The organism is Vreelandella olivaria, from assembly GCF_023507745.1.
In the GTDB taxonomy this organism is placed as follows: domain Bacteria; phylum Pseudomonadota; class Gammaproteobacteria; order Pseudomonadales; family Halomonadaceae; genus Vreelandella; species Vreelandella olivaria_A.
Genome location: NZ_JALPZO010000039.1, coordinates 1 through 86,702, shown reverse-complemented (window position 1 = coordinate 86,702; position 86,702 = coordinate 1). Strand labels below are relative to the sequence as shown.

The 86,702-nt window shown below is 53.3% G+C and carries 76 protein-coding genes and 1 riboswitch; of the genes, 45 read left to right on the top strand and 31 right to left on the bottom strand.

What is annotated here, in order from left to right:
• Positions 1–186: hypothetical protein (locus HP566_RS03550; protein WP_249975889.1), on the bottom strand; the 186-nt coding region annotated here is incomplete at its 3' end.
• Positions 187–587: 401 nt separating this feature from the next.
• On the opposite strand from HP566_RS03550, the gene HP566_RS03545 reads away from it, so the two are divergent.
• The gene (locus HP566_RS03545) at positions 588–1,301 is read left to right on the top strand and encodes a trimeric intracellular cation channel family protein (protein WP_249975888.1); all 714 of its coding nucleotides are present in this window, start codon (positions 588–590) and stop codon (positions 1,299–1,301) included.
• Positions 1,302–1,330: 29 nt separating this feature from the next.
• Here the strand turns inward: HP566_RS03545 and HP566_RS03540 are convergent, their stop codons facing one another.
• Positions 1,331–4,285 (bottom strand): hypothetical protein, encoded by a 2,955-nt coding sequence (locus HP566_RS03540; protein ID WP_249975887.1) that lies wholly within the window; start codon positions 4,283–4,285, stop codon positions 1,331–1,333.
• Positions 4,286–4,393: 108 nt separating this feature from the next.
• On the opposite strand from HP566_RS03540, the gene HP566_RS03535 reads away from it, so the two are divergent.
• Entirely contained in the window at positions 4,394–5,101 is a 708-nt protein-coding gene (locus HP566_RS03535; protein ID WP_249975886.1) for a DUF3581 family protein, read from the top strand.
• A 59-nt stretch (positions 5,102–5,160) separates the two neighbouring features.
• On the opposite strand, the gene HP566_RS03530 is transcribed toward HP566_RS03535, so the two are convergent.
• From HP566_RS03530 to HP566_RS03510, 5 genes are all read right to left on the bottom strand, one after another.
• On the bottom strand, positions 5,161–6,891 hold the full coding sequence (locus tag HP566_RS03530; RefSeq protein ID WP_249975885.1) for a potassium/proton antiporter: 1,731 nt from the start codon (positions 6,889–6,891) through the stop codon (positions 5,161–5,163).
• 66 nt (positions 6,892–6,957) lie between these two features.
• Complete coding sequence (locus HP566_RS03525) at positions 6,958–7,392, bottom strand: hypothetical protein (protein WP_249975884.1); 435 nt, start codon at positions 7,390–7,392, stop codon at positions 6,958–6,960.
• Positions 7,393–7,488: 96 nt separating this feature from the next.
• Positions 7,489–8,364 (bottom strand): transglutaminase family protein, encoded by an 876-nt coding sequence (locus HP566_RS03520; protein ID WP_249975883.1) that lies wholly within the window; start codon positions 8,362–8,364, stop codon positions 7,489–7,491.
• Positions 8,361–10,769 carry a circularly permuted type 2 ATP-grasp protein gene (locus HP566_RS03515; protein ID WP_249975882.1) on the bottom strand — a complete coding sequence of 803 codons (2,409 nt, stop codon included), beginning with the start codon at positions 10,767–10,769 and terminating at the stop codon, positions 8,361–8,363. The genes HP566_RS03520 and HP566_RS03515 overlap by 4 nt, the downstream gene beginning before the upstream one ends.
• Before the next feature lie 64 nt (positions 10,770–10,833).
• On the bottom strand, positions 10,834–14,184 hold the full coding sequence (locus HP566_RS03510) for a DUF2126 domain-containing protein (protein ID WP_249975881.1): 3,351 nt from the start codon (positions 14,182–14,184) through the stop codon (positions 10,834–10,836).
• A gap of 408 nt (positions 14,185–14,592) precedes the next feature.
• Here HP566_RS03510 and HP566_RS03505 point away from each other — a divergent pair, with 408 nt between their 5' ends.
• Complete coding sequence (locus HP566_RS03505; protein ID WP_249975880.1) at positions 14,593–16,077, top strand: circularly permuted type 2 ATP-grasp protein; 1,485 nt, start codon at positions 14,593–14,595, stop codon at positions 16,075–16,077.
• Positions 16,078–16,081: 4 nt separating this feature from the next.
• Complete coding sequence (locus tag HP566_RS03500; RefSeq protein WP_249975879.1) at positions 16,082–17,080, top strand: alpha-E domain-containing protein; 999 nt, start codon at positions 16,082–16,084, stop codon at positions 17,078–17,080.
• A 6-nt stretch (positions 17,081–17,086) separates the two neighbouring features.
• Here the strand turns inward: HP566_RS03500 and HP566_RS03495 are convergent, their stop codons facing one another.
• Entirely contained in the window at positions 17,087–18,145 is a 1,059-nt protein-coding gene (locus HP566_RS03495; protein WP_249975878.1) for a zinc-binding metallopeptidase family protein, read from the bottom strand.
• Positions 18,146–18,397: 252 nt separating this feature from the next.
• Here HP566_RS03495 and HP566_RS03490 point away from each other — a divergent pair, with 252 nt between their 5' ends.
• Entirely contained in the window at positions 18,398–19,897 is a 1,500-nt protein-coding gene (locus tag HP566_RS03490) for a CoA-acylating methylmalonate-semialdehyde dehydrogenase (RefSeq protein WP_249975877.1), read from the top strand.
• Between the two features lie 265 nt (positions 19,898–20,162).
• Here HP566_RS03490 and HP566_RS03485 read toward each other — a convergent pair whose 3' ends face one another.
• A complete protein-coding gene (locus HP566_RS03485) occupies positions 20,163–20,855 on the bottom strand; it encodes a hypothetical protein (RefSeq protein ID WP_249975876.1) in 693 nt (230 codons plus the stop codon).
• Between the two features lie 176 nt (positions 20,856–21,031).
• On the opposite strand from HP566_RS03485, the gene HP566_RS03480 reads away from it, so the two are divergent.
• From HP566_RS03480 to HP566_RS03460, 5 genes are all read left to right on the top strand, one after another.
• Positions 21,032–21,634 carry a peroxidase-related enzyme gene (locus tag HP566_RS03480; RefSeq protein WP_249975875.1) on the top strand — a complete coding sequence of 201 codons (603 nt, stop codon included), beginning with the start codon at positions 21,032–21,034 and terminating at the stop codon, positions 21,632–21,634.
• Between the two features lie 44 nt (positions 21,635–21,678).
• A riboswitch (TPP riboswitch) is annotated at positions 21,679–21,784 on the top strand.
• Positions 21,774–23,159: a sodium:solute symporter gene (locus HP566_RS03475; protein WP_249975874.1), complete on the top strand. Its 1,386-nt coding sequence runs from the start codon at positions 21,774–21,776 to the stop codon at positions 23,157–23,159. Its footprint overlaps the riboswitch before it by 11 nt.
• Before the next feature lie 102 nt (positions 23,160–23,261).
• Entirely contained in the window at positions 23,262–23,840 is a 579-nt protein-coding gene (locus tag HP566_RS03470) for an NnrU family protein (protein WP_249975873.1), read from the top strand.
• Between the two features lie 135 nt (positions 23,841–23,975).
• On the top strand, positions 23,976–25,139 hold the full coding sequence (locus HP566_RS03465) for an alcohol dehydrogenase catalytic domain-containing protein (protein WP_249975872.1): 1,164 nt from the start codon (positions 23,976–23,978) through the stop codon (positions 25,137–25,139).
• A gap of 11 nt (positions 25,140–25,150) precedes the next feature.
• On the top strand, positions 25,151–26,200 hold the full coding sequence (locus tag HP566_RS03460) for a proline racemase family protein (protein ID WP_249975871.1): 1,050 nt from the start codon (positions 25,151–25,153) through the stop codon (positions 26,198–26,200).
• Between the two features lie 6 nt (positions 26,201–26,206).
• Here HP566_RS03460 and HP566_RS03455 read toward each other — a convergent pair whose 3' ends face one another.
• The 6 genes from HP566_RS03455 to HP566_RS03430 form a co-directional block, all read right to left on the bottom strand.
• A complete protein-coding gene (locus HP566_RS03455) occupies positions 26,207–26,395 on the bottom strand; it encodes a DUF1289 domain-containing protein (protein ID WP_249975870.1) in 189 nt (62 codons plus the stop codon).
• A 51-nt stretch (positions 26,396–26,446) separates the two neighbouring features.
• Positions 26,447–26,860 (bottom strand): alternative ribosome rescue aminoacyl-tRNA hydrolase ArfB, encoded by a 414-nt coding sequence (gene arfB / locus HP566_RS03450; protein ID WP_249975869.1) that lies wholly within the window; start codon positions 26,858–26,860, stop codon positions 26,447–26,449.
• A 72-nt stretch (positions 26,861–26,932) separates the two neighbouring features.
• Positions 26,933–27,880 carry a D-2-hydroxyacid dehydrogenase family protein gene (locus HP566_RS03445; RefSeq protein WP_249975868.1) on the bottom strand — a complete coding sequence of 316 codons (948 nt, stop codon included), beginning with the start codon at positions 27,878–27,880 and terminating at the stop codon, positions 26,933–26,935.
• A complete protein-coding gene (locus HP566_RS03440) occupies positions 27,877–29,829 on the bottom strand; it encodes a TRAP transporter permease (protein ID WP_249975867.1) in 1,953 nt (650 codons plus the stop codon). The genes HP566_RS03445 and HP566_RS03440 overlap by 4 nt, the downstream gene beginning before the upstream one ends.
• 110 nt (positions 29,830–29,939) lie before the next feature.
• Entirely contained in the window at positions 29,940–30,923 is a 984-nt protein-coding gene (locus HP566_RS03435; RefSeq protein ID WP_249975866.1) for a TAXI family TRAP transporter solute-binding subunit, read from the bottom strand.
• A gap of 221 nt (positions 30,924–31,144) precedes the next feature.
• A complete protein-coding gene (locus tag HP566_RS03430; protein ID WP_249975865.1) occupies positions 31,145–32,095 on the bottom strand; it encodes a LysR family transcriptional regulator in 951 nt (316 codons plus the stop codon).
• Positions 32,096–32,285: 190 nt separating this feature from the next.
• On the opposite strand from HP566_RS03430, the gene HP566_RS03425 reads away from it, so the two are divergent.
• The 8 genes from HP566_RS03425 to HP566_RS03390 all read left to right on the top strand — a co-directional run bounded on the left by HP566_RS03425 (position 32,286) and on the right by HP566_RS03390 (position 39,996).
• Positions 32,286–32,963, top strand: coding sequence for a GntR family transcriptional regulator (locus HP566_RS03425; RefSeq protein ID WP_249975864.1), 678 nt, complete (start codon positions 32,286–32,288; stop codon positions 32,961–32,963).
• A gap of 59 nt (positions 32,964–33,022) precedes the next feature.
• Positions 33,023–34,993: an aconitate hydratase gene (locus tag HP566_RS03420; RefSeq protein WP_249975863.1), complete on the top strand. Its 1,971-nt coding sequence runs from the start codon at positions 33,023–33,025 to the stop codon at positions 34,991–34,993.
• A gap of 67 nt (positions 34,994–35,060) precedes the next feature.
• Entirely contained in the window at positions 35,061–35,675 is a 615-nt protein-coding gene (locus HP566_RS03415; protein WP_249975862.1) for a flavin reductase family protein, read from the top strand.
• 205 nt (positions 35,676–35,880) lie between these two features.
• Complete coding sequence (locus HP566_RS03410; protein WP_249975861.1) at positions 35,881–37,983, top strand: methyl-accepting chemotaxis protein; 2,103 nt, start codon at positions 35,881–35,883, stop codon at positions 37,981–37,983.
• 169 nt (positions 37,984–38,152) lie between these two features.
• Positions 38,153–38,722: a DJ-1/PfpI family protein gene (locus HP566_RS03405; protein WP_249975860.1), complete on the top strand. Its 570-nt coding sequence runs from the start codon at positions 38,153–38,155 to the stop codon at positions 38,720–38,722.
• A 102-nt stretch (positions 38,723–38,824) separates the two neighbouring features.
• Positions 38,825–39,187, top strand: a complete 363-nt coding sequence (locus HP566_RS03400; protein WP_249975859.1) for a ribbon-helix-helix domain-containing protein — start codon at positions 38,825–38,827, stop codon at positions 39,185–39,187.
• A gap of 57 nt (positions 39,188–39,244) precedes the next feature.
• Positions 39,245–39,646: a GFA family protein gene (locus HP566_RS03395; RefSeq protein ID WP_249975858.1), complete on the top strand. Its 402-nt coding sequence runs from the start codon at positions 39,245–39,247 to the stop codon at positions 39,644–39,646.
• Complete coding sequence (locus tag HP566_RS03390) at positions 39,643–39,996, top strand: hypothetical protein (protein WP_249975857.1); 354 nt, start codon at positions 39,643–39,645, stop codon at positions 39,994–39,996. The genes HP566_RS03395 and HP566_RS03390 overlap by 4 nt, the downstream gene beginning before the upstream one ends.
• 9 nt (positions 39,997–40,005) lie before the next feature.
• Here HP566_RS03390 and HP566_RS03385 read toward each other — a convergent pair whose 3' ends face one another.
• A complete protein-coding gene (locus HP566_RS03385) occupies positions 40,006–40,218 on the bottom strand; it encodes a DUF3820 family protein (protein ID WP_249975856.1) in 213 nt (70 codons plus the stop codon).
• Positions 40,219–40,367: 149 nt separating this feature from the next.
• Between HP566_RS03385 and mqo the strand changes: the two genes are divergently transcribed.
• Positions 40,368–42,077 carry a malate dehydrogenase (quinone) gene (mqo, locus tag HP566_RS03380; protein WP_249975855.1) on the top strand — a complete coding sequence of 570 codons (1,710 nt, stop codon included), beginning with the start codon at positions 40,368–40,370 and terminating at the stop codon, positions 42,075–42,077.
• Between the two features lie 58 nt (positions 42,078–42,135).
• On the opposite strand, the gene HP566_RS03375 is transcribed toward mqo, so the two are convergent.
• Entirely contained in the window at positions 42,136–43,017 is an 882-nt protein-coding gene (locus HP566_RS03375; RefSeq protein WP_249975854.1) for a LysR substrate-binding domain-containing protein, read from the bottom strand.
• Positions 43,018–43,165: 148 nt separating this feature from the next.
• Between HP566_RS03375 and HP566_RS03370 the strand changes: the two genes are divergently transcribed.
• The 3 genes from HP566_RS03370 (at position 43,166) to HP566_RS03360 (ending at position 46,841) form a co-directional block, all read left to right on the top strand.
• Entirely contained in the window at positions 43,166–43,591 is a 426-nt protein-coding gene (locus HP566_RS03370) for a VOC family protein (protein ID WP_249975853.1), read from the top strand.
• 357 nt (positions 43,592–43,948) lie between these two features.
• Positions 43,949–45,010 (top strand): NAD(P)-dependent alcohol dehydrogenase, encoded by a 1,062-nt coding sequence (locus HP566_RS03365; protein ID WP_249975852.1) that lies wholly within the window; start codon positions 43,949–43,951, stop codon positions 45,008–45,010.
• Positions 45,011–45,182: 172 nt separating this feature from the next.
• The gene (locus HP566_RS03360) at positions 45,183–46,841 is read left to right on the top strand and encodes a methyl-accepting chemotaxis protein (RefSeq protein ID WP_249975851.1); all 1,659 of its coding nucleotides are present in this window, start codon (positions 45,183–45,185) and stop codon (positions 46,839–46,841) included.
• Positions 46,842–46,911: 70 nt separating this feature from the next.
• On the opposite strand, the gene HP566_RS03355 is transcribed toward HP566_RS03360, so the two are convergent.
• The 3 genes from HP566_RS03355 to HP566_RS03345 all read right to left on the bottom strand — a co-directional run bounded on the left by HP566_RS03355 (position 46,912) and on the right by HP566_RS03345 (position 50,013).
• Complete coding sequence (locus HP566_RS03355) at positions 46,912–47,679, bottom strand: class I SAM-dependent methyltransferase (RefSeq protein ID WP_249975850.1); 768 nt, start codon at positions 47,677–47,679, stop codon at positions 46,912–46,914.
• A gap of 142 nt (positions 47,680–47,821) precedes the next feature.
• Positions 47,822–48,877 carry an alanine/ornithine racemase family PLP-dependent enzyme gene (locus HP566_RS03350; protein ID WP_249975849.1) on the bottom strand — a complete coding sequence of 352 codons (1,056 nt, stop codon included), beginning with the start codon at positions 48,875–48,877 and terminating at the stop codon, positions 47,822–47,824.
• Positions 48,874–50,013: a DUF1611 domain-containing protein gene (locus tag HP566_RS03345; protein ID WP_249975848.1), complete on the bottom strand. Its 1,140-nt coding sequence runs from the start codon at positions 50,011–50,013 to the stop codon at positions 48,874–48,876. The genes HP566_RS03350 and HP566_RS03345 overlap by 4 nt, the downstream gene beginning before the upstream one ends.
• Before the next feature lie 254 nt (positions 50,014–50,267).
• Here HP566_RS03345 and HP566_RS03340 point away from each other — a divergent pair, with 254 nt between their 5' ends.
• Complete coding sequence (locus HP566_RS03340; protein WP_249975847.1) at positions 50,268–50,762, top strand: metallophosphoesterase family protein; 495 nt, start codon at positions 50,268–50,270, stop codon at positions 50,760–50,762.
• On the opposite strand, the gene HP566_RS03335 is transcribed toward HP566_RS03340, so the two are convergent.
• A complete protein-coding gene (locus HP566_RS03335) occupies positions 50,757–52,181 on the bottom strand; it encodes an FAD-dependent oxidoreductase (RefSeq protein ID WP_249975846.1) in 1,425 nt (474 codons plus the stop codon). The genes HP566_RS03340 and HP566_RS03335 overlap by 6 nt on opposite strands.
• A gap of 9 nt (positions 52,182–52,190) precedes the next feature.
• Positions 52,191–53,363, bottom strand: a complete 1,173-nt coding sequence (locus HP566_RS03330; protein WP_249975845.1) for an acyl-CoA dehydrogenase family protein — start codon at positions 53,361–53,363, stop codon at positions 52,191–52,193.
• Positions 53,364–53,729: 366 nt separating this feature from the next.
• Here HP566_RS03330 and HP566_RS03325 point away from each other — a divergent pair, with 366 nt between their 5' ends.
• Genes HP566_RS03325 through HP566_RS03310 form a run of 4 tightly spaced genes read left to right on the top strand, consistent with a single transcriptional unit; the run spans position 53,730 to position 58,390 of the window.
• Positions 53,730–54,608 (top strand): ABC transporter ATP-binding protein, encoded by an 879-nt coding sequence (locus HP566_RS03325; RefSeq protein WP_249975844.1) that lies wholly within the window; start codon positions 53,730–53,732, stop codon positions 54,606–54,608.
• An 18-nt stretch (positions 54,609–54,626) separates the two neighbouring features.
• Positions 54,627–55,862: an ABC transporter substrate-binding protein gene (locus HP566_RS03320; RefSeq protein ID WP_249975843.1), complete on the top strand. Its 1,236-nt coding sequence runs from the start codon at positions 54,627–54,629 to the stop codon at positions 55,860–55,862.
• On the top strand, positions 55,859–56,695 hold the full coding sequence (locus HP566_RS03315) for an ABC transporter permease (protein WP_249975842.1): 837 nt from the start codon (positions 55,859–55,861) through the stop codon (positions 56,693–56,695). Before HP566_RS03320 ends, HP566_RS03315 begins: the two co-directional genes overlap by 4 nt.
• A 24-nt stretch (positions 56,696–56,719) precedes the next feature.
• Positions 56,720–58,390, top strand: a complete 1,671-nt coding sequence (locus HP566_RS03310) for a sigma-54-dependent Fis family transcriptional regulator (protein ID WP_249975890.1) — start codon at positions 56,720–56,722, stop codon at positions 58,388–58,390.
• Positions 58,391–58,461: 71 nt separating this feature from the next.
• Here the strand turns inward: HP566_RS03310 and HP566_RS03305 are convergent, their stop codons facing one another.
• Positions 58,462–59,022, bottom strand: a complete 561-nt coding sequence (locus tag HP566_RS03305; protein ID WP_249975841.1) for an OsmC family protein — start codon at positions 59,020–59,022, stop codon at positions 58,462–58,464.
• Between the two features lie 281 nt (positions 59,023–59,303).
• On the opposite strand from HP566_RS03305, the gene nfsA reads away from it, so the two are divergent.
• Together nfsA and HP566_RS03295 are read left to right on the top strand one after the other, a co-directional pair.
• Entirely contained in the window at positions 59,304–60,035 is a 732-nt protein-coding gene (nfsA, locus tag HP566_RS03300; RefSeq protein WP_249975840.1) for an oxygen-insensitive NADPH nitroreductase, read from the top strand.
• Positions 60,036–60,144: 109 nt separating this feature from the next.
• Positions 60,145–60,774 carry a hypothetical protein gene (locus tag HP566_RS03295; protein WP_249975839.1) on the top strand — a complete coding sequence of 210 codons (630 nt, stop codon included), beginning with the start codon at positions 60,145–60,147 and terminating at the stop codon, positions 60,772–60,774.
• 100 nt (positions 60,775–60,874) lie between these two features.
• On the opposite strand, the gene HP566_RS03290 is transcribed toward HP566_RS03295, so the two are convergent.
• From HP566_RS03290 to HP566_RS03275, 4 genes are all read right to left on the bottom strand, one after another.
• Positions 60,875–63,748 (bottom strand): bifunctional diguanylate cyclase/phosphodiesterase, encoded by a 2,874-nt coding sequence (locus tag HP566_RS03290; RefSeq protein WP_249975838.1) that lies wholly within the window; start codon positions 63,746–63,748, stop codon positions 60,875–60,877.
• A 702-nt stretch (positions 63,749–64,450) separates the two neighbouring features.
• Positions 64,451–65,713, bottom strand: coding sequence for an amidohydrolase family protein (locus tag HP566_RS03285; RefSeq protein ID WP_249975837.1), 1,263 nt, complete (start codon positions 65,711–65,713; stop codon positions 64,451–64,453).
• 101 nt (positions 65,714–65,814) lie between these two features.
• The gene (locus tag HP566_RS03280) at positions 65,815–66,486 is read right to left on the bottom strand and encodes a flavin reductase family protein (protein ID WP_249975836.1); all 672 of its coding nucleotides are present in this window, start codon (positions 66,484–66,486) and stop codon (positions 65,815–65,817) included.
• A gap of 9 nt (positions 66,487–66,495) precedes the next feature.
• Positions 66,496–67,185, bottom strand: a complete 690-nt coding sequence (locus HP566_RS03275; RefSeq protein WP_249975835.1) for a GntR family transcriptional regulator — start codon at positions 67,183–67,185, stop codon at positions 66,496–66,498.
• Positions 67,186–67,543: 358 nt separating this feature from the next.
• Between HP566_RS03275 and HP566_RS03270 the strand changes: the two genes are divergently transcribed.
• The 4 genes from HP566_RS03270 (at position 67,544) to HP566_RS03255 (ending at position 71,351) form a co-directional block, all read left to right on the top strand.
• Complete coding sequence (locus tag HP566_RS03270) at positions 67,544–68,413, top strand: ABC transporter ATP-binding protein (RefSeq protein ID WP_249975834.1); 870 nt, start codon at positions 67,544–67,546, stop codon at positions 68,411–68,413.
• Positions 68,410–69,186 (top strand): ABC transporter permease, encoded by a 777-nt coding sequence (locus HP566_RS03265; RefSeq protein ID WP_249975833.1) that lies wholly within the window; start codon positions 68,410–68,412, stop codon positions 69,184–69,186. Before HP566_RS03270 ends, HP566_RS03265 begins: the two co-directional genes overlap by 4 nt.
• 69 nt (positions 69,187–69,255) lie before the next feature.
• Entirely contained in the window at positions 69,256–70,278 is a 1,023-nt protein-coding gene (locus tag HP566_RS03260) for an ABC transporter substrate-binding protein (protein ID WP_249975832.1), read from the top strand.
• A 179-nt stretch (positions 70,279–70,457) separates the two neighbouring features.
• Positions 70,458–71,351: a dihydrodipicolinate synthase family protein gene (locus tag HP566_RS03255; RefSeq protein ID WP_249975831.1), complete on the top strand. Its 894-nt coding sequence runs from the start codon at positions 70,458–70,460 to the stop codon at positions 71,349–71,351.
• Positions 71,352–71,541: 190 nt separating this feature from the next.
• Here the strand turns inward: HP566_RS03255 and HP566_RS03250 are convergent, their stop codons facing one another.
• A complete protein-coding gene (locus tag HP566_RS03250) occupies positions 71,542–72,477 on the bottom strand; it encodes a glycerophosphodiester phosphodiesterase (RefSeq protein ID WP_249975830.1) in 936 nt (311 codons plus the stop codon).
• 228 nt (positions 72,478–72,705) lie between these two features.
• Here HP566_RS03250 and HP566_RS03245 point away from each other — a divergent pair, with 228 nt between their 5' ends.
• The 3 genes from HP566_RS03245 (at position 72,706) to HP566_RS03235 (ending at position 75,677) form a co-directional block, all read left to right on the top strand.
• Positions 72,706–74,304: a PQQ-dependent sugar dehydrogenase gene (locus tag HP566_RS03245; RefSeq protein ID WP_249975829.1), complete on the top strand. Its 1,599-nt coding sequence runs from the start codon at positions 72,706–72,708 to the stop codon at positions 74,302–74,304.
• 135 nt (positions 74,305–74,439) lie between these two features.
• Positions 74,440–75,081 (top strand): SDR family oxidoreductase, encoded by a 642-nt coding sequence (locus tag HP566_RS03240; RefSeq protein WP_249975828.1) that lies wholly within the window; start codon positions 74,440–74,442, stop codon positions 75,079–75,081.
• The gene (locus HP566_RS03235) at positions 75,078–75,677 is read left to right on the top strand and encodes a class I SAM-dependent methyltransferase (RefSeq protein WP_249975827.1); all 600 of its coding nucleotides are present in this window, start codon (positions 75,078–75,080) and stop codon (positions 75,675–75,677) included. Before HP566_RS03240 ends, HP566_RS03235 begins: the two co-directional genes overlap by 4 nt.
• A gap of 13 nt (positions 75,678–75,690) precedes the next feature.
• On the opposite strand, the gene HP566_RS03230 is transcribed toward HP566_RS03235, so the two are convergent.
• A complete protein-coding gene (locus HP566_RS03230; RefSeq protein ID WP_249975826.1) occupies positions 75,691–76,590 on the bottom strand; it encodes a LysR family transcriptional regulator in 900 nt (299 codons plus the stop codon).
• A gap of 137 nt (positions 76,591–76,727) precedes the next feature.
• Between HP566_RS03230 and trpB the strand changes: the two genes are divergently transcribed.
• The 6 genes from trpB to HP566_RS03200 all read left to right on the top strand — a co-directional run bounded on the left by trpB (position 76,728) and on the right by HP566_RS03200 (position 82,108).
• Entirely contained in the window at positions 76,728–77,927 is a 1,200-nt protein-coding gene (gene trpB / locus HP566_RS03225) for a tryptophan synthase subunit beta (RefSeq protein WP_249975825.1), read from the top strand.
• Between the two features lie 20 nt (positions 77,928–77,947).
• Positions 77,948–78,772 carry a tryptophan synthase subunit alpha gene (trpA, locus tag HP566_RS03220; RefSeq protein ID WP_249975824.1) on the top strand — a complete coding sequence of 275 codons (825 nt, stop codon included), beginning with the start codon at positions 77,948–77,950 and terminating at the stop codon, positions 78,770–78,772.
• 229 nt (positions 78,773–79,001) lie between these two features.
• Complete coding sequence (locus tag HP566_RS03215; RefSeq protein WP_249975823.1) at positions 79,002–79,487, top strand: hypothetical protein; 486 nt, start codon at positions 79,002–79,004, stop codon at positions 79,485–79,487.
• Positions 79,471–80,487, top strand: coding sequence for a Fic family protein (locus HP566_RS03210; RefSeq protein WP_249975822.1), 1,017 nt, complete (start codon positions 79,471–79,473; stop codon positions 80,485–80,487). The genes HP566_RS03215 and HP566_RS03210 overlap by 17 nt, the downstream gene beginning before the upstream one ends.
• Before the next feature lie 224 nt (positions 80,488–80,711).
• Positions 80,712–81,485 carry a carbon-nitrogen hydrolase family protein gene (locus HP566_RS03205; protein ID WP_249975821.1) on the top strand — a complete coding sequence of 258 codons (774 nt, stop codon included), beginning with the start codon at positions 80,712–80,714 and terminating at the stop codon, positions 81,483–81,485.
• A gap of 302 nt (positions 81,486–81,787) precedes the next feature.
• Positions 81,788–82,108: a hypothetical protein gene (locus HP566_RS03200; protein WP_249975820.1), complete on the top strand. Its 321-nt coding sequence runs from the start codon at positions 81,788–81,790 to the stop codon at positions 82,106–82,108.
• Here the strand turns inward: HP566_RS03200 and HP566_RS03195 are convergent.
• Together HP566_RS03195 and HP566_RS03190 are read right to left on the bottom strand one after the other, a co-directional pair.
• Complete coding sequence (locus HP566_RS03195) at positions 82,092–82,703, bottom strand: LysE family translocator (protein WP_249975819.1); 612 nt, start codon at positions 82,701–82,703, stop codon at positions 82,092–82,094. The two genes, HP566_RS03200 and HP566_RS03195, sit on opposite strands and share 17 nt — an antisense overlap.
• Before the next feature lie 30 nt (positions 82,704–82,733).
• Positions 82,734–83,564, bottom strand: coding sequence for a helix-turn-helix transcriptional regulator (locus tag HP566_RS03190; RefSeq protein ID WP_249975818.1), 831 nt, complete (start codon positions 83,562–83,564; stop codon positions 82,734–82,736).
• A 133-nt stretch (positions 83,565–83,697) separates the two neighbouring features.
• Between HP566_RS03190 and HP566_RS03185 the strand changes: the two genes are divergently transcribed.
• From HP566_RS03185 to HP566_RS21810, 3 genes are all read left to right on the top strand, one after another.
• Positions 83,698–84,042 (top strand): VOC family protein, encoded by a 345-nt coding sequence (locus HP566_RS03185; protein WP_249975817.1) that lies wholly within the window; start codon positions 83,698–83,700, stop codon positions 84,040–84,042.
• A 212-nt stretch (positions 84,043–84,254) separates the two neighbouring features.
• Positions 84,255–85,868 carry an ABC-F family ATP-binding cassette domain-containing protein gene (locus tag HP566_RS03180; protein ID WP_249975816.1) on the top strand — a complete coding sequence of 538 codons (1,614 nt, stop codon included), beginning with the start codon at positions 84,255–84,257 and terminating at the stop codon, positions 85,866–85,868.
• 201 nt (positions 85,869–86,069) lie between these two features.
• Positions 86,070–86,342 (top strand): DUF427 domain-containing protein, encoded by a 273-nt coding sequence (locus HP566_RS21810; RefSeq protein ID WP_425348167.1) that lies wholly within the window; start codon positions 86,070–86,072, stop codon positions 86,340–86,342.
• Positions 86,343–86,702: the final 360 nt, after the last annotated feature.

The following is an 86,702-nucleotide window of genomic DNA, read 5'->3' as shown; positions in this document are numbered from 1 at the left end:
GTCGATGGTTAAGCAGGCCTCACGGTCCAGCAGTTCGGCGGCATCCAGGTTGCTGTCCCGGCTTGCCAGATTAACGGTGAGTTCAAAGGGCTGGGAGAGGGCTTCCCGGTGGGTAAAGTCGATCACCGCGATCTCATCCACGCCGGGCAGTGTGATGGTGAAGTGCAGTCCCGTGCTGAGTGCCATGCTCCCTCCTGGAATCATCAACTGTTAATGAGAAACAGTGATAATAACGAGCCAGGAGCCCAGCACAACCCCTTAAGGGCAGGTGTCAGCGATGTCTTACAAAGCTTGTCGGCAATGTCTTACAAAAATGGTGTTTGGTGATTAAAAATTGAACAATTTAAGCGCGGCAGTGGGGGATGATAGTGGTACTCTGCCATTTTTGGGATCGCCGTTTAGGCTAGGCTCTGTCTGAAAACTGGCTGTGCTCGACCATACGGCGTTAAAAATCGGCTCGTGCGCGAGTCCGATCAAAGTACTCATTTACAGTATGTAAACTCCGTCTTTTCGCCGATTTTTGCCTTGTCTGGCCTTCGCTCGCCGACTTTTCAGACAAAGCCTAGATAATATTGAAGGAGAACCGTGTGTCGGGTGTGATTTATTGGCTGGATATGGCGGGGGTTATTGTGTTTGCCCTATCGGGCGTGATTCTGGCATGCCGCTCGCGGATGGACCCCTTTGGCATGCTGGTGCTGGCTGCAGTGACAGGCATCGGCGGGGGTACCCTGCGGGATCTGGTGTTAGGTGTGCGTCCGGTATTCTGGGTGGCCGATTCCACCTATTTATGGGTCATCCTGATCACGGTGGGCGTGTCGTTAGTGGGGTTTCATTATATCCACCGTCTGTCGAGGGGATTTTTGCCGGTCGCGGATGCGTTTGGGCTGGCACTATTTACCGTTATTGGCACCCACAAAGCGCTGTTGCTGGGTACGTCGGGGTTGGTGGCCGTCCTCATGGGCATGATGACGGGAGTGGCGGGAGGGATGATTCGGGATGTCCTGGCTCAGCGGGTGCCGATGGTGCTGCGTGAGGAGGTATACGCCACTGCTGCCATAGCGGGTGGCATTGTATATGTTGCATTAGATGGGCTGGGAGCGCCGCTTACCATGACCATCGCCGCCGCTCTTATGGTCACCTTGGGGCTGCGGCTGGCGGCGATTCATTGGCACCTTGCGCTGCCGGTATTTGCCTGGGTAACGTTACCCCCAAAAACCACCGATGAGGGGGCACCGCTCTCTACGCACGAAAAAGCGAAGGAGCGGGTAAGGATGATTCGACGGGAAAGAAAGCGGCGTTAAGTGCCAGCCGGGCTTCACCCTTATGAGGCCTAAGGTCTGGGAAAGCGATTCGCTTCTCGCCAGCGATCAAACCAACGCCGTGGCTGTAACACCCGTAAGGCTGGTTCGCTATCGACCAGTTCCACACCTATTCCCAATGCGCCAAGGCGGGCATAAAGGGCGCCATTGGCGCTCTTTTCGGCCAGTGTGACGTCGGAAAGCATCAGCAGTGGGCCCCCGGTCAAGGCGAGGTTATGCAGCCGGATACGCTCGCCATTAATCTGCAGTTCAGCGCTTCCGTTAATGTTATGCACGTTTAACAGCCTGCCTAACCAGTCGTTTTCGCGGGCACGGGCCAAAAAGAGCCGGGCAAGCAGGCCAGTATCCCGCATGGCCAGGCGTAGCTGGCTGTTTAGCCGAACAGGATCTCCCCACTCCAGTTGCGCCTCATCCATGGTGAGCTGAACCCACCAGCCCGCATCCTGAGTGCCTTCTGCGCTCATGCGTAATACATTTTCCAGGCGTAGAAACGAATCGTTGGCTGTAAAATGGCGTGCCTCCACATCGCCGTCGGTGAGCTGTAAATGCAGCTCAACATCGCCCCGTAACTGCTGGTCAAGCAGTGCCATATCCGCGCCAAAGGCGCGCAGGGTGATTTCCCCCTGGGCATTTAATCCCTCTAACAGCCATTCGCTGGTAAGGCTGGCCTGGCCACCGAGTAGGCTAATCCCGGCATTCTCCGGCAGGTAGCGGTTATAGCGAGTAAAGTCGGGCACTTCGGTGATCGGTAGTGCGATGCGGGTAGTGAAGTAGGCGGGCTCGGGGGATTCGAGCACATCACTAAAACGGTCGGTTTGCGTGGTTAAGGCAAAGTGACGGCCTTCCAGGTGGGGGCGGTCATCGTCTTGACGCATAAGAGAAAAGTGGGGAATGCCAAGCGAAAGCTGGGCCTGTTCGGCACTATCGAGCTGGGCGGTGAGTTCGCCCCGGCCAGTGGCAAGGTAGTCTAAAAAGGCGACTTCCAGTTGGTTGGCATTCACCCGCAGGCGGGTAGGCGCCAGAAGGCGGTCATCACGAAAGGCGCCTTCGGCGAACAGTTGCCCATTACCTGAAAGGGCAAGGCCATGGGCATCAGGCAGGAAGGTATTGAGGAACCCCAGCTGTTGAACACTCCCTTCGAGGATAAAGCGACCGCTAGGGATGTTATTGTGGCGTTGGAAATGCCCTTCTCTTAGCATGAGGGTGCTTTCCAGGCGTTCAGCGAGTGACTGGGTATCCGCTACCTGCCAGCGCAGGCGTGTCCCACTGATGTCCAGGGCTGTGCCATCCAGTGCTGCCTGATGAATGGCTAATGTCAGTTGGGCATTGCTTTCCAGTGTGCCGCTTTGCTCGCTGTGTTGCCAGCGAGTGGTTAGCTGTTCCCCCGCAAGGGAGATCTCACCGCTAAGCTGCCCGGTGGTGAAGGTAAGTTGCCCGTGGCTGGCTGCCAGGCCGCCAAGCAGCTCTACGGGTGTCGAATCAGGCAATAGTGCTGCCAGGTACGTTTGCAGCACGCTGATGTCCGGTAGCCTGGCATCCTGCCAGTACAGTGTTGCTGTCGCATGCTCCCGTGCCTGCTCCGGGTCGATTGAGCTAAAGGCATTCAGGGTGATATCAGCATCAGCCAGCAGCGTTTGCTGGTGATGGTTAAGCGTGGCATCGGTAAATACCAGACTGGCATCGACCATCTCTTCCGGCGATAGCTGGGCAGTCAGGGTGCCACTGCCACGTGCTGCAAAATCAAGCAGCTCAGCGGCAAGTTCTGGAGCCTGAATAGCCAGTATTGCTTGATAAGGGCGGGCATCGCGAAGGGTGAAGCTGGCTTCGATATGTCCATGCCCGGAAAGCTGAATGCCCTGGTCGTCAAAGGTATGGGCCAGATAACGGTCAAGCATATCCAGACGGCTAATATCTCCCTTGACCTCAAGGGTGGCGCCAGTGGGAAGTTCCAATCGGTCGAGACGTCGGTTGGGAATGCTGGTAGCGAGATTGAGTTGGGTATTGGTGGCATAAGGGTGAGTGTCTGCGAGTACCACATTAGCCAGATCGGTAGCGAACTGCAGTTGGCCGTTTTCTACTGCCAGACGCACCTGGCCTTCACCTGTGGCGGTATGGCGCGGTGGTGGCATGTCGGCAATCAGCCAGCGTGGTGCTTCTTCTTCATGGGCGCGCAGGCGCTGTTCATCAATGGATAAACGCAGCGCCGGTGCATCCAGAGTAAGCTCACTTCCGGCCTGGAACTCTCCTCCCTCAAGGGTCAACTCGCCTGTCAGGGCACCGCGACCATCCAGGGTTAACCAGGGGAGTGCTTCCAGGTAGGGCATAAAAACGTCCCAGGCATCTGCTTGAGCATCTATAGTAAGTTGTGTCGATAGAGCGCTAAGCAGTTCTGCGGTGAGCTGCTCGCTGGGAACGTGCGTTGGTGCAATCGCTGTAAGGGAGGCGGTGGTGCGGAGGTTAATATCGCGTACTAGTGTGGTCTGGTCAGTCAGGCGTATTAGTCGGCCCTGAGTAATATCCAGTGATACATAGGGGACTGCCAGCGTTTCGCGACTGAACTGCGTATCTGTTACCTGCAACTGGCCTTCGGCTTCCAGGGCTATATCGCCGACGGTCAGGCGGCGAATGCCGTTGGCATCCAGCGTCTGGATATGCAGTTCGCCGCGTAACAGCGACAGTAAGGACAACGAGAGTGTTGCCTGCTGGGCTTCCACGGTGATCGGCAATGCATCGTCGTCCCTGGCAAGGTAGAGGTTTTCCACCTCCCAACGGCCAGGGTGCAGGCTTGTCGCATTTGACCAGCGTACTTCTACATCTTCAATATGTGAAATACGTTGTGGCAGCCATTGGCTGTTTAACAACCAGTGGCTGCCAACCAGCCATATGAGCGCGAGCATCAAGGTCATTATCAGCGCAATGAGCAGAGCACGTGGCAGGCGTTTTCGCGTGGGTTTCTCGTTTGTCATACCGGTTTCCAGGCAGGTGCCTCCTGTTGGCGCGTGTTTTATGGCATTATGCGTGACGTGGAGCAATTATGGGTTTTCGATTTCAACGCTAGGCAGGCAGCAAACGCCATGTTTAAGGATTATTACGCGCAGCGCGGAGAGTATGTGGTGATCTCCGCAGAGCAGGCCAGCCGTTTCGCCAAAGGTGTGGCCGGCGATTACAATCCAATTCATAACCCGGGCGCGCGCCGTTTTTGCGTACCTGGTGACCTGCTATTTACGCTGGTGCTTGTGAAGTTTGGGTTGTCGCGACAAATGGAATTTCGCTTCACCAATATGGTAGGTGCTGACACACCTCTCAAGTTTAGTGAAGCAGAAAATGGCGATCTTCACGTGTGTGATGAGAGCGATAAATGTTATCTACAGGTGGTTCGCAGTGGTGAAATAACCCGAGATGAAGTCGCTGTTGAAGCGTTTGCCCGCTGCTATGTGGCGTTTTCAGGTAAAAACTTTCCACATTATCTTAAGCCATTAATGGAGCAGCATGGGGTGATGTTCAACCCCAAACGCCCATTGGTTATCTACGATAGCATGGGCTTTTCCCTTGAGCGGTTAGATGGCTTTTCACCTGACCTGGCCCTTAACCAATCTTCTCTGGAGGTGCAGGGTAAACGGGCGGAGGCTCTCTTGGAGTTCTCTATTGAGTCGGGGGGGCAGGCGGTGGGTGTTGGCTCTAAAAAACTGGTGGTTAGTGGGCTGTGTGACTATGATGCCATGGAAATGGCGGCCATCGTGGATGAGTTTTATCGCTTAAAAGCGGCTTACGAAGCCGCCTAGCAAGCTAACGCAATTTAATGCATAGCCTCTACTTACTTGAGGCTATGCATCGTGTGGTATCAGTTATTTTCACCTTCTGACGCGACGGTCAAGCCTACCGTGGTCACTCTTTCTCCCAGAATGCCTTCCACTACAAGGTCAATCCCATCATCCAGCTTGAGCGTGTCACCTGCGCTTAACGGCGTGGGCAGTTTGGAGTGTAATAGGGCATCCAATGTTGTACTACTCTCACTCTCATTAATGGCAAAGCCATAAGAATGGCGTAAATCGCCAAGAGTAGTGCTTCCTTTTAACCTTAACGGTTGGTCGGGAAAGTCATTACTGACAGTGTCGGGGGCGTCAGAGAATACACAATCGACAAAGGGGCGTGTTTCTGGGCGCAGTACCACAAACAGGTGATCTCCCGCCTGTAACTCGGTGGAACCGCGTGGTGGAATAACCTCTTGACCTCGCGTGATCATCGCCACCACCGTGGTATCAGGTAGCGCCATTTGTGAAAGGCGACGACCGGCTGCACGTGGCTGTTCGCTTAGTGTGTACTCCACAATATCGGCATCCACTTCATCCAGTGCGGTAATCTCAAGGCTGGCGGCGGGAAGCGCAGGCGGCTTCTCGGTCAGCTTCAGCTTGCGAGCCACAATAGGCAGCGTTGTACCCTGGATAGAGGCTGAGATCAGCACTACGAAAAACACCACGTTGAAGATCAGTTCAGCTCCTTCAAGACCAAACATAAGCGGGAAAATAGCCAGGATAATAGGAACCGAACCACGCAGCCCTACCCAGGAAACCAGGCTGGTTTCGCGGGCATTAAAGCCGAATAGCTTCATGATGGGGACTACGGCAATCGGGCGGGCTATTAAAATGAGCACCGCTGCAATGGCAAGCCCTTCAAACCAGACATCCAGCAGCGAAAGAGGATCGATCAGCAGGCCCAGCATTACGAACATGATGATCTGGCTTAACCAGGCAAGCCCGTCATGGAATAAAAAGGTGCTGCGCTGGAAGGCGATACGGCGGTTGCCGATAACCACTCCTGTTAAGAAGATCGCCAGGAAGCCGCTACCGCCCAGGTTGGCAGAAATACCGAAAGAGAGGAAACCACACGCAGCTACCATCACGGGATAGAGGCCAGAAGCTACCAGGTGGATACGGTTGATAAGTTTGACCGATGCCCAGCCAACCCCAATGCCGACCAAAGCGCCTACCCCCATCTGAACAACAAAGAGTTGTAATAACCCTGCGCCCGGCTCCATACCGTTAACGAGGACTTCCAACAGGCCAACGGTTAAGAAAATAGCCATCGGGTCGTTTGAAGCGCTCTCGATTTCTAATGTTGATTTCAGGCGTTTGTTGATGTGAATGCCCGCGTTACGCAGCAAGGAAAATACAGCAGCAGCATCAGTGGAGCCGACAATTGCGCCAAGCAGCAGACCTTCAAGAAGGGATAAACCCAGGATATAAGCGGCAGCAACGCCGGTAATAAGTGCTGTTACCAGAACGCCTAACGTGGCTAGTAGCGAGGCTGGTTTCCACACTGCCTTGATGGAGGAGGTAGGTGTTTGTAGTCCGCCATCAAACAGGATCATGGCCAATGCCATGGTACCCAGCGCGTGGGCCCAGGCAGGATCGTCAAACGCAATTCCGCCAATACCACTTTCGCCAGCCAGCATACCAATGACTAAGAATAAAACCAGCACCGGAAGGCCGATTCGCGCGGATAGTTTGCTCGATAAAATGCCCACCAAGAGCAGTACTGCGGCAAGTAAAATAAGCTTGTCGACTAGAAACATAAAGTGTCCTTAATGGCTACGACTTAAATGCCGATAGACAGCTATCCTGCTGTCATCGTTGGTGAATCAGTCAATACTGTTGATATGGGTGTCGCGGGCAGGAGGAGCGCGAGGGGGAGGGCGGCGGTTATCCCCTGTTCGGTAGAGGAATACTATCCAGGACAAGCTGACAATCAGCGCGATGCTCAGCGATTGGAGGGAGAAATACGTGCTTAAAAAGGCATCGTCGACGGGCGAATCAAAAATAAAGGGAGCAGGATCGCCGGACAATTTTTTTTGCGCTTCATGACGAATGCGGGGCAGTTCTGGCAGATATGCAAAACTACGTTGATCAGTATGATTACTGAAGGACTGGCTGGTTTGCTTAACGTCTTTAAAATGAGGCGCGTGCAGGTGGCTCGATGAGCCAAACATTAGCACTAAAAAGCAGCATAGGCCCAGTGTCCGAGTAATTCGGCGCGATGTACTCTCGCTGTGACTGGGTGTTCCGCTAGGCTGCATGGTTTCTTCCTTTTAGACCTATATATCATCCTGTCTTTATAGGAAGGTCGTCAAGTTGCCCGCCGGGTAAACGGGGGCGATTAACACGGTAGGGGGTTATGTCGCATTGGATGTCAACGGCATGACATCCACTTCTACCTCAAGCTGGTGATCACCACCGCCATTCATCACACCCTTGAGTGGCGCAACGTCTGCATAATCGCGCCCCCAGGCCAGAACCGGGTGCTGCTCGCCAGCGATGGTGCCATTGGTGGGGTCCAAAGAGAGCCAGCCCCAATCGGGAATCCAGGTGGCCAGCCAGGCATGGGATGCATCTGCCCCGATCAGCCTTGGCTGGCCGGGAGGCGGCTGAGTTTCCAGATAGCCGCTAACGTAACGTGCTGCCAGGCCCACCGAACGCAGTGCGCCAATGGCTAGGTGAGCAAAGTCCTGGCACACTCCCCGGCGATTAGCCAATACGTCACTCAGCGGGGTGGCCAGTGTGGTGAAGCTGGGGTCGTACTCAAAGGTGTCGTAAATGTGTTGGTTCAGCGCCAGTGCTGCTTCGACCAGGGGGCGACCTGGGGTAAAGCAACTGTATGCAAAGGCCGCCAACTCTTCACTACGGCGGATAAACGGCGAGTCCAGGCGGTAGAGCTGCATATCAAAATGGCTGTCCGCGCTGAGTTGTTCAGCAACGTGTTCCCATGCGGGCGAAGAGGCTGGCAATGGCCCAATCGGCTGGGTGTTGAGGGGGGTGACCACTGTAACGTCCAGGGTTTGGTGGACGTTTTCCATGGCAAAGTAGAGTACACGATTGCCAAATACATCGCGCCTTTCAGCCTGCACCTGGGGCATGGGGCTAATGGTTAACTCTGAAGCTCCGCACTGCTGATGCTGGGTTTTTCGCGGCAGCACTCGCGCCTCACTATGGCACAGGGTGACCGGTGCGCTGTAGTGGTAGCGCGTGGTGTGCCGCAAGGTGTAATTCATTCGTCGGGCTCCATGCTGACTAATTGGCGCGGCCGCTCTACATGGCTGAAATGGCTGTGGCTGATGGCGTCAGAAAGCGCATTCAGGGGCTTAATCAAGTCATCCAGCAGCTGCTCCAGCGCATCTTGCGCTTCGGGTGTATCGGCAAGATGGCTCAAGCGGTCAATATCGGCCAGATGCAGTGTCGCGTTTGCCTGGATCAACAGCCGTCGTTCGGCGTTGCGGTAGGGCGATGAGCTTCCGGGCAGTCTATCCATCTGGCGTTCAAGCCGCTTAAGCATGTAACCCACTGAACGCGGGTTGGTCTCATCAAATAGCAGCAGGTCCAGAATCGCTTCTGGATGCAGTTCGCTACGGTAACGTCTGCGGTAAGCGGTAAAGTTATCGGTGGTGGCGAGTACCACTTCCCACAGCGCCAGCCCAGGAGAGTGAGGAGCATTCAGGGTGAGTTTCAGCAGTGAGAGCAGCCCTAAAACACGGTCTAAAAAGCGTCCGATATCCATAAAGCGCCAACCGTAGTGGTGGGGCATGGTTTCGTTGCACAACCCAAAGAAAGCGGCTATTTGCGCTGAGAGACCCTCGCAGGCGCGGCGGGCGGCACTGGCGCCAAGGCTTGGGTTAAAGGTGCTGACCCGCTGCCGTAACTGGTGGAGTACCCGCCAGGAGTCGTCGCCCAGGTGGTCGCGTACGCTGCGGGCATTGCGTAGTAGCTGGGCAAACAGCGGCTGTAATGCCTGGGGGTCGCTATCATCAAACTGGGCTAACAGCGCCGTGCGTTTTTGCGCAAAGCCTACCAGGGGAGACTTAACCTCCTTGTTATCACTGCTTAGTGTGGTGATTTCCAATGCCAGCAGCAACTCATTGAGTAGCTGATCGGCAATTTCGTCCTGGTCGTACTCCATTAGCCGCATAAGTGCTTCACGTAGCAGTCGGGCACGTGAGTCCAGGCGTTCACCGTAGCGCCCCAGCCAAAACAGGCTTTCGGCGACACGGCTGGGCAGGTCGGTTCCGTCTCGGGTGGCCACCACCGGGCCGCGTGCCTGGCGTAGCTGGCTGACATGAGGCTGTGGCGTATTGGCTGTCACCCATACATCTTTCACGACCGGACTGCTTAATGACGGTGAGCCGGGTTCCCCCACCCAGGCCAGCCCTCCTGGCATTACATGGTAATCGCCACGTTGCTGTCCAGCGGTGGCGACACTGCCCGGCGTACGTGAAACAAAGCAGCGCAGGTTGAGCGTGGTGGGTCTTAAACGCTGCATCTGGTGATCAAACACCGGAGCGGTGGCGGCCTGTGTGCTGGCATTAGCATTGGGTAACAGCAGGGGTTCGCCAAGCAGATGCTCGCACAGGGCGGGTAAATAATCGGCGAGTTCTGGCGATTCAAGAATGCCCACCCCAAGTGCATTGGACATTGCCACGCCGTTGGCTCGGGAGGCCTGTAGTAATCCTGGCACACCCAACTGTGAATCACCCCTGAGCTCCAGTGGATCACAGTAGGCGTCATCACAGTGGCGCAATACCACGTCCACTGCCTGTAAACCACCTAATGTACGCAGCCATAGTTTGCTATCTCGCACGACCATATCCTGGCCTTCTGCCAGATCGATATTGAGGTAGTTGGCGAGGTAGGCGTGCTCAAAGTAGCGTGGGCTACCTGGCCCAGGGGTAAGTAATACGACACTGGGGTTATCTTTGTGCTGGTAGGTCAGTGCGGTTAGCGTGCGGTGATACTTATCCAAAAAGCCCGCTAGGCGCTTTAAGGGTGCATTGCGATACATTTCCGGTAGGGCGCGGGCCATCAAAATGCGGTTTTCCAGCGCAAAACCAGTGCCGGAAGGGGCCTGTAGGCGGTCGCCAAATACGCGCCATTGACCCTCGGCATCCTGTATCACGTCAACGCCATGGAAGCTGATGGCAGGTCTGTCGTTGGGCTGGGAGCCATGGCAGGGAAGCAGATAGTGGGGGGATGCTAATAGTGCCTGGGTTGGTAGCAAGCCAGCATCAAAGAGCGTTCGGGCACCGTAAATGTCATTATATAGCGCGTTAAACAAGCGGCTTCGCTGGGTCAGGCCAACCTCCAGCGCCTGCCACTGGGCCTGACTGATGACCCAGGGGAGAGGATCAAGTCGCCATGAGCGTCCCTGGGTGTCATCGTGCATATTAAAGATGACACCGTTTTCCGCCAGTAGCCGCTGGATTTCTTCATGCTGCTGGTATCGGCCATCCGCTCCTAACGCTTCAAGGGCGCCGAGCAGGCTTTGCCAGCCAGGGCGCAGTTGGCCCTGGCGATCGAGCAGCGCGTCGAAAGTGCCGGGCTGTCCCTTGCCTAGCTGATTCAAGTAATCCTCAACGAGCCCGGCGGCGCCGAGTTCAAGCAGTGAGGGAGAGACAGGGGCCGTCATGATCCTTGTTGTCCTTAGCCGGTAAGGGGCGGATTATCCTGCAGCTGGCGTTAATATGAAAGCATTAGCTTGGGCGCCAGCGCAGGTCCAGTGTATACGGCAGCTCCTGGCTGAGCATTTCAGCCGCAGGTGCCTGAAAACCATGGCCATGACCGTTATCGCTGAATCTCCCCAAGCGCCGGGCCTCGGCTTCAAAGGCGTTAACGGGGAAGGTTTCAAAACTACGCCCCGTTGGGTGTACCACGTAATAGGTGCAGCCTGCCACTGAGCGCTGGTTCCAGGTATCCACCACGTCAAATACCAGTGGTGCGTGTATGGGAATTTGGGGATGAAGTGCAGAGGGTGGCTGCCAGGCACGATAGCGAACGCCTGCGACGGCTTCGCCGTTACGCCCGGTGGCGTTAAGCGGTACCCGTCGACCGTTACACGTCACTATATAGCGGTCTCCGCTCATACCGTTCACCTTTACTTCTAGGCGTTCGACGGAGGAGTCAACATAGCGTGCCGTACCGCCTGCGGTCGCTTCTTCGCCGAGCACATGCCATGGCTCGATAGCCTGGCGTAGCTCAATATTCAGCATGGGGGTGTGCAGGCGGCCATGCACTGGGAAGCGGAACTCAAGGAATGGTGCGAACCACTCCAGCTCAAAATCAAAGCCGTGATGGCGCAGGTCGCTGAGTACATCGCTTAAGTCCTCCCACAGGTAATGGGGAAGCATCCAGCGATCCTGCAGGGCGCTGCCCCAGCGCACCGGCTTGGCCCGGTAGGGCGTTTTCCAGCAACGGGCCACCAGGGCGCGAATCAGCAGCATTTGCATCAACCCCATTCGGGCATGGGGGGGCATTTCAAAGCCGCGCAGCTCCAGCAGCCCCAGTCGGCCACTGTCACTATCTGGCGAATAAAGTTTGTCAATACAGAACTCGGCGCGGTGAGTGTTGCCAGTCAGGTCAGTCAGCAGGTGGCGCAGCAGACGGTCCACCAGCCACGGCTGTACGACTTCACCTTCGGGCATTTGTTGAAGCGCAATTTCCAACTCGTAAAGCGCTTCGTGCCGTGCCTCATCCACCCGTGGAGCCTGGCTGGTGGGGCCAATAAACAAGCCTGAAAACAGATAGGAAAGCGAGGGGTGGTGCTGCCAGTAGGTGACCAGGCTCGCCAGCAAATCAGGGCGACGCAAAAACGGTGAGTCATCCGGGGTAATACCACCAAGGGTAACGTGGTTACCACCACCAGTGCCCGTATGCCGGCCATCCAGCATAAATTTTTCGGTGCCCAGGCGGGCCTGTCGCGCCTCATCGTAGAGTCGCTCGGTTTGGGCGACCAGGGTTTGCCAACTGGCGGCAGGCATAATATTCACTTCGATGACACCAGGGTCCGGGGTGATCATAAAGCTTTCAAGACGTGGATCGCGTGGTGGGGCATAGCCTTCGATCATTACCGGGCAGGCAAGCTCACGTGCACACTCCTCGATACTGCTGAGCAGATCCAGGTAGTGCTCTAACTGGGTCAGCGGTGGCAGGAAAATGTGTAAACGTCCGTCTCGTGGCTCCACGCACAAGCTGGTGTGAATAACACTATGCTCACGGTCGTTTTCGGCGCTGGGCTGCTGCTGTACTGCCTCACCTTCAGGATGGCTATGGCTTGGATGCAGGCTTTGACCATGGCGCTCAGCGCTGGAGTAACGGTGTTGCTCTGTGTGTCGTCTGGCGACCTCTCCGTGAATATCACCAATCTCAGGGCGTGGTGCAAACAGTGATTGTGGTTGGGGCTGATCTTCCGGGTCTGCCCAGGGCAGCGCGGAAAGAGGTAGGCGTAACCCCATTGGGGAATCACCGGGCACCAGGAACAGGTGGTCACGTTTCAATGGCCAACGCCCGCTTTCCCAGTGATGTGATTGGGCGATTGAGTGGCGAATGGGCAGGGCATAACCCACCACCGTGCCTAAATCCTGTTCCAGCAACCGGGCTAGGCGCCGGCGCTCGGCATCATCTTTTAAATCCGCTTTGCGCGGGTCAACGTTAACCGGCAGCGTTTGCTCTTTCCACAGATAGTAGTAGGCATCTTCAAAGGCGGGGATCCAGTAGCGCTGCGCAATCCCCAGCCGTTTACTGAGTGCGTGGGTAAAGCGCTGGGTCAGGGCATCATCGACCTCAACGTTGGGGGCTCCTTCCATACAGGCCAGCCATTTGGGATCACGCCATAGCGGTACACCGTCTTTGCGCCAGTAGCAGGCCAGTGCCCAGCGGGGGAGTGGCTCGCCGGGATACCACTTGCCCTGCTGCTGTTGAACCACGCTACCAGCCGCATAAGCTGCCTGTAGACGTGTGAGCAGCACCTCGGCGCGTTCACGCTTATGGTCACCCAGTGCGTCAGTGTTCCATTGAGGGCTTTCCATATCGTCAATGGAAACAAAGGTGGGTTCGCCCCCCATGGTCAGGCGCACGTCCTCTTGATTGAGCACGTTATCGACCTGATCCCCCAGGTGTACAATCTGCTGCCACTGTTGGTCACTGTAGGGTTTGGTCACCCGTGGGTCTTCGTGGATGCGCTCAATGTGCATCTCCACGTCAAACTCGACCTCGCACTTGTCGGAAAAGCCGGTGATGGCCGCTGCACTGCCGGTCGTCGGTGTTGCTGCAAGGGGAATATGCCCTTCTCCCGCAAACAGGCCAGAGGTGGGATCAAGCCCCACCCAACCAGCGCCGGGCAGAAATACTTCGGCCCAGGCGTGCAGATCGGTGAAGTCGACCTCGGTTCCACTGGGGCCGTCCAACGCTTTAACATCGGGTGTCAGTTGAATCAGATAGCCTGATACAAAGCGTGCGGCCAGCCCCAAATGGCGCAGAACCTGCACCAGTAGCCACGCGCTGTCGCGGCAGGAGCCGCTCTCCAGGGTCAGCGTTTCCTCACAGCTCTGTACGCCGGGTTCCATACGTACCAGATAGCTGATGTCTTCGTGTAGCCGCTGGTTGAGTGCGACCAGGAAGTCAACACTGGTAGTAGGCTCCCGCGACACCTTTTCAAGCCACTCCATCAAGCGAGGGCCTGCTTCGGTGACTTCCAGATAGGGGCCTAATTCCTTGCGTAGTTCCTCTGAATAGGTAAAAGGGATTTTTTGGGCGATATCATCCAGAAAGAAATCAAATGGATTAATCACCGTCATGGGAGCGATAAGCTCAACGGCAATGGTCAGCTCTTTGCGTGGCTCAGGAAACACGAGGCGGGCATTGAAGTTACCGAACGGATCCTGCTGCCAGTTTAAAAAATGATCATCGCCGGAAATATTAAGTGAATACGCATCAATATGGGTGCGGCAGTGGGGTGCAGGCCGCAGACGCACGACGTGTGGCGACAAACGCACGGGGCGATCAAAGCGGTAGGTGGTACGGTGATGCAAGGCAACGCGAATAGTCATGAGCCAGCCTCTAAAAAGCCATTACCAACCGATTAAACAGGTTCGAGGTATCGGTTAAGAAAGATAAGTATCGGAAGTATCGTTCCACTTGATCTTTTTTGCAGCTGCAATATGCACTAAGCCGTTTAAGAAGTGTGAAAAACACTAAATGCACTATTTTGGTTTGCTTGGCGCACCTTTTTTGTGCCTTTTAAAGGTATCTGTTTGTTTATCTCCCTTTTGAGGGGGGGCTGTAGTGAAAAGGTAAAAAGTTCTTTGAAGTTGAGGTGTCGTAGCGTTGAAAGATCGCAAAAGGTGGTACGTATTTTGCGTGGTTATATGTGCGAAGACTACGTTGATTGCGCGCGGCAGGCCTACACTACTGCTTAAGGAAGTTGCCGCTTCCACCCCAGCGCCAGGAGAGCGCCCATGAGCCAAGTGAATTGGAATAACTATGCGTGCCGTGATTATTACGATGAGCTGTTAGCTGCACCTGGTAAGCCTCGTGCATCGGCAGATGAGCTTTGCAATATGCTGGCCCGGTTTAGCGCCGAAGAACTAGCGGAGCGGAAAACAGCGGCAGAAATTGCTATTCGCACGATGGGAATCACATTTACCGTTTACTCTGAAGGGGCCATGATCGACCGTGCCTGGCCGTTTGATATTGTGCCGCGAATTATTTCTGCCAGTGAGTGGCGGAAAACTGAGGCGGGTCTTAAACAGCGCGTTCAAGCCCTTAATTTATTTATTGATGACCTTTATCACGATCAAAAAGTGGTTAAAGACAATGTATTGCCAGCAGAAGTATTGGCCCAGTCGGCTAACTTTCGTCCTCAGTGTGTGGGTGTGACCCCCCCTCATGGCATATGGGCCCATATTTGTGGCTCCGACCTCGTGCGTGGTGGTGATGGCACGCTGTATGTATTGGAAGACAATCTGCGTATCCCGTCCGGCGTTTCTTATATGCTTGAGAACCGCAACGTGACCAAGCGGGTATTTCCCGAGCTGTTTGCTTCGGGCAAAATCCTGCCGGTGGATGATTATGTTGCCCAGCTTTATGACATGCTGGCGGCTATGTCACCCCGTTCAGGTGATGACCCACAAGTCGTGGTATTGACCCCCGGCATCTACAACTCTGCTTACTTTGAACACGCCTATCTTGCCCAGCAAATGGGGGTGGAGCTGGTGCAGGGCAGTGACCTGCTGGTGGATGACGATGATGTGGTGTATATGCGTACCGTGGAAGGGCTGCGCCGCGTTGATGTTATCTATCGCCGGGTGGACGATGAGTTTCTTGACCCGGAAGCGTTTAATCTGGACTCAATGCTAGGGGTTGCCGGGCTAATGCGTTCCTGGCGGGCGGGTAAAGTGGCATTGGCCAATGCTCCGGGTGCAGGGGTCGCTGACGATAAAGTGGTCTATGCCTTTGTGCCTGAGTTGATTCGCTACTATCTGGATCAGGAACCGCTGTTGCCTAATGTGCCCAGTTACCTGTGCATGTTTGAGGATGACCGTAAATACGTGTTGGAGCATTTGGATGAGCTGGTGGTCAAGCCTGCCAACGAATCGGGTGGTTATGGCATGCTGATCGGCCCACGCTCCACCAAGGAGACCCGCGACGAGTTTGCCCGCTTGATTAAAGCCAATCCGCGTAATTATATGGCCCAGCCGACCCTGGCCCTGTCAACAACGCCTACTCTGGCCAATGGGCTGCCTCAGCCCCGCCACGTGGATCTGCGCCCGTTTATTCTCTCCGGGCCGGAAACCCATGTCACTACCGGGGGATTAACACGTGTTGCCTTGGTGGAAGGGTCGCTGGTGGTGAACTCTTCTCAAGGCGGTGGCAGTAAGGACACCTGGATAGTCGAAACTGATGAGAATGCGGCGCCGACCGCTGAGCAGGAAGGAGTCTAGCGCCATGCTGTCACGTGTAGCTGAAAACCTCTACTGGATGGCGCGTTACATCGAACGGGCCGAAGATACCGCACGCTTATTGAGCGTAAATAGCCACTTGATGCTGGATTTGCCGCGTCATCTACCCTTGGGGTGGGCACCGCTCATTGAGATGACCGGTACGCTGGAGGCGTTTAATGCCAGCCATTCCAGCTTTGATGAACGAAGTGTGGTGCACTTTTTATGTGCTGATGGACAAAACGGCAGTTCCATTCTATCCGCACTGGCGAGCGCCCGGGAAAATCTGCGTACCACGCGGGATGTGGTACCGCGGGAAATTTGGGAGGAAGTGAACCAGCTTTATCTTAGCGTTGCGGACCATGCCGAAAACGGCGTGAGCCTGCGGCGACGGGATGCGTTTTTGAAAAATGTGATTCGCGGCTGTCAGACCTTAACCGGTCTGATTGAGGGCACCTTGAGCCACGGTTCAGCGCGCACCTTTATTGAGCTGGGGCGTCAGCTTGAGCGGGCGGACATGACCACCCGTATCGTGGACGTTCGTTCGGCAAGTCTATTGCCTCAAAATCCAGAAGAGCTATTGCCATTTGAAAACCTGCAGTGGATGAGCGTGCTGAAATCGCTGACTGCCTATCAGATGTATCGCCAGCAGGTGCGCCTGCGGGTGCGTGGACCAGACGTGCTGCGTTTTTTGCTTCAGGACCCTAACCTGCCACGGTCTATTGCCTGTAGTCTGGAAATTCTGAGCCATGAGCTTCAACTGCTACCCAGGCAGGACCGCGTAGCGGCAACGGTATCGTTGGTGCGGGCAGATGTGGTCGATGCGGATATTCAGGCGCTCGCTCACTCGCCCAGTAAGCTACATGCATTTGTGGACGAACTGCAAATTGGTTTTGCTGCCATTCACGATACCCTGAGCACGACCTATTTTGTGAATGCGGATAATGTCCCCCGCGTGGCCCAGCGACAAAGTCAGGGCCACGCGGGCGATCATGACAACGATTAACTGCTGTTAAGCTTGGGGGCTGGCGTTCGCGTTCTGAATCAAGGTATGCAGATACGCCAGCTTATCCCGAACCGCAGGCGCAATTACCCCAGGAGCCAAATCCAGTAACCCCATGTCCCGGTTGAGTTCGTTGACTGCCAGCCCCACCTGATGGAAGGCGAGCAGCATGCCATCCAGGGTGCCATCGTGCTTTGCCCGGGAAAGCCCCATATGTAGCGCAGTATCCAGCACCGCCACCATATCCAGATAAAAGGCAAACGTTTCAGCAAAATCCTCCCAGGGGTGCATCGTGGCGTACGCAGAGATAAAGCGCGTTGGCCAGTCAGCCGGTGCTCCCTGTTGATAATACTGCTCTAATGCCTCGGCATAGGTAGGGTTGTTATGGTCACCAAACACCTGGCAACACTTGCCTTCATCCTGCTCTTTGACCAGTAAATCCCAGTAGTAGTGTCCAACCTCATGGCGGAAGTGGCCGATCAGTGTGCGATGAGACTCATTCATATCGACGCGCAAACGCTCGCGCTCAACATCATCGGTCTCTTTCACATTAATGGTGATATGGCCGTTAGCATGACCGGTATAGACTTTCTCCTGGCTGGCGGTGGAACGCCAGAGGCCCTGGTCGGGTAAGGCGTCCGCCATAAATGAGAAGCTGAGTGGTACACGTATCGCATCCCCTTCCGTGCCATGGGGAAGCTTTAATAAATTCAGGGTATGAAACAGTCGACGTTTAGCCGCCTCAAGGGCTGCCCAGCGCTCACGGTGACCACTGATATCAAGGTCGGGAATCACTTCGTTATAGCGGCAGCAGTCGCACAACGTATCGGCATGGCCCTCATCCATTATGACCATGCGGTTACATACATTCTCAACCGCGTAGTTATGGCACTTCATAAGAGTGGTGCCGCAACTGGTGTGCGTGCAGCGATAGCCGCCGCCCGAAAGAGGCTCCAGTGCGACGATATTGGTGCAGGCAGGGCACCACCCCACTTCGGATTCACAGCTAATGCAGTGAGTATTTTCAAAAAAAAGCGGGTTGCCGCAGCGGCAGCTAAAAGTCTGCATGGTTGCCTCCTTGTGTAATGATCACATTGCGCATCATGGGAACCGCACTCAGCGTTGCTAACACGTTGGCTATTATAGTCAGCATAGCGATGGCTGAGCCGCTATGGAAAGTGTAATCGGTGGCAAGTTGCAGATATTGTCTGTACCAAGTGATAGTTGACGTTAACGTAAACATGCTGATATACCCTGTTAACGTCTTTACTGCCGTTACATCCACGGCCAATAACAAACATAACCATCAGGAGCAGAACCATGCCTGTTCGCGAAATACCCATGTATCTCGATGGTCAGCCCGTCATATCGCAAAGCCAGGAGTGGCGTGATGTGGTGAATCCAGCGACGCAGGAGGTCGTCGCCCGTGTTCCCTTCTGTACAGCAGAAGAGGTAGAGCGTGCCATTGCCAGCGCCAAAACCGCGTTTAAAGAGTGGCGTAAGGTGCCGCTTGGCAAGCGGATGCGCATTATGCTGAAACTGCAGGCTCTGATTCGTGAGCATACCGCTGAACTAGCTGCGTTGATCACTGAAGAGCACGGTAAAACACTGCCCGATGCTGAAGGCGAGGTGGGGCGCGGCCTGGAAGTGGTTGAGCATGCCTGCTCGATTACCTCGTTGCAGCTTGGTGAGCTTGCCGAGAATGCCGCTAACGAAGTCGATGTTTACACCATGCACCAGCCGTTGGGGGTGGGCGCCGGCATTACGGCATTCAACTTCCCGATTATGTTGCCCTGCTTTATGTTCCCACTGGCGATTGCCACCGGTAACACCTTTGTGCTGAAACCTTCTGAACAGGACCCCAGTTCCACCATGCGGTTGGTGGAGCTGGCACATGAGGCGGGCATTCCCGCTGGGGTGTTAAACGTTGTACACGGTGGCCCGGATGTGGCGAATCAGATTGCCGATCACCAGGATATTAAAGCGCTCTCCTTTATTGGCTCGACCCATGTGGGATCGCTGCTATACAACCGTGCTGCCGCCGCTGGCAAACGTATGCAGGCCATGATGGGAGCCAAAAATCATTGTGTCGTGATGCCGGATGCCAATCGCAGCCAGGCAATAGACAGCCTGCTGGGGTCCGCATTTGGCGCCGCAGGCCAGCGTTGTATGGCGAACTCGGTGGTGGTGCTGGTAGGCGGAGCACGTGAGTGGCTGAAAGATATTGAACAGGGTGCCCGTAGCATGAAAGTGGGGCCTGGTTCCCAGCGTGATGCGGACCTGGGGCCACTGGTATCGCCCCAGGCTAAAGAGCGGGTAGAGCGTTTAATTACCACAGGGGAAAAAGAGGGGGCCAAGCTGCTGGTAGATGGTCGTGGCTACACCGTTGAGGGTTACCCAGAGGGTAACTTTGTTGGGCCAACTCTGTTTGCCGATGTAACGGCTGACATGACTGTCTATCGGGAAGAGATTTTCGGCCCGGTGCTTTGCGTGGTGAGTGTGGAAACGCTGGATGAAGCGATAGCTTTTATTAATGCCAACCCGAACGGTAACGGCACTTCGATTTTTACCAATTCCGGCTGGGTGGCGCGGCGTTTTGAAACCGATATTGATGTTGGCCAAATTGGTATCAATGTCCCGATTCCCGTACCGGTCGCGTATTTCAGTTTCACCGGATCACGTGCTTCCAAACTTGGCGACCTTGGTCCTAACGGCAAACAGGCGATTGCCTTCTGGACACAAACCAAAACGGTGACTGCCCGCTGGTTTGAGCCTGAAAACGTCTCAAGTGGTATCAATAGCACTATTTCGTTGAGCTGAAACGATCAAGCCCCGCTTAGCGGGGCCCAGGTTGATGACAAACCCTTTTCCCCGCTTCTTGGCATAGTACCGAGTAACTCGTAGCGGGGGGCTTTCGCCAGGGCCGGAAGATAGTTCCCGACTTTTCCGGCATTTCCGCCATCCATGGCGGTCAGATGGCGAAAGTAGCGCCCACGGATGGGTTAACAGCGCCCCTGCATAGGGTTACTCGAGGCCGCTTATCTACTTTGTCAGCAGTCTCGCTTGAGTATGTCGGTCGGACTGGCTAGAAGTTATCAAAAAGTGGCAGGCTTTGCTCAAATAGCTGTTCAATAGGGCCCAGTTGGCTCTCGTGCAGTACTAAAAGAGAGGGAGTATCTTTCGCATGCTCACGCAACGGAACCAGCAGAGCGAACTCACCCTCTTCCAGGTGGAATTCGTGAATTTCGCGCAGCCCATGAGGGGTCTCACACTGGGAACAGCGGTAGGTATCATCCTCTCCGTAGACCAGGCGATGATACATTTTAAACAGTGTATAGAGTGCCAGGCCGCCTTCAAAGGCGGGCCAACGCGCTGGTGTTTCGCGAATATCGTCCGTTAAAGCTTTACCGTCTGCCTTGGCATCAGCGATGGCATCGGCGAGGGGAGTGGCAAGAATGGCGGAGGCATCGGCAGGCAGTGGCTTGTTCTGACGTGTGGCCTGTTCAAAATCGCTAACGGCAGAACGGAAATCATCCAGGGATTTAAGCGTGTAATCAACGTGCTGTAAGTCTTCTGGCTCACACCCACCGTTTTCCCAGCCATGAATAACGCGCAGTGTGACCTGGTTACGGGCCATGGAGCGTGCCAGAAGCATGTGGAGCATCGTGCGGATGTGCATTTGACGTTCATCTGCATCATTGTCAAAGGCATGGTACGGGTCAGCAAAAAGTTCGTGTAGTCGACCCCGTGTGTGCTCTCTGGCTTCGGCATATTGCATAGCAGTTTTCCTTTGGGCGAGCCGTTTTAAATAATCAGTGCTCGATTTTTACGCTTTATTAATTAAGAGTATGGCGAGCGTTGACCGTTAATGAAAGTCACTTTGCTGAGTATTTTGTGACTGGTCAATTAAACCGCGTAGTGTGTTTCTGAAAACATAACAAGAATGGTGTGAATATGTCTTCTTTAATAAGCCGTTTTAGTGTTCCCAATTCGCTGAATGAACTACCTGATGATATTCGCAACTCAATATTGAAAGTCCAGGAAAAAGCGGGCTTTGTGCCTAATGTGTTCTTGGTGCTGGCTCATCGTCCTGATGAGTTTCGTGCTTTTTTTGCCTATCACGATGCATTGATGGAGCGGGAGTCCGATACGCTCACCAAAGCAGAAAAAGAGATGATCGTTGTGGCTACAAGTGCGCGCAACCACTGCCTATATTGTGTGGTTGCCCACGGGGCGCTGGTGCGGATCTATAGCAAAGACCCGCTATTGGCAGATAATGTCGCCATTAATCACCGCGTTGCGGATCTTAGTGAACGTCATCGGCTGATGCTTGATTTTGCTTTACATTGTGCCATTGATATTGGGGAATTCTGTTTAGCCTGGCAGGAGCGCATGGAGAGCGCTGGTTTTACGCTGGAGGATTGTTGGGATATAGGTGCCATTGCTGCATTTTTTGGTATGTCTAACCGCTTGGTCACCATGGCGGGGACACTACCCAACCCGGAGTTTTATTTGATGGGACGGCAGCCCCGCGCGGATATGTCAGGTGCTTCTTAATCTTTACTAAGGCGCTGTTTTCAAGGAGGATAGCGCCTTCATTCACTTGTCGCCAGGGGAGCCCTCACAAAGGGCTGAGAATGCAGTCTTTGCAGACCCTGGAACCTGATCCGGTTCATACCGGCGGAGGAAGTGCGACATGCCGTACCTAACGTCAGCTGTGCTTGGCGCAGCGCTCTGCTGTTTTGCATTTTTAGGCCTGCGAGCCCGTTTCGTGAATGGGTCGCTGGATGATTATGTCACCGCGCGTAACTCCCAAACGGCTTCTACCCTGGGGCTTTCGTTTCTGGCATCGGGCATGGGGGCGTGGATTCTGTTTGCACCGCCGGAAATAGGTGCTTTTGCCGGCCCTATAGCGCTATTGGGATACGCATTGGGGTCTGCACTGCCATTTATTGTGTTGGGCTTGTATGGGCCGAAAATTCGTCGCGCTCTACCTGAAGGCCGTAGCATCGCTGAGTTTGCCCAGGCGTGTTATGGCACCGGGGTGCGCCGCTGGGTCTCATGGGTATCGGTGGCCTATATGGCTTGCTTTCTGGCTGCGGAACTGACAGCCATTGGCGCGATTACCGCACTATTGTCTGAAGTGCCCCCCGCACTGGTCATTATAGGTGTCGCACTCACGACCCTGGTTTACACCGCGATAGGTGGATTACGCGCAAGCCTTGCCACTGACCGCTGGCAGGCATGGCTGTTATTGGCGCTTCTGTTAGCTGTGGCAACCGCCACTGTCTGGCGTCTACCGACGTTTCCCAGTGATGCAGTGATGCCCTCTTTGCCGGTAGCAGGCTCATTGAGTGTCGCGTTAACCCTGGTGATTGCTGTCACGGCAGCCAATTTGTTTCATCAAGGGTACTGGCAACGTGTGTGGGCTGCCCAGGATAACCAGAGCCTGGGCCGGGGGGCATGGCTTGGTGGTGGTATGACCATGCTGGTCGTCATGGTGATTGGTGGTGTAGGGATAATGGCGGCGATGAGTGGTGTTGCATTGGGAGAGCCGCCAATGCCCTTTTTTGCGCTACTTGGTAATGCGCCGGTATGGGTCACTTTGCCCGCGCTAGTTCTCGCGGTGACATTAGTGACCTCCAGCGTGGATACGCTGCAAAACGGCATTGCATCGCTATGGGTGGGGCGTGGCGAGCATCAGCATGAATCGCTAACGAAAGCCCGCTGGTTGACGGTGGCCTTAATGGTGCCGGTAATATTGGTTGCGTTACAGGGATTATCTGTCCTGCGCTTGTTTTTAATTGCAGATTTGCTGTGTGCGGCAATCGTCGTGCCCATACTGCTGGGGCTTTGGCAGCGCATGACGCCGATGGCGGCGGTGGGTGGTGGCGTGGCAGGGCTTGTGGGAGCGGTGCTACCTGGCTGGTTGAGTCAGGGAGATATAGTGGCGGGTGTGGTCGCCGCCAGCTTTCCAGGCGGTATTCCCACGCTGGGGCCTTTCCTTGGGGCGCTGGTAGCCTCTACCCTGGTGAGTATCACGTTGGCCTATCTAACAACAACTCAGGCTGGTAAGCGTTAGGTAATCACTCACATCATATGAGAGATGCATATTAATGTTAGGCGTGTCTGTGGCATTCTCTGTGTCGACCAACGACTTGCAATAAAACCTGGGAGCTACACCATGGCCGTTATGATATTGGGTCTGCTGATATTTCTTGGCAGTCACTCTGTACGTATTTTTGCTGAAAACTGGCGTCAACAACAGATCGCCAAACTGGGTCAAAATACCTGGAAGCTGGCGTTTTCTGTCGTATCAGTGATTGGTTTGGCAATCGCTATTTATGGTTTCGGACAAATGCGTTTAAACCCTGTTTACGTCTGGTTTCCGCCCATAGGGTTGCGCCACGCGGTGGCGTTGCTGATGTTGCCCGCCTTCATCATGCTGGTGGCGGCCTACGTGCCGGGTAATGCTATCAAGGCGAAGCTTGGTCACCCGATGATGCTGGCCGTCAAAGTCTGGGCGCTTGCTCACCTACTGGTGAATGGGCGGCTTGGGGATATCATCTTTTTTGCAGCCTTTTTGGTATGGGCCATCCTGGCGTTTAAAACTGCCAAAAAACGTGACCGGCTTAATCCCCCGATTGTTGTGGCTACCTCAATACCGGCAACGGTTACTACCGTGGTCATCGGCCTTGGCGCTTATGTCCTGTTTGCTTTCTATCTGCACACGCTGATCATCGGCGTACCGGTATTTGGCTAATAGCAGTCAAAAAGCACCCCTGAACGGCGGTAACGTGTCATGCGTTGCCGCCGTTACTGTTATATGGCTTGAGGCTCGCCAAAAGTTTGCTAATGTCGGGCAAGTTCATCATGTATCGGAATAAGGAGCCAGGCCATGGCCGAAACCGCCTCCAGGATACCCTCTACGATGTCTGCCATGTTATTAACCGGGCACGGCGATATCGAGAAGCTGCAGTATCGTCAGGATGTGCCAACTCCTCAGCCAGGGGCAGGGCAGGTGCTGGTTCAGGTAACCGCAACGGCGAAAAACAACACGGATCGCAAGGCCCGTGAGGGGCTGTATCCCACAAAAGGCAAGGATGAAGTGACCTCCTTTGCCATGGGGGGAGCGCCCACGCTCACGTTCCCACGTATTCAGGGGGCTGATGTGGCCGGGCGGGTGGTGGAGGTAGGAGAGGGTGTGGACAGTGCCCGTATTGGCGAGCGTGGCCTGCTGGATTTCAATATTTATGCTGATCAGCGCCGGGATATCAACCTGACCCCAGACTATTACGGCCACGGGGCCGATGGCGGTTATGCTGAGTATATTGTTGTGCCATCGGACCAGTTCCACCACGTCCCTAACCCTGAACTGCAGGATGCTGAACTTGCTGCGCTGGGCATGTGCTCATATCAAACGGCCTACCATATGATGACATCGGCCAGTATCGGTGCCGGTGAGCGGGTATTGGTTAGTGGTGCCAGTGGTGGTGTGGGGACGGCATTAATTCAGCTATGCCGAATTATCGGTGCTATTCCCTATGCGGTTAGCCAGCCCGATAAAGCCGATGCCCTATTGGCATTGGGTGCCGAAGCCGTGATTGACCGGGGTGATCTACCCACTTTTGTTGACCGTGTATTAGCCACAACCGGTGGGCAGCCAATGGATGCGGTGATGGACTTGGTTGGGGGGGAAATGACAGACCTGTTTATCGACACCATGATTGTTGATATGCAACACCGTAAGACCTATCCCCGGCTCTCCATTGCAGGTGCCAGTGGCGGTAATATCAGTGAAATCATGTGGACCAGGATCTACCTCTATCAGGTGCAGATCTTTGGTGTTTCCCACGGTACCCGTGAAGAGGCCGAACAACTCATCGCCTGGATCCGCAGTGGTGAATTAAAGCCAGTGCTACATGCCGCTTTCAAGCTTTCTGAATTGCACACTGCTGAGCGCTACTTCGTTAATCGAGATAGCAACTACCTTGGTAAAATCGTGATTGTTCCTGATGCGCAGTGGGCATCCCACGGTGCTCCTTTGGCCCTGACGACTTAGGATCAGCGCTTGTGAAAAACATCCATACGATTCAACTGCTGGATACCCATGCGGGTGGCGATGTCAGCCGTATCGTCACCGGTGGTATTGATATACTGCCTGGGGCCACTGTGCGGGAGCAAATGGAGTACCTGCGCGATGATGCCGATGGGTTACGCCGGTTACTGCTGGAAGAGCCCTATGGTATTCCTGAAATGTCGGTAGACCTTCTGGTGCCCGCGACCCATCCTGATGCGGTGGCGGGGTATATCATCATGGAAGTCATGGGATACCCGATCTATTCGGGGTCCAACACACTGTGTACCGCTACCGCTGTATTGGAAACAGGCATTGTTCCCAAACAAGAGGGTATTCAGCGCTTTACGCTGGAAGCCCCGGCGGGGTTAGTGCGAATCGAGGCGAGAGTGCGCGATGGTGTTGTGGAGTCGGTGACCTGTGAAGGCCTGCCCTCTTACATCGACACTTATCGAGATACTATTCAAGTACCTGGCATTGGTACGGTTACTTACTCCGTTGCCTATAGCGGTGGCTTTTATGCGCTGGTAGAGGCGGAGGAACTGGGGTTTAAACTGGTACGGAATGAAGAGCAGGCCCTGGCCGCCTGTGCTCATAAAATTGTTGAGGCAATTCAGGCCCAGCGGGGCTTTTCCCACTACACCCTTGGGGATGTGGGGCCACTGCCCTTCCTGCACTTTATGGGGCCGGAAGAGCGGGTTGCCGAAGGCTATATACGCTCACGTTCAACCACCTATGTGCATCCAGGAGTCATTTGCCGCAGTACCACCGGCACCGGTACCTCGGCGCGGCTGGCGCTAATGAAGTACGAAGGCCGACTTGATATAGGCGATAAGCTGGAAACAGTATCGCTACGTGAGACGGGCTTTATCGGTACCTTTACCGGTACCCATCAGGAGGGGGCCTATCAGGTGGTCGATAACACCATTACGGGGAGAAGCTATGTGCTGGCGGAATCAAGCATTGTGATTAACTGCGACGACCCGATGGTTGCTTGCGGAGAGCTGCACCATATTTTGAGTGATCGGCATGGAAAACAGCCGTAAGTCCTATCAGTTGGGCACTTTAACGTAACCTTCGCGCTCAAGCCTTTTCCATACCGGGGCCTTCTCAGCCTCGGTCAGGCGGCCCCAGCAGGCAATTTCTTCCAGGGTGCGGCCACAGCCATGGCAAAGCGATGAATCTGGTTCAATCCGGCATACCTGAACACAGGGGGATATAGGGCGGGGGGTACTCGACATTGTCACCTGTTTTATGCAACTGGCCGGAAAAAAGGCAGATTCATGTGTTTGCTAAAGGGATACCTTGCCACGCAGCGACTTGATTTTGCCTTTACGGGTTTTATGGTCAACCCGGCGGCGCTGGGAGCCTTTGGTTGGCTTGGTGGGGCGGCGCGCTTTGGGCTGAACGGCTGCACGTTGGATAAGTGCTTTTAACCGTGCCAGCGCATCCTCTTTATTAAGTTCCAGTGTACGATAGCTCTGGGCTTTGATGATCACCACACCCTCTTTGCTGATGCGCTGGTCAGAGAGAGCCATTAAACGTGCTTTATATACCGGCGGCAGGGTAGAGCTTTGAATATCGAAGCGTAAATGAACCGCAGAGGCGACTTTATTTACGTTCTGGCCGCCTGCACCTTGGGCGCGAATCTGGCTGATATCAATTTCCCAATCCGCCAGCGTAACGCTGTTTGAGATAGTGAGCATTCAGTTCCTCTGTGTCACAGGTAGGTGATAAGGCTAGCACAGATGACACAGAGGCGGGGCTGTCGACGATGTTTAGCTGGCCAGGTTTGCTACCGGCTGCCCCTCTGCAAACGCCAGCAGATTACGGAAGGCATCACCAAAGTAGAGTTCGTAACTATCTTTTTCCACATAGCCCAAATGGGGGGTGGCGGTAAGGTTGGGGAGTGCCAGTAGTGCATGTGAGGTGACCGGCTCTTCATCGAAAACATCCACCGCTGCCTGCCCCGGCCGGCCTGCTTTCAGCGCTGCCTCTAACGCGCCGGGCGCCAACAGTTGTGAGCGGCTGGTGTTGACCAGCAGCGCAGAGGGTTTCATCAGGCCCAGTAGCGATGCACCGACAAGACCACGGGTATCGTCATTCAGGCGCACATGCAGGCTGAGTACATCAGCTTGTTCGAAGAGCGCTTCCGCGCTTTGCGCCACCGTTAGCCCAGCCTCCGCTGCGCGCTGGCGGGTACCTTCACGCCCCCACACCAGCACCTTCATTTCAAACGCCTGACCATAGCGCGCCACCAGGCTACCAATCTTGCCGTAGCCAAAAATACCCAGTGTGCGGCCTTTTAGCCCGGTGCCCAGCGTGCACTGCCAGCGGCCCGCTTTCAGGTTGTTTACCTCTTCGGGTATATGGCGCATGGCGGCCAATATCAGACCCCAGGTCAACTCTGCCGCCGCATAGGGCGAGCCCTTGCCAGCCATTACCGTTACACCATGCTGTTGGCAGGCCGCGATATCCACATGGGCAGCACCGCCGCCAGTCTGGCTAATCACTTTCAGTTTTGGCAAACGTTTTAGCAGCGAGTCGGTAATCGGCGTTCGTTCGCGAATCAGCACCAGTGCTTCCGCATCTTTAAAGCGTTCGGCCAGCTCATCCAGGTCGGTGACGGTATCGTTATAAACCGTTACATCATGGCCCTCTAACTGGCTGAAGGCGTCTAAATGGCGTACACAGTCCTGGTAGTCATCGGGAATCACAATCTTCATTGGGCGGTTTCCTTGCTGGGCAATACAGCCTCTGCGGTGTGAGTGCGTTGGGAATAATACTGCCATGCAAACAGCCCCGCGATAAGCGCAATCCCGCCAATGTCGGTAATCCATTGCCCGTTAATCAGCATTAAGGCTGCGCACAGCAGTAGTGCCCGCTCTAGCCAGTTACATGGCCGCACCAGGAAGCCGATGGTGGAAGCCGCCAGCGCAATAATACCCAGTATCCCTGAGCCAACCGCCAGAGCAATTTCCAGCGCGGTTCCATTGCCCAGCAGTGGCGGATGATAGATGAACATAAAAGGAATCAAGAAGCCGCCAAGAGATATCTTGGTCGCTGTCAGTGCGGTTTTAAACCAGTGTGATCCCGCGATGGCCCCTCCGATATAAGCCGCTAGCGCAACAGGTGGCGTGACACCGGAAAGAATGGCGAAGTAAAGAATAAACAAGTGGGCAGACAGGCTAGGCAGGCCTGCTTCTATAAAAGCAGCAGCAACGACCGATGCAGCCAGCATATAGGCAGCAACGGTGGGTAAGCCCATGCCCAGAATAATGGCGACCACCATGGCCAGCAGCAAGGTAATTAATACATCGCCACCACTGACAATTAAAATAACCGACGAGACTTTAAGGCCTAAGCCGGTAAGGCTAATCACCGAGGCAATAATCGCCACACTACCAATGATCACGGCAATCATGGCAGCTGTCATTGCACCAGCCTCAAGGGCGGCAGGAATGGATTTTAAGCGATCCATAAAGGTGCCAGGGCTGCGCCATGAAAAGAGGTAGATCAGCAGGGCGGTAAAATAGGCTGCAACGGCTGCGGTGGTCGGGGTGTAGCGGAGTACCAGCATCGTTACCAGTACAATAATGGGTAACAGCAGCGTCTCAATATTGAATAAACCTTCACGCAGGCTCGGGCGCTGATTTTTAGGAAGCGGATTAAGCCCTAAGCGTTTTGCCTCAAAATGAACGCTCATCCATATGGCGAGATAGAACAGCAGGGCGGGGATTAACGCAGCAGCAATAATGTCCAGATAACTGACGGATATTACATCTGCCATAACGAATGCAGCAGCTCCCATGATGGGCGGTAAAATCTGGCCTCCCGTAGAGGCGGATGCCTCGGTAGCAGCGGCAAAGCGTGGGCTGTAACCACTCTTTTTCATGAGCGGAATCGTAAACACACCTGTCGTGGCAACGTTGGCAGCGGTACTACCGCTGATGCTGCCAAACAGAGCGCTACAAAGCGTTGCTGCTTTTGCAGGGCCGCCGGCCATACGACCGGTCAATGCGTTCGACAGGCGCATGAAGGTATCACCGCCGCCGGTAGTGACCAGCAAGGCGCCGAACATAATAAACACTACAATCACCGTTGATGAGGTGCGCATCAAGCTGCCATAAATACCCGTGGGGCTCATATAAAAGGTGGCAACCAGGTCTGCCCACCCGAAACCGCCATGCCCCCACACGCCGGGTAATGCATCCCCGAAATAGGCATAGGCAAGTGCGATCAGTACTAAAATAGGAAAGGCAAGGCCAATGGCACGGCGGCAGGCCTCCAGCAATAGCACTATGGCCAGAAAACCAAACACCAGATCATAGGTGGTGGGCATCAAATAGCCGAGCTGATAAATAATGCGATCAAACTGCATGATGTAGTAGGCACTGACGGCCACTGCCAATACGACCGGCAGTACGTCGTACCATGGCAGGCGCTGGTTATCTTTACTCCGGCATGCATAGGCAAGAAAGATCAGTGGTAGGGCAAACAGCAGGTGAATGGCATTCTGGGTATTCACCGCACCGGTAATGGCCGCGTAGAGATGGAAGACCGCCATGGCCACGGCGATTGACCGCATTACAATAAACCAGAAGCCTGTCAACTGGCGCTTACCTGAGTCTTCTGAATATTTTTCAACTACTTTGTTGCTTTCAGGAGTGTCCATCGGATGGCTCCCACGCCGCATCATTACGAACCGTTATGAACAGCGTGTCGTCATTGGCTAATAATATCGTTCCTTCCCGCAGGGCTTGCGGGAAGGAACCGTTTTTATAATTAACGTGCTTCGGGAGGAATGATGTCGTCAGGGATCTCAAGACCAACTTCTTGATAGTAACGCAGCGCCCCTGTATGCAGCGGGAAGGTGGCGTTATCAATGACATCCTGAGGTGTCATGCCCTGTGCGGGAGCGAAAGATGATTCCACCTGATCATGGTTCTCCCAGTAGGCTTTTGTGATGTTGTAGACGATATCGTCATCCAGCGTACTGTTGGCTGATACTCCCATGTAGATACCCAGAGAGATTGCCTCATCCATACCGCGGTAGGTGTTCGTAGGGATCACCGAGGGGGCCAGAAAGGGCAGCTCCTGAGTCACGGTTTCAAGCTGCTCTTCGGAGAGCGAGAGCAACTGCAACGGGCGTGAAGAGTGCACTTCAGTAAAGGCCGGAATAGGGGGTATGCCGTTGTAGCTAAAGCCAACTAAACGGCCATCAATAACACCTTCGGCTGCATCGTCGATGCGCATACGCTGAAAATCGGGTTCAACTCCCAAAATATCGAAGACCAACTCCGTGATGTACTCACCACCACCGCCAATGCTGCTGGGGTTAAAGCGTTTGCCCGCGAGGTCTTCAAAGCTATTAATGTCAGAGTCCTGGCGCACCGCCCAGTGCATGGTAGAGGGCGCTATCCAGTAAATCAGGCGCACATTTTCGTTGGGTGTTGCTTCAAAACGACCGGTACCGTTGTACTGCTCATAGCCAACCAGGGCTTCGGTGAACGCCAGGTCTAGTTCGTTGCGCCCCAGACGAATCGCGTTTTCACGGGTGCCGCCGGTTTCCCGTACGGTGATTTCATAAGGTGTATTGGCGCTGATCACGCGCGCGCCCTCTGAAATTCCAAAAAACCAACCGGTACCTGTTGGAACCGCACCGATATTAAGGGCCTGCTGGGCATGGGCACCCGTACTGGCTAATGCCCCAATAGCGAGCAGAGAGGCCGGAATGAGGAGACGTGTTTTTTGAGCGAAGGAAATCATTGTTGTTACCTCAAGCATTGGAATGCTTTTATTGTCATGGAATATACGATGTTGCTTATGTGCTGGAGGCTAGCGCCACCTTGTTATTGTGCTGATATGGCTTAGGCAATTGTGTCACATAGCCCTCTCCACTCTATTGATACCCGTTGTCAGCGCATTTGGGTATTAGTGATTGATGAGCCTGCTTTCGCCAAATGAGAAGGCAGGGGTGGTATGTTCCGCTAAATCGGTGTTGCCCTGATATGAACAGAAGGCTCTGGTAGCGCTGTTTCGCTATTTGTTTTTCCTGATGATTCAAGTAGATGATCAATAAATAGCCGAGCGGCCATAGGCATGCGGTCAATGCTGTTAACGTAAATGCAGAGTGGGCGCCTAGCCCAGGTATCGCGTATTGGCAGTACTCGTACCTGCAGGCCACCAACATACTGTCGAATGGCTCCGCGGGGCACAACGCCAATTCCCAGCCCTGCTTGCACCATCAGGCACAGGGCGTCATAGCTGGTCACCTGTATACGCAGCCGTAACGGCCGGTTGGCCAAACTGGCAGCTTTAAGCAGTTGTAAGTTAATCGCGCTGGAGGAGTGCAGGCCTACGTAGGCATGTTCAAGGCTCTGCCGAAAATCGATTGCCTCCAGGTGAGCCAAAGGGTGGTTCAGCGGTGTAACCAGCACCAGTTCATCGGTGTGGTAGGGCAGTTCTGCCAAATCGTAACCGTGGGGAAGTTTGGCGCAGATCCCAATATCGGCGCCATTGGCGATAATTTCACGGGTAATCACCGGGCTGACCTTTTCTTCAAGCTGTACACCTATATCCGGGTGTTTCTCAAAAAATGATTGGGTTTCTCCCGGCAAGTACTGCGTAATGGCCGACATGTTGGCAAAAATACGCACAATGCCCCGCTCACCACTGGTGTAGTCGCGCATTTGAAGATCCAGGTCTTCCAGGTTGTGCAGTACACCTCGCGATAAATGCAGCAGAGCATTACCGGCAGGGGTGAGTTCAACTCCACGATTGTTGCGCCGCAGTAGCGGTGTACTGAAGTGTGCTTCCAACTCGCTCAAGCGCTTGCTTACTGCCGAGGTGGCAATAAATTCCGCATCAGCTGCGCCGGTAATGGTGCCTAGCTCGGCCACCCGGACGAAAAGCCGCAATGAGGTAGGGTCTAGCTTCATATTGGCCTCCTGGATCAAGCAAGCCTGGCGGTTTTTAAAAAGTTGTATGCAACTAGGCTCGATTTTTGACAAATGTAGGCCTATATTGGCCGTAAAAGCAATAAATCGTACACAATAAGGCTTTCAACCTTAGTCGGAGTTAACCACCCAAATGCCTCGTTGAGGGGGCTTGGGTTGCTGGAGTATGGCCATGACGGCAGCCGATCGCGTTTATCAAATCATTAAGCAGCGCATCTTGAATGGCTGGTATACCGCAGGTAGTTATGTGCGTGAGGCCGCGATTGGGGAGGAGCTGGATTACAGCCGTACCCCTATCCGGGAAGCGCTACGACGACTTGTTTCTGATGGGTGGGTAGAGGCGATACCGCACCATGGCGCCAGAGTGGTTGGGTGGACACAGCAAGACGTTGAAGAGGTATTTGAGCTTCGTGTGCTGCTTGAACCCCAGGTGGTTCGGCGGGCAGCAAAGCGCATTCATGAGTCGCAACTGGGGCGATTAAATGACCTGGCGAATCAGATGGAGGCACTGTGTCAACGAAGTGACGAAGAGGCTGTTGACCAGATAGCGTTGCTAAATAACCAGTTTCATGCTGAGTTAGTGGCTGCTGCTGAAAGCCCTCGATTACAGCGTTTGCTGGAAACCATCGTACAGGTGCCGGTTTCGCGCCGCAGTTTTCATCATTACACCCGTGAAGAGCTGCTCTCAAGTATGCAGCACCATCGGGAAATTATCCGCGCACTTATCCTCCAGGAAGGTGAATGGGCCGCTGCCATTATGCGTGCCCACATACTGGCGGCAAGAACTGCCCAGATGCGCCAAAACAAACATGGCAATTGCTCCAATGCCGCGCGTTCTGCTGTTCGTTAGCGATTAATGGCGTAGAAGCAAGGCTCTTCCAACGATAATAACAAGCTCAGGATCTACCAATGACTGTTTCTTCCTCTTCCCCTTCACTCAACCTGTCACAAAAACTGCTTCAGGCTCATCTCGTTCAGGGCGATATGACCCCCGGCAATGAAATCGCGCTGCGTATGGATCAAGCGTTGCTTCAGGATGTATTAGGCACGCTCGTTATGCTCGAACTGGAAGCTATGGGGCTTGAACGGGTGCATACCCAACCGAGCGTTCAATACATTGATCATGGCCTGGTGCAGGCAGATAACCTTAATGCGGATACTTACCTGTTCCTCAAAAGTGCCTGCGAACGCTTTGGCGTGTGGTACTCGGGGCCAGGCAACGGTATCAGCCACCCGGTCCATATGGAACGCTTTGGCGTGCCTGGGCAGTCAATTGTCGGTTGCGATAGCCACACAACAGCAGCGGGCGCGTTGGGGATGCTGGCAATAGGAGCCGGTGGTATTGAAGTTGCCATGGCGATGGCAGGTGAGCCACTCTATATCACCATGCCGCGTGTGTGGGGGGTACGGTTGGAAGGCGAGTTGCCAGACTGGGTCTCGGCAAAAGATGTAGTGCTTGAATTGTTGCGCCGCCATGGTGTGTCGGGAGGTAAAAACTGCATTCTTGAATACTATGGACCAGGGTTGGCAGGGCTATCAGCGATGGATCGCCACGTTATTGCCAATATGGGCACTGAAATGGGAGCCACGGCCAGTATTTTTCCCAGTGATGAGACAACGCGAACGTTTCTGGCGGCCAGAGGGCGTGAGGCAGACTGGCAACCTTTGGCAGCCGATGTCGGATGTACCTATGACGTAGAGGAAGTGATTGATTTATCGACGCTTGTACCATTGATCGCGTTGCCATCCAGCCCGGATAAGGTCGTGCCGGTAAGCGACGTGGCTGGCCAGCCATTGCATCAGGCTTATATCGGTTCATCAGGCAATCCCGGTTACCGGGACTTTGCTGTGGTTTCCAGCATGGTTAAGGGGCGTACGGTGGCAGAGGGAGTATCACTGGATATTAATCCCTCCACCAGACAGGTGCTTTCTACTCTGATCCGGGATGGGTATCTGGGGGAGTTAGTTGCCAGCGGCGCGCGCTTGCATCAGGCAGGCTGCAATGGCTGTATTGGCATGGGGCAGGCCCCCGCTGTTGGCCGTAACAGTCTGCGTACGGTGCCGCGTAACTTTCCTGGCCGCTCGGGCACCAGAGAGGACAGTGTCTTTCTGTGCAGCCCGGAAACCGCAGCAGCGTCCGCACTAAACGGTGTCATCACAGACCCACGCAGTATGCCGATGGCTTACCCCCGCATCAGCGAGCCCGATACCATGGTGATGAACCGTGATGTTTTCACAGCTCCGTTGCCTATTGAGCAGGCGCGCTTAACACCTTTGCAGAAAACCGATAATACCCCAGCGTTGCCTACGATGGCGCCACTGCCGGACTGTCTCGAAATTCCGGTATTGCTGGTGACCGGGGATAATATTTCCACTGATGACATTATGCCCGCAGGTCAGCGGGTCATGCCGTATTGGAGCAGCATTTACGCCTCCGCACCTTTCACTTTTGAGTCGGTTGATTCGACCTATGCTCAGCGCTCGGAAGAGACACGTCTGCTAGGTGGGCACGCCATTGTAGGGGGCTACAATTATGGTCAGGGGTCAAGTCGTGAAAATGCCGCCTTAGTGCCGCGTTACCTGGGACTACAAGCCGTAGTAGCGAAAAGCTTTGCACGTATTCACTGGCAAAATCTCGTCTGCTTTGGTGCGCTGCCTTTAACGTTTATTGATGAGAGGGATGCTGAGCGGTTAACCCTAGGGGACTGTTTGATGATTAACCATCTTCACGATCAACTTGCCAAAGGGCAGACCCTGCAAGCCGAGATTGTTGGCAAGGGCATGCTGGAGTTGCATCATGGGCTAACCGAACGGCAGCGGGAGTTGCTGCGTGTGGGTGGTGTTATCAACCATCTGAAAGCGCGGCAAATATCCGCATAAACACACAGTTGCTAATAACTGTCGGACACCCAGGCAGTTATTGACGCCAAAAAGGAGAGTAATTCCCATGAGCGACTACATACTTGATAACGAGCCACTAAGCCCTGGGGTTATTTATCGCTTGCTATCAGGCAGCGTATGCCCAAGGCCCATTGCATGGGTGGCGACACAGGATCAGCAGGGTAATACGAATCTGGCGCCGTTCTCCTTTTTTAATGTAGCCAGTGTCAATCCACCTATTCTGGCGTTTTCTCCGCTTCTGGATGGAAGTGCAGAACCTAAAGATACCCTGCGTAATCTACGGGAAGTGGCAGAGTGCGTGATTCATATTGGCAGCGAGTCACTTATTGAAGAGCTCAATACCACCAGCGCCAGCCTCCCACGAGGGGAGGATGAGTTTCTGTTGGCCGGCCTGAAGAAAGCGGAAATGCCGGGTGTCAGTGTACCGCGCATTGCCAATGCTCCCGTTGCGTTTGGTTGTACGCTGCGTGACTTGATCAGTTTTGGTGACCAGCCCCTGGCCGGCACATTAGTGCTCGCTGAGGTGATCGCCATCCATATGGATGATGCAATATGGGATGGTCGTCATGTGGATATGGATGCACTCAAACCTGTTGGGCGTTTAGCGGGCAGTGATTACATTCGAATTAGCGACCGTTTTGTGTTGGAGCGACCTGCCTAACCTAAAAAATGTTGCGTTATCCAGCATTTGAGCTGTGTTTGCCTTAAGTCGTATAGTCTTCCGCCGATATTAGTCATGTTGTGAATCGATGACAGGCCTGTGGGCGGTTACTCACCGTCAACTCGCCGCTTTGTCTAAGCGATATATGCATTACCTCTGACACAAGCGAACACGCATAATGAAAAAGACGTTAAGTATCCGAGCTATGTTAATTAGCCTTTTCGTTGCGGCGGTATTGGGGGCAGTGGTATTGGCTGCTACCGGCTGGGCAACCAACCAGCGGCTTATTAATGCTCAACATTACATCACGGGCGATGTGCTGCCACTACAGGATGCCAGTCGTAGCCTGGTACTGGCCACGGGGGCCTTTGGTCAGCGCCATGCTGATTTGCTTGCTGCTGAAAGTGAAGATGAACTGGCAAGTGTGACCCCGCGTAGCACGCTTAATGAGAGGTTTATTCAAGCGCGGGAGGGTTTGAACAGTATTGAGCAAAGGGGGCAGGCGGACCAACTGGCTGCCCTGGATCACCACTACCAAACACTGGTAGAGGGGGATGAAGCGCTGGAGGCTGTTCGCAGAGAAGCATTGGGTTTGCAGGTGCAAATGGCCGCCAGAATTAGTCAGATGGAGGCCGCTATCCCCAATGTGGTGTTGAGTGCTGAGGAAATTGCGAGCCACACGGCGCTTGCGCAAACCCGCCGCGAGCTAAGCCAGCGGGACTTGATGGAAGCCTGGAGAGATGAGGGCACCACCACGCTACCCACACAACTACTGGATGATATGTTTGCTCCGCGGGTGGATATTGGGCGTTTAAGCGGTCACGTGCGTATGGCTCTGGCCACGCTGTCTGACCTTAGCCACCGGATGATGCAGATCAATAATATTGATGCACTGGCGGATTTACGTAATAACGCCATTCCTCAGCAAGTCTCGCTAGCCAGGGAGTCATTGGTTGCTATTGCACAAGCGCCCAGCACTGAAGTTGAGCAGCGTGAGATGATCAACAATTTGGATAGTGTGCTCCTTGAGCTGAATGGACTAATGGTGGAGGACGCGGATTCAGTCTTCGCGCTACGCCAACAGCAACTGGCGCTAGGCGCACAGGTACAGGAGGCACTGACAAGCGTTGCCCTAGCGACCGAAGAGCTGCGTCGTTCTCTCAATGACATTGGCGATGTCATTTTTGAACAGGCCACCAACGCTAGCAATGAAGCAGAGGTTATGGCCCACGCTGGCCTTACCCTATTAATTATTATTACGCTGGTTGTGATTGTTGTGTTGGCTATTTTTGGCTGGCGCACTCTGGTGCGTGTGCTGGGGCCTCTTGTTGCTATGCGCCAACAAATGGAAAATATAAGCGGTGCAGCCGGTGAAAACGCTGATCTTTCGATGCGCTTGGCATTGGAACGTAATGATGAAGTAGGGCAGACGGCGCAAGCCTTTAACCGCATGATGGATACCTTTGAAGGCATGGTGGCGCAAATTCGCACCAGCGCGGAAGCCATTGCCTCCAGCAGCAGGCAAATTGCTGCGGGTAACGAAAATTTATCTCAGCGTACTGATCAGCAGGCAGCTTCCCTGGCCGAAACCGCCTCCAGCCTTGAGCAAATCACTGCCACAATGAAGCAAACGGCTGATTATGCGGACCAGGCCAAAGGTGCAAGTGGCAATGTGGATCAGCGTGCCCGCTCTGCTGGAGATGTTGCAAAACGCACCACTGAGGCGATGAGTGAGATACGCCAGTCCAGCGCAAAAATCACCTCCATTATCAAAGCTATTGACGATATCGCTTTTCAAACCAATCTATTGGCGCTAAATGCCTCTGTTGAGGCTGCCAGAGCAGGTGAGCAGGGGCGTGGCTTTGCGGTGGTGGCACAAGAGGTGCGTAAGTTGGCTGGTCGTAGTGCGGAAGAGGCTGCCCAAATTCGTCATCTGGTGGACGACAGCGTACAAAAAGTGAGTGAAGGGGAGCATTTGGTCACCGCCTCCAGTACGCATTTGCAGGAAATTATTGATAGCCTGACGGAAGTGACCCGTTACGTGACGGAAATAGCCAGTGCCACCCAAGAGCAATCATCGGGTATTGACCAGATCAATCTGGCGATATCTCAGTTGGATGAGGTGACGCATCAAAATGCGCGGTTAGTCCAGGATGCCTCCAGTGCCAGCCAAACCCTGGATGAGCGTGCGAGCGATATGCATACCTTGGTCAGCCGTTTCCATGTTAACCATAGCGGTGAGAATCATAGTGGTGGGCAGCGTCCTATCTCGTTACCCAAACAGGAATCCGTTGCCCGTTTGAAGTAAACGCCGTCCCCTCTCAGCCCGTCACAGTTACCCGTTGGCGGGCTTTTTATTCCTGGCTGTTCACTGTAGTAACAGCGTACTACCTGCTTCAGAAAGGGAATTGTTAGTCTCATCCTGCACGCCATGGGTGTGCTCTCCACCTCAATTGATAACGACAAGGAGTATTGAGATGAGCAGCAAACGTATTTTAATGATTACTGGTGATTTCACCGAAGATTACGAAACCATGGTGCCCTTTCAGGCGCTGATGGCGGTAGGGCATCGGGTAGACGCGGTATGCCCCCATACAGTATCCGGGGATACGGTGGCGACAGCGATCCACGACTTTGAAGGTGACCAGACCTACACAGAAAAACCAGGGCACCGGTTTGCCCTAAATGCAGACTTTGCATCGATTAATCCAGCTGATTACGATGCGTTAGTTATCCCAGGTGGCCGGGCACCGGAATATCTGCGGCTTAACCAGGATGTACTGGCAATGGTGCGGCATTTCTTTGATACCCAAAAGCCGGTGGCGGCCATTTGTCATGGTGCACAACTGCTGGCTGCGGCGAAAGTACTCGAAGGCAAGCAGTGCTCCGCTTATCCGGCCTGCCAGCCAGAAGTGGAGTTGGCGGGCGGTCGATTTGCCAATCTGGAAGTGACTGATGCCGTCACTGATGGCAATTTGGTAACGGCTCCCGCCTGGCCTGCCCATCCTGCATGGCTTGCCCAGTTTATGGCGCTACTTGATAAGTAGGGTTCAATAAATTGCTTTTGCGCCCAGTACCGCTGGGCGCACTTTCCGGCAGCGCACTATGCTTAACGTGTCCCATATAAAACACCAGAGAGGGGAGTGGTGATGTGCAAACTTTTTATAGAGGCTGACCCTGAACTATGGCGAAGTGCCACTCACTCACTGCGCATTGATGGCATGGTCACCAGTGTGCGGATGGAAAACTACTTCTGGCGGTTGCTGGAAGAGATTGCCCAGCGTGATGGTATGAATACCGCTCAGATGATTACACGGCTTTACCACGAATCCATCGACGCAGGGCATGACCTGGGTAACTTCACCTCCTTTTTGCGCGTTTGCGCACTTCGTTATCAGGCCCTGCAACTAAGCGGAGAGATCCCCAAAAATGTCGAGGTGCCTATTGGCGGGCTGGATGCCAGGCAGATTCTTGCCCGTGAAGAGGTTGTCCGATCCAAGCAGGTACATTAACTGCAAGGCGCGCAGGGCGACTGTCTGGCTTGGCGATCATGAACAAGGAGAACAATAATGCTTAAGGGTAGCTGCTTGTGCGGTCAAATCACTTATCAATACGATGGGGTTATTGACGAGATTTCAATGTGCCACTGTCGCCAGTGCCAAAGAGCCCAGGGCAGTGCGTTTGCAGCAGTCGCACCTATTCGATCAAGTGCCTTTACCATTACCACCGGCCAACAGCAACTTGCTGAATTCAGGGCTAGCGCTAATAAAGCGAGGGTTTTCTGCCGACTGTGTGGCAGCCCGCTCTATAGTGCCCGTGATGACTTACCTGCTATTAAGCGGCTACGCCTGGGGACGTTGGATACGCCGGTAACGGCAAAGACGCAGTACCATGCCTTTGTAAGCAGCAAGGCAAGCTGGTTTAGTATTAGTGACGAATTACCACAGTTTGAGAGATTTAAACCTTCATGACACGGCCTGATTCCGAGACGGCACTTGGGTTACAAGTGCGCAAACTGCTAGGCACCGCGCCGGATGACGCGCTCCCCATGACCTACCAGCAGGTAGCCAATGCACTGGGGCTTATGCCGCCACGGACGATTCAGCGTGTCACCCAAGCGTTGGAGCAGCTTATGAGAGAGGACGCGGTGGCTCAACGTCCTTTTATTTCTTCACTGGTTATTAGCCGTCGGGGAGACGATATGCCTGCGGCAGGATTCTTCGAACTCGCTGTCCAACTGGGCCGATTTAGTGAAGATGCTTCTCGTCATGAAACAGATTACCGGGCTGAGCGTCAGCAAGCACTTGAGTCCCTGCGTTAGCTAATGCTGTTAGGGTTTGCGGAGCGGATCAAGCAGGCTGCTTAAACCATTGTGATCAATTTCATGCATCAAATGCAGAAGCTGGCCAATTTCTCCTGCTGGAAACCCTTCCCGCGCAAACCAGTTTAGGTAGGGGCCTGGTAAATCGGCGATGATCCAGCCTTCATATTTACCAAAAGGCATCGTCCGCGTAACAAGTTTTTCCAGATCTGCTGGCTTCATTGGTTAAATTCCTTTCATTCTCATCTAAGTTGCCTATCATATTCACTAGGACAACTAACTTTGTTAGACTTTCGTAGATAAATATTACCCCCTCGACGCTGGGCACCTACTGCACCGGCACCTTATTTCTGTATCGTCAGGGATATGACATGCAAAAACGTTTTAGCTTTTTATTCTGCTCGCCGCTTCTGGCGCTTACGGCGATGCCCGTTTCAGCAGAAGAGCCGGTTGATGTTGTGCTGATTGGTGGCGGTATTATGAGCGCTACGCTGGGTACCTATCTGCAGGAGTTGGAACCCGACTGGAATGTCCATCTTTATGAGCGCATGGATCAGGTTGCCCAGGAGAGTTCAAATGCCTGGAACAATGCTGGTAGTGGCCACTCTGCGTTTATGGAGATGAACTATACCCCTGATGACAGCGGCCATGTTGAGATTGAGCGTGCCGTTAACGTTACTGAACAGTTCGAAATTTCACGGCAGTTCTGGGCGCATCAGGTCGATAATGGCATTCTCGGTGAGCCGTCATCTTTTATTCGGTCGGTCCCTCATCTGGCACTGGTATGGGGCGAGGCGGATGTTGATTTCTTACGCGAACGTCATGCCACGATGACGCAGAACCCGCTCTATGCAGGCATGGAGTACTCGGAAGATCCAGCAGAGATTGCTGAGTGGATGCCGTTGGTGATGGCGGGCCGCGAAAATGACGACACGCCAGTAGCTGCCACACGCATGCAGATGGGTACCGAGGTCAATTACGGTGCGCAAGCCCGCCAAATGATCGAAGCGTTGGCGCAAAGCGATAACTTTACATTGGGCTTGAACAGTGAAGTGCGCGATTTAGAGCGCAACGATGATGATACATGGCAGGTGACGATTGCCAATCTGGCCAGTGGTGATGAAGCTACCATTGATGCCCGCTATGTGTTTATTGGCGCTGGTGGGGCCGCTTTGCCCCTGCTGCAAGCGTCGGGTATTCCCGAGGCTGATGCCTATGCAGGCTTCCCCGTGGGTGGGCAGTTCCTTTACACCACCAACCCCGAGGTTGTGTCACAGCACAGTGTGAAGGTGTATGGCAAAGCTGGCGAAGGTTCACCCCCCATGTCGGTGCCGCACCTTGACTTGCGTTACCTGGATGGAGAGCCTGCACTGTTCTTCGGGCCCTTTGCGACCTTCTCAAGTAAGTTCTTAAAAGAGGGTTCCTGGACCGACTTGTTTGGCTCAATGACCTTCAGCAATACCTGGCCAATGATGCAAGTCGGTATGGATAACTTTAGCCTGGTGCGTTATTTGGTCGGTCAGGTGCTGATGTCAGATGACGACCGTTTTGAGGCATTGCAAGCATTTTATCCAGAAGCTAACCGTGATGACTGGCAGTTATGGACGGCAGGGCAGCGGGTGCAAATCATTAAAAATGACCCTGAAAAGGGCGGTGTGCTGCAGTTCGGTACCGAAGTGGTAACGTCTGAAGACGGCACCATATCTGCCCTGTTAGGGGCTTCTCCAGGCGCTTCTACCGCACCTCCTATCATGTTGAGCCTCCTTAACCGTGTATTCCCCGACCGGGTTGTCAGTGATGAGTGGCAGGAAACCCTGACCCAGATTGTGCCTTCTTATGGTCAACAGCTTTCTGAAAACCCCGAGTTACTGAGTGAAGTACGCGCTTATACCGCACGGGTATTGCAGTTGGATGAGCCAATGAATCTGGCTGCTGCGGAAGGTACCGGAGAAGCTGTACAAGACGAAGCGACAGAAGAGAGCCAGGAAGGTGCCGAAGTAGACGATGGCGAGGAAGAAAGCACTGAGCAAGAAGCTACTGAAGAAGAAAACACCGAAGAAGAGGTGATAACTGAGGTGTAAGCGACGCAGTTGCTTCAGAGCTAAAGCGCCAGCCAGCAGGCTGGCGTTTTTATGCCACTCAAAAGGGATCAGATGGCGGTGCTGTCGCACAAATTAATTGGGCGAAGGCGCGTGTTGGTTCACTTAAGTGGCTGTTGACACGATGAACAAGGCCGATATCCCGATGAAAGGTGTATTCGCCGAGATCAATGGCTCGAACGCCTTTTGGCCAGCGCTTTAGTGCTTGCGGCTGGGGAACCAGGGCTACGCCCACCCCGTTGGCTACCAATTGAACAATGGCGTCTAGCTCATCAACTTCGCATACTTCCTGCACGTGGCAGTGATTCTCCCTTAAAAACCGATCCACCTGACGACCCCCAAAGGAAGCGCGGTCGTAGCGTACAAAAGGGTGCGTAGCCAGCAGCTCGCGCCACTGCTCGCCTTCAACTTTACGCGATGCAATTAAGCGAAATGGCTCATGGGCAAGGGGTGTCCAGCGTAAATCGCTATGCAGAGAAAAGGGCGGGCGTATGATCACTGCCATATCCAATTTGCCGGCATCCACTTGATTCATTAAGTCCATGGAAAGCCCCGGTATCACCCGTGAACGGCACTCTGGAAACTGGCGATGAAAGCGTGCCAGTATATCTGGAAGCAGCGTGCGCTGAATCGACGCAATCGCACCGATGTTGACCCTGGTACTCAGTCCCTGGCCGCTAGTGGATGCTCCAAGCGTGCTATATAACGCCAAGAGCGTATGCGCCTGCTGAAGGGTTTCCCGGCCCCGTTGAGTAAGTACCGCTGTTCGGCCATGACGCTCAAACAGTGTAACGCCCAAGGACTCTTCAAGACGCTTCATCTGAGCGCTAACGGCTGCCTGCGTCAGGCCAATTGTTTGCCCCGCTGCGGCAAAGGTGCCTTGTTGGGCAACCGCTACCAGCGTTTTAAGTTCTCTAATCATGTAGGCATTAATTTCATCAATAATTTTTGTGAATTAGCCAAAAAACAATTGATTTTATTTTCGTATGGCGCGTTTTAGGATAATGGCACGGTGGTGGTAAAGAGCGCTACCCATTTTAATAACGTACTTTTTCTGACTGGAGACGATAATGAGCCTTTCCCCTTTCCATCTGGCTATTCCTGTTTACGATGTTGCCCTGGCACGTGCTTTCTACAATGATGTGTTCGGTCTTGAAGAGGGCCGTTCCAGTGAGCATTGGGTCGACTTTAACTTCTTCGGCCATCAACTGGTTATTCACGAGCACCCCAAAACCCCAGGGCAAGAGAGCGCGCATACCAATCCAGTGGATGGTCATAATGTGCCGGTACCTCATTTCGGCGTTATCCTTGAGTGGGACGAGTGGGAAACACTGGCGGAGCGCTTGAAAGCGCGAGATACTGATTTTGTGATCGAACCCTACATTCGCTTCAAAGGTGAAGTAGGCGAGCAGGCGACCATGTTCCTACTCGACCCCTGTGGTAACGCGCTGGAGTTTAAAGCGTTTAAAGATAAGAGCCAGATTTTCGCCAAGTAAGGCTGATGGGCAGTTATGCCCGTAGCACGTATAGTCCCGGCTGAATTAGGGAAAATGCTTCGCTGGTCAATCGCGAGCGCTGTCTGGTTTATGCTATGGCTGTCCTACAATAAAAGTGGCTGCGCTTGATTAAAGCGCAGCCACTTTAAGTATTGGGCGGGGCAAGGCCTGTGTTATCTGCTTGTGATACGGTATAGGTAGAAACACCTGATTTTGCCTGCTGGGCTGGTTGTTTAACGGTAACGTCGTTTGGCAAAGTGGGTGGGTACGAAGTTTTGATCATATTGGCACACTGCGCGAAGTTACCGTGAACCTTGCTCTTATCGATAAGCGGGATTATTGCAAAAAGGAGTTTTCATGAGCCAAGCAACATCCTACGCGGCGTTTGCAGCGGATAAGCCACTTGCGCCATTTACGTTTGATCGTCGCGAGCCACGTGCAGACGATGTCGCCATTGAAATCCTTTACTGCGGTGTTTGCCACAGTGATCTGCACTTTGCACGTAACGACTGGGGAATGAGCCAATACCCTGTTGTGCCCGGCCACGAAATTGTTGGCCGTGTCACGGCGGTAGGCAGTGGCGTCACCCGTTTTAAAGCGGGTGACCTGGTGGGTGTGGGCTGCATGGTGGATTCCTGCCGCAGCTGTGCTGCCTGTAAAGATGGCGTAGAGCAGTACTGTCTGGAAGGGTTCACCATGACTTACGGCAGCCCTGATCGCCAGGATGGTACCTTAACGCAAGGTGGTTATTCTGATGCCATCGTGGTTAGCGAACACTTTGTACTGAAAATGCCTGATGGCATTGATCTGGCATCCGCTGCCCCCATTATGTGCGCAGGCATTACCACCTACTCGCCGCTTAAGCATTTTGGGGTTGGTAAAGGCCACAAAATTGGTGTTATCGGCATGGGTGGCTTAGGTCACATGGGCGTAAAGCTGGCGAAAGCATTGGGGGCGGAAGTCACCGTATTTACTCGCTCGGATGCCAAAATAGAAGAGGCCAAGCGCAATGGCGCGGACCATGTCGTGGTCTCCAGCGATCAGACACAGATGGAGGCTGTCGCGGGAACTTTCGATTTTATGCTGGATACCATTCCCGTTCAGCACGATCTGAATCCCTATCTGGCGGCGTTGACATATGACGGCACGCATATTCTGGTGGGGCTGCTAGAGCCTATTGAACCCGCGATTGAAGCGTTTAACCTGGTTTTCAAGCGCCGGGTCATCGCTGGGTCGCTGATTGGTGGCATTGCTGAAACTGAAGAGCTGCTTGCGTTATGTGCCGAGCAGAATATTACCTGCGATATCGAAATGCTGGATATCAATAACATTAACGAAGGCTTTGAGCGCATGGAAAGAGGGGATGTGCGCTATCGTTTTGTGATTGATATGGCAACGATTAAGAGTATGCCTGCTTAATCCATGGAGAGCCCAACGACCCACCGCTTAACGAGCGGTGGGTTTTTATTGGCTGAGGATATACAAAACACCGTTATACAAAGGTCTAGGGGGCGCCGTATTACGATGCATCATGCTTTACTCTGTTTGCTTGGGGGGACAACTATTTATAAAACATAAGGGAACTCGACCCATGAAGCACCTATCCATCAAGTGGAGTGTGACCGTTGCCCTGGCGCTGCTAGTCGTCATGATAGGCATGATCAGTGGGCTGGGGTTTTATGCCAACCATACCAGTCAACTAGCATTGGAAGAGCTGAATGAGACGAATGTTCGCTTAGCCAGTGTCGCCAATCGTACTCAGGTACATGCGTTAAGAGCACAAACATTTCTAGATCGCTACGCGAGTTTAAGCGCGCAGGGGGACCCTGAAAGAGGACAGGAGAGCCTGACGAGGGCCGTCGAAGCGGTTGCTGCATCCCAGGCGCGTTTTGAGTCGTTTCAAGCCGTGCCAGTGACACCGGAAAGTGAATTGGCGGTGCACCATGATGAAATAGTGGATGCCTACCATGCATTCGTCACCGAGGGTCTCGTACCTTTGCTGGAGGCTGCACCGTTTCAGATACAGCGCCGCCAGGAGGAGATTGGTGCCCTGGGAATGAATCTGGATAGGGCAATGAGTGACTTTGTAGCGTATACCGAGGCACATGGCCAACATGTTATACACCAGGTGGATAACCTAACCACCCTTATCGGTTTCATTGCCCAGGGCGTGCTGGTGATTTCTTTACTGGCAGCAATCGTTATCCGTTTTGCCATGATGCGAGGTGTCGTGAACCCGCTACAAGAAGCACTGGGTCATTTCGCCAGAATCGCGGATGGAGATTTAACCCACCGTATCGAAGAACGCGGACGTAATGAAATTGGCCAGCTCTTTATTGGTCTCTCAGCGATGCAGGAAAAACTAAAAGCACTGGTGACCGCGCTACGGGGGAGTAGCGAAATGGTCTTTAATGGAGCCGGTGATATCTCTTCAGGTAGCCAGGACCTGTCTTCCCGTACTGAGCAGCAGGCGTCAGCTCTACAGCAAACGGCGTCCAGTATGGAAGAAATGGCCACAACGGTAAGTAAAAACGCGGAGATAGCCCAGCAAGCCGATCAGCTATCGGTGGCGGCATCCCAGTCTGCGGAAATCAGTGGTGAAGAGGTTGAACGTACCGTGACGCTAATGCGCGAGATATCCACCAGTGCCGACAGGGTAAACGACATTATCGGTGTAATTGATTCGATAGCATTCCAAACCAATATATTAGCGCTGAATGCCTCTGTTGAAGCTGCGCGGGCAGGGGAGCAAGGGCGTGGATTTGCTGTCGTGGCCAGTGAGGTTCGTTTGTTAGCCACTCGCAGTGCGGAGTCAGCACGTGAAATACGCGGTTTAATAGAGCAGACAACGTCTAAAATCAGCAGTGGTGCAGAGCAGGCTGAACGTAGTGGCAGCACTATCACGCAGACGGTGGATGCCATCCGTCAGGTCACTACCTTGATGGGTGAAATATCAACGGCGACCCAAGAGCAAACCAGTGGTATCGATCAAATTAATGCCGCCTTAACCGAGATGGATTCTGTTACACAACAAAATGCAGCGCTGGTTCAACAAACCAGTGCTGCTGCGGGAGCGCTTGAAAGTCAGGCTCGTCAGTTGGCAGATTTGATGGCGACCTTCCGTTTGGATGAAGAGGAAAATCGCATCCTCAGCTCCAGTGGGCAGGCGCCTGCAGTCGTATCGACGGCCGCCGCCACGCCGCAGACCCGCCAGAAAACAACCGTCACTGAAGAGTGGGATGAGTTTTAACATTGAGATGGGACAGGCCACTGCTTCGATTTAGATGCAGCGGCCTGTCAGCAACTGCGTAATGCACCCTTCAGGCGCGGGCTGATACCCGTAGCCGAACATAGTCGGCAGTCCAGTTACCTTGCCCATCGCTTAAGCTATGGGCGAGCAGGCTCATTGTATTATCCACAACGGCAACCTTAAGATCTTCGTCAAGCCCGTGTAAGAAAGGACTGGCAAAGGTTTCAAGCCAGCCAGCCATGCCCGTAGGCAATGGGGTGGGGCGCGGAATAAGCTCAATCGACTCCACTCGGAACCCCACCGTTTGCAGCAGGTGCGAGTACTCCTGGGTTGTTGGAAAGTACCAGGGATGGCGCCCTCGGGAACTGATGCCGCGAAACTGTAACGATGCGATCAGTGCGGTACAGATCGCCGCAACATTGCCGTGCCCGCCAAACTCTGCAACGAACCGGCCGCCAGGCTTCAAGGCTCGCTTAACACCGGCTAACACCGCCTGTGGGTCAAGCATCCAATGCAGCGCGGCATTGCTAAACACAGCATCAAACTCATGATCAAAAGGCAGTTGATGACCATCGACGACTCGTGCGGTCACACCACGCAGCCGCGCCGCATTTACCATGTCTTCTGAAGCGTCTATGCCGAGGACATCGGCTCCTCGTTGTACTAGCTGTGCTGTTAACGTGCCATCGCCACAGCCAAGATCCAAAATGCGTTCGCCGGGTTGGGGCGCTAACTGTTTGAGAACGTCAATGCCCTGCTTTGGAACAAAGTGAGCGTGCTCGGCATAGCCACTGACATCCCAATTTTGCCCAGGTGCGTTTTGAGGAGTGTTGGTCATATTCGGCGTCCTGGCGGTGCGCTGCTATTATTACATCAATGATCAGTCATCAACGTATCGTAATAGCAGTATAGCTTGCTGGTGCCTAACTTATTAGATAGACAGTGAAAAATCTAATGGGCTGATGAGTGAAGCAGGCGCCTCAAGATATGAAGGTGGTGGTGACAAAGGGCGAGGTCATTGCACGCAGTAGTGCTGAATAATTGAGACCGAAGCGAAGCTCCGAGCCGGGTGCCATAAGGGCGTGTGTTTCAAGCACTAAGTGGTCGCTGCTGGCGGCGAGTACACTGACGCCGGTTGGGGCTACCAAGCCGTCAGGGTCGATATCCTGTCGGCCAATGGAGGCGATGGTTTGGATTATTGTGCCACGTTCCCGCATGGCAATAGGTACACCAAAAGCGGCTTCACCAGTGATTCCATGTGGCGTGGTGGGTTTGGCCATTGACTCTATTACTGGCACCACCAGTGAAAATGCATCGGTGTGTAGCCCTTTTAATGGACGTCTGGTGAGTGGATCACAGCCCAGCAGAATCGACTCACCAAGGCGAAGATCATTAATGTGGCCAGCAGGGGATGACATCGCCCAGGAAAGGTTGGCCGAATTGCCCCCGGAAATAATGGATAAATGTACCCCAAGCGTGCTTTCAAGCAGGCTAGCGAGCTGGGATAACTCGTGCATATTATCAGCACTCGGAACCACTCCTGCGCGGCACGCTAAGTTGGTGCCGATACCCACCAGTTCAATGTGGGTGGTGCTTAGCGTATGCTGGGCAAGATCCATCAACTGATGTGGTAGTACGCCCTCGCGTAGATCTCCTAGCTCGACCATTAACACTACGCCATGGATGCTACCCTGTTTAGAGGCCGCCACCGCCAGTGCCTGGATGACCGTTAATTCACTTACCTGGCTAATGCTGGCGCAACTGACCGCGCGTTCGGCCTGCTCGGGGGTAGGGGAGCGCAGTAGTGTAAGGGGGGCCTGGATGCCAGCAGCTGTAAGTATTTCAAGGTTCTCAATACGAGAGTCCCCCAGCCGAACCACGCCACCTGCCATCATGGCTTGCGCGACTTTCGGCAAGCCTAACGTTGCCTTGGTAATACCTGTGACGGCGATTCCCTGGGTGTTCAGCATGGTCACTAACTGACGAGTGTTCTGCTCAATCTTGGTGAGATTTATCTCGACCCGCGGCGAACTCACGCTATTGCCGGTTGCTGGTGTGCCTGTAGAGCTGGGAATGCCTGGGTGACCATGGATACCAGTGTGGAGGGATCGTGCCAGAGTGCATCGGTAGCGGGTATCCCCAGTTCTTGCTTATAACGGAGTACAGTTGCCAACACTTCATCCTGCGTCATATTCTCATGATTAATAGCCAGCCCGATCACTTTAGTATCACCAAACAGCTCTATGAGCTTAATCTCTGAAAGAGGCAAGGGCATGGGCACATCGGGGTAGTCACTAAGCACTATACGGGCAGGGGCATGTTGCATGATAACGGCCTGGGGACGGCTTGCGCGCAGTACGACGGTTGAGCTCAAATAAGCGGGATGGCTAAGCGCGCCCTGACCCTCAATCACAATAACCTCTGGGCGCTCCCCTTCATAGGCGGCGAGCACGGCTCCCTCCAGTTCGCCTACACCGAACTGGGCGGGGATCGCATCCAGCGCAACGCCATAGGCAGCCCCCTGCATAAGGCCGGTCTGTCCGGTGCCCACCATGACAGTACGAATGCCTGCATCGTTGAGTGCCTGGGTTAAAAGGGTTGAGGTGGTACGTTTGCCAATAGCTCCGTCTGTGCCCAGGACGGCAATGCGAATGCAGTCAACCTCGCCAATCGCTCCGTCAAACATGCGCAAATGCTTGGTCGGGCGGGGGCGGCGGATATCGTGAAGCGTTGCGCCATTGGCAAGTGCTGCCGCTGCCATTTCCGGGTCATCGGCTAGAAACTCGTGCAGCCCGGAAACCACGCTAATGCCAGCATCAAGCGCGTCCAGTACCACCGAACGATCCGCTTTGGACATTAAGCCGGATAGCGGGGCGAGTCCGAAAATAAGCACATCAGGGCGTATGTCAGCAGCCAACAGTGCGGCTTGCAGGTCTGATACGATCGGGATACCTGCGGCTTCTGTACCGAGTGCGACGCCCGCATCTTTGCCTGCCATTGTGCTATCGATGACTGCCAGAATGCGATACCGTTCGCTGCTGCGGACTAAGCCGTTAGCGGTTTTGCCGTCAATGCGGGTGAAGTTAGCTTCGCAATAAACGATGGCGGATTGCCGACTATCATCATTGCCACTGTCAGCGTTGAATATAGCTTTAAGAGAACTGGGAAGCATGAGTCGTAAACCTCAGGTCTGGACTCAGAGGAGGCGACAGGAAGGTCCCGGCCCAGTTGGCCGGTGATCAACGAGAGGACTCCACCAAGATCAGTGGATGTACGTCAGCATACACAGATTGGGGAAGCCCGTACGTTTTGTCATTGCAAAGGATATTTTTGAACGGGTGGTGGTGAGCGTTTATCTGTCTGGCCGGGGCTGCAATTGGAAAGACAGATATCATAACGTCAGTTCAACAGTGGTCGAGGGTATCAATGAACTCATCCATAGCGCGCTATAACGTCACTTCTCCTGTGGGGGTCATTGCCGATACCCATGGGTTACTGCGCGACGAAGTGCTAGTGTTGCTGGCAGAGTGCGAGTTAATCCTGCACCTGGGGGATGTAGGCAACAAAGAGGCGGATATAGCGATCCTGGAGAAACTCGCAACGCTGGCGCCAGTTCACTGCGTGCGGGGGAATATCGACACGGCAGTGTGGGCGGAGGCGTTACCATGTCACCAGACGATCATTGTAAATAGGCAGCGCCTTCACCTGGTTCACCGGATTGTGGATTTTGACTCCAACACTGCTTGTGATGCAGTGCTGCACGGCCACTCCCATCAGCCGCGCAATGAGTGGCATGATGGTAAGTTACTTTTCAACCCTGGAGCTGCCGGGAAGCGACGGTTCAAACTTCCTATCACCTTAGGCAAACTCTGGATAGATCCTCTTCAGATACGTGGTGCCATCCTGCATTTACCGTTATAGCCTGAGGGCGGATGCCACCTGGCTGAGTTGGGCTTCAAAGTGGCGCACTTCACGCGTGTACGGCCCTGCTAACGCAAAACCGGTCAAGCGCTGTTGGCCAGCTGAGTCCCGGCTGTAGTGCAAAAACGTAGCTCCCTCCTTATTCGCGACATGCTCAACCCACTCGCCCTGCTCTTGGGGTGGCCATACCGCGATTGGGTAGCAGGGGGTTTTGATAATAATTGTCGATGGGATGCCGGAGTAATGAGTATTCTCACCGCACAGCAGTGCCCCTAAAACAGACGCTTGTGCTTTTAGCGGCTTGATGAAAGGCAGCAGCTGTGCCTGGTGCTCTACACAGTCACCTAAAGCAAAAATATGCCTATCAGAGGTACGCAACTGGGTATCCGCTACCACTCCCTTATTCGCCTTCAGGCCGGCTTGCAGTGCCAGAGCAACGTTAGGGGTCAGCCCCAGTGCACTAATCACGGCATCAGCATAGAGACATTGGCCGTTAGCCAGGGTTACCCGCAGGCTTCCTCCGTCATACTGTTCTACTGTCTCCAGTGTTGTTTCGGTGTAGAGCGTGATGCCTCTATGCTGAAACTGCTCGGCGAGGCGCTGGCTAAGACCCGTAGGTAACAGACGAGCTAAAGGGTGTGCCGCCATATCAATCAAGGAGACCGCATGTCCGGCGCCAGATAAATCGTCAGCAAATTCACAGCCAATTAAACCAGCACCCAAAATAACGACGCGAGCAGAAGGGTGGGCATCCAGTTGCTTACGCAACAGGCGATAATCGGTCAAGTCGTTAACCTGTACAACCTGGTGTGATGCATTGCCAGACAGTATTGGTTTAGGCTGGTGAGCACCCACTGCAAGCACCAGATAGCGGTACGGCAGGCCGCCGCGAGGTGTAATGAGGCGCCGGTTGGCTCGGTCGATCCCCAATACCCGCGTGTGGGCGACCAGCGTAACATTGAGGCGATTGGCCTGGTGTTCACCACTGGCGATAACAAGGTCGTCCGGTGATTGGCCAGTTGCCGCTGCTGCCGATAGCTGAGGTTTGTAATATATCTCGCTGGAACAGCGCGATACGACCACAATCGGCACGCTATTATCACGCTGGCGGATACTCTCAACCAGCGTCCAGGCCGCCATTCCCCCTCCCACAATCACTATTTGCTCTGCCTCGTTTGGGAGGGCGCTGGATGGTGTGGCAGGCTGCATGGTAGCCGCACCGGATGGTGACTCTGTTGTTAGTAATACGAAATCCTGTTTACGAACACCGCAATCGGGGCATTCCCAATCATCGGGGATATCTTCGTAGCGTGTGCCCGGTGGCAGCCCGCCATCTGGATCGCCTTGAGATTCGTCATAGATAAAGCCACAAACAATACATAAATAACGGCGGTAAGGGCGGTCGGCAGAGGTCGTCATGGTGCCTCCTTAAGCCGCTTGTAAACGATAAAGTTCTTTACGGATATGCTTCATGGCCGGTGTCACAATGGCCACAAAATACGCTTCGCGCAGCTTGCGCTGGGCGGGGGCATCGGCAAGATAACCACGTGCGCCGGCATGCAGCATGGCAGCTTGAGAAGCCCGCAGAGCAAGCTCTGAGGCTCCGTAGCGCAGTTGCAAGACATCAGCAAACAGAGCGTTGGAGGCGTCATGCACCGCATCTTTAGCTAATAGGGTGGTGGCTTTACAGGCATCATCCAGAGCCTCTTCCAGCGCTTCAGGCTGTTCGTCGAGAAAGCAGTTAACGTGCTGGTGGGTTTCACGCATCGAACGCATAATATCGATGCAACCCTGGATCACACCCAGTCCCATGCCCATCTGGAGCAGCACAAAGCCCGAACGGATTCGGGGTATAAGCGTCGTAACATCATGGCTGATCACCTGCTGGTCGGGGATAAAGCTATCTTTAAAATGGCACGCATAGGTGCCACTTCCCTCCAGCGCAGTGAATTCGGCGCACTGCTGAAGGCGAAAACCAGGCTGGTCGCAGCGAGTGAGTGCCATAATGTTGTGTGAACTGTCTTCTAACTGAAAAATGGCTGCAAATACATGATGTTTATCAAGATTAGACACCCATGGCAGAGTGCCATTGGCCAGATAACCGCCTTCAACCCGCCTTGCCCGGATTTTTAAAGGCTCAATACTGGCAAAGTGTTTCATTGCGTTGGATAGTCCCGTGCCTCCCAATTGCACTCCGCTACTGATGAGGGGCAGCCAGTTATCGCGTACGCGCTCATCATCCGCGTGCTCTAAATACCACGCCAGTGTGTCTTGGCACCAAACGCAGAACCCCGTTGACATGCACTCCTGGGATACAGAAGCCATGACTGCAATGGCCTGGGTAAGGTCTGTTTGCCTGTCTGGCTGTTGTGATGCCAGGTGATGCCGGTAAGCGCCAAGTTGCCCCAGCCCATGCAGAAAGTCGCTCGGGTAGTACCCTTGCCGATCAATGGCAATAGTGTGGGGGGCCAACTGTTGGTTAACGAGCGCTTTAATTTCGGCTAATACCGGGTGTTCCGTTAACTGGTTGAAGTCAATAATGGCATTCATGATATGGCCTATGGCAAAGATGTGATTCGGTAATAGCACCGGTGAAGGCACATCGAGTCTCTTTGCGATTACCACGGCAGAAATCATGCCAAACTATGTAAAATGATATCTAACTAATTAATTGTTAATTACTTTTTTTCAACGAGAAGAAAAAGCGAGTTATCAAACGTTAAAGAATAAAGCGCTGGATTGGACAATGTTTACAATCACGACAAAAGTGATGACATTGTTAGCCTATCTATATCATTTACTGCTGGCAATCGCTTCTGAATCACCCTCCTGGCTGTTAAATGACGCCCTTGTTGTTTGTTTTTTTGTCGTTAAATCAAAGTGCTATAAAGTATCGGCATTAGTCTTGCTAAGTTTAAACATATCGCTAATTCGCCGCTTAAAACATGCTTGGCTAGAGGTCTCATCATGGGTGCATCGATTCAGATTAATGGCATTACTCACCGTTTTAGTGAAAAAGGGCCAAATGTACTGGAAAACCTGGTGTTTGATATTGCCCCTGGACGTAGTACTGCCTTGATTGGTGAAAGTGGCTGCGGCAAATCCACCTTGTTACACATGCTGGCAGGTCTGATGCTTCCTACAGAAGGGTGTGTGCGCATTAATGGGAGGCAAGTGACCAAGCCACACCCTGAGTGGAACATGATGTTTCAACGTCCTGGCCTTTACCCCTGGCTGAATGTTCGACAGAACGTTGCACTAGGCTTGCAGTTCACTGGTAAAACAGCGGCACTTTCCCACCGGGTAGAGGAGATGCTGGCACTGGTAGGGCTGAGCGATAAAGGATCGTCGCGTCCTCAGGATTTATCGGGTGGCCAGCAGCAGCGTGTTGCATTGGCACGCTCACTGGCCGTCGAGCCGGAAGTGATTCTGTTGGATGAGCCATTTTCAGCATTGGACGCTTTCACCCGGCGCAACTTACAGATTGAGGTTCGCCATATTGCCCGTGAAAAAAATATCACCCTGGTGCTGGTTACCCACGATATTGATGAAGCGCTCACCATGGGGGACAGCGTGGTGGTAATGGGCCGTAATCCAGGCTCCTTCCAAAGCGTAATGGAGATTGAACTGGCCTATCCGCGTAGCCCGATTGACCCTGCTTTTGCGCTATTGCGCGATGAATTAATGACCCGTTTTAAACACTCTGTTGAAGGCTATACACCGGCCAGGCAAGCGTGCTTGGCGAGTGTTTCTGACCCTACTAACAATATAAAAACGCCAGCTCATGAAAGGCTGCAAGAGTGCAAGGAAACGAGACGCTCTGCTCCTCTGCCTATCAACCGCTAAATCGCTGGAGTAATCCCTATGCCCCCCTGCAATTGTCACCACCAGAGTCAGCTTGATTACCAACTAACAAATGCTGGCCGCCGTCGTTTTATGCTTGACAGCCTCGCTGCCGCAGGCGGTTTGGCAGCGGCAATGAGTATGCCAGGTATGATGCGACGAGCCATGGCAGATGACACGATAGTAAGAATTGGTTACCTACCCATTACCGATGCTACCCCGCTACTGGTAGCCCACGCACTGGGCTACTTTGAAGAGGAAGGGCTGAACGTAGCTGACCCGGAGCTTATCCGGGGTTGGTCTCCGCTGGTGGAAGGGTTTACCAGGGGGCGTTTCAACCTGGTGCATCTGCTCAATCCTATCCCAGTGTGGATGCGTTACAACAACAACTTTCCTGTCAAGATTATGGCCTGGGCGCATGTTAATGGTTCAGCAGTGCTAGTGAGTGGGCAGAGCGGGGCGGAGGAGTTCTCTGACCTGGGGGGCAAGCAGATTGCTGTTCCTTACTGGTACTCAATTCACAACACGCTATTACAAATGGCATTGCGTGACGCTGGATTAGAGCCTGTCATTCAGGATCAGGCCGCCCCTCTGGCAGATAATCAGGTCAATCTTATGATCCTACCCCCTGCTGATATGCCACCTGCACTGGCGGCTGGACGAATTGATGGCTTCACCGTTGCAGAGCCATTTAATGCCGCAGGTGAGCTATTAGCTGGGGGCAAGTTGTTGCGCTTTACCGGCGATATCTGGCAGAACCACCCCTGTTGTGTTGTGTGCATGAATGAAAATCAGATAGAAGCCAATCCGGAATGTACACAGAAGACGCTTAACGCGCTGGTCAGAGCCTCCATTTACGCACAGCAAAATAAAATCGAGACGGCTGAAATGCTATCCCGGGATGGGCGCGGTTATTTGCCGATGCCCGCCGAAGTGGTGATTCGTGCGATGAGTCATTATGACGTTGATGATTACGCAAGCCCTAATGCCATTCGCCATAGTGAGTGGGGGAGTGGGCGGATCGATTTTGCACCCTACCCCTATGCATCCGCTACGCGCCAGCTGGTAAGCGCAATGAATGAAACACTCGTTGGTGGTGATACCACGTTTCTGGATGGGCTGGATCCTGACTTTGTAGCGGATGATCTCGTTGACTACCGGTACGTACGCAAGGCAATGGAGCAGTACCCCGAAGCACACTTGCCCGGTACACCGGAAGGGCAACGCTGGGAGCGTGAAGAGAGGATTCAGCTATGAGTAACGGCATAAGCAGTGGTGCCGTCGCTATCCGTATCAGTACCATGCCCTGGTCACCGCTGCGTCAACAGCTATTCGGGAAGGTGGCGTATCCTCTGATGGGGTTGGCGATCCTGTTGGTGTGCTGGTGGTTTGGGGGATATCTGATTGCCAGTAATCCAGCGACACAGTCATTTGCCGGTTTCGCTCCGGCCCAGGCATTGCCGGAGGCCTGGCGGTTAATCGTTTCGGGCACTTTGATGGGGACGGTGTTGCCAAGCCTGTACCGTATTGGCATGGGGCTGCTTTGGGCCTCTCTGGTGGCAGTGCCCATCGGCATTTTAGTGGGGGCCTCTCCTGTATTGCGGCAAATCACCGGCTTCCCCTTTCAGTTGCTGCGTATGGTCAGTCCTCTGGCCTGGATGCCGATAGCCGTGCTGGCATTTGCAACCTGGGATGGTGCCATCATTTTTCTCATCTTTATGGCTGCCCTTTGGCCGATTCTGTTTTCGACGGCGTTTGCCGTACAGCGTATCGACCCAATGTATTTTAAGGTGGCACGCAACTTTGGTGCTTCCCCTCTGGCCTGCTTGCGAAGGCTGGTCCTTCCGGCGGTCGCGCCGGATATCCTGGCAGGCTTTCGTCTAGCACTGGGGATTGCCTGGGTCGTGCTGGTGCCCGCAGAATATTTAGGCGTCACCAGTGGGCTTGGTTATGCCATTAATGATGCCAGGGATATTCTGGCTTACGATCTGTTGGCTGCACTAGTGCTGATTATCGGTATTATTGGTTACTTGCTGGATAGCATTATCGTTGTGCTGATTCGCTACTTGGGATGGCAAAACAGTGCTTAAGCTAAGCTGCCGGGAGAGCCCGTGATGACTACGCCGCTACTGAGGCATAAAAGCCAGGATATTAATCAGGACACTTTGATTCTCTCAGAAGCGGCGCACTTCCTTGGTAGCTCCCTGGAGGCGGATACCACCATTCCGGCAGTATTACGCTCGCTCTCGCAATTGGCAGGCCTGAACCGGGGCCGTGTCGTGCTGCCGGATGCTGATCACCAAACGCTCCGTATCGCGTACTCATATGGTTTGCAGCCGTTTGAAAAAGCACGGGGTGTCTATCAGCGTGGGGAAGGGATTACCGGTAGTGTTATGGAAACCGGGCGGGTCTGTGTGATGCAGAATATAGATGAAGAGGATGGTTTTCTATTCCGCGCTGTAAGCCGTGAGGTACTTCCCGATGATGTGGTGGCCTTTATCGCCGTGCCCATTTTGTTGGATGAAATGCCAGTAGGTGTTTTAGCCTGTCACCGGTTGCGTAATCGACCACGGGGCATTCAAACCGACTTACACTTATTACGCATTATTGCCGCGATGATTGGGCAGATATTGCGCATCAAGGAGCTGATTAAGCAGCGAACCGAGCGGTTGGAACATCAAAACAGTGCCCTGCGATCGGCTTTGGAGCGGCATAAAGTACAGGATCAAATTCTAGGGAATAGTTCCAAACTTAAGCAGGCGTTGGATGAGGCCATCCAGGTGGCCAACAGTGATGCCACTATCATGCTGCAGGGAGAGTCGGGAACAGGTAAAGAGAAGTTTGCACGCTTGATTCATACCCACAGCTCTCGTGCCAACAGACCTTTTATATGTATCAACTGTGCTGCCATACCGGAACATCTACTGGAGGCAGAGCTTTTTGGGCATGAGAAGGGCGCTTTTACCGGCGCTATACGCAGTCGTGCCGGAAAAGTGGAAGCCGCCAATGGGGGAACGCTATTTCTCGATGAAATCGGTGATATGCCCCTGGAGCTACAAACTAAAATGCTCCGTTTACTCCAGGAGCGCAGCTTGCAGCGAGTGGGTGGGGATCAGGAAATCCCCATGGATATCCGAGTGCTTACCGCTACTCATATGGATCTGCAGCAAGCGGTGAATAATGGCGATTTTCGCCTGGATCTGTTTTATCGCCTTAATGTAGTTCCCTTGCGTTTACCGCCGTTACGCGAGCGGGAAGGGGATGTCGCCTTGTTGGCACACTATTTTCTCAATATGTTTAACCTGCGCCATGACCGGCAATTGAGTTTTGATCCAGGGGTTATTAACCGCCTGGATAGTTACCCGTGGCCTGGCAATATCCGGCAACTGGAAAATGTGATTGAGCGTGCGGTGCTGACAGCGAGAGGCGTAAGCATTACGTCTGCGCATGTTGAGCACATTCTGCACGATGAATCGCAAATTGAGCGTTATCCGACATTTACCCGTGAGTCTGTTACGGAAAAGCATGCTCGGGGAGTGCGAACTGAACCGGTGTTCACTGCTCATGTACCGATGGATAGTTATTCCATCGAAAGGGCTACGTTTGGTAATGGCGGAGGGCGGCCATACCAACGCGTGGTTGACTCCGACCCTGAACAGCTGGTCGCTGTATTACGAAGTGCCCGTGGCAATAAAACCGAAGCTGCACGCCAGCTTGGATTAAGCCCTCGCCAGTTGTCCTACCGGCTACAAAAGCTCGGTATTGATAAAACCCGCTATTGCTAAGTGAAAGATTCAGTTTAGTTTCAGTTATAAAAGGATAGCCCCTGACTGGTCAGGGGCATCTCTGAGCAGCACTATTCTTTATCTGCGAGCCTTATATGAAAATTGACAGGATTACGCAGGGTGTTGGCAACAGGGGAGTAGAAATTGGCGTGCTTCACGATCTCATCAAGTGTATCGCGAGAGGCGTCTCCCTCAACCACTACTTTAACGCGTATCTCCTGAAAGCCCATCTCGGAGGGAATCATCTCTGCACCGCCAGCTCCCCAGGCGGCAGGGTTGCCAATATCACCTTCGAGAAGCAGCTCAAGTTTGGACAGTTTAACTTGCTTCCATGTAGCCACGGCAGTGATTCCCACTGCCAGGCAGCCGCCCAAAGCCGAAAGAACAATTTCTCCAGGGGCAGGGGCGGTATCCTGTCCAAACAAATGCGGTGGTTCATCCACCACCACTGGTGAGTGCTCACCCACATAACTTAGCGTGCGGTACTGACCTTCACAAATGGTATGTACTTTGTTGGTACCACGCATTTTAGGATTATTGCGGCCTTTTTCCGCGAAACCCAAAAGCCCCGCACGGTCGATGGGGCGCAGATAGTGGCTAATGGTTTGAGGTGTGTCAGTTGCAGTGGCCATAATTGGGCTCCTAGCTTCGTCAGAGTGGCATGGGTGTTCTATCAACACCGGCCACCTGTAAGAGCACGATACGTACCATACGGGTAATATTTTATAGTTATCATGCCCTTATCTTTTTTTTAAGCTTGATGGGGGTGGCTGTAACAAGGTAGGGGCAACAATGCTGACAATTAAGGGTCATCAATGTCGACATTGTTAAGCTGTCAAGCAGTAGGTTAATGGCACCGTGCTGTGCCATTCTGTTAGCTGAATTTGCGCGTGAATCATATAAGCGAGGCATCATGAACGACACTATTAAATTGCTGCAATCCCACCGTTCAATCCGAAAATTTACTGATCAGGAAATTCCTCATGGAATGCTGTTAGAACTCATCAAAGCGGGTCAGGGCGCTGCCACCTCCAGTCATGTGCAGGCGTACACAGTTATCCATGTGAAAGATGTAGCTAATCGGGAAAAGATTGCGGAACTGGCGGGTGGGCAAGGCTACGTTGCCAATTGTGGCGCTTTTTTGGTTTTTTGTGCTGATATGAAGCGTCCTACAGAGGCTTCTGAGCGCACAGGGGCAAAGGTAGAGCGTGGAATGACAGAGCAACTGCTGGTTGCCACGGTCGATGTGGCCCTAATGGCCCAGAATGTCGTGGTAGCGGCGGAATCAGAAGGGTTGGGGATCTGTTATATCGGTGGTATTCGCAACAATCCACAAGAGGTTAGCGATCTGCTGCGCCTTCCGGATCATGTCTACCCGGTATTTGGCATGTGCCTTGGGTACCCCGCCCATGAGCCGGAGGTGAAGCCGCGCCTACCCGTCGAAGCGATTCTGAAAGAAGACTACTACACTGAAGACAGTGAACTGGTGGAAGCCTTTGATGCCACGATGCAGGCGTACTATCAGGCTCGCAGCAGTGGTAACAAAAATACCGATTGGTCACACAATTTGACGCCGTTATTTGATAACAAACTGCGGCCTCATATGCGTGACTTCCTGGTTAAGCGTGGTTTTGAAATGAAGTAATCCATTCGGTGCCCAACGTCGTTTCTATTGGCGTTTAACCGTACGCCCAGCACTGTGTTGGGTATCATCTATACTCAATGCATGGCAACAATAACAAAAGGAGCCATTGATGACTCTCAAACGTGCTTACTATCTACTGGCGGCATTTTATACGCTCATCCCTGCCATTGGTGTGGTGGCGATATTCTCAGGAGGTGGTTCGCCCCTGGCGCTGGCACACCTCTCATTAGGAGCGCTCGCGGTGCTGGGGTTATGGGGCTATATTTTGCAACGTGGCTTTATGAACCCCCGTATTTGGCGGCCTTTTGCCGCTCTCCTGGCGATTGGCGTCGTTGTTCAGCTACTGGTGGTGATTAGCATGCCGATATCGAACGTGGAACTAACCTGGATGCTTACCAGTAGCATTTTCTCCGTTATGCTGGTGATTCTGCTCTACCATTACGGTAACCGTGACCAGCCGCTATGGGCTACTACAGAAGAGGTGGATGCGGCCCGCCAGTTAACCACTCTATTGCAGGAAGGGGCGCCGATAACCGCTGTACACCGTGACGGTGAGCGCGAAAACAGCGCCAACGTGTGTAAAGTGGGAGATCTATATCAGGCGCGTATTACCCGCCGTACCGGCAGTGGACAGGAGTCCTTTGAACAATGCTTTAGATATCCCGAAACGCTGGTATTTTTTCTGGAGAAATTTGCCAGCATTACCGTGCAGGATTTTAAACAGCGGCCATTGGCGTAATGGTTACGATGTACCCAGCACAGGGTTGAATGTTGGTCATGTTTGGCTTTTTTTATATTTTCAGGGGGCAGTGGAGTGATGGATTCTCTTTATAGTTAACTCAATTCGTTAGTAACTCTTCTAACGTTACAGGTTTGCCCAAGTGAAACCCTTGACCATACGTGATTCCATAATATTTTAAAATAGGTGCCAAAGCCTCCTGGTCAACGTACTCGGCGATGGTTTGCTTACCAAATCCTTTAGCGATATCGGCGACCGCTTTTACGATCGTGTGGCTGTCAGGGTTGATAAGCAAGCTGCGGATAAATGAGCCGTCAATTTTAATATAGTCAACGGGCAGCTGGCCCAAGTAATGAAAGCTGCTAAAGCCGACACCGAAATCATCCAGGGCTGTGCGGCAACCCAGATCACGAACGGCTTGTAGTACATCGCGTGCAGTTGAAAAATCGGTAATGGCAGCGGTTTCGGTCACTTCCAGAATAAGGTGGCGGGGGTCGGCGCCACTGCGATGCAGCTCATCCATTAAGTATTGTCTTAGTCCCATATCGTGGAGCGATTGGCCGGATAAATTGATCGCTAATGAAATACCTCGCTCCCGTAGTTTTTTAAGTGCTTGTAGGCTGTGTTTAATCACCCATCTGTCAACCTGAACCACTAAACCGCTTTGTTCCGCCACAGGAATAAAGTGGATGGGCTCTACTAAGCTGCCATCTGGGTTGCGCATTCTAAGCAACACTTCATAGTGCTTTATATCCCGGTCTGCCAGACGGACGATAGGCTGTACCATCAGTTCAAAGCTGTCTGATTCGAGGGCGCTATGCAGGCGCTCTACCCAGTAAACGCGCTCCTGGATCTCATCTTTTGCGTTTTCAGACTCTGAAAGCAGGTACCAATGCTGGTTACCGCTCTCTTTGGCCTTGTACATTGCCATATCCGCACTGGCCAGTAGTTCGGCAGGGGTTTGACCATGGGTGGGGAAGAGCGCGATACCAATGCTGGCCGATATATGATGTTTTCTGCCGGCGTTTGTAAAGCTGATAGCATCTAATAGCTGGCTAATATACTCCGCGATATTAATCGCTTGCTCACCATTGATATTCTCTAACAGCAATGCAAATTCATCGCCACCCAGGCGTGCAATGGTGCTGCGTTGGCCCAGATTTAAAAACAGTGTTTCTGCGACTTCGCGTAGCAACCGGTCGCCAATGTGGTGGCCGCTAAGCTCATTGATCTCTTTGAACTGGTCCAGATCCATCAGCAGGATAGCGCCTTCACAGCAGCATGAGAGGGTCGTTAGCAGAGCATCCTGGAAATAGCGGCGGTTAAAAAGCTCGGTTAAAGGGTCATGCTCGGCCAGCCAGGTTAAACGCGACTCAGCCTCTTTACGCTCGGTAATATCCAGTCCCACGGAAATACGTGCAGCGCTACCTCCGCTGCTTTCAAGTAGAGGTGAGTGGTACCAGGCAATGGTATAGAAGCGTTTGTCGTAGGTTTGAAGGGTTTTTTCTTCCTGGCTAGGTGTGCTGTTCTCGTCCTCATATATTTGACTGTTTGGGTCAGTCGCTTGGGACTCAATGCCGTTACTATGAGCTGACGAGGCATTTTGGTCAAAAATATCGGCAAAGCGACGGCCCAATAAATCGGCGTCTTCAAGCGCCAGCCTTTCCCGTGTGTAGTCATTCACAAGTTGTATTTGCCCGGCACTATTCTGGACTACGATGAAGACCTGGGTGGTATCCAACAGGTGGTTAACAAAGTCGCGTTCCTTGGCCAACTCATCAATACGTTCAGCTAATTGATCGCTGTGATCCTTAACCGCATTTTCAAGCGTTTCCAACTGGTACGAGAGTTCCCGGGTCGAGTGTTCCAGTACATCAATTTCATTGGAGAGGCGGGCCTGATGGGTAGGTAGCCTGCTCCGCACGCTGAGAAACTTGCCATTTGCCAAGGCGGGAAGCAGTTCGGCAACACGTCTGAGCCGCGCCATAGGCCCCCATAAAATGGATAGCAGGAGTGTCTCAATTGCCAGCCAACCCACCAGACCAACGATGAGTAGGGTGTTGGTAGCAGTTTGAATGGCGGTAACTTGTGGTGTGACATCAGAGATAAGTAAGAAATAGCCGGTGTTGCGCCAATCGCCATTATGCTCCATATGGACGGCGCTAAGTTCCAAATAGCGGTTGGCATATTCAATATTAAAGGGTGTGTCAACCAAGTGATGAATAGGCAGGGCGGTTGAGGCAATTTGTAGTAAAGGAAGTAATTGTTCATGGTTGTTCACGGCAACCAGATGAGCGTTCCAATCCGGTAATTGGCGCTCCTTGCCGATGCTCTGAGCCTCCCGGCGGCTGGTCACCAGAAGGGCGATTTCTCCCCCGGATACCTCCCTGGCCTGCCTGATGACGTCCCCAAGAGAGCGCGACACCACCACTGTTCCGATAGTTGTACCATCCATCAGTATCGGCATGACTGCAAGCTGCTGACAGCTAACCGTGCAGTGCAGTGCGGTAATGGGAGACTCGGTGGTTAAAATATCGTCTATCCCGTCATAAAGGTGGCGTTCAGTGTTTGGTTCACGGCTGCCCAAGTGGCCGGCCAACTCTCCGTGAGCATCAAACACAAAGACGTGATTGACGTTGTCCTCTAATTGTAGGGTAGGCCACAGTGAAGTTAACACTGTCTCGACATTCAGTGTGCTGCTCTGAGTTAGCGCATTGATCAAGCCAGGTGCAGTTGCTATCAAGCCTGCCAGTGGGTGTAAGTTATCGGCCGAGCGCTGTATAGCCAAACGAATTACACGCTGCTGCCGCTCGTGGTGGGCCGCACGGCTGTTCTCCAGTTGTTGGGTTAAATGATGGTGGCCCAGCCAAATGAAGAGAGTTACAAGTACCAGTAACAGCAGGCTGCTAAGTGCTGTTACGCGCCAGATTAAACTTAGTCTTTGGTGCATTTGTAGAGATGAAAGACCTTTCATCAACGCGTGTCCCATTCAGGTTCAGTCGTTGTTAAAAGCGCAGCGCAAGCGGGAACAGCAGCGTGTTCCAATACTGACCGTTGCCGGTTTATTAGCGGAGGCTTGAGCTGACAACCCGCCAGTGCGGTATTACGGTTTAACCTGTGGGTGGTTACATCGGAATGGACGACCAATAAAATAGCCGTTTCATCTGTTACCGACTGGGCATGCGACGGCTCTGCTATTGCGATGAATACGACTCCAGGGAATACCCAGGCTAAATGCCCAGGTTCGGAACGTAACAGGAAGAAGAGCGGCATGGTACGAACGCTACCCAAAGTTCGTAAACGCCGGACTGGTGCACTGTGTAGATTCCGTCCACAGTGTTGATGTGAATGAGCTAATGACGCTTTCTCCCCTGCGCCGTGGTGGAAAGTCCCCGCGTATTAATAGCTTATCGGCCTTTTATTATTAACGGAAACAATGAAACTGTGTCAAAACAGCACGCAGTGGCTACCCTACACCAATTTTGAGGAGTTTACAGAGGGTGATGTCAACGCAACGATTGCAGCGAAGAAAAAGTTTGCGCTGGCTCAATGAATTGCTTGCGGTCGGCCGCCGCCATTCGGTGTGTCAAGGGTGTTGGCCTGCTCTGGATTCAGCGAAATAGAAGAATGGCTAATTGTTTGTGGCGCAACGCCTTAGCCGTCTTTTCCCGATCTCTTAATGCGTTGGCCTACATAAGGTGGGGAGCGTTCTGCGAAACGAGAGGCGACCATTTTTAAATGCAGCGATGACCGGAGAAATCTCAGCAAGTGCGCTGGACGTATCGGTGGCATCAAGAATAATGAGGTCGGCGGGGGCACCGGGGTGGATGCCGTAATCTACTAGCCTCATGATGCGGGAAGGTTGATAAGTCACCAGTTCCAGGCAGAGCCCAAACTCCTCCGGGCCAACATGCATGGCATTGGCATAAAGGTTGGCGATGCGCAGGAGCGAGCAGTCACCGAAAGGCGTGAAAGGGTTAAGGACATTATTCGTGGCTAACGAGGCTTGAGCATTATACTGAGACACCAGCCGGTGAACAGGAGCGATCCCGCGGGGAGTATTAAAGGAGTGATTTCGCCCATTCAGATATAGGTCCGTGGCAGGAAGCGCGGTGACGGCAACGCCGGATGCTGTCAGACAATTAGCGGCTTCCTGAAATGCCTGCTCGTCCATCGCTGATAATTTGGTGACATGACCGATGGTAACTCGGCCCTTCCAGCTATGCGACGTGGTTTGACGGCAAATTTCGAACAGCAGAGCACCCTTGGGATCAATATCGAAATCAAGGTGAAAGTCGATATCAATATTCCTCTCTGTGGCGATATCAAAAATGCGATCAATTTGAGCCTGGGGGTCGCTGTCGGTATAAGGGCAGCCGCCTATCAAGTCAGCGCCATTATCGAGCGCTTCAAGAAGCAGACTCTCCGTACCAGGGTCGTTGGTCAGGCCCTCTTGGGGAAATACGCAAATTGAGAGATCAATCGCATAGGCGTAATCCTGCTTTAACGCTTTGATAGCCTCGAAGGAGCGCAGACCTACGCGGGGGTCGACCTCAACGTGAGTACGCATGTGGGTAGTGCCTTGCAGAATGGCCTTTTCCAGCGTTTTCGCACCACGGCTATATACGTCATCCATGGTAAAAGACCCCTTGGCTCTCGATACCGCTTCAATAGCACCTTTCAGGCCATCCCCTGGGCCTTGGCAGCAGCTCATCAGACAGGATTTATCGAGGTGAACGTGGCTATCGACAAAGCCTGGTAGCACTAATCGACCATTCGCATCTTCTGTCGCGACGCCTGCCGCTACCGCTGGGTCGTTATCCCGCTGTAGGTCAACGGCAATGATGTTGCCTTTCCGCACTGCCACCGAGTAAAGGCCCGGTAAGTCTGGTAGTACAGCGTTTATGATCACAAGCTCTGGTTTAAGAGTGTGCGACATTGAAGGAGACTCCTGTAAACGATATTAGGCTGTATTGAATGCATTTTTGTTTATATATTATGTTCAATTTAATATTGTTTTTGTTGGTGATGACGTTCTGGTCAAATACTCACTCCCCGGTGGTTACCCCACTGTTCAAGTGAAACTCCTTTAAGATCAAATGTCTCGTTGCTACGGCAGTAACCATTGCCTCCCATACGCCCCAGTGCGTCCAGGCCAGCCGGATCGATATGGAGGCGCTCATTGATGATGGATGAACGAACATGCATGGCGACGACGCGGCCCAAAACAATTTCACGTGCAGCGCTGATTTCAAGTGTTACATGCCGCTGGCATTCAAGCGCCACAGGGGCTTCGGCAATATAAGGGCAGGCGACTTTAGTGCCGGGTAGTGCCGTGAGGCCCGCTTCTTTGAGTTCATCCACTTCAGGGGGGAACGAGATGGCCGTGGTGTTCATGGTATGTAGGTTTTCGTGGTCCACAATATTGACCGTGAACTCGCCGGTCATGCGGATATTGTGTCCCGTGTCCTTAAAGCGCCGGTTGGGGTGGTTTTCTACACCAATCGCAAGGATGGCAGGATCAGCGGAAAGCACGTTAAAAAAGCTGAAAGGGGCGGCATTAACGCGTCCTGCTTCATCAATACTGGTTACCCAGGCGATGGGCCGGGGCACAACGGCGCCAATTAACAGTTTATAGCGCTCATGAGGAGTCAACGTGTCGAAGTCAAAGCGGATAAAACCTTCTGAAGATGGCGCGGATTTTTCTGGCATAGGTGTCTCCTAAGGTTGGTCGGAAATTAAGTAGCGGCTAAGAATCGCACTGACATCGGGTTCCTGATCCGGGTCGTTATTTGCGCGGTCTTCCACGGCATGCAGGTGTGAATCCATGATCTCTATCGCCAGGGCCTGATCCTGTTCGCGCAGGGCTTCAACGAGTTGTTGGTGCTCTCGAATACCGCACTCAGCGGAGTGTGGGCGCCCGAAACGCGCCAGTATCAAGGATGAGCGGGAAACTATCCGGGTGACAAAATTGGTCAATTCTTCAGAGCCTGTCAGTTCTGCAAGCAAAATATGAAACTCTCCCGCCAAGCGAATTGAGCGTGGGCTCGATGCTTTCAGCGCACGCTCCTCTTCACGAACATGGCTAAGCATGGCGTCGATTCCATCCTTGGACATCTTGCGGCAAAGTCGCTCAATCACTTCTCTCTCCAGGCAGCGTCGCAGCGAAAAAATATCCTCTGCCTCCGCAAGGCTTGGCATCGCGACAGCTGCGCCTCGGTTTGGGCGTATGTCTACAAGACCATCGGACGCCAGGCGCAGCAGCGCATTGCGGGCTGACGTGCGGCTAACGCTGAAAGAGTCTCCAATCGTATCTTCCGGCAGCTTCACCCCAGGGCGCAGCGCCTGCTCAAGAATGGCACGTCTTAGTGAGGCATAGATGGCATCGCTACGGCTGTTAGAACTCGACATAAATGGTTTCCAGCATGTATTCGCCTTGCGGTGTGCGAAGGCATAGTTTCAGACGAATGCAGGGTAGTCGTCAATAATTGAATGCAATTTTATGTTGATATTGCACTCAATCGTGTGTAAAAGTTGTTTGCGAAGACTGTCAGCATGCATTCCATAAGTGGGTCAGATTATAGCAATCTGTAGGGTGAGTGCTGTACCCCTAAAAGATGACAGTGAAATAAACGGTTGTTTTTAATTGAAAGCGCGGAGCTCACAACGCTCAGCCTTAACAACATAAGAAAGCGTCCAGACGAAAAAGTACCGGGTGAACGCCTTAGATATTGGATTCAATTGTTTCAATGAAATGTACGGGGTTGCCATGATTGATCAACAAGTCCCAATGCCTGCTGAGCCAATCGTCTCAGATAGACACCGGCCTCCTGCCGTGGAGCTTTCACGTGCCAGTGTCACGTTTGGACGGGATGACAAACGCCTATTAGCGCTCAGCTCAACCGATTTACGCATTGAGGAAGGAGAGTTCGTTGCACTGGTCGGCCCTTCCGGGTGTGGGAAATCCACCATTCTTAAATTGACCAGTGGATTGTTAGGCCCTTCCTCTGGTGTGGTGTTGGTGGGAGGGCGGGAAGTCGGTGCCAAAATGATGCGCATTGGCATGGCGTTTCAAAATCCCACGATGCTGCCTTGGCTTACCATTGAGCGCAACGTCATGTTGCCATTGAAAATTGTCGAGCCTTATCGGTCGGCATTCCGTCAGAAGTGTAAAGGGGAGTACCGCGACCGTGTCCACGAACTGCTCGCCGAAGTGGGGTTGTCGCGTTTTGCTGGGCACTACCCTTGGCAGCTTTCAGGCGGCATGTTGCAACGTGCCAACCTGTGTCGTGCGCTGATCCATGAACCGCAGCTACTGCTGCTGGATGAGCCTTTCGGTGCGCTGGATCAATTTACCCGAGAAGAGTTATGGGGCGCCCTGCAGTCCTTATGGATGAAGTTACGTCCAACGGTTTTGCTGGTGACCCATGATTTAAAAGAGGCCGGTTTTTTGGCGTCGCGTATCTGCGTTATGAGTGCCCGCCCAGGACGCATCATCAACGACTCACCTATCGACTTTCCGCGCCCCAGAACTGTGCCGATGACGTTTGAACCCCAGTTTGTGGAGCTCAATCAACGCTTGAGAGCAATGATTGAAGAAGCGCGTACGGATGCAGATAAAGAGGGAGAAGAGCTATGAAGTATGAAGTTCGCCGTCGGCTGTGGGCTGCTCTTCTCATTCTTGGCTTCTTTGTTGTTTGGGAACTGCTATGCATCATGCTCAATGTATCAGATCTCGTTTTACCGCGACCTAGTCAGGCATTAACCACACTGGTTTTACGCTTTGATGTCCTTTGGCCGCATATTCTGCAGACACTGATGACCACCATGGTTGGGTTTGCGCTGGGGGTTGTGGTGGGGGTCGTCATCGGCGCCTCAATCGGTGTGTCAAAAACAGCTTATGACACCGCATACCCGTTGCTTATCGGCTTTTCCTCCATTCCCAAGGTGGCGGTGGTGCCCATCCTGGTGTTGTGGTTTGGCGTCGGCACGGTGCCCGCAATACTGACAGCCCTCGCCATGTGCTTCTTTCCCATTGTGGTCAACATTGCCACCGGGCTGGCAACCACTGAACCCGATCTTGAAGATGTGCTGAAGGTTCTTGGAGCAAACAAGTTCGATATTCTGTGGAATGTTGGTTTACCCCGCACCATGCCCTTCTTTTTTGCCTCTTTGAAAATTGCCGTCACGTTTGCCTTTGTCGGCACGGTATTAGCCGAAACCGTCGCCTCAAACAGGGGGATAGGCAATGTGATGATGAAGGCGTCGTCCAACTTTGACGTGCCTTTGCTGTTCGCGGGTCTTTTCATCCTCTCAGGGCTGGGTGTCGCCCTATACGTCGTCTTTTCGTTGATCGAAAAGCGCGTCGCTGGCTGGGCGACCACCCGCCGCGATGATGCAACCATCATGTGATCGATAAACCTGACCAGTTCAGGAGCGAGCAGCATGAATCACTTATCCCAACGTCAAGGAGCAAATACAATGCGCAAGGCAATTCTTACTCCCCTGGCACTATCGGTTTTTCTGACCAGCACCGCGATGGCGGCAACGGATATTCGATTTACGCTTGGGTGGACGACCCAAGGATCGGATGCCGCGATGCTGCTGGCATTGAAGGAGGGCTACTTTGAAGATGAGGGCTTAAATGTCACGATTGACCAGGGTGAAGGTTCAGGAGCGACCGTTACCCGTATTATGTCCGGCACTTATGATGCAGGGTTTGGGGATATCAACGCGATTATCCAAAATGCCTCCACACGCCCTGACAGTGCGCCGGTCATGGTTTACAACATGTGGAGCAACTCACCCTTTGTGATTGTGTCCAAAAAAGAGACAGGCATCGAAACCCCGGCTGATCTTGAAGGTAAAACACTGGGAGGTTCGCAGGGAACGCCCACCACTCGCCTGCTGCCAGTGTTAACGCGTATCAACGACGTGGATCTGGATGCGATCAACATCGACAATATGGCGCCTAACCTGCAGGAACCCATGTTGATACGTGGTGATGTTGATGGCGTCATGGTGTTTAGTATTACCAGCTACTTTAACCTGCTGCTCAATCGGCAAGACCCAGAGGCGGATTTCAACTGGTTAAACTTCGGTGACTATGGCTTAGAGCTTTACTCGAACGGCGTGATGGTCTCCCAGGAGTTGCTGACCGAGAACCCTGACGCGGTCGCAGGGCTGGTACGCGCGATCAATCGTGCCGCGATTGAAATTGGCGTGGATCACGAAGCGGGGGGCGATGCCATTATGGCCTACGACAACCTTGTTAATCGTGATATCGAAATGCAGCGTATGCAGTTTGCCTATGAAAACCTGATCCTTTCTGATGAGAATGCCCAGCTTGGCATGGGGGATCTTGACGATGAGCGTTTGGCGAGGGCAATAGAACTCATCGTGGAGGGCTATGAGCTGGAGTCTACACCGGATGTTTCCGCGATTTTTACCCGCGAGTTTCTTCCCCCTCGTGAAGAGCGAAAGCTTACCTATGAAGCTCCCTAACTAGCTACTCCTTAAGCATAAATGCGGTGCCTCTTATTCATATAGAGGTGCCGTTTTTTATTGCTTATGCGGTATTGTAAGCCTTTAAGGCCGTGCAAAGGCGGCATTGCCATATGGCCTAACACCCTTTATAGATAATATCTGCCGACCTATCCAACGCCATTAAAGGGTAATACTGCATGTTCACTGGCTTAAGTGCATTTCCATTAACCCCTATGAACGAATCAGGTATCAACGAGAATGAGTTTGCCCGTTTAGTCCAGCACGTCGCTGAGGCGGGTGTGGACTCGATCGGTACGCTGGGCTCTACTGGGAGCTATGTTTACTTAAGTCGTGAGGAGCGTGGACGTATTGCCAAACTTGGCGTAGAAAACGCAGGCAGCGTGCCGGTGATCGTCGGCATCGGTGCGCTGCGCACCCGGGATGTGCTGGCATTGGCAGAAGATGCTCAGCGGGCAGGCGCCAGTGGTGTGCTGCTGGCCCCGGTCTCCTACCAGAAGCTCACTGATGATGAAGTATTCTCACATTATGAAACCGTATGCCGCTCGTTGAGCGTACCTCTGTGTGTTTATGATAATCCTGGCACTACACATTTTGAGTTCAGCGATGAGTTACATGGACGTATCGCCCAGTTGCCCCAGGTGCGTTCCATTAAGATTCCTCCGGTGGTCAACGACATCCATGCTGCTCGTGAGCGGGTCACCCGGCTACGCAAGCTGATCCCCAGTGATGTCACGATAGGTATTAGTGGCGACCCGGCAGCGGCGACAGGTTTAAATGCGGGCTGCGATGCCTGGTATTCCGTGGTGGGTGGGCTGTTTCCTGAGCAGGCGCTGGCGATCACCCGGGCCGCACTGGCAGGCGACACGCACAACACTAGCGCGCTTTCTGATGCGCTTGAGCCACTATGGGCGCTTTATCGTGACTACGGCGGCAGTCTGCGAGTGGCTGCTACCATGGCAGAGCTCTCTGGAAAGGTGAGCCAGCCTTGCCTCCCGCAGCCACTGAAAACATTGGAAGGTGACGACCGAAAGCGCGTTGCCCAGGTACTGGTGCAGCTGGGTTTAATGTAAGAGGCCGAAACCACAACGCCCAGTCAAAGGCCGGGCATCAGGTTGATGACACACCTTTTGCCCCGCTTCTTGGCGTAGTATCGAGTAACTCGTAGCAGGGGGCTTTCGCCATGGACGGCGAAAGTAGCGCCCACGGATGGGTTCACAGCGCCCCCGCATAGGGTTACTTGAGACTGCTATTGGTTACTGTTCAATCGATAAGTTCCAGCAGGCGGTCTGGGTAGTCGGTGAACAGGCCATTGACGCCCCAGTCCATCAAACGCTCCATCTCTTCCGGTTCGTTAACTGTATAAATATGGACAGGCAGGCCGTTTTCCTGGGCCTGGCGAATAAAGGCTTCGTCAATCACCACCTGCTGTTCATACATATGGTTGGTACCAATGCCCACCGCATACTCCGCTATCGCCTTAAAATCTTCATCGGTGATGTCATCCGGTGCGGGGGTTACGTCGGTCCACTCCTTAAGCTGGGTGTTGTCTTCCTCATCCGGGTGGTACCACACCAGTTGGATTAGCGGTATGTTCTCATTCAGTTCGTGTACTTTGAGCAGACTATCCTGTTCAAACGACTGCACCAGCACCCGGCCAGTATCAATCATATCGTGGGCTTCAAGTGCCTCTACCAAGGCCTCTTCCAAACCGGGGTTCAATTGCGGTGACTTGGTTTCAATGTAGTAGCGGGTATCGTGGCCGAAGTGCTCAAACAGTTCATCCAAGGTCAGAATTTCGGTGCCTTCAAATGCCGGGTCTGCGTTATCGGGGTACGCTTCATTAAACCAGGTGCCGGTATCCAGCGCCTTCAACTCTTCCAGGGTGTGGTCATTAATCTTGCCTTCACCATCACTGGTGCGGTCAATAGCGTCATCGTGGAATACCACCAGTTGGCCATCAGAGGTAATCTGAACATCCAATTCCAGATAATCGACGCCCCATTCATATGCCTGCTCATAAGATGCCAGCGTACTTTCCGGCGCATGGCCGCTGGCCCCACGGTGGGCAATCACTTGGAATGATTCCAGATCCTTTAGCTGTTGCTCCAGTGGTGAAGCTTCTGCCAGCGCAGCAGATGAGGTAGCAGCAGCGAAAAGACCCAGTGGAATGGCGGTAAACAGAGGATGACGTTGCATAGATATTCCTTTAATTGAATGTTCAGTTAATAACCCTACCTGCTTTTGAACGGTAATCCAAACTGCTAATGGTCAGAGGTTAGCAGCGGGCGAGCGGTTCTGCCTAACCTTTCACAGCGCAGGGGTTGCTCAACCACAAGCTGTGCCCCCCTCACGTGCTATGGGCTGGGCTGTTTACTGCTACTCTAAGTAAATCAAGCCTCCAATATGGACGTAAGAGCACTCGCTATGAATAAGCAGACAAAAAAGGCCACGTTAGTTATCCATACCCTTATCGCCCTGGCGGCGGGTATTGTGCTGGGCAGCATTATTCAGACCCAGGTAAATTTGGCTGCGCTGCAGAGTATGGGGGTAGAGATTTCAACCGGCAGAAGGGTGATGACCACTCTATGGGATCTGGTCACCTTCTCTCCCATCTATGGGCTGTTATTTTCGGTGGGTTTCCTGGTTTCCCAAACCATTGCGTTAATGATTTCGCGTCTGCTGTTGAACGGCACACACCGCATACTGCTCTGCTCGGTGGGGGCTGCCCTTGGGTTAATGGTAACGCTCTATCTTGTGAATCACTTTGCGCCGATGCCTACCCTGATAGCGGCAACGCGCAACACGCTGGGGTTCGTGGCCATGCTGGCGAGTGCCGCGTTTGCAGGGGCACTATTTGCCGCATTAAGGGGCTGGAGTGCCAAGCATCCCAGCAAGGTGGCTGGGTTTATTCTAGTGGTGGGCGTGGCTGGTTTGGTAATGGAGGCACCACCTGCGTTGGCGCAAGCCCCGGATGAAGGTCGGGACTATCAAATCGAAACACTCGCGGAAGGGTTAGAGCACCCTTGGTCCCTCGCTTTCCTGCCTGATGGCCGCATGCTGGTCACCGAGCGCCCAGGCCGGCTGCGCCTGCTAAGCGCAGAGGGCGATACTCTGGTGGAATCACTGGATGGCGTGCCTGACGTTTACGTTTCAGGCCAGGCGGGATTGTTTGATGTGTTGCCATCACCCCAGTTTGAAGAGGATCAACAGCTGTTTCTTAGCTATGCCTGTGGAGACTGGGATGCCAATCATACCTGCCTGTCCTACGGGATATTAACGGAAGAGGGGTTGGAAGAGGTCACGGAGATATTCCGCGTGACGCCCGCCAAACATGGCGATGCCCATTATGGCGGCCGCCTGGCCTGGTTACCGGACGAGACCTTGATGCTTACTCTGGGCGATGGGTTTGATTACCGTGAACAGGCGCAAAACCTGGAAAACCACATTGGCACCCTAGTGCGTTTAAACCGCGATGGCAGTGTGCCGGAGGATAACCCTTTTGTAGATCAGGCGAGTGCCCTGCCGGAAATCTATAGCTATGGACACCGTAATGTACAAGGGCTGGCATACGACGAAGAGCATCAGCGTTTGATTATCAACGAGCATGGCCCACGCGGTGGCGATGAGATCAATATTATTGACGCCGGAGCCAACTACGGCTGGCCCATTGCCACCACAGGGTTGGATTACACCGGCGCACGGGTAACGCCCTTTGAGGAGTACCCAGGCACTGTATCGCCGGTTCTGGAGTGGACACCCTCCATCGCGCCCTCTGGTCTGGCGATCTACACTGGCGAATTGTTCCCACAGTGGCAGGGTGATTTGCTCGTCGGGGCGCTGGTTAACCAGGAAGTACGCCGTGTGCGCTTGTCTGGTGATGGTACCAGCGCAGAGGATGTGGAGGGCCTGTTCGGTGAGTTGGAAGAGCGTATTCGTGATGTGCGGGTAGGCCCGGATGGCGCTATTTATCTGCTTACCGACAACCCTGAAGGCAGGGTGCTAAGGGTTACTCCTGCGGGTTAATGGTGGGCAGGGGCACAAACGGCGAATATGGAGACGAGCGGGTCGAGTGCTCTGATAAAGGTTGAATTATTCCTCTATGCCAGCACCTATAGTAAGTAACCAATATACTGGGTAAGTCATTCACAAGGAGACGTTATGACAACGTTAGTGGTTGGAGCAAATGGGCAGATTGGCAGGCAGTTTTGCGAACTTGCACAGCAAGCTGGTACTTCTATTAAAGCAATGATCCGCAATGACGAGCAGACTCAGTGGTTTAATAAGCGCGGTATTGAAACCGTAGTGGCTGATCTGGAAGGCGAGTTTGAGCACGCTTTTGAAGGGTGCGATCAAGTGGTCTTTACTGCTGGTTCCGGCCCCCACACCGGGCCAGATAAAACCCTTATGATTGATCTTTACGGTGCCATTCGCACAGCAGATATCGCCAGACAAAAAGGCCTTTCCCGTTACGTTATGATCAGCGCCCTGCGGGCTGAAAAGCCGCTGGAAGCACCTGAGAAAATGCGCCCCTATATGGCGGCCAAGTTCGCCGCTGATGCCTATCTGCGCAATAGTGGTGTCCCTTACGTCATCCTCAAACCTGGCCGTTTGACCGATGAAGCAGCCAGCCAGCAGTTTGCCAGTAGCGTGGATGAAGCGGGAGATAACCAAATCTCCCGAGCCAATGTAGCTCATGCGTTGCTACACGTGGTGCAACAATCCGGTGTGCTGAACAGAGAGTTCCCACTACTGGACGGTAAACGCTCAATTGACGAGATAATTGGAGAAGACCGCCCATGAAACCCGTCGATATTGGCCGTGCCTATGACCAGATTACTCACCTTTGGCAAAGCGATAAATTTAATCTTGCCAACGGCATAGAAGCGCACAAAAGGGCGCTATCGTTTGTTAAGAATCGGGGCCGGGCGCTGGATATCGGTTGTGGTTGCACCGGCCGCTTTATTAACCTGCTACAACAGGAAGGCTTTACTCCTGAAGGCGTGGATATTTCTGCTGAAATGCTGCGGCTGGCCCAGCTAAAGCACCCGAAGGTGACCTTTCATCATCAGGATATTTGCCAATGGCAGCCGTCTGAAAAGTATGACCTCATCACCGCCTGGGATAGCATCTGGCACATTCCGCTGGCACACCAGGAAAACGTAATAACCAACCTCATTAACAGCCTGAACGAGGGAGGAGTATTGCTCTTCTCCTTTGGCGGCACGGATGAACCCGGCGAGCACACTGATAGCTTTATGGGGCCGGAGGTTTACTACTCTACGCTTGGCACCAACGGCTTTTTATCCCTGCTGATTAAGCTGGGCGCGGTGTGCAAACATCTGGAGTACGACCAGTACCCGGAGCTGCATACCTACTTGATAGTGCAGAAGGGCTAAGCTTTAAGGGCTGTCAGTGCTCGTCTACCAATTCGCGCTTAAGCCATTCCATCAGGGGGCTACTGGCACGAACATTGGCTTGTTTCGGTAACCATAGGCAGAGGCTTGCCGGAGTTTCTATACTTCCCCAGGGAGCTATCAGCCTTCCGCTCTTCAAGTCGTCTTCCACCAGCAGCCTGGGTGCAATCGCCACCCCTAAGCCAGCTACCGCAGCCTCCATTAAGTAGTAAAGGTGATCAAACCCCTGGCCTTGGCTTAGAGCCTCTTCAAGTGGTGCCAACCCAAGCCCTTGGGCATTGGCCCATTGGGGCCATGCCTGTGGGCGCGATGCCGTGTACAACAGCTTATTGGCAAACAGCGATTCCGGCTTGGCCGCATCACACTGGGCTGCAAGCGGTGGGCTTGCTACCGCGCAAATCTGCTCTGGGATTAGCTCAATCACCTCTATTCCAGCAGGCCAGGGTGGCTCTGAAAAAGCCAGGGTGGCGCTGGCATCCATGTGCTGGCCGGGCTGCTCGCTTTCACTTACCACGACTTGCAGTTTCAATTGGGGCAGCTCGCGGTGCAGGCGGTCCAGCCGGGGAATCAGCCAACGCGCTAACAGGCTGCCAGGGCAGGCGAGAGTGAAGGGCGATTCCTCCACATCACGCTTGAGCGTTGCGCAACTATCTTTCAGGCGAGCGAACGCTTCACCTACACCGTTCTGGAGTCGTTCACCATGTGGGGTCAGCGCAATACCTCGGCCCGCTTTGGTAAATAGCGCAACGCCAAAATGCTCATCCAGGCTCTTTAATTGGCGGCTAACAGCCCCATGAGTAACACTTAACTCTTCGGCGGCGGCGGTCACGCTGCCTAGCCGGGCAGCGGCTTCAAAGGCGCGCAGTGCACTGAGTGGCGGCATGCTGTTTTGCATTGTTTGTCCTGTGTTGGCAGTCCTGCTTTAATAGTTGATCTCAGCTCACATATTACGGCTATCTTATCGATTTTTATCCTTGCCTGTCTGGGTTACTTTCACCTCAAGAGTTCACGACGATGTTTCGAGAGGTAGTGATGACCCAATTACAGCCCGATGCCAATGGCCTGTTTGGCCACTTCGGTGGCCGCTTTGTTGCCGAGACGCTAATGCCGCTGATTCTGGAGCTGCAAGGCGAATACGATGCCGCCAAAGAAGATAACGCCTTTCAACGTGATTTAGCCTACTTCCAGGGGGATTACGTTGGGCGCCCAAGCCCGCTCTATTTTGCCGAACGGTTAACGGAGCATTTTGGTGGTGCAAAGATCTACCTCAAGCGCGAAGAGCTCAACCATACTGGCGCCCACAAGATTAATAACTGCATCGGCCAGGTGTTACTGGCGAAGCGAATGGGCAAAAAGCGCATCATCGCCGAAACCGGTGCGGGTATGCACGGTGTTGCTACCGCCACGGTGGCGGCACGTTTTGGCCTGCCCTGTGTGATTTATATGGGAACAACCGATATTGAGCGTCAACAGCCTAATGTGTTTCGCATGAAACTGCTGGGGGCCGAGGTGATTCCTGTTACTTCTGGTACGGGCACGCTCAAGGACGCCATGAACGAAGCGCTGCGGGACTGGGTGACCAATGTGGATGACACCTTCTACATTATTGGCACTGTCGCCGGGCCGCACCCGTACCCCGCGATGGTACGCGACTTCCAGGCGGTAATCGGCCACGAGACCCGCGCCCAACTACACGAGAAAGAGGGGCGCCTGCCCGACTCGCTAGTGGCCTGTATTGGCGGCGGCTCAAATGCCATGGGCCTGTTTCACCCGTTTCTAAACGACGCAAGTGTGAAGATGATTGGCGTAGAAGCGGGTGGCAAAGGGGTGGAAAGCGGCCTGCATGCCGCCAGCCTGAATGGCGGTGCTCCAGGGGTGTTGCACGGTAACCGTACCTACCTGCTACAAAACGAAGATGGTCAGATTATCGATGCCCACTCCATCTCTGCCGGGCTTGATTACCCCGGTATTGGGCCGGAACACGCATGGCTGCACGAGCAGGGGCGGGTCGAGTACGTTTCCGCGACTGATGACGAAGCGTTGGAAGCGTTCCAAATTTGCTGCCGTCAGGAAGGCATTATCCCCGCCCTCGAAAGCGCCCATGCGTTGGCGGAAGTCGCCAAACGAGCACCTGACTTGCCACGCGACCACCTAATGGTGGTTAACCTGAGCGGCCGTGGCGACAAAGACATGATGAGCGTGGCCCACCACCTGGGCGAGAGGTTCCAATGAGTGCATCCGAGGAAATCACCATGCAGCGTACATCCCGTCTTGATCAATGTTTTGCCGCGCTTAAGGCCAACAACCGCCCAGCCCTGGTGAGCTACCTGACGGCGGGTGATCCGAATGCCGAAACCTCTAAGCGCCTGCTGCAAGGGCTGCCAGCGGCGGGTGTGGATATCATCGAACTCGGCATGCCGTTCAGCGACCCTATGGCCGATGGCCCCGCCATCCAGAAAGCCGCCCTGCGCGCGTTGGAAAATGGTCAAACCCAGGCCAAAACCCTGGAGATGGTGCGCAGCTTTCGCGAGCAGAACAGCACCACGCCCATTGTGCTGATGGGCTACTATAACCCCATTTACCGCTACGGTGTTGAGCGTTTTCTGGCGGATGCCGCCAGTGCTGGCGTCGATGGCCTGATCGTGGTGGATCTCCCCCCGGAGCATGACGAAGAACTCTGCCAGCCTGCGGCTCAACACGGCATCGATTTTATCCGCCTGGCGACGCCTACCACGGACGCCAAACGGTTACCCAAGGTGCTTAGCAACACCTCCGGATTTATCTACTATGTATCGGTGGCGGGGGTAACCGGTGTTAGTGCCCCCACACCGGAACGGCTGGAAAGTGCGGTGGGCCAATTGCGTGAACATACCCAACTGCCAATTGCCGTGGGCTTTGGGATTCGCACTGCCGGGCAGGCTGCCACCATTGGCCGCTTCAGCGATGCGGTGGTGGTGGGGTCTGCACTGGTGGATTGCATCGAACACGCCAGCACGCCTGATGAAGTCGTAGAGCGGGTGCATAGCCTTGCCAGTGAGTTGGCTGAAAGCGTAAGAGGGTGCCGGAAGGGGAGCTAGCCGCAAGTCTGTTGATACAACCACAGTAAAAAGAACGAGACATTAAAAGAGTAGGCCAGCCGGGCCTGCTCTTTTTTTGTCAGGCTGTTAGCCGCATTGGAAGACAGTATTAGGCGCGGCTGTACAGGTACTTACTCTTCACTAGGTTAATAAAAAATCGTATTCTGGTTGATCGCTGAACCTTTTCTTGTTGAAGTGAATAAAATATTTTGCTCTGAGGCGTTTTGTGATGAAACCGGTAGGTTATGCGTATCTGTATGAGCATTTAGGGTTGAGGGTATGTCCACCCGTTTACCCTGCGAGGGTACGCCCAGTCACACGTATCACGCTTATGGAGAAAGAAATCGCAGTACCTGCCGGGCGTGCGCCAGAAACATCGCTGCTTGACCATCTAATTTTCGCACTTAAACATGAAGGTATTGATCTCGCCATTCTGGCTGGCGCATTGCCACATCTGCCAGTAGAAGTGCTACAAAAGGCCCTGCAAGCCTCACCGAACGGTATCTATTTAAGAAAATTAGGTTATCTGTACGAAGCGTTAGTAAAGCGCTTGCCGTTCGATATAGTCGTTAGTGGCAGAGTAGTGCCTTTATTCGACCCTGAACGCTATATTACCGGCCCAGCAGTACGTGACAGCCGTTGGCGGATTGACTTCAACGGGCTAGGAACGCTGTGCAATCGTGCGGCGTACGCCAGAGATGACTGTACTACTTGAAGAAGATATTCTGGCTCAAGCTTCTACATTCATGGCCTCTTTACCCCCTGGAATGCTTGACCGTGCTATTCAATGGGCCTATCTCAGTGAAACCCAATCCTCGTTTGCCATTGAGCAAGAGTCGCCGTCGCCTGATAAGCAGCAACGCTTTATGCAGCTACTACGTCAAGCCCATGAACGTAAGCCGCTGACGGAAGCATATCTAGTCGAACTGCAAAATAGCACTATCAGTAATCCTTTCGGCAAAGCAGTGGCATTTCGTCACGAACAGAATTACTTGCATAATGGGTTACCGGGCGCGTTAGGCGTCAGCTATTTACCGCCTCCCCCTGCTCTTTGCGACGAGTTAATGGGAGCGCTAATGGCTTGGGCCAATCAACTCCCAGGAAGCGATTCAGCAGAGGGTGTCCCAGCTCTGGTAGCATCTGCGGTACTTTCCTTTGGATTTGTTTTTTTGCACCCTTTTATGGATGGTAATGGGCGCATTTCACGTTTTCTGATTCACCATACGTTGTGTCGAATGAATGGCCTTCCTCACGATAATCTTCTGCCTATATCGGTTGCCATGAAGCGCTATGAGGCTGATTATCTAGTAGCGCTAGAAGCGTTTTCAAAGCCAGCCCGTGAGCATTGGCGAGTAAGTTGGATAGATGCTGACCAATACAATTATGAGTATATGGGCATCGATGCGCTCTATCGCTATTGGGATGCGACTAACGCCGTGGCTTTTACCCTGAAAATGGCAAAAGTAGCGCTGGAAGATGAGTTGAAAGCAGAGACACGCTACCTTGCGTGTTTTGACCAGATCTGTAGGGTGGTGAATGCTAAGTTCGATATACGTGGAAGTGATTTAGCACGCCTAGTGATGGTGTGCTTAAGTAATGACGGACGCCTCTCCAACAACCGCCGGAAACAATTCCGCGACCAAGTACCAGAAGACGTGCTGGACGCCATTGAAGCAGAAGCTCAAGGCGTGCTTGAAGAGTATAGAAATCAGTGAGCAACGTGACTATTCAAGTAAACGGGTAAAGCCATGGCAGTGCTACCCGCTCCATGAGCCTTTTCGCGCCCCGCCATGCGGCGCTTATTCAACCGCAGCTGCGCAGGGTTGTTAGCCAGCACAGGGGGGGCTGCTGTTGGTGAAGAAAGAGTGAGCTCGCTCGCGCTGTCAGGATGATCGCTTAAATACTTACTCAGCGCATAATTGCTTACTATGAGACTTAAATGAAAACAGATACGACCATCGCACTCGCTCAACTACCTGTTATAAAAGGTGCAGTGGCCGAGAATCTTGAAACGCACCTTACCTATATGCAGCAAGCTGCCGTGCGAGGGGCCAATGTAGTGGTGTTTCCCGAGCTTTCGTTGACTGGTTATGAGCTTGAGCTATTAGAACAGCTAGCGATGCCAAAAGATTCAGAGGTGTTCAGCACGCTTTCCACAGCCGCCGTTGCCCATAATATCGTCGTGATAGCAGGCTGCTCGCTCGTTAGTGAAGGCAGAAAACCGCAGCTCGGTGCTGTAATCTGTTTCCCCAGCGGAGAGCGAGAGTTCTACGCAAAGCAGTACCTGCACGAAGGAGAAGAGGTTTACTGTTCGGCAGGCAACGAAAGTTATCTATTTACGGTTAATGGTATTCGAATAGCCTTGGCTATTTGTGCAGATTTCGCCAATCCCGCTCATTCAGAAGCGGCTGCCGCCCAGCAAGCGGACGTATATATTGCCAGTGCGCTGATATCTGAAGCAGGATACCAGGCTGATGCGCAGCTACTTGCCGCCATGGCCAAACGCCATCAAATCCCTGTGCTGCTTGCTAACCACATCTCCAATACAGGCGGCTGGCAAACCTGCGGCAAAAGCGGCGCCTGGAATGTCAATGGTGAGCTAACCATTGCTGCGAACGGCAGCGATCCTGGCCTAGTGCTATGCCATGTTAGCCAAGGGATGTTGAATAATGATATGTATACCGAAAAATCGAGAACCGATACACCCGGGTGAAATGTTGCTAGAAGAGTTTTTGCAGCCCATGGATATTACCCAGCGCGAGTTGGTGACTGCGATCTAATCTATGTGTCTTATCAGCGAATTAATGAACTGGTAAACAGAAAGCTCGGGGGTCTGCACTTCCCCCAGCAACGCGGAGCAGTTAGAGCACGACGATATATTAAGCATTCAAGATGTGTCGTATTGGCAGAAAATGGCGTAAATATGCTGGATATAAAATAGTACTTGCCGATGGTTACGTCCCCTATTAATGGAAGGCAGTGACCAATAAAGCTTTTAAAAACTCGAGAGAACCAATGGGAAAGCTCTTTTCACTAATTGTAATCGTAGCGCTTGGCTACGCTGGCACTTATTTCTATTACGGCGTTGTCGTTGAGCGGGAAATCCAAGAACAGTTGGATAGCCGTGGACTCTCTTCAGTTAGCATTGATAACGTTGAGTATGATTTGCTGGCGCCCATTAGTACCTCCGCGGATATAGCTGTCACCGTCACTTATCGCGGCTCTCAAGCAACGCTGGATTTGGCAGTCCAGGGCCACCCCTTGTTTTCTGATGAGGTAACTGTCGAATTTGATGGCCTACAAGCCCTGCGACTGGGCATCAGCTTGGGGCAGTAAGCGGCACCCACACATGCTCATAAGCAATTGAAAACGCAACGGCGACCAGCAGCCCCGCCATCAGCCAATTGAACCATTTAACGATTCCCGTGCTTTTAATACGGTTACCTAACAGACTACCCATAACGATGTAGCTGCCAGGCGCACCACCGGCCAGCATGGCGAGCCCAAAGGCCCACACCACTAAACTAAGCCCGTGAATGTCAGCGGCAGGAAACTGCAGGGTGGTAATCGGTAAGGTAGCCATCAGGGCTTTCGGATTCAGCAATTGCATGACTAACCCATCGCGAAAACTGAGCAGCCGAGGAGCATCGTCTGGTGAGCTTAAATCAGTGCTTGAGCGGGCAAGCTTGATCGCGAGATAAACGATATAACTGCAGCCCAGCGCGCTGACTACCACCAGCGCGTCATTGTCGATCCATGCAGCGCCCGCCCAGCCCAAAACTAACAAGTACACCAGCATCGCGGTGCCCACGCCAAGGCAAAATCCAACCGATTGCCTGGCTTGGCCACTGATACCAACGTTCAAGCCAAGCAGATTCACTGGCCCAGGCGAATACATAGCGCCCAGGGCATAGGCGACAATTGCTAGCATGGTAAAACCTCTATATTTCGTATTTAGGTGTTAGCGCGCAATATCACGCTGGTACTGGTGGGGTGTCATGCCGTAAATACGCTTAAAACGACGATTGAAATGGCTTAGGTCTGCAAAGCCATAGCGCAGGGCTACCTCCGTCAGGGAAGTGCCACTGTCTAGTGCGGAACGGGACGCATTAATCCGCCAATTAATCACATATTGATGCGGCGTAAGGCCGTAGTGCTGACGAAACAGTCGCAAGAAATGGTATTTAGACAGGTGCGCCGCCTGGCTGATGTCATCAAGGGAGATATCCGTATCCAGGTGGGCGTGGATATACTCCTTTGCCAAGCTTAGCAGTGCATCGGGCCGTGTGGTCACCTGGCTGGGCGGAGCAATGCCGCCGAGTTGTACGGTTCGCTCGACTATCTGATAAAGCGCGTTCTCCTGATCAATACAGCTACCGGCGTGAGAGGTGACTAAGCGCGACAGTTCCAGAATGGTATTGCGCAGCCGAACATCCTGAATAAGCGTGCTACGCGAGCGAAAGCTTTTGCTGTTTTCATGCCCAAGGACATCCGCAAATAGGGCGTTAACCTGCTCAGGGTGCACATATACCATCAGGTAATCCAGAGCGTGCTCGCCGCCTGGTTCACCGTCGTGAACTTCTTCTGGATTGAACAGAATAACGTTGCCTGGAGGGCTGCGATGGAACTGCCCGCCGCTGAAGAAATCCTGACGACCCGCCAAGGTTACACCGAAGGCATACTCCTCATGAGCGTGGCGGTCGTAGCTGAAATCCTCAATGGCCGCATGCAGCACCGTTAGCGTTGGCACATGCTGGCTTTTAATGAACTGAAACCGGCTTGCGTTACCCATGCCGTCCCCTCCTGATTAGTCACGCTACTTAGCTTAGGTCAGCTATGCTTTCAAATGCTTGTACATAATTGCTAATCGCCTGTGCCAGTGAACTGGATGAGCGTTAGGGGGGATTAATCAAAGAGGAAGGAGCATGAAAGTCCATTATCTGGAAATTGTATCGCTAGATATAGATGCCGTCTGCCAAGTATACGAGAGCACTCATGGCACCAAGTTTGGTGCACCCGACGCATTACTTGGTGGAGCGAGAATCTGCCAATTACCTGATGGCTCTTCCGTTGGAGTAAGAGGTCCCCTAAGGGAGATAGAAGAGCCAGTGGCTCGGCCTTATTGGCTCGTTGACGATATAGACTCGGCGATTTCCAACATTGAGGCTCAGGGGGCGCAGATTGCTATGGCACCCACGGAAATTCCTGGCAAGGGTAAGTTCGCCATTTATATTCTCGGTGCTAACGAGCATGGGCTTTGGCAAATTTAAGGTGTGAGCAGCAAGGCGGTGTAAGATGATTAAAAGGTGAAACATGCATCACTCAGCAACACGGTGGGTTGCAAAGCTTGTATCATGGCAGGTCTTCCCATTGTCATCAGAGGTATTTGTCCAATGAACCATTGATGCTGCCGTTGTTTATGACGCCAGTCTCCACCAGCCCCTGGAAGCAGGGGGAGCGCTTGGCATCTTTGGAATCAAACATGACAAATACCTATCTCACCTTGAAAGGTGTCTGCTACGTTTTGTCGGATGGCAGAACGCTGTTTACAGACCTTCACAAGCAGTTCGATAGCCGCCCCACCGGGCTGGTTGGGCGCAATGGTGTCGGTAAAACCGTATTAGCTAAAATCCTCGCGGGCCTGTTTCCACCCACGGCTGGCGATTGCCAGCGCCCTGGCAGAGTACATTACCTTGCCCAACAAGTGGCACCGCCAGAGGGTGCTTCTGTTGCAGAGCTTGCGGGTGTTCAAACAGTTCTGGATGCACTGGCACGAATTGAGGCGGGCAGTGTAGCCCTGGAAGATTTTGAGGCAGTTAATGATCGTTGGGATATGCATCAGCGATTTCGCCATGAACTTGACTGTATTGGCTTAGGCCACCTGGAGGCCAGTACACCCGCGGGCACGTTGAGTGGTGGTGAAGCCATGCGGGTAGCCTTAATGGGGGCGATGCTCTCGGAAGCGGATTTTCTGATACTCGATGAGCCAAGCAATCACCTCGACCGGCCGAATCGCCAAGCGCTTATCGAACAGCTACAGCAGTGGTCGCGCGGGCTGATTGTGGTTAGTCACGACCGACAGTTACTCGAATCCATGGAGCGTATCGTGGAGTTGTCTGCCTTAGGGCTGAATAGCTACGGAGGCAACTACTCGTTCTACGCTCAAGCGAAGGCACATGAACAGCAAAACGCTGTTGACCAACTCAATAAACACAAGCTGGAGCGCCAACGCCAAGAACGGGTGATGCGCAAGCAGCGTGAACGCCAGGAGAAACGCCAGGCCCACGGTAACCGGCAGGGTAAGGTGGCTAATCAAGCCAAGATTCTGCTGGATCGCCAGAAAGAACGCAGCGAAACCTCGGCAGGTGCACTGCGGCAACAGCAAGCAGCCAGTCAGGCGCAACTTAACCAACGTATACTTGAGGCCGCAAAGCAAGTCGAAGATGAGTCACACATTACCTTGCATAATATTCCAATCGCTCAGGCATCAAAGCGCTGGCTGGCAGAATTGGAGGGGGTAGAGCTGCCTTTCGTAACGGGGGCCACTCGCCACATTAATCTAGCGCTAAGAGGGCGGCAGCGCATCGGTATTGTCGGCCCCAACGGCTGCGGTAAATCCACGCTGCTTCGCGTGCTAGCAGGCCAAGTAAAACCATTATCCGGAAGCTGCAACGTAACGCCTGAAAGCGCCTATCTTGATCAGCGATTAGCGAGCCTAAATCCAGAAAAGACGCTGCTCGAACAACTGCAACTGGCCAACCGAGCAGCGACTGAAGGAGAGTTACGCATGCGGCTGGCCCAACTAGGCTTAGACGCGCAGAAGAGCACCACACCCAGCGGGCTGCTAAGTGGCGGTGAGCGATTAAAAGGCGCACTGGCCTGCATCCTCTACGCCGATTCGCCCCCGCAATTGTTGCTGCTAGACGAGCCAAATAACCATCTTGACCTGCCTTCTCTAAAGGCACTGGAAACCATGCTGAGCAGTTACCAAGGCGCCTTACTGGTGATATCCCACGATGATGCATTTTTGGAAAACCTGGCATTAACAGAGCAGTTGCAAGCAACCGAAAAAGGCTGGCATCTGGAGCCGGTTTAGCCTTAATGCCTAATAGCATTCAGCCCAGTGTTGTGCCTTATTAACTACGATGCAATAAGCAGTAGGTGGGAAGTGATGACTAACTCACTTAGCCAAACGTTAACCATCAACTAAAAACTAATTAGCCAAGGGTGGGATTAATCAGAATTAGCTGCTAGGCTAAATTTATTAGAGCGAAAAAACGCCGCAGGGAACAACCTAATGCCAAATGCCCCATGCATTGAGCTTCACCATGCCCGTAAGCGCTTGCAGGCGCATGCCAACAGCATTTTGTTAGCTAACTCCACTAACAGGTTTGAACTCCGCAAGCACGACTACCTGCCACGCTACTCTTCCTCACGCGATGAAGTGAGGATAAAACTGCTCACCGTTTCAGAGACCACCACGTATTGCCCCTTTAAAGGCTATGCGGTGACTTTCTCTCTGAGTGACATTCAGGATATGCCTCGAGCTACGAAAAGCCGATTGAGGTAATTGCAGGCAGGATGGCAGTTGGAGGGGAGCATATGAACGTGCCGGTAGTATGATCTATGCATGGAGTAGCAGATAGTATTATTGAAATGGCAAAACGCGCCGGCACGCGAATTTTGGATATACTGCCAGGGTTTGATGTGATTTTAATAAAATCAATGGGATGGTGTGGCTACATAACCTTAATGAATGTGCCGTCACGTTCATCCATGTTATGTAGCTGGCTGTATATCCCCTGTTATTTGCGCGATAGCGAGCGAGACCCACTATCAGCCTAGTACATGCAGTAGAAAATGCTGTATACCCAAACAGCATATTGAGGCTGGCTGATATGAGAACAAAGTCTAGGAAATGAAATTGACA

What these genes read in the sequence shown, in the direction of transcription:
- HP566_RS03540 (WP_249975887.1), bottom strand. Translation starts at nt 4,285, where the DNA reads ATGACAAACGAGAAACCCACGCGAAAACGCCTGCCACGTGCTCTGCTC.
- HP566_RS03535 (WP_249975886.1), top strand. Translation starts at nt 4,394, where the DNA reads ATGTTTAAGGATTATTACGCGCAGCGCGGAGAGTATGTGGTGATCTCC.
- HP566_RS03530 (WP_249975885.1), bottom strand. Translation starts at nt 6,891, where the DNA reads ATGTTTCTAGTCGACAAGCTTATTTTACTTGCCGCAGTACTGCTCTTG.
- HP566_RS03525 (WP_249975884.1), bottom strand. Translation starts at nt 7,392, where the DNA reads ATGCAGCCTAGCGGAACACCCAGTCACAGCGAGAGTACATCGCGCCGA.
- HP566_RS03520 (WP_249975883.1), bottom strand. Translation starts at nt 8,364, where the DNA reads ATGAATTACACCTTGCGGCACACCACGCGCTACCACTACAGCGCACCG.
- HP566_RS03515 (WP_249975882.1), bottom strand. Translation starts at nt 10,769, where the DNA reads ATGACGGCCCCTGTCTCTCCCTCACTGCTTGAACTCGGCGCCGCCGGG.
- HP566_RS03510 (WP_249975881.1), bottom strand. Translation starts at nt 14,184, where the DNA reads ATGACTATTCGCGTTGCCTTGCATCACCGTACCACCTACCGCTTTGAT.
- HP566_RS03505 (WP_249975880.1), top strand. Translation starts at nt 14,593, where the DNA reads ATGAGCCAAGTGAATTGGAATAACTATGCGTGCCGTGATTATTACGAT.
- HP566_RS03500 (WP_249975879.1), top strand. Translation starts at nt 16,082, where the DNA reads ATGCTGTCACGTGTAGCTGAAAACCTCTACTGGATGGCGCGTTACATC.
- HP566_RS03495 (WP_249975878.1), bottom strand. Translation starts at nt 18,145, where the DNA reads ATGCAGACTTTTAGCTGCCGCTGCGGCAACCCGCTTTTTTTTGAAAAT.
- HP566_RS03490 (WP_249975877.1), top strand. Translation starts at nt 18,398, where the DNA reads ATGCCTGTTCGCGAAATACCCATGTATCTCGATGGTCAGCCCGTCATA.
- HP566_RS03485 (WP_249975876.1), bottom strand. Translation starts at nt 20,855, where the DNA reads ATGCAATATGCCGAAGCCAGAGAGCACACACGGGGTCGACTACACGAA.
- HP566_RS03480 (WP_249975875.1), top strand. Translation starts at nt 21,032, where the DNA reads ATGTCTTCTTTAATAAGCCGTTTTAGTGTTCCCAATTCGCTGAATGAA.
- HP566_RS03475 (WP_249975874.1), top strand. Translation starts at nt 21,774, where the DNA reads ATGCCGTACCTAACGTCAGCTGTGCTTGGCGCAGCGCTCTGCTGTTTT.
- HP566_RS03470 (WP_249975873.1), top strand. Translation starts at nt 23,262, where the DNA reads ATGGCCGTTATGATATTGGGTCTGCTGATATTTCTTGGCAGTCACTCT.
- HP566_RS03465 (WP_249975872.1), top strand. Translation starts at nt 23,976, where the DNA reads ATGGCCGAAACCGCCTCCAGGATACCCTCTACGATGTCTGCCATGTTA.
- HP566_RS03455 (WP_249975870.1), bottom strand. Translation starts at nt 26,395, where the DNA reads ATGTCGAGTACCCCCCGCCCTATATCCCCCTGTGTTCAGGTATGCCGG.
- arfB (WP_249975869.1), bottom strand. Translation starts at nt 26,860, where the DNA reads ATGCTCACTATCTCAAACAGCGTTACGCTGGCGGATTGGGAAATTGAT.
- HP566_RS03445 (WP_249975868.1), bottom strand. Translation starts at nt 27,880, where the DNA reads ATGAAGATTGTGATTCCCGATGACTACCAGGACTGTGTACGCCATTTA.
- HP566_RS03440 (WP_249975867.1), bottom strand. Translation starts at nt 29,829, where the DNA reads ATGGACACTCCTGAAAGCAACAAAGTAGTTGAAAAATATTCAGAAGAC.
- HP566_RS03435 (WP_249975866.1), bottom strand. Translation starts at nt 30,923, where the DNA reads ATGATTTCCTTCGCTCAAAAAACACGTCTCCTCATTCCGGCCTCTCTG.
- HP566_RS03430 (WP_249975865.1), bottom strand. Translation starts at nt 32,095, where the DNA reads ATGAAGCTAGACCCTACCTCATTGCGGCTTTTCGTCCGGGTGGCCGAG.
- HP566_RS03425 (WP_249975864.1), top strand. Translation starts at nt 32,286, where the DNA reads ATGACGGCAGCCGATCGCGTTTATCAAATCATTAAGCAGCGCATCTTG.
- HP566_RS03420 (WP_249975863.1), top strand. Translation starts at nt 33,023, where the DNA reads ATGACTGTTTCTTCCTCTTCCCCTTCACTCAACCTGTCACAAAAACTG.
- HP566_RS03415 (WP_249975862.1), top strand. Translation starts at nt 35,061, where the DNA reads ATGAGCGACTACATACTTGATAACGAGCCACTAAGCCCTGGGGTTATT.
- HP566_RS03410 (WP_249975861.1), top strand. Translation starts at nt 35,881, where the DNA reads ATGTTAATTAGCCTTTTCGTTGCGGCGGTATTGGGGGCAGTGGTATTG.
- HP566_RS03405 (WP_249975860.1), top strand. Translation starts at nt 38,153, where the DNA reads ATGAGCAGCAAACGTATTTTAATGATTACTGGTGATTTCACCGAAGAT.
- HP566_RS03400 (WP_249975859.1), top strand. Translation starts at nt 38,825, where the DNA reads ATGTGCAAACTTTTTATAGAGGCTGACCCTGAACTATGGCGAAGTGCC.
- HP566_RS03395 (WP_249975858.1), top strand. Translation starts at nt 39,245, where the DNA reads ATGCTTAAGGGTAGCTGCTTGTGCGGTCAAATCACTTATCAATACGAT.
- HP566_RS03390 (WP_249975857.1), top strand. Translation starts at nt 39,643, where the DNA reads ATGACACGGCCTGATTCCGAGACGGCACTTGGGTTACAAGTGCGCAAA.
- HP566_RS03385 (WP_249975856.1), bottom strand. Translation starts at nt 40,218, where the DNA reads ATGAAGCCAGCAGATCTGGAAAAACTTGTTACGCGGACGATGCCTTTT.
- mqo (WP_249975855.1), top strand. Translation starts at nt 40,368, where the DNA reads ATGCAAAAACGTTTTAGCTTTTTATTCTGCTCGCCGCTTCTGGCGCTT.
- HP566_RS03375 (WP_249975854.1), bottom strand. Translation starts at nt 43,017, where the DNA reads ATGATTAGAGAACTTAAAACGCTGGTAGCGGTTGCCCAACAAGGCACC.
- HP566_RS03370 (WP_249975853.1), top strand. Translation starts at nt 43,166, where the DNA reads ATGAGCCTTTCCCCTTTCCATCTGGCTATTCCTGTTTACGATGTTGCC.
- HP566_RS03365 (WP_249975852.1), top strand. Translation starts at nt 43,949, where the DNA reads ATGAGCCAAGCAACATCCTACGCGGCGTTTGCAGCGGATAAGCCACTT.
- HP566_RS03360 (WP_249975851.1), top strand. Translation starts at nt 45,183, where the DNA reads ATGAAGCACCTATCCATCAAGTGGAGTGTGACCGTTGCCCTGGCGCTG.
- HP566_RS03355 (WP_249975850.1), bottom strand. Translation starts at nt 47,679, where the DNA reads ATGACCAACACTCCTCAAAACGCACCTGGGCAAAATTGGGATGTCAGT.
- HP566_RS03345 (WP_249975848.1), bottom strand. Translation starts at nt 50,013, where the DNA reads ATGCTTCCCAGTTCTCTTAAAGCTATATTCAACGCTGACAGTGGCAAT.
- HP566_RS03340 (WP_249975847.1), top strand. Translation starts at nt 50,268, where the DNA reads ATGAACTCATCCATAGCGCGCTATAACGTCACTTCTCCTGTGGGGGTC.
- HP566_RS03335 (WP_249975846.1), bottom strand. Translation starts at nt 52,181, where the DNA reads ATGACGACCTCTGCCGACCGCCCTTACCGCCGTTATTTATGTATTGTT.
- HP566_RS03325 (WP_249975844.1), top strand. Translation starts at nt 53,730, where the DNA reads ATGGGTGCATCGATTCAGATTAATGGCATTACTCACCGTTTTAGTGAA.
- HP566_RS03320 (WP_249975843.1), top strand. Translation starts at nt 54,627, where the DNA reads ATGCCCCCCTGCAATTGTCACCACCAGAGTCAGCTTGATTACCAACTA.
- HP566_RS03315 (WP_249975842.1), top strand. Translation starts at nt 55,859, where the DNA reads ATGAGTAACGGCATAAGCAGTGGTGCCGTCGCTATCCGTATCAGTACC.
- HP566_RS03310 (WP_249975890.1), top strand. Translation starts at nt 56,720, where the DNA reads ATGACTACGCCGCTACTGAGGCATAAAAGCCAGGATATTAATCAGGAC.
- HP566_RS03305 (WP_249975841.1), bottom strand. Translation starts at nt 59,022, where the DNA reads ATGGCCACTGCAACTGACACACCTCAAACCATTAGCCACTATCTGCGC.
- nfsA (WP_249975840.1), top strand. Translation starts at nt 59,304, where the DNA reads ATGAACGACACTATTAAATTGCTGCAATCCCACCGTTCAATCCGAAAA.
- HP566_RS03295 (WP_249975839.1), top strand. Translation starts at nt 60,145, where the DNA reads ATGACTCTCAAACGTGCTTACTATCTACTGGCGGCATTTTATACGCTC.
- HP566_RS03290 (WP_249975838.1), bottom strand. Translation starts at nt 63,748, where the DNA reads ATGAAAGGTCTTTCATCTCTACAAATGCACCAAAGACTAAGTTTAATC.
- HP566_RS03285 (WP_249975837.1), bottom strand. Translation starts at nt 65,713, where the DNA reads ATGTCGCACACTCTTAAACCAGAGCTTGTGATCATAAACGCTGTACTA.
- HP566_RS03280 (WP_249975836.1), bottom strand. Translation starts at nt 66,486, where the DNA reads ATGCCAGAAAAATCCGCGCCATCTTCAGAAGGTTTTATCCGCTTTGAC.
- HP566_RS03275 (WP_249975835.1), bottom strand. Translation starts at nt 67,185, where the DNA reads ATGTCGAGTTCTAACAGCCGTAGCGATGCCATCTATGCCTCACTAAGA.
- HP566_RS03270 (WP_249975834.1), top strand. Translation starts at nt 67,544, where the DNA reads ATGATTGATCAACAAGTCCCAATGCCTGCTGAGCCAATCGTCTCAGAT.
- HP566_RS03265 (WP_249975833.1), top strand. Translation starts at nt 68,410, where the DNA reads ATGAAGTATGAAGTTCGCCGTCGGCTGTGGGCTGCTCTTCTCATTCTT.
- HP566_RS03260 (WP_249975832.1), top strand. Translation starts at nt 69,256, where the DNA reads ATGCGCAAGGCAATTCTTACTCCCCTGGCACTATCGGTTTTTCTGACC.
- HP566_RS03255 (WP_249975831.1), top strand. Translation starts at nt 70,458, where the DNA reads ATGTTCACTGGCTTAAGTGCATTTCCATTAACCCCTATGAACGAATCA.
- HP566_RS03250 (WP_249975830.1), bottom strand. Translation starts at nt 72,477, where the DNA reads ATGCAACGTCATCCTCTGTTTACCGCCATTCCACTGGGTCTTTTCGCT.
- HP566_RS03245 (WP_249975829.1), top strand. Translation starts at nt 72,706, where the DNA reads ATGAATAAGCAGACAAAAAAGGCCACGTTAGTTATCCATACCCTTATC.
- HP566_RS03240 (WP_249975828.1), top strand. Translation starts at nt 74,440, where the DNA reads ATGACAACGTTAGTGGTTGGAGCAAATGGGCAGATTGGCAGGCAGTTT.
- HP566_RS03235 (WP_249975827.1), top strand. Translation starts at nt 75,078, where the DNA reads ATGAAACCCGTCGATATTGGCCGTGCCTATGACCAGATTACTCACCTT.
- HP566_RS03230 (WP_249975826.1), bottom strand. Translation starts at nt 76,590, where the DNA reads ATGCAAAACAGCATGCCGCCACTCAGTGCACTGCGCGCCTTTGAAGCC.
- trpB (WP_249975825.1), top strand. Translation starts at nt 76,728, where the DNA reads ATGACCCAATTACAGCCCGATGCCAATGGCCTGTTTGGCCACTTCGGT.
- trpA (WP_249975824.1), top strand. Translation starts at nt 77,948, where the DNA reads ATGCAGCGTACATCCCGTCTTGATCAATGTTTTGCCGCGCTTAAGGCC.
- HP566_RS03215 (WP_249975823.1), top strand. Translation starts at nt 79,002, where the DNA reads ATGAAACCGGTAGGTTATGCGTATCTGTATGAGCATTTAGGGTTGAGG.
- HP566_RS03210 (WP_249975822.1), top strand. Translation starts at nt 79,471, where the DNA reads ATGACTGTACTACTTGAAGAAGATATTCTGGCTCAAGCTTCTACATTC.
- HP566_RS03205 (WP_249975821.1), top strand. Translation starts at nt 80,712, where the DNA reads ATGAAAACAGATACGACCATCGCACTCGCTCAACTACCTGTTATAAAA.
- HP566_RS03200 (WP_249975820.1), top strand. Translation starts at nt 81,788, where the DNA reads ATGGGAAAGCTCTTTTCACTAATTGTAATCGTAGCGCTTGGCTACGCT.
- HP566_RS03195 (WP_249975819.1), bottom strand. Translation starts at nt 82,703, where the DNA reads ATGCTAGCAATTGTCGCCTATGCCCTGGGCGCTATGTATTCGCCTGGG.
- HP566_RS03190 (WP_249975818.1), bottom strand. Translation starts at nt 83,564, where the DNA reads ATGGGTAACGCAAGCCGGTTTCAGTTCATTAAAAGCCAGCATGTGCCA.
- HP566_RS03185 (WP_249975817.1), top strand. Translation starts at nt 83,698, where the DNA reads ATGAAAGTCCATTATCTGGAAATTGTATCGCTAGATATAGATGCCGTC.
- HP566_RS03180 (WP_249975816.1), top strand. Translation starts at nt 84,255, where the DNA reads ATGACAAATACCTATCTCACCTTGAAAGGTGTCTGCTACGTTTTGTCG.
- HP566_RS21810 (WP_425348167.1), top strand. Translation starts at nt 86,070, where the DNA reads ATGCCAAATGCCCCATGCATTGAGCTTCACCATGCCCGTAAGCGCTTG.